Source organism: Streptomyces sp. NPDC002520 (assembly GCF_053595235.1).
This window is the reverse complement of the sequence record NZ_JBSFXG010000002.1, coordinates 55921-171263: the sequence shown is the minus strand read 5'-3', so window position 1 is coordinate 171263 and position 115343 is coordinate 55921. Positions and strand designations below refer to the sequence as shown.

Sequence of the window (115343 nt, the reverse complement as noted above, 5' to 3'; positions counted from 1 at the left end):
GCCGATCCATATTCGGGACTCATGCCCGCAGCGCAATTCGAAGCGGAGACCGGCGCGCTTCTTCGTGGTCGGACCGATCTCGATCTTCCCGTCATTTCCCGCGAAGGTGATGAGAAGGTCTCGTATATCCGCCTCGGGGCTGATCACAAGCGTATTGTTCGACCCCTTGAACCGGATATCGATCTTGTCCTCACGGATTTCTCCGTCGTAGACGATCTCATTTCCCTGATCGTCCTTGTAACGCTCGAGCTTGTGCAGTTGCAGCATCGCTTCCGAGGGTGCGCCCTAGACCGCGTAAGGTCGGACCAGTCCCTCGCACCTCCGTTCCAGCCTTGGGTTCGCTTTTAAGCTATCAGATGACTCTCTTGGTGAAAATTCCTCTGGTAGCCCCGTCGCCGTCCACACCATCGACCGCCGGGCGAAAGTATTTGGCGATCAACCGGTCAGGCGGGGCGCGGCGGTCGCGATTCTCGTACTAAAGAAGGCGGACTCCCACAACGCCACCAATTTGCCACTACATAACGTCTGTACCATTTTGGATTGACAGTGACCCTCCGGGCCGGCCCGGAGGGTCACTGTCGACGCCTAGAACGGCTCGAAGTCGTCGTACTCGCGCTGCGACTCGTCCCGCTCCGCCTGCTTGTCCCGGCGGCGCTGGGCCGCGGGCCGCTCCCCGTCGAAGCGGTGGTCCTCGCCACGCCGACCGAGCATCTCCGCGCCGGCCATGACCGTCGGCTCCCAGTCGAAGACGACCGCGTTCTCCTCGGGGCCGATGGCGACGCCGTCGCCGGCCCGGGCACCCGCCTTCATCAACCGCTCCTCGACGCCGAGGCGGTTGAGCCGGTCGGCGAGGTAGCCGACGGCCTCGTCGTTGTTGAAGTCGGTCTGGCGCACCCAGCGTTCCGGCTTCTCGCCGCGCACCCGGTACAGCGGCTCGCCGTCGATCTCCTCGCGGGTGACCGTGAAGCCCGCGTCGTCCACGGCCTTGGGCCGGATGACGATCCGCGTCGCCTCCTCCTTCGGCTGGGCGGCACGCGCCTGGCCGACCAGATCGCCGAGCGCGAACGACAGCTCGCGCAGCCCGATGTGGGCGACGGCCGACACCTCGAAGACGCGGTAGCCGCGCGCCTCCAGGTCGGGGCGGACCATCTCGGCGAGGTCCTTGCCGTCCGGCACGTCGACCTTGTTCAGGACGACGATCCGGGGGCGGTTGTCGAGGCCGCCGTACTGCCGCAGCTCCTCCTCGATGACGTCGAGGTCGGAGGTCGGGTCGCGGTCGGACTCCAGGGTCGCGGTGTCCAGCACGTGCACCAGCACGCTGCACCGCTCCACGTGCCGCAGGAACTCCAGGCCCAGGCCCCTGCCCTGGCTGGCGCCCGGGATCAGACCCGGCACGTCGGCGATGGTGTAGACGGTCGAACCGGCCGTCACCACACCCAGGTTGGGCACGAGGGTGGTGAACGGGTAGTCCGCGATCTTCGGCTTGGCCGCGCTGAGCACGGAGATCAGCGAGGACTTGCCCGCGCTCGGGTAGCCCACCAGGGCCACGTCGGCGACGGTCTTCAGCTCGAGGACGATGTCCTGGAGGTCACCGGGCTCGCCGAGCAGCGCGAAGCCGGGCGCCTTGCGTCGTGCGCTCGCCAGCGAGGCGTTGCCGAGGCCGCCCCGGCCGCCCTGCGCGGCGATGTACGAGGTGCCGTGGCCGACCAGGTCGGCGAGCACGTTGCCGGCCTTGTCCAGCACCACCGTGCCGTCCGGCACCGGCAGGATCAGGTCCTGGCCGTCCTTGCCGGAGCGGTTGCCGCCCTCGCCGGGCTTGCCGTTGGTGGCCTTGCGGTGCGGGGAGTGGTGGTACTCGAGCAGCGTGGTGACCGACTGGTCCACGGTCAGGATGATGTCACCGCCACGGCCGCCGTTGCCGCCGTCCGGGCCGCCGAGCGGCTTGAACTTCTCCCGGTGGACGGAGGCACAGCCGTGGCCTCCGTTACCTGCGGCGACATGCAGATCGACGCGGTCCACGAAGGTCGTCATGGTTTGTGCCTCCAGAAAGTACGGGTGTTTCTCTCTTAACACGCGAAAGGCGGACCCGCCTTCCCGACCGGGAAGTGAGGTCCGCCTCGCGAAAGCGTTCGGTGCTGAATCAGGTGATTCAGGCGACCGGAACGATGTTCACGACCTTGCGGCCACGGTGGGTGCCGAACGCCACCGCACCGGCCTGCAGCGCGAACAGCGTGTCGTCGCCGCCACGGCCGACACCGGCGCCGGGGTGGAAGTGGGTGCCGCGCTGGCGAACCAGGATCTCACCGGCGTTCACGACCTGACCGCCGAAGCGCTTCACGCCGAGCCGCTGGGCATTGGAGTCGCGACCGTTCCGGGTGGACGATGCGCCCTTCTTGTGTGCCATGTCTCCTCAGTCCTTACTTCGCAGCCGCGGGGATCGCGGTGACCTTGATCGCCGTGTACTGCTGGCGGTGGCCCTGGCGACGACGGTAGCCGGTCTTGTTCTTGTAGCGCAGAATGTCGATCTTCTGGCCCTTGTGGTGGTCCACGACCTCGGCCTGGACCTTGATGCCGGCCAGCACCCACGGGTCGCTGGTGACAGCGTCGCCGTCGACAACGAGCAGGGTCGAGAGCTCGACCGTGTCGCCAACATTGGCGGTGGAAATCTTGTCAACCTCAACGATGTCGCCGACAGCAACCTTGTGCTGGCGACCACCGCTGCGCACGATGGCGTACACGCGGATCTCTCTTTCGCTCGAACTCACGGCACCCCCGCAGGCCAGCCGTCCAGGAACGACACGAACGACCTCTCCCGGCCAACCCTGTGCCCGGGAGGAAGAGGTTTACGGGGATGTGGCGTGCTCAGTGGACACGCCGACGGTCAAGGTTACGGGGCGGTGGCCGAGGGGGTCAAACCGGGCCGCGCCCCGCGGCTGTGCAGCCCGTCACACGAACGGCTCCGCAGGTGGCGGGCACCGCAGAAGCCGTCCGGTGAGGGGCCGGCTGCCGGTCCGGCGGGTGAGCGGTGGTCGTCGTACGGACCGGGTGCTCACCCGCCGGGAGGGTTCAGCTCTCGTCGGCGGCCGTGGAGACCGTGGTGGTCTTCTTCGCCGTCGACTTGGCGGCGGCCGTCTTGACGGTCTTGGCCGCCTTCTTGGCCGTCGTCTTCTTGGCGGCCGTCTTCTTGACCGCGGTCTTCTTGGTGGCCGCCTTCTTCGCCGTGGCCTTCTTGGCCGCCTTGCGGGCGGTCTTCTTGGCCGGCGCGGCCTCCTCGACCGTCTCCTCGGCGGCGGGCGCCTCGGCGGCAGCCTCCTCGGACGCGACCGACGGGACGACCGTGACGGCCGTCTCCTCGGACGTGGTCGGCGCGGTGGTCTTGCGCACGACGCGACGGCGCGGGCGGGCCGGGGCCGCGCTCTCGGCGGGCTCCTCCGCGACCGGGGCCGCGGCCTCCGGCTCGGGCTGCGCCACCGGCGCCTCGACCACCGGCGCGGTCTCCGCGACGGTCACCACGGCCGCCTCGGCCCCCGCCGGGGAACCGGCCGGCGCCGACACCTTCCGGGTGGCCCGACGCCGCGTACGGCCCTTGGGCGCGACCTCCTCGACAGCGGCCTGAACAGCCGCGGCCGGCTCCTCGACGGCGACCGGGACGGTCTCGACCGACGCCGCCGTGACGGCCTGAGCCGTCACCGCCTCGGCGGTCTCGGCCACCGGAGCGGCCTCGGCGACCTCGGCTGCCTCGGCGACGGCCTTGTCCGACCCCCGCGCGGCCTTGCGGCTCTCCGCCTTCGGCGCACCGGCCGGCGCCGAGGCCCGGCGGCTCGCACGGCGCCGCGAACGGCCACGGCCGGCCGCCGCCTCCGCCTCGGCGACGCTGCTGTACAGCTCCTCGTCGGGCGCGAAGTCCGGCGCGGGCAGCGCGAGAGGCTCGGCGACCTCAGCGGTCACCTCGGCGACCGTCTCGGCCTCGGGCTCGACGGCCTCGCCGGTCTCCACGGCCACGGCGGCCGTCTCGTGCTCGTGCTCGTGCACATGCCCGTCACCGCCACGGCCGCGCTTCTTGCGCTTGCCGCCGCCACCGCCGCCCACGGCGGCCGGCTGCTCCATGTGGACGATGACGCCACGGCCGTTGCAGTGCACGCAGGTCTCGGAGAAGGACTCCAGCAGACCCTGGCCGACCCGCTTGCGGGTCATCTGCACGAGGCCCAGCGAGGTCACCTCGGCCACCTGGTGCTTCGTACGGTCGCGGCCCAGGCACTCCAGCAGGCGGCGCAGCACCAGATCGCGGTTGGACTCCAGGACCATGTCGATGAAGTCGATGACGATGATGCCGCCGAGGTCGCGCAGCCGCAGCTGGCGCACGATCTCCTCGGCCGCCTCCAGGTTGTTCCTGGTGACGGTCTCCTCGAGGTTGCCGCCCTGACCGGTGAACTTGCCGGTGTTGACGTCGACGACGACCATCGCCTCGGTCCGGTCGATCACCAGCGAACCGCCGCTGGGCAGCCAGACCTTGCGGTCCAGCGCCTTGGCGAGCTGCTCGTCGATCCGGTAGGTGGCGAAGACGTCGACCTCGGAGGTCCACTTCGACAGCCGGTCGGCCAGGTCCGGGGCCACGTGCGAGACGTATCCGTGGATCGTCTCCCAGGCGTCGTCACCGCTGACGACGACCTTGGAGAAGTCCTCGTTGAAGATGTCGCGCACGACGCGGACGGTCATGTCCGGCTCGCCGTACAGCAGAGTCGGCGCGTTGCCGCTCTTCGACTTCTTCTGGATCTCCTCCCACTGCGCCTGGAGCCGCTCGACGTCACGGCGCAGCTCGTCCTCGCTCGCGCCCTCGGCGGCGGTGCGCACGATGACGCCCGCGTCCTCGGGGACGATCTTCTTGAGGATGGTCTTCAGCCGGGCCCGCTCGGTGTCGGGCAGCTTGCGGCTGATGCCGGTCATCGAGCCCTCGGGGACGTACACGAGGTAGCGGCCCGGCAGCGAGACCTGGCTGGTCAGACGCGCGCCCTTGTGCCCGATCGGGTCCTTCGTCACCTGGACGAGCACGGACTGGCCGGACTTGAGCGCCGACTCGATGCGGCGGGGACCGCTGGCGAGCCCCAGCGCCTCGAAGTTGACCTCACCGGCGTAGAGGACGGCGTTGCGGCCCTTGCCGATGTCGATGAAGGCGGCCTCCATCGACGGCAGCACGTTCTGCACCTTGCCGAGGTAGACGTTGCCGACGTACGAGGTCGCCTGCTCCTTGTTGACGTAGTGCTCGACGAGCACGTCGTCCTCGAGCACGCCGATCTGTGTGCGCTCGCCGTGCTGACGCACGACCATCACACGCTCGACGGCCTCGCGGCGGGCCAGGAACTCGGCCTCGGTGATGATCGGGACGCGCCGGCGGCCCTGCTCGCGGCCTTCCCGGCGGCGCTGCTTCTTCGCCTCCAGGCGGGTCGAGCCCTTGATGGACTGCACCTCGTCGGACGGCTCGCTGGGCTTGCGGGGCTCGCGGACCTTGACGACCGTGCGCTCCGGGTCGCCCTCGCCGGGCTCGGTGTCGACGGAGGTGTCACCGGCGCGGCGGCGACGACGCCGACGACGGCGGCTGGAGGCGGAGCCACCGGCCTCGTCACGGGCCTCCTCGGCGTCCTCGTCCTCCTGCTCGACGGTGTCCTCGGTGTCCTGCGCGGCCTGCTCGGCGGCCAGCTCGTCGGCCTCGGCGTCCACGCCCTCACCGGCTTCGCCGTCGACGGCGTCACCCCGGCGACGACGACGGCCGCCCCGGCGGCGACGACGACGGGAGCCGGACTCCTCCGAGCCCTCGGCCTCCTCGCCCTCCTCGCCCTCGGCGAGGTTCTCGGCGCCTTCCTCGTCCTCCTCCGGTTCCTCGGCCTCGACGGCCTCGACGGCCTGCGGCTCCTCGGCGGCAGCGCCCCGGCGGCGACGGCGACGGCGGGAGCCGCTCTCGGCACGCTCCTCGGCGTACGCCTCGGTCTCCTCGGCCTCCTCGGGCTCCTCCGCCTCGGCGGCCTCCGCGGCGGCCTCGGCAGCGGCCCGCTGCACGGTCTGGAACTTCGGCTCGGCGAACACCGGCGCCTGGAACACGGCCACGGCGGGGCGGGCCGGCCGGCGCGGCGTCTCGGCCTCGTCGTCCTCGGCCGACGCGGCGGCGGGCTGCGACGGCGCGGAGAAGGTCGCGGACTGGCGCGCCACCCGGCGACGACGTCGCGGCGCGGCGGCCTCGGCGGGCGCCTCGGCAGCGGGGGCCTGCGGGGCCTGAGCGGTCTCGGCGGCTTCCGGGATCTCGGTCACAGCGGTCTGCTCCTCGGCCTCGGCGGTCGCGGGGGTCGCGGCGGCCGAAGCGGTCTCGGCGGCCTCGTGGGCGCCGGCGGGCGCGGAGACGCGGCGCGTGGCGCGGCGGCGGGTACGACGCGGCGCGGCCTCTTCGGCGAACTCGGCAGCCTCGGCGGCCACGGGCTCCGCCACGACCTCGACCACGGGCGTGGCCTCGGCGGCAGCCGGTACGACGGTTTCGGTGGCCTCGGCGGCAGCCGGGGCGCCGGCGGGCGCGGACGCACGGCGGGTGGCCCGGCGACGCGTACGACCGGCCGGTGCGGCGGCCTCCGCCTCGGCGGCGGGCGCGACGTCGGCGACGGCCGGAGCCTCCACGGCGGGGGCGGCCTCGGTGGCTTCCTCGGCGACGGGGGCCACCGCGGCGGGCGCGGTCTCCGGGGCCTCGACGGCCTTCGGAGCACCGGCCGGTGCGGAGGCGCGGCGGGTGGCGCGGCGGCGCGGGCGGCTCGGGGCCGCGGCCTCGGCGACGACCTCGGCCTCGGCCTGCACGGCAGCCGCCTGCGGCTGCTCCGCCGTCTCCTCGGTCTCCTCCTCGGCGTCCTCGGCCTCCTCGGCCTTCACCGGGACCTCGGCCTCGGCCGAGACCTGAGCCGGAGCTCCGGTGGGCGCGGTAGCGCGGCGGGTGGCCCGGCGGCGGGTACGGCGGGGAGCGGCTTCCTCGGAGGCCTCGGTGGTCTCGGCAGCGCCGCCGGTCGCGGACTCGGCAGCCTCGGCCTGAACAGCCTCGGTGATTTCGACGACTGCGGCCGCAACGACCGTCTCAGCGGTCTCGGCCGGCGCGGGCGCCCCGGTCGGCGCCGTCGCGCGGCGGGTGGCCCGGCGGCGGGTACGGCCGGCGGGTGTTGGCTCCTCTGCGGCGGGTGCCGTCACGGCCCCGGCCTGGGTCTTCTCCCCGGCCTCCGCGGCCACTGCGCTCTCGTCCACCGCGGCGGCCGGTATGGCCGGCGCGGTGACCTCGGCGGACGCCTTGGGCCCGACGGGCGGACCCGCCGGGCGAGAGGCGGCACGGCGACGCCTGCGCGGCGGCAGGGTGTCGCTGGGAGTGTTGAGTTCGGAACCCTCGTTGGGTTCGGTCGGCTCGAGCATGCGGGCGTTTCTCCCGTCAGGCTCCCGGGCGCCGCGCCTGGTCCGGCGTCGGTCTCGATGGACCGTCCGCCGTTGACGTCCGCGGCCCGCGCGATGCGCGGTGGCCGCCGTCCGGGGCGCGGGCGCCACACGGGAGCACTCTGTGTCCTGTCTCGCCGGTTCCGTACGCCTTGTCGGTACGGCCTGGCGAAAGTCTTCTGGTCGGTGCGCTGCCCGACCCAGGTGGCTCCCGAGTACGAGGGCTGCGCTACGACGCCCGTCCTTACGCGGAACCTTCCGGCGTCGGCGCCGTCGCGGCGGCGGCCGGTACGGCCGTCTGGGCCTCGGCAGCCTCGCGGTCGGGCGCGAGCGGGTCGGTCACCGTGCCGGTCTCTTCATCGAGCAGCCCCTGCGCCAGCCTGGTCACCGCTGCGGGGACCGGCGGCGCCAGGTCGGCCACGGCGCGGAGACCGGACAGGACGTCGTCGGGTCGTACGGCAGGCGTCACGTGCCGAACAACCAGCCGCAGTATCGCACAGGGCTGGTCGGTCGGCCTATCAGCAGGGGAACTGTGCGTCTCCAGCCGGACGACGGCGGAGCGGGCGTCGAAGGTACGGACGCCGTTCTTGGTCATGCGCTGGACCTCGACGGTGTCGGCCTCGGTGAAGGCCTCGACCGCGCGCTCGGCGTCGACCGGGTCGACACCCTCCAGCCGCAGCTCCCATTCGGAGGCCGTGAGCCGGTCGGCGAGTCCCGAGATCCGTGCCTCGACCGCGTCGACGACGTCGAGCCCGGTGGGCAGCGACTCGTCGAGGAGGGCGCGCAGGGCCTCGGGATCGCGCGACGCGGTCAGCGCGATCTCCAGGTACTCCGCCTCACTGCCGGTGCCGGTGGGTGCGGCATTGGCGTACGACACCTTCGGGTGCGGCGTGAACCCGGCCGAGTACGCCATGGGCACCTCGGCACGGCGCAGCGCACGCTCGAAGGCGCGCTGGAAGTCTCGGTGGCTGGTGAACCGGAGGCGGCCGCGCTTGGTGTAGCGCAGTCGGATGCGCTGCACCGCGGGTGCGGGCGGCGGGCCTTCGGGCTGTCGCTTGCCCAGTGTCCTAGTCCTTCGTGAGAGCGGTCGTACTGCTACCAAGAGTACGTGTCTCGCGCCCCGAGGGTTCCCGCCGGTCCACGGCGACCGGCTGCCGGGGCTCGCCGAAGAGCACCTTGCGGAAGTCGGCGCGGGCCTGCCGCACGGTCTCGCGGGCGGCGGCCAGCGTCTGCCGGGCGATCCGTCCCGCACCGCGCGCGGCCTCGGCCGCGGGGCGCAGGACGTGCTCCCGCAGGACGTGTCCGACGGGGGTGAGGACCGTGCGGTACGCCCAGCGCAGCGGCTCCACGAAGATCCGCCGGAAGAGGGTCGCGAGGACCCGTCCGACGGCGCGCGAGATCCGCCCGGCGACCCGCCAGGCGTGCCCGAGGGCGTCCACGATCTCCCGGGCCACGACGACGAGGGCCCGCCCGAGGGGCACGAGGACCCAGCGCCACAGGGCGAGGGCGGGCAGGACGAGGACGACGCGCGCCGTCCAGTACAGAACCGCGCCCATCGCGGCGACGACGGCGCCCGCGAGCCAGGCCACGGCCCGCCCGACCGGCACGAGGACCCAGCGCCACAGGGCGAGGGCGGGCAGGACGAGGACGACGCGCGCCGTCCAGTACAGAACCGCACCGATCGCGGCGACGACGGCGCCCGCGAGCCAGGCCACGGCCCGCCCGAGGGGGGCGAGGACCCGGTCGTACAGCCACCGCGCGGGGACGACGAGCAGGTACCGCGCCAGCCCGGCCAGGGCGGCGTGCACGCCCCGAACGGCGGCGGCGAGCAGGAAGCCGATTCCCTTGAACAGCCAGGCGATCCCCCGGCCGACCGGTGCGAGCACGCGCGCGTACAGCCATTCCAGACCGGCCCCGATCCCGCGCGCGACCCGGGCGAGGGCGTGGCCGAGCGGGGTCAGTACGTACGTGTACAGCCACCGGGGCGGTACGACGACGAGGACGTACCCGAGCCATCGCAGCGCCTTCCCGAGCGGCACGAGGACGTACCGCCACAGCATGACGAACGGCCGGACGAAGACCGCCCACCCGGCCCACAGCAGCGCGCGCCCCACCGGCCGCAGCACGGTGTCCGTCAGGAACCGGCCGGCGACGACCAGCGCGTCCCACACCATCCGCACCGGCACCACCAGCACGAGGACGACGATCCGCACCGGGACGCGGATGGCGACGGCGAGACACCCTTCCGGGTACTGCTGCTCGGGCGTGGGCTTTGGAAGGTCCATACCGACTCAGACGCGCCCCACGCGCGCATGGATGCGCACCTTCGCATTGCGACGCGGTCACGTCATGCTGGTCAGCCTCGTTCAGCCCGGCCGATCGATCGCATCTTCCGTCGTGGCCTCGGGAGTTACTCGTCGTCCGCCGGCGGGAGGTCCTGCTCGGTCCAGATGGTCTTGCCGGTCGGCGTGTAGCGCGTGCCCCACTGATGGGTCATCTGGGCGATGATGAACAGGCCCCGGCCGCCCTCGTCGTCGCTCGCGGCGTGCCGCAGGTTGGGTGTGGTGTGGCCGGTGTCGGAGACCTCGCAGATCAGGGCCCGGTCGCGGATCAGGCGTACCTGGATCGGGCCGCCGACGTAGCGGATGACGTTGGTGACCAGTTCGCTGACGATGAGCTCGGTGGTGAACGCCAGGTCGTCCAGCCCCCAGTCGCCGAGCTGCTTGCTGACGGCGGTGCGGATGGTGCCCACCGCCGCCGGGTCCGGGAGCAGCGCCCACTCGGCGAACCGGGTCCGGTCGAGCAGACGTGTGCGGACCACGAGCAGCGTCGCGTCCACGTCCACCGGCCCGGGAAGCAGGGTGGCCACCGCGCAGTCGCAGAGCTCCTCCAGGGAGCTCTCCGCGCAGGCGAGGACCTCGGACATCTTCGCGAGCCCGGCGTCGCGGCCGTCGGCCGCCTGGAGGAGGCCGCTGGTGAACAGGGCGACGAGAGTGCCCGGCGCGAGCTTCAGCTCCATGCACTGGTAGGGCACGCCGCCGAACCCCAGCGGGGGTCCGGCGGGCAGCTCCGGGTAGTCGACGGCACGCGTGTACGGGGCGACGACCGCCAGTCCCGGCTCTCCGGCCCGCGCCACACTGCACAACCCGGAGACGGGGTCGTACACCGCGTACAGGCAGGTCACGCCCAGAGCCGCGTCGGCGTGCGGTCTCACATGGCCCGGACCGTGGACGGGCCCGCCCTCCTGCATGGTCTGCTCGACCAGGTCGTTCAGGCGGGACAGCAGCTCGTCCGGGCTCAGGTCCAGCCGGGCCAGGACACGCACGCCCGTGCGCAGGCGTCCCATGGTGGCCGCGGCGCGCATGCCGTGCCCGAGCACGTCCCCGACGACCAGGCCGACCCGGGTCCCGGAGAGCGGGATGACGTCGTACCAGTCGCCGCCCACCCCGGACCCGCTGTCGGCGGGCAGATAGCGGCTCGCCGAGTCGACGGCGACGTGCGTGGGCAGGCTGCGCGGCAGCAGGCTCCGCTGGAGTTTGAGGGCCACGTTGTGGCCACGGGTGACCACCGGCATCAGCACGAGGCCGATCAGCAGGGCGCCCAGGCCCAGGACGGTGACCCCGCCGGTCTCTCCGATCAGCGGGAGGTCGACGAAGGTGGCGCCGTAGCGGGGATCCGCGTAGACGACGAAGGCGGCGTAGCAGAACAGCACGAGCATGGTCAGTCCGCCGAGCCCCGGCAGCACGCCCTTGCAGATCAGGTCCTTCGGGCTGCGGGTGAGGACTTTGCGGTGGTACCAGACGCAGGCGAAGCCGGTCAGTCCGTACTGGAACGCGATCGCGAGACCGACCGAGTCGATCGAGTCGGCCAGGATGTTCATGCTGAACGTCGTCAGCAGGAGCAGCAGGGCGATCGCGGCCGCGCCCATGCCGAGGGTCGCCCAGGTCGGGGTGAGGAACCTGCGGTGGATCCGGGCGAACCGGGCGGGGACGGCCTTGTGGACCGCCATCGAGAAGACGGTCCTGGCCAGGGGCAGGATCGTGGTCTGCGCGGAGGCCAGCGCGGAGGTCAGCACCATCAGGATCAGCAGGCGCGTCAGGAGGACCCCCGCGCCGTCGCCGCCGAACACGGCCGCGCCGAGCCCGGCGAACACGTCGTCCTCGTTGGCCACGTTGCCGAGCCCCAGTCCCGTGGTGCCTACTCCCGTGAAGGACTGCGCCGCGGTGGACACCAGCGCGTACATGAACAGGAGGAGCACCGTGGAGAAAACGGCGGCGCGCCCGGGGATGCGGGTGCTGTCGATGGTCTCCTCGTTGACCGAGAACGCGGTGTCCCAGCCCCAGTAGATGAAGACCCCCGCGAGGATGCCCGAGGTCAGGGCGCTCGTCGAGGGCACCTCGAAGGGGTTGAACCAGGAGGCGGAGACGTGGATCGCCGTCGCGGGAGGATCGGTGTAGACCCGGACCAGCGCGGCGACGGCGAGCACGAGCAGCATCGCCACTTCCAGGCACAGCAGCCAGCGCTGGACGGCCGTGGAGACCTCGATGCCGACGTAGGAGATGGCGGTCACCACGGCGATCCAGACGACGCCCAGCACGGTCGTCCACAGTCGGTCCTCCGCCAGTCCGATCTGCCCCACCAGCCGATAGCCGTAGACGGCGGCGATCTCGGCGAGGCTCGCCATGACGATGACGTTGGCGACGATCAGCCCCCAGCCGCCCATCCAGCCGGTGCGTGGTCCGAAGGCGCGGGTGGCCCAGGTGAAGGTGGTCCCGCAGTCGGCGTTGCTCGCGTTGAGCTCCCGGAAGGCGTAGGCCACCAGGAGCATCGGGACGAACGCCAGCATGATGACGATCGGCGCCTGCAGTCCGACTCCGGCCACGACGATGCCCAGCGTGGCGGCGAGGCTGTACGCCGGGCCGGTGGAGGCGAGGCCCATGACGACCGAGGAGAACAGGCCCAGGACGTCTCTCTTGAGCCCCTTGCGGCCGGGACCTGTGCCCGATGCGGGGCGACCCGCCGACACGGCACCGCCGAAGAGCCTCACACTTGATTCCAACGCCGGGCCGCCGTCCTTCGCAACAGCGCGAGGTCGGGCCGCCGTCTGTGACCACGCGTCCGGCGCGGGAGTCGGCCAGGTGCGGTTCCTGGGCGGCCGGGGCCGCTCGTCCCCGGCCGGGGCGGGTGGCGCTCCGGCCGAACCGTCTCACCCGCGCGCGGGCCTTTCCCGGACACCGGCTGCCGATCGAGGTCGCTCAGGACGCCAGGACGCTGATTCCGTCCCCGAGCAGTTTGAGCCCGAGGACGAAGAACAGAGCGGCCATGACGGCGGCGTTGTGCTGTGCCGCCCAGTCCCGCCAGTCGGCAAGGACGCTCTTGGCCCGTCCGCCCATGCACAGGTAGACGGCCAGCGGCGCGAGGACTCCCAGCGATGCGATGACCACAAACACCGCGAGTGTCCCGATCTGTTGCGGCACGGAGATTCCGGCTGAGCTGATCGAGGCGCCGGCGGCGATGGTCAGGGGCGCGTTCTTGGCGTTGGCGGCGGAGAGCAGCAGCCCGAGCCCGAGCACCTTGGCGGGGGTGAAGCGGTCGATCGCCGCCATCCACTTCGGCAGATGCGCCTGCGAGGCGTCGCGGGGACGTCCCCGCCACTGCCGGACGGCGAACAGGACGAGCAGTACTCCCAGTACGAGCTTCAGAACTCCCACCCAGGTGGCCGGGTGTTTGTGCGCCGACGCGCCGCCGGGGCCGCCCACGGCCAGCATGATCGTGCCGAGGATCGCCAGGCCCAGGATCCATCCGATGACGAACAGGCTGCCGTTCAGGCGCCCTTGTGGGGTGGCCAGGACAAGGATGAGGGCCACGATGGGGAGCGGGCTGATCGCGACACCGGCCGCCAGGCCGAGTACATCACCGACGGCGTGTCCCATGGTGGCCTCCTCGCGGCTGGGGAGATCGCGTGCGCCGGTGAGCCGTCTCGGTGCCGGCCATGGGGCCGGCCCGTCAACCGGCGCCCTGCTCGATGCGCAGATGGATCGGCCCGCGAAGCACGGGGCTGGGCCGGTACGGCGGCGGGTCGGCGACCAGCCTGGGGCGGTCGAGCCGGCGTACCAGCTCGCCCAGCGCGATTTGGGTCTCCCGGCGCGCCAGCGGGCCGCCGAAGCACAGGTGGATGCCGCTGCCGAACCCGAGGTGCTGGTTGTCACGCCGATCCGGGTCGAAGCGGTCGGGATCGTGGAAACGGTCCGGATCGCGGCTGCCCGAGGCCAGCATCAGCATGATCCGCGAGCCCTTGGGGATGACGGTGTCGCCGACGGTGATCTCGCTGTAGGCCGCCCGCCAGGGAACGATGTGCACGGGGGGCTCGTAGCGCAGCAGTTCCTCGACCAGCGGCACGACGAGGTCCGGTTCGTCGCGCAGTCGCTGGAGCACCTGCGGGTGGCGCAGCAGCGTCAGCATGCCGTTGGTGATGAGGTTGACGGTGGTCTCGTGGCCGGCGATGAGCAGCAGGTTGGCGGTGGAGACGATCTCGTCGTCGGTCATCCGCCCGTCGGGCCCGTCGTCGTTGGCCAGCCGTGACAACAGGTCGTCGCCCGGCCTGCCGTGGCGTTGCTCCACCAGCCCGCCGAGGTACTGGCGCAGGTCCTTGCGGGCCTGTACGCCCTTGTCCAGTTTCTCCTTCGGGTCGGTCTTGGGGTCGTAGTCGATCGCATTGATGATGTCGTTCACCCACAGGTGGAAACGCGGTTCGTCCTCGCGCGGCACGCCGAGCAGGTGGCAGATCACCGTCACGGGGAACGGGTAGGCGAAGTCGTCGACGATGTCGATCTGCTCCTTGCCCGCGAGGTCGTCGATCAGGCCGCTGACTATGCCGGCCAGGTCGGGTTCCATGCCGGTCACCAGCCCCGGGGTGTGCGGGGGGCCGAAGTGACGCATCGCCATGCGCCGTAGGCGGTCGTGCTCGGGCGGGTCGAGGTTGATGAACGCCGGTGTGGCCTGGTCCTCGGCTCCGGCCGTCGGACTCGAGAGGTTGCGGGTGTCCGAGCTCAGCTGCGGGTTGTGCAACAGGTCCGTGATCTCGCGGTAGGTGCTGACGACATAGCTGCCGTCCTCCTGCCGGGCCACCGGTGTCCTGCGCAGTTCGGCGTACAGCGGGTACGGGTCGGCCCGGGAGGAGTAGTCGAGGATCCGGCGGAGCATGTCGGGCGTCTCGGTCGTGGTCATCCCGCTTCCCTCCTAGCGATGCTGATGCGCGGCCGTGACCCGCCGCTCACCCGGGTCGTGTCCGGTGACGACCACGGTGGCGCCCTGGGCGAGCAGGGTGGGGCCCGGGAAGTCGACGGGCACCGGTTTCATGTCGACGGGCTGGTCGGGTGTGGGGCACGGCGGCGGGAAGGGCGCGGCCGTCTCGATCAGCCGCCGGTAGTGGTCCAGCCACTTCGCGTTGTTGAAGCTGACCGCCGCGGTGACCCGGCCCCGATAGCCGTATGCGGCGACGAAGCGGCGGTCGGACACCGATCCCTGGGTGACGACCACCTCGTCGGCGAAGGTCGGCACGCCGACGGACTTGATGTTGACGCCGAACTGGATCGACCAGAACAGCGGGATGGACAGGTGGGGCCAGCGGTCCGCCTGAGGGCTGACCATGTTGTGCGCCGCGACCTCGGCCTGCTCCACGGCGTTGGCCCAGTGCTCCAGCGAGATGAGCCGGTACTCGTAGATCGGGTTCGGGCAGCGTGCCACGTCTCCGGCGACGAAGACGTCGTCGGTGATCAGGCCGTTGAGGTCGAGGGCGCGGCAGCCCGTGTCGCATGCGATTCCCCACATGCCCGCCGCCAGTCCCGAGTCTCGCAGCCACTCGGTGTTGCGGATGCCCCCGAGTGCCACCACCGCCACGTCGGCGTCGATCGTGCTGCCGTCGTCGAAGTGAGCACGGCGAAGCCGTCCCTGCGCGTCGCCCTCAAGCCGGGTGACCTTGACGCCACAGCGCAGGTCGACGCCGTGGGCGCGCTGCATGTCCGCCGCGACCTCGCCGATCATGGCGCCGAGCGCCCCGACCAGCGGGGACGGCGCGAGTTCGGCGACGGTCACCGGGATGTCCCGTTCACGGCAGATGGAGGCGATCTCGGAGCCGGTGAATCCCGCGCCGATGACCAGGACGCGGGAGGGCCCGGCGGCGAGGGCTCGCTGCAGTCCCTCGGCGTGCTCGCGCGTACGCACGACGAACACCCCGTCCAGGGCCGCCTCGCTCTCGACGAACCACGGCCGGGCCCGGACCCCGGTGGAGATCAGCACCCGGTCGAAGGGAACCTCGCGTCCGTCGGCGAGACGGACGCGGTTGGTCGCCAGGTCCAGCCCGGCGGCGGGCACGCCCAGCAGCCACTCCGCGTCGATGTCGCGACGTCGCGGCAGCTTGGTGCCCCCGGCCGGCACCCACCCGGTCAGTACCTGCTTGGACAGGGGAGGCCGGTCGTAGGGCTCGCCCAACTCGTCGCCGATCATGGTCAGCGATCCGGTGAAACCCTCGTCACGCAACGCCTCCGCGGCCCGCAGTCCCGCCAGGGACGCCCCGACGACCACGATGCGGCCATCGCGCTTGAACGCTTGCAGATTCTCGGCGCTGGTCATGACGGCGACGCCCCCACCGGTGCGTCCCGCCCCTCCAGCCGGTCGACCAGAATCGCCTGGACCGGGCAGGCCGCCGCGGCGCGCAGCACCTGGTCGCGCCGGACGTCGTCGGGGTTCGGGTCGTACATCAGCGCTTCCTCGCCGTGCATCCGGAAGGCGTCCGGAGCCAGAAAGGCGCACTGCGCATAGCCTTCACACCGGGAAAGATCAACGACAACTCTCATCCCGACCTCCGCGGGGACTGCAAGGTGCGGCCCCTGAGGCCGGCGCGCTCCTGCGCACGCCACGTGCGAGACAGGCCGGAGGGGAAGGATCCAGCCGTTGCCCACCTCTGCGAGCTACGAGGTGGCGCACTGCGCCTCTCGGGTCTCCGCAGCGAGAACTGATCATCGCGTACGCCGCGACCGACGGCTGCAAAACCGAGTAGAGATCCTGACGTTGCTGCGCAAAAGCCTATCCCTGACATATATCGCCCGCACCCCGGGCGGGGAGGCCCTGCCGGTCGTCGCCGGGCCCGTACCGCCCCCGGAACCCGGAGCCCTCGATCGATCGGCGCAATCCGCTCGCGCCCGAGGTGTGGCCCGGACTTCCGGATGATTCGGTGTCGACAGGAGTCCGGACCCGCGTGAGGTTCGTGAGGTCGCCCATTCGAGGAGGAGAGCCGGCGTGAGCGTGACTCAGGGAGCCCCTCAAAAGGTCATTTCCGCCCATCTGCTGAAAGGCCAGAAGGCACTCGTCACCGGCGCGAACTCGGGCATCGGCAAGGCGACGGCCATCGGCCTGGGGCGCGCCGGAGCCGATGTGGTCGTGAACTACGTCGCCGGGCGTGAGGAGGCCGAGCAGGTGGTCGAGGAGATCTCCGGCTTCGGTGTGCGCGCGGTGGCGTACGAGGCCGATGTGTCCCGGGAGGACCAGGTCGTCGCGATGGTCGAACGGATGGTCCAGGAGTTCGGGACCATCGACATCCTCGTGGCCAACGCCGGGCTGCAGCGCGACGCCGCGTTCACCGAGATGACGACGGCCCAGTGGCAGAAGGTGCTGGACGTCAACCTCACCGGCCAGTTCCTGTGCGCGCGGGAGGCGACGAAGGAGTTCTTGAGAAGGGGCGTCGTCCCCGAGGTGTCGCGAGCCGCCGGCAAGATCATCTGCATGAGTTCGGTGCACCAGCTCATCCCCTGGGCCGGTCACGTCAACTACGCGGCCTCGAAGGGCGGCGTGCAGATGATGATGGAGACGCTCGCGCAGGAGCTCGCGCCCCACCGCATCAGGGTGAACGCGATCGCTCCGGGAGCCATCAGGACGCCCATCAATCGCAGCGCCTGGGACACCGCCGATGCGGAGAAGGAGCTGTTGAAGCTGATTCCCTACGGGCGCGTCGGTGATCCGGAGGACATCGCCCACGCGGCCGTCGGGCTCGCCTCGGACCTCATGGACTACGTGGTGGGCACCACGCTCTACGTGGACGGCGGCATGACCCTCTTTCCTGGATTCGCCACCGGCGGCTGAACCGCGGGCGGTTGAGGACCGAGGAATCTCCTCGTCCCGCCCGGTTCCGCCGTCCGGAGGCCGACCGCCCCGGGCGACGGAACCCTGGCTCTCAGTCGCGCTGCTCGTCGAGAGCGTCGTCCAGAGTGGTGGCGGCCATGATCAGCGACAGATGCGTGAAAGCCTGCGGGAAGTTGCCCAACTGCTCGCCGCTGGGGCCTATCTCCTCGGCGAACAGGCCGACGTGGTTGGCATAGGTCTGCATCTTCTCGAAGGCGTAACGCGCCGGACGGACCCGCCCGGCGCGGGCAAGGGCGTCCACGTAGAGGAAGGTGCAGAGACTGAACGTGCCTTCGGAGCCCTGCAGACCGTCCGGGGAGGCCGCGGGGTCGTAGCGGTAGACGAGGCTGTCCGACACCAGCGTGCGGTCCATCGCGTCCAGGGTCGACAGCCAGCTCTCCGTTCTGGGCGCCAGGAACCCGACGCGCGGAATCAGCAGCAGCGACGCGTCGAGGACATCGCTTCCGTAGTGCTGGACGAGGGCCTTCTCCTTGTCGTTCCAGCCGCGCTCCATCACCTGCTCGAGGATCGCGTCGCGAGCCGCGGTCCAACGAGGAGCGTCGGCGGGACGGCTGTGCTCTCTCGCCAGGCGCAGCCCCCGGTCGAAGGCCACCCACTCCATCACCCGGCTGAAGGTGAAGTCCTGGCGCCCGCCACGGGTCTCCCAGACGCCCTCGTCCGGGCGGTCCCAGGAATCGGCGAGCCAGTCCAGCGTCCGCGCGACGTTCTTCCAGCCGTGGTAGCTGCCCCCCAAGGCGACGTCACGCCCCTCCGACAAGCCGTAGAGCGCCTCCCCGTAGATGTCCAGCTGAAGCTGGTCGGCCGCCGCGTTCCCCGCCCGCACCGGATACGAACCCCGATAGCCCTCGAAGTGCGAGAGAACCTCTTCCCGCAGCTCTGGGTCCCCGTCGACGCGGTACATGATCTGCAGCGGCTCGCCGTCGACGCCCTCACGGGCCTGCAGGCGGTCGCCCAGCCAGTGCGTGAACTGCGCCGCCTCCTCGGCGAACCCCAGGTCGAGCAGGGCGCGCACGGACAGGGAGCCGTCCCGGACCCAGGTGTAGCGGTAGTCCCAGTTGCGCTCACCCCCGATCTGCTCGGGCAGGCCCATGGTGGCGGCGGCGACGGGGGCGCCGGTGGGCGCATAGGTGAGGAGTTTGAGCGTGATGGCCGAGCGGTGCACCACACCCGGCCACCGGCCGCGGTACCGGGAGGAGCGCACCCAGCGCTGCCAGAATTCCACGACGTCCCAGAAGCGCTCCATCGCGCTGTCCATGGTGATCGGCGGCGGAGTGTCGCCCTCGGGTCCGCCGATGGTGAACGCCGCCGCGGCCATCTCACCGGAACTCAAGGTGACCTCGCCCCGCACATCCTCGCCGTCCCGCCGCAGGGGAAAGGTGCTCTGCAGCCAGGCGGTGACGTCCGGCGCCCGGAACGTGGCGGTGCCGTCCCGCAGGTCGAGACGGTGGGCGGCACGGCCGTAGTCGAAGCGCGGACGGCACTCCAGAGCGAAGCGCACCGTCCCGCGCACCGCCCGCACGCCGCGCATCAGCACATGCCTGTCCGTGGGGGTTCCGGTGCGATCCGGTGGCATGCAGTCGAAGACCTCGCCGACGCCGTCCGGCGACATGAACCGCGTGACCAGGACCGCGGTGTCGGGATAGTAGAGCTGCTTGCAGGTGGTGTTCCGGTCTTCCGGCGCGAACAGGAAGTAGCCGCCGCGGTCGTGGTCGAGCAGGGCGGCGAAGACACTGGGCGAGTCGAACCGGGGCGCCGCGAACCAGTCGACGACCCCCTCGGACGAGATCAGAGCGGCGGTCTGCAGGTCGCCGACCAGTCCGTGATCGGCGATGGGCGGGTAACGGTCCATGATCATCTCGCTTCCCTGATACCGCTGACACCCCCGACACCACTGGTTCCACTGTCCGCCCCGTGCGACGGACCTGCCACGGAACGCGGAACGAGAGGCGACGAGGGGCCGCCGTCAGGAGGTGAGGACGCGGACGCCGTACCCGGTCAGGTTCTCGCAGCCGGCGACGGCGCGGGATTCTTCACATACCGGCCATGCCGCCACCGGTGAGACCCGGAGCCAGCTCCGGTACCCAGAAGACGGCGACGGCCAGAGCGATCGAGGCGACACCCACGACACGGGCCACCAGGTGGCCGGCCGGAGCGAGCTTCTCGGTGGCGATCACGGCGGCCAGTGCCACCATGGCCCACAGGTTCATCAGACCGAACACCGCCAAGAGCAGCATGAGTGACCAGCAGCAGCCCAGGCAGAAGGCACCGTGATGGGCTCCGGCACGCAGATCGCGAAAGGTCCGCGGGTACGAGGCGTAGCGCAGCATCAGCCCGACCGGCGAGCGGCACCTCGCCAGACAGCGGTCTTTGAGGGGCGTGAGCTGGTAGACGCCACTGACCGCGAACGCGGCCGCGGCCACCGCGCTCCCCGCCTCGGCGGGAAGGGTTGCCGCCCGGCCCAGGCCCGCGGCCAGCGCGTACGCCGGCAGCCCGGCGGTGACCCAGACGAGCAGGTAGGCGACAGTGAAGACGACCATGCGCCGGGACCGGTGCACGGTGATGGTGCGTGCGTACAGCGCGGCGACGGGCGCCGTGGAGGGCAGCATCATCGCGGCCATCATCAGCGTCCACGCGACCAGGAAAGCGGGCAGTCCCAGGCCCATGGTGCCGGTCGTCGCCCCCATGCCTCCCCGGTGCGTCACCACCCAGGTCCAGGCGACGGCCGCGGCGACCAGCAGCAGCCCGGCAGGGAGCGCCCCGCGGCGGCCGGTGACCGCCCCGTCGGTCACGCGGACCATGTGAAGGGCGCCGAGTGACCGTTGCCGCCGGTGAAGTCCCAGGACCGGCCGTACACTCCGTCGCCCGTCGCCCGGGTGGACCGGGCGACCGTCAGCCTGCTGTTCGCAGGATGGAACATGCCGGTCAGGCCCATCACCGGACCGTCCTCGCCGAACTGCGGGGCGACCTGGTCCTCGATCTCGATGTCGATGGCGTCGCCGACCCGCACGGCGTGGCGGCGGCCGTCGTCGCGGTAGTCGATGGGGACCCGCTCCACGCCGAGGACCTCGCCGATGAGCGGAGTGAACGCCGCCATCGGGCCGCCGGCCTGGCCGGAGAAGACCTCGCCCAGCGCCTCCGCCTGACCGTCGTCGGCCGAGGCGTCGACGTAGAGCGCGACCTGCCAGCCGCCCTCGGCCATCACCCGCGGTGCGTCGATGAAGACGGCGACGTTGCGGTCGGAGACGTCCACGCCGTCCACGGTCCCGCTGTCCACGTGGAACGCGAAGGTCACTTGGCAGCGCTCGTGGTCGGCCGGTGCGGTGAGGCCCGAGGTGGTGCAGGGGCACACCGCGTCACAGTTGCAGCTCTCCAGGTACGTGCCGCTCATATTCCAGGGCATTCGTCCTCCCTGCTTCACGCCCCCCTGGACGTTCTGGGTACCTCAGGAGGGTCCATTCCGTCCCGAAGTCACTTTTTCCAGGCTATTCCCGACAGTCCCTGTCGCGCAGACGCACGGCCGCGCACACGCCGGCCCTCGCCCGCGCCGCGGGAGCCACGCTCGGCATCCTCGGCCGCCGCGGACGCCGCGACCCGCTCGCCTCGGCCGGCCCGGTGCCCCGCCGTGTCGCCGCCCTCCTCGCCCCGCCCCTGCACGGCACCCGCTCCTTTCCGCCGCGACCGCCGTCGTCCTTGCCGCCGCGACACTCGCCACCGCCGAAGCCGTCCACGATCTCCACCTGCTGCTGAGAACTGTTGGCGCTTCGTAGGGGCCCAGCCGTATCAGTGCCTCTTCCACGCCGGGTCCCTGACGGCATCCCGGCAGGCCGTGCCCCACGGTTCTCCGCCGGAACGGCAATCCAAAAGGGCGCCGCCCGCGTAACCAATTACGGCTGGAACCTGGGATACGTCCCTGGTCGGCTGGTCCCGTGCGGCGGGGATCGTGGATGCGAGACGCGCTCCTCGAACGCGCGGGGCGCCGCCCGCGACCGTGCCGCCCCCTCGCGGCCGCGGTCATTCATTTCGTGTCGCCACGACCGCGTCGGGCCGGCCACACGAGCTGACGCGGCAGAAGGAAAAGTGCATCATGCGAGTAAAAGGCGCTCGGCGTCTCGTCGCGACGTCAGCCGCCATCCTGATGGCCGGCGGCGCTGCGATCGGCGCAGCAGGCACAGCTGCAGCAGCCCCCGTCGTGCACACCCACGTGCCCACCAACCGGTGGTGCTTCGGCGACGACTGGCGCTGCTCCGACAACGGCGGGTTCCGCTTCGGCGACCGCTTCGACCACGGCGGGTTCCGCTTCAACGACCGCTTCGACCACGGCGGATTCCGCTTCAACGACCGCTTCAACGACCGTTTTGGCAACGGCGGGTTCCGCTTCGGCGACCGCTTCGGCGACGGAGTCGTGATCGTCGTGCGCTAGTAGCGATCGCCCTCGGATCACCAGGGGGCGCGCCCATTGCGGGCGCGCCCCTTTGTGGTGCCGGACCCACTCAACAACCAAAACCTCGGATCCAGGGCATCAGACGCAAGCAAAGTCCGACGATCACCTCATGCCGGGCTTTTCGCCCAGTCGACGAGCCGGGCCCACCAGCCACTCCTCGACAGTTCCGCGCGCGCACCCCCGCGCCCCTCGGACTCACACATGCACCGCTGAGCCGTCGGCACACCCATGAGTACTTGATCAACATGCCTCCCGCAGCCCTCATAGGTCACCTTCCGGCACGACCGGCAGATAGCACGTTGGCACACGATTCCCCTCCGTCAACTCTTCATTAAAAATCCGCTATATTCACAACATCACCACATGAGACTCCATGAATTTCACCACTTCCATAAGCAGCCGACTCGCGCCGGCAAGGAAACGCGACCATGAAGTCGAATCACGATCCGAGCGACCCCGTCACCGGCCATAAATATCCGGACATGAGAGGCAGACGCCACATATCCGTCGCATGGAATATCTCACCAAGTAGCGTCAAGTGGCCCGTTTGGAAAAATACCCTGAGGTTGCTCCGGAGACCGAAAAAGTGATTCCATCGCGCCGGTCGCGAATACAGACACAACACCTTTCGTCGCTGCCCGTCACCGCGTTGCCTTTCAGATCGTCGACCTTGCGCGGAGAGGGCAGGCATCGAGAACGGCAACCGCTCTCCCCGAACGGGTGGTGCGCCGGTTCAGGAGGGAGCAACGTGAGTTGCTCACACGCCGCAGGTTGCCCCCTTTTCCCCCACCTCAGGGCGAGCTTGCAAGGTTGGCGCGACCACTACTGCGACAGCGAGGATCGATGGCTCGGCTGTGCGCGCTACCGGGTGTCACTCACCGGCGAGCGCGTGCCGATCAGCCTGCTGCCCAACGGAGCCCGCGCGCGCTACCTCGAAGAGGAAGCCGAGGCGGGCCGGTCCGGTGCCACCGACCCGGGGAGGGTGTCCGGGCAGGCCCCGCCGCCACGGCCCGCTCCGTCGTCACCGGAGACCGCGCCCTGGTCCCAGCCGGCACCGGCCCGGCCGTATGAGGAGTCAGAACCCGGAACCGCGAGGCCGGAGGCCATGGCCCGGTTCGGGGCGGCATCTCCACCGATTTCGGTCTGGCCTGACCAACCGTCACCGTCACCCCAGATTCCGCGGCCTTCAGACGGGCTCGCTCGACACGCGCGGCAGGCACCCAGCGCGAAGCGCGGCTGGCGGGCTCGACTCGCCGACTGGATGAGAGGACCCGCATGAGTACCTACTGGCCCTGGTGGGCGGGCGCTGCCGGGCTCGCCCTGGTGACCATCACCTACACCCTCGCCACCGATCGGTCCTTCGGGGTGTCGGCCGCGTGGGATCGCGTGCTGCACTGGCGCCGCGAACGCCGCCTCGAGCGGATGGACGAGGAGTTCACCGACGATCAAGCTCTCGCCCAGGCGCTCGCCGCGGCTACAGCCGAGCACTTCGGCACTGGTACTGGCACAGGCACCGGCGCTCCCACCGTGCCGCAGGTTCCGTACGGGAACTCGCAGCCGCTCGAAGCGGACGCCGAACCGGCGGCGAGTGAGCGCCCCGCGGCCACGAGCCTGCGCCCGGCCCCGCTGGTCACCCAGGCCGCCCTGCTGATATCGATCTTCCTCGGCGGGCTCATCGCCGCGGTCACCTCCGGGCGGTTCCGTCTCCGCTCCGACATGGGCCCGGGTTTCCGGGACGTGGTCACCGCCAACCCGACCGCCATGATCGCCGTGCTGTTCGTGGGCGGCGTGCTGGTCGGCTTCGGCACCCGGCTGGCCGGTGGGTGCAGCTCCGGCCACGGACTCAGCGGCTGCGGCCGTCTGCGCCCGGTCAGCATCGTCGCGACCGCCGTGTTCTTCGGCACCGCCGTCGCGGTGTCGTTCCTCCTGTGGAAGGTGATCTGATGCGTACCCGAGGCGCGGTTCTGCTGGCCAACATCATCACCGGGCTGGCCCTGGGGTTCACCGTCACCAACATCGGCTTCGGCGACTACACCGAGCTGAACCGCATGTTCACCTTCCAGGACCTGCGCATGTTCTTCGCCTTCGGCGGCGCTGTGGTGATCATCGTGTGCGTGTTCGCTCTGCTGCGGGTCCGCCGCACCCCGGGGCGTATCCACGCGGGCGTGATCCCGGGCGCCGTGTTGTTCGGGACGGGCTGGGCGATCTCAGGTGGATGCCCCGCGATCCCGATCATCCAGGTCGCCAGCGGATACCTGCCCGCGCTGGTCACCATCTTCGGTGTCATCGTCGGTATCCGGCTGTGCCGCTGGGCCAACGCCCGTTACTTCCACCTCGACCGCGGCTCCTGCGGACTGTAACCAACGACGCCAAGGGGCCCAGCCCCTCCCCGCTCGCATACGGCAGCCCGGACGTCCCACGTGACAGTGGCGACCGGGCTGCCGTCATCAGCCCCGGAAGATGCCTGGCCGCAACTGGCGATGCGCTCAGCTCGGCAGAAGCGACGACGCCGACAGCGACGCTACGGATCCGCGTCACGGGAACTTCACACGCCTCTCCGATACCGGCCACTTCGGTCTCTTATTCATAACGGGTCTGGACCAGAAGACCGGAACCGTACCGTCGTTGGAGGCACCCCCGTGCACCCCGAATCCCACAGACCCACCCGGACCACCGTGTCCCGCCGCACGCTGCTCGGCGGCGCCGCGGCCGCAGGCGTCCTGGCCTCGCTGCCGCTGAGCCTGCGCACCGCGCTCGCCGCGCCCGCGCGCCCCGGCAAGCTGGAGGACATCCAGCACGTCGTGGTCTTCATGCAGGAGAACCGGTCGTTCGACCACTACTTCGGCACGATGCAGGGTATCCGCGGCTTCGGTGACCGCGCCGCCGTGCGCGGCGCGGGCGGCCTGCCGGTCACGCACCAGCCCGACCCGTCGCGCCCGGAGGGCTGGCTCGCGCCGTTCGCCATGAACGCCGCGCACACCAACGCCTACCAACAGGGCGCCGCCGCCTTCGGGTTCGGCGACTCGATGAACGCCCGCAACAACGGCATCGCCGACGGGTACGTGACCCGGCGCGGCAGCGGCTGGCTCGGTCAGGGCTACTACGAGCCCGCCGACATGCCGTTCTACAACGCGCTCGCGTCCGTCTTCACCATCTGCGACCACTACTACTGCTCGGTCGAGACCAGCACCAACCCCAACCGCGAGCACCTGATGTCGGGCACCAGCGGCGGCACCGTGCGCGACATCGCCGTCGTCGACAACCAGGAGCCCGGCTTCGAGTGGACGACGTACGCCGAGCGCCTCGAAGCCGCCGGGATCTCCTGGAAGACGTACCAGGCGCAGGAGAACTTCGACGACAACGCGCTCGCCTGGTTCAAGACCTTCCGGGCCGCAAAGCCGGGCGAGGCGCTGTACGAGCGCGGCATGAAGCGGGTCGGCGACCCGGCGCAGGCCAAGGACCCCTGGGCGATGGGGGACGCGCTGGTCGCCGCGTTCGCCGAGGACGTACGCCGCGACGCGCTGCCGCAGGTGTCGTGGATCGTGGCGCCGGCCGCCCTGTCCGAGCACGCCAGCTACGCGCCCCCGAACGGCGAGGACCTGACCGCGCGCCTGCTGTCGGCGCTCGCCGACCACCCGGACGTCTTCGAGAAGACCGCCTTCATCCTCAACTACGACGAACACGGCGGCTTCTTCGACCACCTGCTCCCGCCCGTGCCGCCGCTGGCCGAGGGCCGCGGCAAGTCGAACGTCTCGCCCGACGGCGAGGTCGTCGTCCGCGTCCAGAAGGGCACCTCGTCCTTCTACCGGCCCGTCAACCAGCAGGGCCAGTACCGGGTCAAGGCCGCCGATGGCACGCTGAGCTGGAGCGACACCCTCCCCGACGGCGAGAGCCGGACCGCCGGTCCGTTCCCGCTCGGCCTCGGCATGCGTGTGCCGATGATCGTCGTCTCGCCGTGGACGCGCGGCGGCGCCGTCGCCTCGACCGTGTACGACCACACGTCCGTGATCCAGTTCCTGGAGCAGCGGTTCGGTGTGCACGAGCCGAACATCAGCGCCTGGCGCCGTGAGATCACCGGCGACCTGACGGAGATCTTCGACTTCTCCGGCAAGGAACCGGACTGGCCCACGCTCCCCGACACCAGCGGCAACCGGCAGAAGGTCATCGACACCGGCAAGCTGCCCGCCCCCACCGTGCCCAAGCCGCAGGCCCCGCCGCGCCAGCAGCGCGGCACCCGCACCGCCCGCCCGACCCCGTACCACCTGCACCTGAAGGCCCGTGTCCAGGACGGCAGCCTGACGCTGGACCTCGCCAACCAGGGCACCCAGGGTGCCGTGTTCGCCGTCTACCCGGAGCCTGGCACGGCGCCCCGCCACTACACGCTGGCCGCGCGCACCAGGCTGTCCGACGCCTGGCCCGTCGACGACGGCCACGACCTTCGCGTGCACGGCCCGAACGGCACCCTGTGGCACCTGCGCGGCGACGCCCAGGGAACGTACGACGCCTCCTTCGACCTCGCCGATGACAACCTCAGCGCTCAGGTGCACGTCAGCAACCGCTCCCGTACGACCCGCACGTTCGTCGTCGGCGACCTCGCCTACGGGGGCGGGGTGCGCGAGATACGCGTGCCGGGCGGCGCCGAGCGCACCGTCGACATGCCGGTCGGGCAGGAGGGCTGGTACGACCTCGGTGTCGCGGTGGACGGCGAGCCCCTCTTCCGGCGCCGGTTCGCGGGCCGGGTGCCGAGCCGCGGGCCGGGCGTCACCGACCCGGCGATGGGTCTGCCCGACGCCCTCACCGTCACGGTCACGCTGGGCGCCGCGTCGAGCACGATCGACGAGGCGGTCCTGGTGCCCGGCAGGCCGGCCCGGCTGCGCGCCCGGTTCACGGCGGACGCGACGGACGTGACGTCGCTCGCCGCGTCGCCCCTGCTGCCCGCGGGCTGGCAGGTCAAGGAGATCACGGCCGCGCCCGCGAGCCTGAAGGCCGGCACCTCCGCGACCGCCGAGTGGCAGGTCGACGTGCCCGCCGGCCTGTCGGCGACCGACACCCACCGTCTCCTGGTCACCGCCACCGCCCGCGCCGGTCAGCGGTTCGTGCCGGCCGACGGCGAGCTGAGCGCCCGTACCGCACCGAACATGACCGGTCATCTGCTCGACGAGGACTTCGAGTCGCTCGCGGACGTCCTCGCCCCGGTCACCGGTGTCTCCGGCTGGACGGCCAAGGCGCCCGAGGGCTGGTCGGTCGTCAACGCCCCCGGCATGCCGCAGGGCACGGTCCGTCTGCAGGGCTGGACGTTCCACACCAAGCGCGCCTGGTCGCTCGGCGGGCAGGACCGCGGGAACTTCTCGCGTGCGCTCGGGATCGTCGCGGTCGCCGACCCGGACGACTGGGACGACACCGGATCGCCGTCCAGCAAGGGGAAGTTCGACTCGACGCTCGTCTCCCCCGCCGTCACCGTCCCGTCCGGCACGCAGAAGCTGTACGTCTCCTTCGACTCGCACTACCGCCAGGAAGCCCCGCAGAAGGCGTCCCTCACCGCGGTGTTCGACACGGGCGAGGAGGTGCGGCTGCTGTCCTACAGCTCCGACGCCACAGGCAACGACAACGCCGGCCGCGACGTCGAGAACACCTACGTCACCAAGGAGTTGACCCCGCCGGCGGGCGCGCGGACGGTGACGCTGAAATTCCGTGTGTACGACGCGGGCAACAACTGGTACTGGGCCGTCGACCACGTACGCGTAGACGGCAGCCCCCTCGTCTAGCCGCATCCACACGTGGAAGGGGCGTTCGGTCACAACCGACCGGACGCCCCTTCCGCCGTGTCCCCGCGGCTGCTCGTTGCTCGATGACTGTCAGGGGACAGCGGCTCCGCGGCCACCGAGGCCTCTCGCCCGCCTGGCGGGTCAGGGCGTCCGCCAGGGCCTCTTCCTGGCGGCGCCCAGACTGGTGCCGCTGGTCCCCTGGCTCGTCGGACTCCTGATCGGAGCGGCGATCGCCCTGCTGGGGACCACGACCGGCGGCTCGGTCAACCCGGCCCGCCAGTTCGGACCGGCCATCGCCGCCGGCCGGCTGGACTTTCTCTGGGTCTACCTCCTGGCGCCATTGGTGGGCGCCTTCCTGGCATCGGCACTCTGCAGCGGTCTCCTCAGCCGACGCGCAGGAGAGCACGCCGGCCCGCGTCGTCGGCCGCGGGGAGATCCACAGCCCCGAACGCAGCCGGACACGAACGAGCCCTCCTCTCGATCAGGTCGATCAGGCTGAACAGCGAAGAGGGAGAAGCGGTACCGGTGCCTGAGGGCAAGGGCGCGGAGCACCGACCGCAGCCGGCGCACCGCCACCCGGTCCTCACGGTGCCTACGTCCCGCGAGGATGGTCCTCGGCCTTCAGCTCGAACCAAATGGTCTTGCCGGTGGCCGTCCCCATGCTGCCCCAGGCGTCCGCGAGCAGGTCGAGGAGCTCGATGCCCCGGCCGCCCTCCGCGTCCGGATCGACGGCGTTGCGTGCGGGGCAGGCGGGCTCGGTGTCCTCGACCTCGCACAGCAGGCGGGAGTGAGTCAACCGCAGGTTGAGCCTGAGCGGGCCGCGCGTGTGGCACAGGGCATTGGTGACCACTTCCTGACCAGGAGCTCAGCGGTGTCGGTCAGATGGCCCACAGCCCAGTCGCCCAGCTGCGCGGTCACCAGCCGCCGAGCTCGGCGCACGGAGGTCAGTTCCCGCTGCAAGGGCCAGGAGGCATCCCAGGCGCTGGCGCGGCCGCGCGGCGCGTCCAGCGGTCGCAGCGGCGCGAGCATGCGGGACCACAGGGCCCACTGCCTGGTGAACCACGAAGGCCCAGCGGCTTGAGAGGACCGTCCTCCACGGCGAAAGACGATGGGGTAACCGATGGCACGGGTGGCCATGGGGATCACTCCCTTCCGGGCCGGCGAACGGACGGTCCGCCCGGTGAACGCGCCAGGCGGGGGCCAGGCCCCTTGGACGTAGCAGTCGCTACGTCCAAATATATACGTAACTACTGCTACAGTAAAGATCTCCCCAAAATTGCACTAAACGGATATCTGGGCATCTTCGCCCTCGCGCATCCAGGAGCCCCCATGCCTCGCCCGCCCGATCCGGCCAAGCGACGCGACCTCCTCGAACGGGTTCGCGAGTACGTCATACGCAACGGCCTCGCGGACCTGTCCCTGCGCCCCCTGGCCAAGGCCCTGGACACCAGCGACCGCATGCTCCTGTACTACTTCGGCACCAAGGAGCGGATGATCGCCGAGGCCCTCGGCATCTACGAGCGCCGCCCTCTCCTGCGCACCCGCGACCTACTGGAGACCCTGGGCCCGCCCACGACCCCTGCGGGCCTGCGCCGCTTCCTGGAGGAGGTGTGGCGACAATTCAGCGACCCCGACGTACGGGCCGCACTGCCTCTCTACCTCGAGATCATGAGTGCCAGCGTGCTTCACCCGGACCGCTACGGGCCCGTCATGCGCGACATCGTCACCGAGTGGACAGAGATGCTCACCTCCGTCTTCCGTGACCTCGGCATGCCCCAGGACCGAGCGCGGACACAAGCCACCCTTCTGACCGATGCATACTTCGGCCTGCTGATCGCCCCGCTGGCGGACGGCCACTGGGACCGGGCCCACAAGGCCTTCCACGCCCTCCTGGACAGCCTGGAACCCGGATGGCACACCATGGAGTGATGGTCGCGGCAATCGAGCATGGCGCATGGTCGGCAGCTGTCACCGCCGATTCCCCTCGGACGGCTCGGAGCCACGGGCCAACAAGGCGCCGCTTCCGCACCCGGCGCGGTGCGGGCACCGGCGCCGCGTTCTTGACCGTCAGAGACAGCAGCTTCTTGCCGGTCGGGCCGATCCGGATGTGGGTGTCCATCCGCGGACAGGTAGCCACAACGGCCCTGGGTCCATTGATGTGATCGTCAAGTCGGCTCAGGCGCCAGGGTTCGCCAGCCAACGCAGCGCGCTGAGGCTCGGCAGGAAGAAGTACTCTCCGCCGCGGGTGATGACAAAACGCTCTACGCCGTGCAGGCGGCGCCGGATGGGGTGCTGCGGGATCGTGAAGATACCCGTGCCGTCGTTGTCGCCCGTGAGCAGGTCCTTCTCCTGGTCGAGGCCGGTGAAATGGCCGTCGTTCAGCCATTGCGACTTCACGAATTCAAACTGCCGGTCGAGGTGCGAGCCGATGAAGACGAAGACGATGCCACGGTCGGCGCCGTCGTCGTCCAGGACGCCGACCGGAAGCGGGGGGCCGTAGTTGGTGCCCCGTCGAATCATGTGGTGCAGGCGGACGTCGCCGATGATCTCCGAGTCGCGCGGATTGGCTCGCCTGGCGTGGGCGCCGTGGGGGCAGATCGCGCCGTGCGGATCGGACTCGTAGCGGAAACCGTTGTTGCGCTGGTCGTCCGCTCCCAGGGCCGGGTCGTCGTGCTCGGGCGCCAGGATCAACGGGGCGCCGCTCTGCCAGCGGCCCACGATCTTGGCGGCGAGCAGCGACTCCTCCTCCGGGCTGCCGGAGTTGTCGTGGAGATACCGGCGGAAGGCCGCGACGCGCGTGTGCAGCTTCCGCCAGGCCACGAAGGTGCCGTTGCGGCCCAGCTCGGCCGGCTGCGGCATCGGCGGCAGGTTTCCGGTCTCGTCGGGATAGCCGAGCACGAATTCGCCTGCCTTGAGCACGGAACCGTCACCGGGCGGACTCTCGGCACCGCTGCCTTCGATCGTGGGGTTGCCGATGCCGTCCTTGTAGCCGAAGCTGGTACGCCCTGTGGACAGCTGGTAGAAGTCCTGCCGATGGACGACCTGAAGGCCGGGAAGCTGAGCGTGGGCCTTGCGCGCACGTTCGACGACGACCGCCAATGACTCCTGGTCGGCGGCCAGGAGAGACAGCATGACGTGTACCTGGCCGGTGCCGAAGGGCGGCTCCCAGCGTGCGGGCGCGCTCTCCCCGGTGTCACCGATGAACTCGGCGCGCGCCGCCATGCCCTGCCGAAACTCCTCAGGGAAGGTGTTCAGGGCGGCCGGTGGGACCTGGAGCGCTTCGAGCCCTCGGTACGTCAGTCCGGCGTTGAGGAGCGCGGGCAGGTCCGGTTGCCACCAGTTGGCAGCGGAGTCGACCAGCTCGGCCAGGCGCCCCATCAGCTGCCGCCCGGCAGTGGGATCGTCCACACGCAGCAGCATGTAGGTGCCGACGTACGGTGACGGCCGGTCGCGCAGCACGATGCCCTGAATCTCGTCCAGCTGCAGCGGTGCGGCTTCAGTCGCTGTCATGACATCCTTCCCGTCACGTATCGGCGACTTTGTACCAATTGCCGCTACTGTCGAGACTGTCCGACACGGCCCATCGCGCGATTGACGAGCGCCTGGGCGCGCGGGGTCGCGCGAAGCGCAAGGTTCCACCGCGCGAGCCGAAGCGCTCGCTGGGCATCGCCGCCGACGGTCAGCCAGAACTCCGCCGCGTGATCGACGTACGCCTCGGGGTGGCGCGCCATCAACTCCTCGTAGCGCGCGCCAGCGTGGGCACGCCAGAACCGAGCCTCCGCCGACGCCTCGAACCTGCCCAGGAGGCGGACAAGCCGGGTCGCGTAGTCGGGATCGTCACTGGCGAGGGCCAATCGGCGCAGGCGCTCTATCGCTACGGCCACCCTGCCTTCGGCGGCATCGGCTTCAGCGAGGTGGCCATGCGCCGGCACATAGGACGGCAGTCGGCGAGCGGCCGACTCCAGCCAGACGCGCGCGCTCACCAGTCCGCCCTGGGCCAGCCACATCTGCCCGCACTGGAATTCGAGGATCGCCGGCGGAAAGGGGCTGACCCCGCGGTAGGCGCGATGCGCCGCCAGAAACCATGTCTCGGCCTCGTCGGCCTCGCCGCTCTCGGCAAGACAGCGGGCCATGGCGCCGAGGGCCCTGAAGTCCTGCCCCCTCGACAGCCCCTGCCGATGCAGCGCAAGCGCGTCTGCGTATTGCCCGACCGCCTGGCAGACGGCTGCTCGCTCCTCGTCCACTCTTCTGCGATCGAGCCCCAGCGCAGCCGCCGCGTCCAGATCGTCGAGTGCCGCCGCGAACCGGTGGAAGAGGCCCGCCAGCCTGGCGCGCGCAACAAGTGAGCGAGGATCGCGCGGCGCCTGGTCGACGAACGTCTCGGCCAGCGATGCCGCGCGCTCGGCCTCGTCGATGCGGCCCAGTACGTGCCCGCGCAGAGCGGTCAGCTCCACCAACTCGTCCCAGCCGGCGGCGGTGAGCCTTTCGCGTGCCGCCTGCGACGTCAGTCCTTCGATACGCGCGCCGAGGTTGCCCATGGCGATGACGCCGGCTGTCGTGGGCGGCCTGCCCACAAGGTCGGGCCCTCTCTCACCACCGGCATGAGTGGCCGCCCTGGAACCGCTCATCAGCTTGCGGCGGCCGTCGGGACGGAAACAGGTTCGGGCGGGTCGGGGTTGGGCGGTGCCAGGTACGGGAATTCACGCGAAGCCGGGACGGTCCCGTCGACGCCGTCGCTCACGCGCGGGCCGTGACCCGCGTTGACGATCAGTGTGTAGAGCGTGTCGATGACATCGTCGTTGAGCGACCGGCCGCCACAGGTCTCATGCTCCCGTCCCTCCAGCAAGGCCCGCTCGATCTCGAAATAGCTGTCTTCGGCGTACGGCCTGGCCACGTCCACGACCAGGAAGTCCGCGAGCAGCAGCTCCGTCAGCGGATGCGTCCCGTCCGGCCGCGTCGTCCAGTCCGCCTTGCCGTCGAGGCCGTCGAAGAAGACCAGGTTGGCATTGAGGCGTGCGCGATAGGCGTCCACGTGGCTCGGACCCAGCCGGAACGGGTCTTCCTCGTTGTAGAGATCACGCAGGTCAACGACCTTATTGACGGCGTCGACCCCGTTGTCCGACAGGAGAATGTTCTTGACCTCGGGGCGGCCGAGCCGTTCGAGGCGCACGGGATACGGTCCGACCGTGACGGTTTCCGCCGCAACGGCGAAGACGTTCCCCGAGGCCGCCCCGAACACCCTGGCGACGTCAAGCTCCGCCACGACGGTGAGGACATCGGCGCCCTCCAGGGAGTTCGTGCCCTTCGGTACGAAGGCGAGCCGCCGCCTCGCCCGCGTCTCCACCTCCTTGGCAACGTCCATGAAGAAGGGATCCAGCCGCAGCCCGGCGTAACATCGCACGCCATCGCCCTCGCCGCCCCGCTCGTCATTCACCAGCAACGACACCGGTTCCCCGTTGGGCAGTACGCACGTCCCCCGCTGCATCAACTCCCCGTCGTCATCCGGTCCGACCGGAATCGAGAAGGTCCAGGCAAGCGCGAATTCGTCGATGCCGACATCGATGAGTGAGCCGGAATCTCCCATGGGCACGGATGCCGGACGGACGCGGAAGCGATAGCCGGCAGCGTCGGAGAACAGGGCTCCCGGCCGCGCATTCGGAAAGACATTCATGACGAGGACGAGCCGACCCGACCGGGAGGGGCTGGGAAAGGCATAGAGGTCGGTCAGGTCTACGGCCGGATCGGCCAGGGCGCGGGTGCCGGAAAGATGGTCGGACATGATGCTGCGACCTCCGCTGACGGGGCCGACGCCGACGACCGCGCGCCGTTGCCGGGCCGCCTGGTGGTGTCCAGGCGCCATGGCCACGGGGCTAACGGCTCCTGGGACGCGAGACAGCTGCTAGCTGGACGCGGTATCCAGCAACGCGTTGAACGCCTGCGTGACCTTCTGCGCCTTGGTGGTGTCCTCGACCGTCATGGTCGGATTGGAGGCGTACCACATGTCGGCCTCCACGATCTTCGTCACCAGCCAGTCGACGATGTTCGGAGAGGTCGCCCCGGGCCAGCCCTCGACGACGCCTTCGAACATTTCATCGAACCACGGTGCGGCGTTGGCGAAGATGTCAGCCATGTACGGCTTGAAGTCACCGTCATAGGTGACCGCGCCTATGACCTGAGTGTCATTGTTGATGAACGTGACACGGAAGTCGTGGACAGTGCCGACCACCTTTTCGTACCGAAAGGCGTCGTCCTGGATCTTGGCGGCGTTCTGGTGGAACCTCTCCGCCCCGCCCGGCTTGGCATCGAAGAGAACGGTGATTTCCGCTACCTCCCCGACCCGCTTGCCGAGACCGTCGGGCTGCCTGGTCACGGTTGGAGTCGCCGACCTCGCGGAGCTCTGTGCCGTCATGACTCCCTCTCCCTTTGATCGCCTATCGGCTGGCCTGCGGGCTCTCCTCCGTTCCGAGCGCGTTCCTGAATGCCTACATAGCCAGCTTTGTCGCCCCCCAGGGTGTCGGCAAGACGATCAGGCCCCACAGGTCGACGGCGCATTGCGAGTCCACACCGGAGGCCTCCGGTCCGAAATGTAACGAATCCCGACCTGCTGGATCGCCGAGCCGCCTCCTGTCCAGAGAAGGGGGCTCGAGTGGTCACACAGCGGTACGGAATCCCGATGCCGGGCTCAGACCCACTCCAGCGGCGCCGGCGGGCGAGAGCTCGAAGTACCGGCCGCCTCGAACGCCGCAGCCACCTCGTCCTCGCTCACCCCCGCCAGCGCCTCAACCACCCGATCGAGTGCCTCGCTCACCTCAGTGCGTGTGACCACTCGAAGCGGGCGCAGGCGCACCGTTCTTGACCGTCAGAGGCAGCAACTTCTTGCCGGTCGGGCCGATTTGTATGGCCGTGTCCATCTGCGGGCACACGCCACAGTCGAAGCACGGCGTCCAGCGGCAGTCCTCGACCTCGGTCTCGTCGAGGGCGTCCTGCCAGTCCTCCCAGAGCCAGTCCTTGTCCAGGCCGGAGTCGAGGTGGTCCCAGGGGAGGACCTCCTCGTAGGTGCGCTCGCGGGTGGTGTACCAGTCGACGTCCACGCCGAACTGCGCGAGCGCCTTGTCGGCGCAGGCCATCCAGCGGTCGTAGGAGAAGTGCTCGCGCCAGCCGTCGAAGCGGCCGCCGTCCTCGTAGACGGCGCGGATGACCGCGCCGATGCGGCGGTCGCCGCGGGAGAGCAGGCCCTCCACGATGCCGGGCTTGCCGTCGTGGTAGCGGAAGCCGATCGAGCGGCCGTACTTCTTGTCGCCGCGGATCTTGTCGCGGAGCTTCTCCAGACGGGCGTCCGTCTCCTCGGCGGAGAGCTGCGGCGCCCACTGGAAGGGGGTGTGGGGCTTGGGGACGAAGCCGCCGATCGAGACCGTGCAGCGGATGTCGTTGGAGCCCGAGACCTCGCGGCCCTTCTGGATGACGTGCGTCGCCATGTCGGCGATCTGGAGGACGTCGTCGTCGGTCTCCGTCGGCAGGCCGCACATGAAGTACAGCTTCACCTGGCGCCAGCCGTTGCCGTAGGCGGTGGCCACGGTACGGATGAGGTCTTCCTCGGAGACCATCTTGTTGATGACCTTGCGCATGCGCTCCGAGCCGCCCTCGGGGGCGAAGGTGAGGCCCGAACGGCGGCCGTTGCGGGTCAGCTCGTTCGCCAGGTCGACGTTGAAGGCGTCGACGCGGGTGGAGGGCAGGGACAGGCCGATCTTGTCGTCCGTGTAGCGGTCGGCCAGGCCCTTGGCGATGTCGCCGATCTCGGAGTGGTCCGCGGAGGAGAGGGAGAGAAGGCCGACCTCCTCGAAGCCGGTCGCCTTGAGGCCCTTGTCGACCATGTCGCCGATGCCCGTGATGGAGCGCTCACGCACCGGGCGGGTGATCATGCCGGCCTGACAGAAGCGGCAGCCGCGGGTGCAGCCGCGGAAGATCTCCACGGACATGCGCTCGTGCACGGTCTCGGCGAGGGGCACGAGGGGCTGCTTGGGGTACGGCCACTCGTCCAGGTCCATGACCGTGTGCTTGGAGACACGCCACGGGACGCCCGACTTGTTGGGCACGACACGGGCGATACGGCCGTCGGGGAGGTACTCGACGTCGTAGAAGGCCGGGATGTACACCGAGCCCGTCTTCGCTAGACGGAACAGGACCTCCTCGCGGCCGCCGGGGCAGCCCTCCGCCTTCCACTCGCGGATGATCCGCGTCATGTCGAGCACGGCCTGCTCGCCGTCGCCGATGATCGCCGCGTCGATGAAGTCGGCGATCGGCTCGGGGTTGAAGGCCGCGTGACCGCCGGCGAGGACGATCGGGTCGTCGATCGTGCGGTCCTTGGACTGGAGGGGGATGCCGGCCAGGTCCAGGGCCGTGAGCATGTTCGTGTAGCCGAGCTCCGTGGAGAAGCTCAGGCCGAACACGTCGAAGGCCTTCACCGGGCGGTGGCTGTCGACCGTGAACTGCGGGACGGCATGCTCACGCATCAGCGCCTCGAGGTCCGGCCATACGCTGTAGGTGCGCTCGGCGAGGACGCCGTCCTGCTCGTTGAGTACCTCGTAGAGGATCATGACGCCCTGGTTGGGCAGACCCACCTCGTACGCGTCCGGGTACATGAGCGCCCAGCGGACGTCGCAGCTGTCCCACTCCTTGACGGTGGAGTTCAGCTCGCCGCCCACGTACTGGATCGGCTTCTGCACATGCGGGAGCAGGGCCTCGAGCTGCGGGAAGACCGACTCGACAGACATCGCGGGAACCTTCGTAAGTGACAGGGGTGACCATCTAGGCTACCCCGACCGGACGACGCCCCCGTACGCTCAGACGGCCGTCGCGGATGTGATCTCCCGCCACAGCCCCGGCAGCTCCTCCTCCACCGCTGCTGCCGCCGCCTCCTCCTTGCCGTAGAGCAGGCCGTACGTGAAGGTGTTCTCGCCCGCCGCGTGGGCGACGGCGGACAGTTCGCGCAGGGTGCCTCGGGCCATGACGCTGTCCTGGTGTTCGCCGAGGAGGCTGGTCAGGGACTTCATGGACTTGGCGAGGGAGCGGGCGGGGGTGCCGAGGGCGGGGACGGCCGCCTCGCCGGCGTAGCGGGTGCGCTTGGCCTTCTTGCGGGCTTCGTGGATGGCGATGTCGCGTTCCTCGCCGGGGGGCTGGTGCAGGGCTTCGGTGACCAGGCGGGAGACCTTCGCGAGGTCCTTGTGCAGGGCCTTGGTGATCGTCTTCTCCGGCTTTCCCGTGGCCTTGGGCCGCAGTGGCGGGTCGGCGAGCAGGGCGTCGATGGCGTCGAGCAGGGCCAGGTAGCGGGCGGAGTCGAGGATCGCGACGACGTGGCCGCGGGCGCTGTCGTGCCGGGTGCTCGCCCAGGTGGTGAGGCGCCTGCGTACGGGGCCGTCGATGAGGGCGGACGGGATGTCGTCGAGGACGGCGAGCAGGCGCTCGGCCAGTACTTCCTGGTCGCGGCCCACGCCCAGCTCGCCGGCCAGCCACTTCAGCTCGGCGGCGACGGGGGTGGTGACGGTGGGGTCGAGGACCGTGCCGAAGGTGCGGAAGGTGCTGCGCATGCGGCGGGTGGCGACGCGCATCTGGTGGACGGAGTCGGGCAGGTCGCGGCGGACGCCCGGGTCGTACGCGAGGATCGCGTCGCGCTGGGTGCGTACGTAGGCGAGGACGTGGTCGCCGGCGGTGACGGGCTTCGCGCGCCGGGCGGTGGCGGGGCGCGGGCCGCCGGTCCGTTCCAGTGCCCGGGCGAGCTTGGACGGCGACGTGGACGGCCGTACGCCCGCCTTGCGCAGGCGTTTCTCGACCTTGTCGAGGAAGGCCGGGTCGCCGTCGTCGGCGAGTTCGACCTCGATCTCGGTCCACTGGACGGTGCCGCCGGCCCGGTTGAGCCGGTCGGCGGTCACGGCGTCGACGCTCGCCTCGGCGAGCAGGGTGCCGTCGGCGTCGACCAGGTGGCGCAGGTCGCGGGCGGAGCGGAGCCGGACGACGGGGACCAGTTCGGCGTCGCGGACACGGCAGCGGACCAGCGCGGCGAGTTCGTCGGGGACGGTGTCCGACAGCGGCGCCTGGATCTCGTCGCGGACGCCGGGGGCGACGGGGAACTTCAGGTGCCAGCCGGCGTCGGTGCCTCCGGTGCGGCGGCGCAGGGTGAGAAAGGCCGCGGCCAGGCGTTCGTCGGCGGTGTCGTAGTACGTGGCGTCCAGTTCGACGAGGCCTTTGTCGAGGACGTCCGCCACCGAGCCGACGCCGGTCAGGTCGGGCAGGCCGCTCTCGTCGGATTCGTACTTGCGCTCGATCTCGCGTTTCGCATCCGCCATGAACTGAATCTAGTTGCTGATCGGCCGGGGCGGCAGGGGCTATCCAGGGTGTATGGCAGGAAAACTCCCGCCATACACCCGGTGAACCCCTCCGGCCGCTGCCATCCCCGGCCGGCACTCAGGCAGACATGGGGCGCTGCACCTTGATCGACTGAAGCAGTCCCACCGCCACCCAGACCGCGAACATCGACGAGCCGCCGTACGACACGAACGGCAGTGGCAGACCGGTGACCGGCATGATGCCGAGGGTCATGCCGATGTTCTCGAAGGACTGGAAGGCGAACCAGGCCACGATCCCGGCGGCCACGATCGTGCCGTACAGCTCCGTCGAGTCGCGGGCGATGCGGCAGGCGCGCCACAGGACGACGCCGAGGAGGAGGATTATCAGGCCTGCCCCGAGGAAACCCAGCTCCTCCCCCGCCACCGTGAAGACGAAGTCCGTCTGCTGCTCGGGCACGAACTGGCCGGTGGTCTGCGAGCCGTGGAACAGGCCCGCGCCGGTCAGGCCGCCGGAGCCGATGGCGATGCGGGCCTGGTTGGTGTTGTAGCCGACGCCGGCGGGGTCGAGTTCCGGGTTGGCGAAGGCCGCGAAGCGGTTGATCTGGTACTCGTCCAGGATGTGCAGCTGCCAGATGGCGATACAGCCGAGGACGCCGGCGGTGAGCAGACCGAAGATCCAGCGGTTGGAGGCGCCGGAAGCGAGCAGCACGCCCAGGATGATGGCCACCATGGCCAGGACCGTGCCGAGGTCGGGCATGAGCATCACGATCAGGATCGGCACGGTGGCGAGGCCCAGCGCCTGCAGGACGGTGCGGTGGTCGGGGTACGGCTTGTCCCCGGCGTCGACCCGGGCGGCCAGCATCATCGCCATGCCCAGGGTGATCGTGACCTTCACGAACTCGGCGGGCTGGAGCGAGAAGCCGCCGCCGAGCACGATCCAGTTGCGGCTGCCGTTGATGGTGGCGCCGAGCGGGGTGAGGACCAGCAGGACCCCGAGGAGCGAGACGCCGTAGAGGATCGGCACGGCGTTGCGCAGGGCGCGGTGGCCGAGCCAGATCGTGCCGACCATCAGGGCGAGTCCGATGCCGGCGTTCATGATGTGCCGGAGCAGGAAGTAGTACGGGTCGCCCTGGTTGATCTCGGTGCGGTTGCGGGTCGCCGAGTAGACCAGCAGCGAGCCGATCAGCGAGAGGGCGAGGGCCGCGAGCAGCATCGGCCAGTCGAGCCGGCGGGCCAGCGAGTCACGGGCGAAGAGCTTGGTCCAGCCCGCTCGCTGGGGGCCGTATCCGGAGACGGAGAAGCTGTTGCCGGTCACGGGCGCGTCCTCCGGCTCCCCCTGCGGCGCGCCCGGTGCGGCCGCCTGCGGGTGTTGCTGTTGTTCGTTGTCGGTGACGGCGAGGTCCCCGGGGTCTGCTGGTCGGCCCCGTTGGTGGCGTTGTTCTTCTGGGAGGCCTCGACGTCCTTGGCCGGGTCGCCGACGATCTTCGGGGCGGTGATGGTGCCGTCCGGGCGCACCTTGGGCAGGGCCTTCTGCGGCTCGGGCAGCAGTGCCTTCTTGTTGTCGATCGAGCCGTCGCCCTGGACGCCGTAGAGCGCGCTGTAGATGTTGCGCACGGCCTCGCCGGAGGCTCCGGAACCCGTACCGGCCTGGGCGATCGTCATGATCACCGTGTAGTCCTTGGTGTAGGTGGCGAGCCACGAGGTGGTCTGCTTGCCGTAGACCTCGGCGGTACCGGTCTTGCCGTGCAGCGGGATCTTGTTCTGCGGCCAGCCGCCGAACTTCCAGGCGGCGGTACCGCGGGTGATGACGCCCGCGAAGGCGTCGTCCATGCCCTTGAGGGTGGCCTGGCTGACCGGCAGCCGGCCGGACTTCCTCGGCGGGATGGGCGTGACGGTCTTGCCGTCCGGGCTGACGATCGCCTTGCCGATGGTCGGGTGGTACATGGTGCCGCCGTTGGCGACGGCGCCGTAGATCACGGCCTCCTGGATCGGCGTGACGAGGGTGTCGCCCTGGCCGATGGAGTAGTTGATCTCGTCACCCTCGCGCATCTTGTTGCCCTCGAGGCAGTTCTCGTAATAGATCTTCTGGACGTAGGTGCCGTCCTTCTTGCCGTACTTGCACCAGGCGGACTTGTTGGCCTTCCAGTAGTCGAGCTTCCACTGGCGGTCGGGGACGCGGCCGGTGACCTCGTTGGGCAGGTCGACGCCGGTCTCCTTGCCGAGGCCGAACTGGTGGGCGGTCTTGAAGAACCAGTCCTTGGGCTGGCCCTTCTTGGGGTTGATGCCGCCGTCCCTCTTCCACTCACGGTCGGCGAGGCCGTAGAAGACGGTGTCGCAGGAGACCTCCAGGGCGCGGCCGAGGGAGATCGGGCCGAAGCTCTCGCCCTCGAAGTTCTTGAAGACCTGGCCGCCCACCGAGTACGAGCTGGTGCAGGGGTAGCCGCCGTCCCAGACGTAGCCGGCCTGGACCGCGGCGGCCGTGGAGACCACCTTGAAGGTCGAGCCGGGCGCCGCCTGACCCTGTATGGCGCGGTTGAGCAGCGGGTAGTCGGACTTCTTGCCGGTGAGGGCCTTGTAGTCCTTGCCGGAGATGCCGCCGACCCACACGTTCGGGTCGTAGGTGGGTGCCGAGGCCATGGCGACGATCCGGCCGGTCTTGGCCTCCATCACGACGACGGCGCCGGAGTCGGCCTTGTAGTTCTCGCCGGTGATCTTGTCGAACTGCTGGCGGGCGATCTTCATCGCCTTGTCCAGTTCGTACTCGGCGACGCGCTGGACGCGGGAGTCGATGCTGGTGACCAGGTTGGAGCCGGACTCGGCGGGGTCCGCCTTGGCCTTGCCGATGACCCGGCCGAGGTTGTCGACCTCGTAGCGGGTGACGCCTGCCTTGCCGCGCAGTTCCTTGTCGTACTGCCGCTCCAGGCCCGAGCGGCCGACCTGGTCGGAGCGCAGGTAGGGCGAGTCGGTGTCCTTGGCCTTCTGGATCTCGTCGTCGGTGACGGGCGAGAGATAGCCGAGGACCTGGGCGGTGTTGGACTTCGCGGGGCCCGCGTAGCGGCGCACGGCCTCGGGCTCGGCGGTGATGCCGGGGAAGTCCTCGGCGCGCTCACGGATCTGCAGCGCCTGCTTGGGCGTTGCCTCGTCGGTGATGGGGATCGGCTGGTACGGCGAGCCGTTCCAGCACGGCTGGGGGGTCTTGGAGTCGCAGAGCCGGACCTTCTGCTGGACCTCGTCGGGCGTCATGCCGAGGACTGCGGCCAGCTTGGCCAGGACGCCCTTGCCGTCGTCCTTCTGCTTGAGCAGGTCGGTACGGGAGGCGGAGACGACCAGGCGGGTCTCGTTGTCGGCGAGGGGCACGCCCCGGGCGTCCAGGATGTCACCGCGCACGGCGGGGTCGACGACCTGCTGGACGTGGTTGCCGGACGCCTCCTTCTGGTACTCGGCGCCCTCCCGGATCTGCAGGTACCACAGTCGGCCGCCGAGCGTGCCGAGGAGGGAGAGGACGAGGACCTGGATGACGACGAGTCTGATCTGGACCCGTTGGGTGCGTCCGGTCTCGGGAATGTTGGTCACTGCGGCTGTCTCCCCCTCTCAGTGCGCTGATGTCTGCGCGCGTACGGATGCGGACGTGTGGACCGATGCGCACGGGTACGTCGATGCGGACGGGTGTGCGTACGCCTGGTGCGTGTGGGCGCGTACACATGATGAACGACCGGCCTGTGAGCCCCCGTTCCACGAACGCTTCCCCGTTCGGGTGAACTCGTCGCTGTTCACAGCCGCTTGACCCCCTTGATGCGGCCGGCCCGCGCCGAGCGGGTGCGGGCCTTGGCCTTCAGGCCGCCGAGGCCGCCGCGCTGACTGCCGATGCGCAGGCCGGTGCCGGAGGACAGCCAGCCGGAGGAGATGTTCCCGGCGCCGGCGGCGGGGCCGGTCTCGGTCAGCGGGTCGTTGTCGGCGCGGCGGGCCAGCCACATGACCCCGGGCACCACGAACGGCGCGAGGAGCAGGTCGTACAGGGCGGCCGAGAACAGCAGCCCGGTCAGGCCGACATGACGGGCGGCGGTGTCGCCGACCAGGGCTCCGACGCCCGCGTAGAGCAGGGTGGAGCCGATGGCGGCGGCGACCACGACGGCCATCGGGCCGGTCGCCGACTTCAGCCGGCCGTTGTCCGGCTTGATGAGCCCGGCGAAGTAGCCGATGACGGACAGCACCAGGGCGTAGCGGCCGGCCGCGTGGTCGGCGGGCGGGGCGAGGTCGGCGAGCAGTCCGGCACCGAAGCCGACGAAGGCGCCGCCCACATGGCCGTACACCATGGCGAGGCCGAGGACGGTGAGCAGCAGCAGGTCGGGGACGGCGCCCGGCAGGTGCAGGCGGGCGAGCACGCTCACCTGGATCACCAGGGCGACGACGACCAGGGCGCTGGAGAGCAGGATCCGGTTGACACGCATGGGGATTCAGCTCCTACTGCTGCTGCTCGTCGGTGGAGGTCGCGTCGGCTGACGGGGTGACCGTGACGGTCACCGTCGGGGTCGGGACGGGCTTGGGCTTGACGGGCAGGACCTCGTCGCGGGGGTCCTTCTTCGGGCCCTGGACGACGACCCCGACGATGTCGAGCTTGGTGAAGCCGACGTACGGCGTGACGTAGAGCGTGCGGGTCAGGCCGCCACCGGAGGGGTCGACCCGGGAGACCACGCCGACCGGGACGCCCGGCACGAAGGGCTTGTCGGCCTGGGAGCCGAAGGTGACGAGACGGTCGCCCTTCTTCACCTCGGCCTTTCCGTTGAGGAGTTCGACGCGCAGCGGGCGGTCGCCCTGTCCGGAGGCGAAGCCCAGTTCGTCGCTGCCCTCCAAGCGGGTGCCGACGGTGAAGTCGGGGTCGTTGGCCAGCAGGACGGTGGAGGTGTCCGGGCCGACCGTGGTGACCCGGCCGACCAGCCCGTCCCCGTTCAGGACGGTCATGTCCCGCTGGATGCCGTCGCTCGCGCCGACGTCGATGGTGATGGTCCAGGAGAAGCCCTGCGCCGACCCTATGGCGATGACCTGGGCGCCCTTGATGCCGTACTGGCCCTCGCCGGCGATCTTCAGCATCTTGTCGAGCTGCGCCAGGCGGCTGCGGTTGCGGTCGTCGCTGCCGAGCTTCGCCTTGAGGGCCGCGTTCTCCTTCTCCAGCACGGCGAGCCGGTCGTGACGGCTGCCGGAGTCGCGGACGGCGGAGACTGCGTCACCGACGGGATTCACCGCGGAGGACAGTCCGTTCTCGACGGGGCCGAACACCGCGGCCGCGGCCGACCGAGCGCCGTCGACCGGCGAGTTCCGGCCTCCGCGGATATCCACCGTGATCAGCGCGAACGCGATGGCGACCAGCAGGACCAGGAGCAACCGGCTCTCTTTCGTGTCCCTCACGTGCGGCGGCCGTGCCCTTCCTCGATAGGAATTCGGGGACCCCCGGGCGCACGGGCGAGACGCCGGCCCGAGAAGTCCATGTGCGGGAGCTTATGCGGCTCAATCAACGATCCGCCGCACGAGGGGAGATGGTCTCGTACGGCGGAATCGAACAGTTACCTCATCTGCGCGGCTGGGCGTCCAGAACCTGCTGAAGTGCCTCGAACTCCTCGACACACTTGCCGGATCCGAGCGCCACGCTGTCCAGCGGGTCCTCGGCGATGTGGATCGGCATTCCCGTCTCACGCCGCAGGCGCTCGTCGAGCCCGCGCAGCAGGGCCCCGCCACCGGTCAGAACGATTCCTCTGTCCATGATGTCGCCGGACAGCTCCGGCGGACACTTGTCGAGAGTCGTCTTGACGGCGTCGACGATCGCGTTGACCGGTTCCTCGATCGCCTTGCGCACCTCGGCGGCGGCGATGACGACGGTCTTGGGCAGTCCGGAGACGAGGTCCCGTCCGCGGACTTCGGTGTGCTCGTCGGAGTCGAGGTCGTACGCCGAACCGATCGTGATCTTGATCTGTTCGGCCGTCCGCTCACCCAGCAGAAGGCTGTACTCCTTCTTGATGTACTGGATGATCGCGTTGTCCAGTTCGTCGCCGGCGACGCGGATGGACTGGGCGGTGACGATGCCGCCGAGCGAGATGACCGCGACCTCCGTGGTACCGCCGCCGATGTCCACCACCATGTTGCCGGTGGCCTCGTGGACCGGCAGCCCCGAGCCGATGGCGGCGGCCATGGGCTCCTCGATGATGTGCACCTGGCGGGCTCCCGCCTGGGAGGACGCCTCGATGACCGCGCGGCGCTCGACGCCGGTGATGCCCGAGGGCACACAGACGACGACACGCGGACGGGCGAGATAGCGCCGCTTGTGGATCTTCAGGATGAAGTAGCGGAGCATACGCTCGGTGATCTCGAAGTCGGCGATCACGCCGTCCTTCAGCGGACGCACGGCCACGATGTTGCCCGGCGTCCGGCCGATCATCTTCTTCGCTTCGGCACCGACCGCGAGGATCCCACCGGTGTTGGTGTTGATCGCGACCACGGACGGCTCGTTGAGTACGATCCCGCGACCCCTGACGTACACCAGCGTGTTGGCGGTCCCGAGGTCGACAGCCATGTCACGGCCGATGAACGACATTGAGTTCCCCATCAGGATTCGTCTGGCCTTCCCACGAGCTTTTGAGGGCTTTTCAGGTAGGCGAGGTGGGTGCTGTGACGTGAAGGCTTCCATCGTAGACGCGCCTGCACGAACACTGCGCGAGGGTCTTCGCCATTGTCAGCAGATGGCGCGGCGCCTCGCTTGTGGAGACGGTCCATCGGAGGCACGCGTTCCCCCGATCGGCAACGCATATGCCAAGGGACGGCCGAAAACGTATGGCCGCCCCAGGTCAGGGTTCCAAGGAGACCTGACGGACCCTCAGAAAATTTATCGGAAACCTTGCCCGGCGTGGCCCTGGCACGCCGGGCGCCACGGGTCAGCCGCGGCCCGGGAAGAAGATCTTCACCTCGCGCTCGGCCGACTCCTCCGAGTCGGACGCGTGGATCAGGTTCTCGCGGACGATCACGCCGAAGTCTCCGCGGATGGAGCCGGGGGCGGCCGCGATCGGGTCGGTCGGGCCGGTCAGCTGACGCACGCCCTCGATGACCCGCTCACCCTCGACGATCAGGGCGACGACCGGACCGGAGGACATGAAGTCCACCAGCGGCTCGTAGAAGGGCTTGCCGACGTGCTCGGCGTAGTGCTGCTCCAGCATGGCGCGGTCCAGGGTGCGCAGCTCCAGCGCGGTGATCTGCCAGCCGGCCTTGCGCTCGATCCGGCCGATGATCTCGCCGGTCAGACCGCGACGGACGGCGTCGGGCTTGAGCAGGACGAGGGTGCGCTGAGTCACGGGGGCTCCTTACGACTGACGTGTGCGGTGGGACGAGGCTACAGGGCGTGTCCGTGTTGCCGTCACGCAGCGTCAGGTGTAGAGGGCGAGTCCGACCGGGCGGCGAAGCGGGCCTTGGCCTCGTCGACCTTTCTGCCGTAGTGCACCGACGCCCACCACAGGGCCGCGAAGACCACACCCAGGATGTACATCATCGGGACGAAGACGCCGGAGGCGATCAGGGCGAGCTGCAGGGCCCAGCCGAGGGCGACGCCGCCCGGCCGCGTCACCATGCCGCACAGCAGCACACACAGGGCCATGGCGATGCCGCAGACCAGCCACACCGTCGAGGTGGACAAGCTCGGGTCCTTCATGGCCACGAGCCCGGCGAACCCGACGATGAAGAACTCGCCGATCAGCGTCGATGAACAGAGCGTACGCACGACGAACCCTCAGCCCTTTCCCAGGAGCAGGCGGGCCTCGCCCACCGTGATGACCGAGCCGGTGACCAGCACCCCGCCGCCCGCGAACTCGCCCTCCTCCTCGGCCAGCGTGATCGCCGCCTCCAGAGCCTCGGGCAGCCGCGGCTCGACCTGGACCCGCTCCTCGCCGAACACCTCGACGGCGATCGCGGCCAACTCGTCCGCGTCCATGGCGCGGTGGCTGGAGTTCTGGGTGACGACGACCTCGGCGAAGATCGGCTCGAAGGCCTCCAGCAGCCCTCGTACGTTCTTGTCGGCGCTCGCCCCGACGACACCGATCAGCCGACTGAAGTCGAACGCCTCCCGCACGGCCTCGGCGGTGACCTCGGCGCCCGCCGGGTTGTGCGCGGCGTCCAGCACGATCGTGGGAGAGCGCCGGACGACCTCGAGGCGGCCCGGCGAGGTGACGGCCGCGAAGGCCTTGCGCACCGTGTCGATGTCCAGCGGCTGCGCGCGCTGCGCGCCGACCCCGAAGAACGCCTCGACGGCGGCGAGCGCCACGGCGGCGTTGTGCGCCTGGTGGGCGCCGTGCAGCGGCAGGTACACCTCCTGGTACTCACCGCCCAGGCCGCGCAGGGTGATGAGCTGGCCGCCGACGGCGACCTGCCGGTCCACGACGCCGAACTCCAGGCCCTCACGGGCCACGGTGGCGTTCTCCTCGACGGCCTTCCTCAGCAGCACCTGCGCCGCGTCCACCGGCTGCTGCGCCATGATCACGGTCGCGTCCCGCTTGATGATGCCGGCCTTCTCGGTGGCGATCTGCGCGGGCGTCTCGCCGAGGCGGTCGGTGTGGTCCAGAGCGATGGGGGTGACCACCGCGACGTCGCCGTCGATCACGTTCGTCGCGTCCCAGCTGCCGCCCATGCCGACCTCGACGACGGCGACGTCGACGGGGGCGTCCGCGAAGGCCGCGTACGCCATGCCGGTCAGCACCTCGAAGAAGGACAGGCGGTACTCCTGCGAGGAGTCGACCATCTCCACGTACGGCTTGATGTCCTGGTACGTCTCGATGAACCGCTCGGCGGAGATCGGGGCGCCGTCCAGGCTGATCCGCTCGGTGACCGACTGGACGTGCGGGCTGGTGTAGCGGCCCGTGCGCAGGTCGAAGGCGCCGAGGAGGGCCTCGATCATGCGGGCGGTGGAGGTCTTGCCGTTCGTGCCCGTGATGTGGATCGACGGGTACGCGCGCTGCGGATCGCCCAGCACGTCCATCAGGGCGGCGATCCGGGTGACGGAGGGCTCCAGCTTGGTCTCGCCCCAGCGGGTGGCCAGCTCCGTCTCGACCTCGCGCAGCGCCTTGTCGACCTCGGGGTCCTCCGGCCGCGCCGGTACGTCGGCGTACGGCTGCCCGCCCTGGGTCCGCAGGGTACGGCTGCCGGCCTCGATCACCGCGAGGTCGGGGTCGCGGGTGGTTTCGGCTTCGACGAGTTCGTCGAAGCCGTCGAGGGGGTCTGGGGTGTCGCTGGTGCCGGGGTGGTCGCTCACGGTGCCAGTCTACGGAGCGGTGGTGACAATCGGCCGGTTCGGGGTGGTCGCTCACCGTTGCCGGGTGCGGGATGGCCGCGCGGCGCCGGCACGGGGTGGCTTGCCTTGTCAGGCGGCTGCGGGTCCGTCGTGGCTTGTCGCCCCCCAGTTCTCGGCTTCGCTCGAACCGGGGGGAGCCTCATCGCGGCGGAGCCGCATACGGATGGAGCCCCGCGTCCCCAGGGAGCTGAAAGCCCCCGGCGCTCCCCACGCGCCGGGGGTCCTCAGCCAGGTAGCACGACCTACGCCTGCGGCAGGCGGTCCAGCTGGGCCTGGATGCGGGTGATGTCCTCGTCCGCCTTGGCCAGGCGGGTGCGGATCTTGTCGACCACGTGATCCGGGGCCTTGGCCAGGAAGGCCTCGTTACCGAGCTTGGCGTTGGCCTGGGCCTTCTCCTTCTCGGCGGCGGCGAGGTCCTTCGCGAGGCGCTTGCGCTCGGCGGCGACGTCGATGGTGCCGGAGAGGTCCAGCGCCACCTCGGCACCGGCGACCGGGAGGGTCGCCGTCGCCGCGAAGGACTCGCCCTCCGGCTGCAGGCGCAGCAGCTGGCGGATGGCGGCCTCGTGCGGCGCCAGGGCCGTGCCGTCCAGGGCCAGGCGGGCCGGGACGCGCTGGCCGGGCTGGAGGCCCTGGTCGGCGCGGAAGCGGCGGACCTCGGTGATGACCGACTGGAGGGTCTCGATCTCCCGCTCGGCGTCGGCGTCGCGGAAGCCCGAGTCGTTCGGCCACTCGGCGACGACCAGCGACTCACCGCCCGTCAGCGTCGTCCACAGGGTCTCCGTGACGAACGGGACCACCGGGTGCAGCAGCTTGAGGGTGACGTCGAGGACCTCGCCGAGGACCCGCTTGCTGACCTCGGCCGGCTCGCCGCCCGCCTGGAACGTCGTCTTGGACAGCTCGACGTACCAGTCGAAGACCTCGTCCCACGCGAAGTGGAAGAGGGCGTCGGAGAGCTTGGCGAACTGGAAGTCCTCGTAGTACGCGTCGACTTCGGCGACCGTCGAATTGAGGCGCGAGAGGATCCAGCGGTCCGTGGCCGACATGGCCGACGGCTCGGGCAGCGGGCCCTCGACCGTCGCGCCGTTCATCAGCGCGAAGCGGGTCGCGTTCCAGATCTTGTTGGCGAAGTTGCGGGAGCCCTGGACCCAGTCCTCGCCGATCGGGACGTCGACGCCGGGGTTGGCGCCGCGCGCGAGGGTGAAGCGGAGGGCGTCGCTGCCGTACTTGTCCATCCAGTCCAGCGGGTTGACCGCGTTGCCGAAGGACTTCGACATCTTCTTGCCGAACTGGTCGCGGACCATGCCGTGCAGGGCGATGGTGTGGAACGGCGGGGTGCCGTCCATCGCGTACAGGCCGAACATCATCATCCGGGCGACCCAGAAGAAGAGGATGTCGTAGCCGGTGACCAGGACGGAGTTCGGGTAGAACTTCGCGAGCGACTCGGTCTGTTCGGGCCAGCCCAGCGTGGAGAAGGGCCACAGGCCGGAGGAGAACCAGGTGTCGAGGACGTCGGTGTCCTGGTGCCAGCCCTCGCCGGCCGGCGGCTCCTCGTCGGGGCCGACGCAGCGGACCTCGCCGTCCGGGCCGTACCAGACCGGGATGCGGTGGCCCCACCACAACTGCCGCGAGATGCACCAGTCGTGGAGGTTGTCGACCCAGTCGAAGTACCGCTTCTCCATCTCCTGCGGGTGGATCTTGACGCGGCCGTCGCGGACGGCGTCGCCCGCCGCCTTCGCCAGCGGGCCGACCTTGACCCACCACTGCATGGAAAGGCGCGGCTCGATGGTGGTCTTGCAGCGCGAGCAGTGGCCGACGGAGTGGACGTAGGGCCGCTTCTCGGCGACGATCCGGCCCTCGGCGCGCAGCGCTGCGACGATGGCGGAGCGGGCCTCGAGCCGGTCCATGCCCTGGAAGGGGCCGTGGACGGTGATGACGGCGTGCTCGTCCATGACGGTGATGGCCGGCAGGTCGTGACGCTGGCCGATCTCGAAGTCGTTCGGGTCGTGGGCGGGCGTCACCTTGACGGCGCCGGTGCCGAACTCGGGGTCGACGTGCTCGTCGGCGACGACCGGGATGGAACGGTCGGTCAGCGGCAGCCTGATGAGCTTGCCGACCAGGTGCTTGTAGCGCTCGTCCTCGGGGTGGACGGCGACGGCCGTGTCACCGAGCATCGTCTCGGCGCGGGTGGTGGCGACGACGATGGTGTCGTCCCCCTCGCCGTACTTCATGGAGACGAGCTCGCCGTCGTCGTCCTGGTACTCGACCTCGATGTCGGAGATGGCCGTCAGACAGCGCGGGCACCAGTTGATGATGCGCTCGGCGCGGTAGATCAGCTCGTCGTCGTACAGGCGCTTGAAGATGGTCTGGACGGCCTGGGACAGGCCCTCGTCCATGGTGAAGCGCTCGCGCGACCACGCGACGCCGTCGCCCAGGCGGCGCATCTGACCGCTGATCTGGCCGCCGGACTCGCCCTTCCACTGCCAGACGCGCTCGACGAAGGCCTCGCGGCCCAGGTCGTGGCGGGACTTGCCCTCCTTGCCCAGCTCGCGCTCGACGACGTTCTGGGTGGCGATGCCGGCGTGGTCCATGCCGGGCTGCCACAGGGTCTCGTGACCCTGCATGCGCTTACGGCGGGTCAGCGCGTCGATGAGCGTGTGCTCGAAGGCGTGGCCCAGGTGGAGGCTGCCGGTGACGTTGGGCGGCGGGATGACGACGGTGAACGGCGGCTTGTCACTCTTCTCGTCCGCCTCGAAGTAACCGCGCTCCACCCAGCGCTCGTACAGCGGCCCCTCTACATCGGCCGGCGCGTACTGGGTCGGCAGTTCGGTGTCGGGCGCGGTTGGCTGCTGCTGAGCGTTCTCGGTCACGGGAGTCAGTTTAGAGGTGTCACGGGGTGGTCCCGAAACGCGTTTGTTCCGTAACGGTGAGACCCCCGGTGCCGTGAGATTCCCGGGCCTGGTTCAGGATGTCAGGAAGACATAAGCATCTGGAGGGGAACCCAGGAATGAGCGACAACCAGCCGGGCCCGTACGGTGGTCCGCCCCAGCAGCCGGGACCGTACGGCCAGCCGGGGCAGCCGGGTCCCTACGGCCAGCCCCAGCAGCCGGGTCCCTACGGCCAGCCGGGACCCTACGGCCAGCAGCCGCAGGCACCGCAGCCCGGCTACGGCCAGCAGCCGGGGACTCCCCAGCCCGGCTACGGCTACCCCCAGCAGGCTCCTCCGGCCGCCCCGCAGCCCGGCTACGGCTATCCGCAGCAGCAGGGCATGCCCCCGCAGCCCCCGTACGGCCAGCAGCCGCCCTACGGCCAGCAGCCCTACGGCGCCCCGCAGCCGCCGGCCGCCGGTGGCGGCGGCAAGAAGACGGCCCTGATCATCGGTGCCGTGGCCGTGGTGGCCGCGATCGCCGTCGGTGCGTACTTCGTGTTCAGCGGGTCCGGTGGCAGCAGCGTCGCGGACGACGGCCCGCACAAGCTGGTCACCCCGGCGACCGTGCTGACGGAGTACAAGAAGGGTGACGGCGACAGCGGCACCATGACGGACTCCGACATGAAGGACGCCGAGAAGTGGGGGGTGCACAACCCCAAGGACATCAGCGCCCAGTACAAGGCCGGGGACGAGAGCAATCCGCTGAGCCAGAAGATGATCCAGTTCGGCGGCGTCTACGGCACGATCGACGATCCCGAGAAGACCGTCGACGCGATGTTCGCCACCATGAAGGACGAGGGCAGCAAGGACAAGGAACAGAAGTACGCCCTGGAGGGCGAGCCGAAGGCGTACACGCCGTCCTCGCTCGACGGCGCGGTCCTGAAGTGCCAGCAGGCCAAGGCCGACACCTCCGACAGCACCGGGTCGTCCGGTGGTCCCAAGGAGATGCACATGACGATCTGCATCTGGGGCGACCACAGCACGCTCGGTCTCGTCATGCCCATGGATTTCGCCACCATGGCGGCCGGCAGGAACAGCGACCCGGCCGCCGACGCCGAGTTGACGGCCAAGTTCCGCGACGCGGTTCGCGTCAAGGCCTGACGCGGACGGCGACAACGGCGAAGGGGCCCCGGTCGGTCGACCGGGGCCCCTTCCCATGGGTCCGTCACATGGGCCTGTGCGGACTACGCCGTCTTCTGCTCGCCCGTTCCGCGGCCGCGGGCGTCGCGGGGGATCAGGGTCGGGTTCACGTTGGAGTGGACCACGTCCGCCGTGATGACGACGCGGGCGACGTCCTTGCGGGACGGGACCTCGTACATCACGGACATGAGGACTTCCTCCATGATGGCGCGCAGGCCGCGGGCGCCGGTCTGGCGGAGGATGGCCTGGTCGGCGATGGCCTCCAGGGCCTCGCGCTCGAAGTCCAGCTCCACGCCGTCGAGTTCGAAGAGGCGCTGGTACTGCTTGACGAGCGCGTTGCGGGGCTCGACGAGGATCTGGAGCAGGGCCTCGCGGTCGAGGTTGTGGACCGAGGTGATGACCGGCAGCCGGCCGATGAACTCGGGGATCATGCCGAACTTGACCAGGTCCTCCGGCATGACGTCCTCGAAGACGTCCTTCTCCTCCAGCTCGCGCTTGGAGAGGATCGTGGCGCCGAAGCCGATGCCCTTGGCGCCCGCACGCGCCTCGATGATCTTCTCAAGCCCGGAGAACGCGCCGCCCACGATGAACAGGACGTTCGTCGTGTCGATCTGGATGAACTCCTGGTGGGGGTGCTTGCGGCCGCCCTGGGGCGGGACCGAGGCCGTGGTGCCCTCGAGGATCTTCAGGAGCGCCTGCTGGACACCCTCGCCGGAGACGTCGCGGGTGATCGACGGGTTCTCGCTCTTGCGGGCGACCTTGTCGATCTCGTCGATGTAGATGATCCCGGTCTCGGCCTTCTTGACGTCGTAGTCGGCCGCCTGGATGAGCTTCAGGAGGATGTTCTCGACGTCCTCGCCCACGTAGCCCGCCTCCGTCAGCGCCGTCGCGTCGGCGATGGCGAAGGGGACGTTCAGCATGCGGGCCAGGGTCTGGGCCAGCAGTGTCTTGCCGGAGCCGGTGGGGCCGAGCAGCAGGATGTTGGACTTCGCCAGCTCGATGGCGTCGTCGCGGTTCTGGGCGCCGCCGTTCTCACCGGCCTGGACGCGCTTGTAGTGGTTGTACACCGCGACCGACAGGGCCTTCTTGGCGGCCTCCTGGCCGACCACGTAGCCCTCGAGGAACTCGTAGATCTCGCGGGGCTTCGGCAGCTCCTCCCAGCGCACCTCGCTGGTCTCCGCGAGCTCTTCCTCGATGATCTCGTTGCAGAGATCGATGCACTCGTCGCAGATGTACACACCGGGACCTGCGATGAGCTTCTTGACCTGCTTCTGGCTCTTGCCGCAGAACGAGCACTTGAGCAGATCGCCGCCGTCACCGATGCGTGCCACGGTGTGCTTCCCCTTCGCCTGGGAGACGCCCGGACGCTTTCGAGTCCAGCGGCTCCTGGTGCTGCCTTATGTCCGACGGTACCTTGCCTGGCCCTGTGTTCGGGTCCCCCTTGGCAGGGTTCACTTTGACGTGACTCCTGCCAAGGGGGCCTGCGAGTGCAGTGCCAGGGTCAGCGAACCGACTCGTTGTTCATCTTGCGGGTGGAGATGATCTGGTCGACGAGGCCGTACTCCAGCGCCTCCTCGGCCGTGAGGATCTTGTCGCGCTCGATGTCCTCGCGGATCTTCTCGATCGGCCGGTTGGTGTGCTTGGCCAGCATGTTCTCCAGCTGCTCACGCATCCGGGTGAACTCGTTGGCGATGATCTCCAGGTCCGAGAGCTGACCGCGGCCGGTGGAGCCGGCCGGCTGGTGGATCAGCACACGGGAGTTCGGCAGCGCCATGCGCTTGCCCGGCGTACCGGCGGCCAGCAGGATCGCCGCGGCGGAGGCCGCCTGGCCCATGCAGACCGTCTGGATGTCGGGCTTCACGAACTGCATCGTGTCGTAGATCGCCGTCAGGGCGGTCATGTCGCCACCGGGGCTGTTGATGTAGATCGAGATGTCCCGGTCCGGGTCCATCGACTCCAGGCACAGCAGCTGCGCCATGACGTCGTTGGCGGAGGCGTCGTCGATCTGGACGCCCAGGAAGATCACGCGCTCCTCGAAGAGCTTCGCGTACGGGTCGTACTCACGGATGCCCTGGGAGGTGCGCTCGACGAAGCGCGGGATGACGTAGCGGCTGTCGGGGCGGGGCCCTTCGTACATGCCGCTGGCGGCGGAGAGGTTGCTCATGGGATGTTCACCGTCCTGGTGGCGTTCTGGGGGCTGGGGGCGTGGCGGTGCGTGGCGCGGCCGGGCCGGTCAGGCACCGGTGCCGCCGCCTCCCGGAACACCCGAGGCGTGCGTGATGATCTCGTCAATGAGACCGTACTCCTTGGCCTCTTGCGGGGTGAACCAGCGGTCGCGGTCGCCGTCGCGGATGATCGTCTCGACGGTCTGGCCGGAGTGCAGCGCGGTGAGCTCGGACATGGTCTTCTTGGTGCGCAGCAGGTACTGGGCCTGGATCTTGATGTCCGAGACCGTACCGCCCAGGCCCGCGGAGCCCTGGTGCATCATGATGTCCGTGTGCGGCAGGGCGAAGCGCTTGCCGGCGGTGCCGCCGGTGAGCAGGAACTGGCCCATCGAGGCCGCCATGCCCATGCCGATCGTGACCACGTCGTTCGGGATGTACTGCATGGTGTCGTAGATCGCCATGCCGGCCGTCACCGAGCCGCCGGGGCTGTTGATGTAGAGGTAGATGTCCTTGTCCGGATCGGCGGCGAGGAGCAGCAGCTGCGCGGTGATCTTGTTGGCGATGTCGTCGTCGACCTGCTGGCCGAGGAAGATGATCCGCTCGTTGAGCAGCCGGTTGTAGACCTGGTCACCGAGGCCACCACCGATGGAAGGCTCGCCGGCGGCGGAGGGCATCAGATTCGTCACGTATCCACCTGCTCGTCTTACGACGGCGCCGGGCCGTCTCATTGTTCTGCCTTTCATGGACCCTAACGCGACGGTCCCTTCGGAGAATCCCGGGAATGCGGGTGTTCGCCGGGGGCGTAGCGGCTCCGGCGGGTGCCGGGTGCCCACTCGTCGTCGCGTGTGCGGTGCGTCGGCGCGTGCGGGTCCGATCGTGGCCGGTCGCGCGGTTCCCCGCGCCCCTTCGGGTCGGCTGCTCGTCTCGGTACAGGATCCTCCGGCCCCTTCAGGGCGGCCAGTCGGCCCGGTATGGCGAACGGGCCCCGGGGATGGTCCCCAGGGCCCGTCGGAAGCGCGTCAGAGGCGCCGTGGGGCTCAGCCCTCGGTCTTGTCCTCGGCGTCCTCGGAGGAGCCTTCCGCGGCCTCGGCCGTCTCGACGGCGGCCTCGGTCTCCTCCTCCTCGTCGTCCAGGTCGACGACCTCGCCGTTGGTGTCCTTCACCGTGGCGGCCTCGACCACGAGGGCCAGGGCCTTGCCGCGGGCGACCTCGCCGACGAGCAGCGGCACCTGGCCGCCCTCGACGACGGCCTGGGCGAACTGGTCGGGGGACATGCCGGAGGAGGCCGCACGCCGCATGAGGTGCTCGGTGAGCTCCTCCTGGTTGACGTTGAGGTTCTCCTTCTTGACCAGCTCGTCGAGGACGAACTGGGTCTTGATGCCCTTGACCGCGGCATCGCGGGTCTCGGTCTCGAACTCCTCGGCGGTCTTGCCCTGGATCTCCAGGTACTTGTCGAGGGTCAGGCCCATCTGGCCGAGCTGGTGGTGCTCCAGGTTGTGCTTGCGGGTGTTGATCTCGTCCTCGAGCAGCTTCTCGGGGACCGGGACCTCGACCAGCTCGAGGAGCTTGTCCAGGACGCGCTCCTGGGCCTGGGTGGCCTGGTCGTACTGCTTCATGTTGGCCAGGCGCTTGCGGCTGTCGGCCCTGAGCTCGTCCAGGGTGTCGAACTCGGAGGCGAGCTGCGCGAACTCGTCGTCCAGCGCGGGCAGTTCACGGGCGGCGACCTGGGTGACCTTGACAGTGACCTCGGACTCCTTGCCCGCGGCCGAGCCGCCCTTGAGCTCGGAGGTGAAGGTGGCCTCGCCACCGGCCTCCAGGCCCTTCACGGCGTCGTCGATGCCGTCCAGCAGCTCGCCGGAGCCGATGGTGTAGGAGACGCCCTCGGCGACGCCGTCCTCGAGGACCTCGCCGTCGACCTTGGCCTCCAGGTCCACGGTGACGACGTCGCCGTCCTCGGCGGCGCGCTCCACCGGGGAGGTGGAGGCGAAGCGCTCGCGGAGCTGCTCGACCGACTTCTCGATGTCCTCGTCGCTCACCTCGACGGCGTCGACCTCGACCTCGATGCCGGAGTAGTCCGGGATCTCCAGGGCCGGGCGGATGTCGACCTCGGCGGTGAAGTTCAGCGTCTCGCCGTCCTTCAGCTCGGTGATGTCGACCTCGGGCTGGCCCAGCGGGCTGAGCTCGGCCTCGTTGACCGCCTCGGTGTAGAACTTCGGAAGCGCGTCGTTGACGGCCTCCTCGAGCACGGCGCCACGACCGAACCGCTGGTCGATGACCCGGGCGGGGATCTTGCCCTTGCGGAAGCCCTTCACCGTGACCTGCTGGTTGATCTTCTTGTACGCCGCGTCGAGGCTGTCCTTGAGCTCCTCGAAGGGCACCTCGACAGTGAGCCGAACCCGGGTCGGGTTCAGGGTCTCCACGGCGCTCTTCACGGTTCGGTCTCCTTGTGGCTGACTTCTTGGGTTCTGCCGGAGCCAGACAGCTCCGGCGGATTGATCGCCCGGAGGGGTACGTAGGCCAGGAGGGCCGGGGCACACGGGCGCGCAGCTTGCATAGTAACCGCAGCCGGTCGGCGCCCCAAAAGGCGATCACCACGTGCCGTGAGTCGGTGGTCGGGGTGGCGGGATTTGAACCCACGGCCTTCCGCTCCCAAAGCGGACGCGCTACCAAGCTGCGCCACACCCCGTCTGGTGCGAGACGTAGGGTACATGCCCAGAACGGATGCGTCGGTTGTATTACCTGCGACGGCACGTGCGGCACCCCCGCAGCACAACACGTTCGCCTCCGCGGCGGCGGACCCGCTACGATGCGTGCAGTGCCGCGGTCACCGACCTGCGGCGCAGTCTTGCGGGCGTAGCTCAATGGTAGAGCACTAGTCTTCCAAACTAGCTACGCGGGTTCGATTCCCGTCGCCCGCTCTGTACGGCTCAGGGCCTGGCCGGAGGATCTTCCTCCGGTCAGGCCCTGATGGTTTTCCCGGCGTCCTGATCGCTTTTCCGACGCTGATCGTTTCCGGCCCCGGCCCCGACCGACGCCCGGGGCTCGACGTTTCCCGTGACCCCGATCAGAACCGGATCGAGTTGATCGTCTCCGCTATCGAGTTCAGGAAGCGGTTGATGGACGGCGCCATGCCGGTAGAGGCGAGGAAGAAGCCGAAGAGGGCCGCCACGACGGCGGGGCCCGGTTTGATGCTCCCCCCTCTGATCAACACCACCAGGATGATCGCCAACAGCACCACCACAGACAGTGAAATGGCCACAACTGATCACACCCTCGGTCGGTCCGCTCTCCCGGCCCGGAGGTGCGGCCCGCACCCCCCGCCAGAACCATCGTGCCACCAACCCGCCCGGCGTATGCGGCCCGTGACGCATCGTCGGCCGGCCGCCCGTCCCCGGCGACGCCCCGCACAGTAATTCGACGCGGCCCGCGCGCCCGACTCCGCGGGTAATTGGGCACGTTCGTTTCCACGTCCACACATCGTGTGCTCAGGTAATTCGAATTGAGGACACCGAGGCCACGTATGCCCTCATCTGTCGGGACGAATGCGGACATCATGGGTGAACGGCGGGGATCTCTGTGCCCACCATCACGTGAACAGCACAGGCAAGTTATGTAAATAAGGGGGTAGTCGAAGGCGATAACCAGGAATGACCGCCAGGGTTTTACGAAATCCCTCAGACGACACTAGGGTGCCTGAGATGTTTGACGCCGCCTCGTCCTCCGGCCAGAACCGCAGGCCGCTCCCCCCGGCACAGTCGCCGGCGGACGGAGCGCCCAGTCCGCGTATCCCGGTGAACACACAGGAGCCCCGGGTGAGTACGCGGCAGGCGGGGACGGAGGCGGGCAGACCGGGCAAACAGCGCGATGCGTTCTTCGACAACGCCAAGTACCTTGCGGTCGTGCTCGTCGCGATGGGGCACTCGTGGGAGCCGCTGAAGGGTGACAGCCGGATCCTGGAGGCCATGTACACGGTCGTGTACAGCTTCCACATGCCGGCGTTCATCATCATCTCCGGCTACTTCTCACGCAGTTTCGACATGCGCCCGGACCGGCTGAAGCGGCTGCTCACCGGCGTCGTCGTGCCGTACGTCCTCTTCGAGACGGCGTACTCGCTCTTCAGGAACCTCGTCGCCGGCGGAGCACCCGAGGAGATCAGCCTCCTCGATCCCTGGTACCTGACCTGGTTCCTGGCCGCGCTGTTCGTCTGGCGGATGACCACGCCGATCTGGAAACTGGTGCGCCGGCCGCTGCCGTTGGCCATCGGCCTGGCCATGCTGGCGAGTGCCACACCCAGCATCGGTGACGACTTCGACCTCCAGCGCGTCCTGCAGTTCCTGCCGTACTTCGTGCTCGGCCTGTGCATGAAGCCCGAGCACTTCCAACTGGTGCGCCGCCGCTGGGTGCGGATCGCCTCGGTGCCGGTGTTCCTGGTGGCGCTGGCTTTCGGCTGGTGGGCCGTGCCGCGCACGAGCACCGCGTGGTTCTACCACCGTGACGCCGCGCAGGAGCTGGGCGCCCCCTGGTGGTGCGGCCCGGTGATGGTGCTGGCGATGCTGGGCTGCGCGCTGCTGCTGACGGCCTGCTTCTTCGCCTGGGTCCCGCGCCGCACCATGTGGTTCACGACCCTCGGCGCCGGCACGCTGTACGGCTACCTGCTGCACGGCTTCCTGGTGAAGTTCGCCGACTACCGGGGCTGGTACGACCACGCCTTCCTGCACCGCCCGCTCGGTGAGATCGCGGTGACCATCGCCTTCGCCGCCGCGGTGACCGTGCTGTGCACCCGGCCCGTGCGGCGGATCTTCCGGTTCGCGATGGAGCCGAAGATGAACTGGGCGTTCAAGCAGGACCCGGTGCGGGTGGCGCGGGAGCGCGAGAAGACACCGGTGGGCTGAGGATCTTCCCGAAAGGGGGCGGGGACCGTTCGGGTCCCCGCCCCCTTTCGGTTGTCCGCCGGCCGGGGCCGCCGCAGAGCAGGCCCGCGAGCACGCTCAGCGGGTCGGGTCGAGGCCGTCGGGGTCGAGGCCGAGGTACTGCCGCATGGCGGCGTACTTCGTCCTCAGGCGCTCGGCGGTGGGTTCGTCGAGAGCGGCCAGGCGGTACGGATCGGCGTTGTGGGCGAGATCGGCCGTCTTGACCAGGCGGGCGCCGGGCGTGGCCAGGATCCGCCGCGCGTACGCCCGCGGATCCTCGCCCGGCCGCTTGGTCACGGCCCGTACGACGTCCTTGGTGCGTTGCGCGAGCGCGGCCGTCTCCAGCCACTCCTCGCTCAGCACGCCGTCCTCCAGGGCGTCGTGCAGCCAGGCGGCGGCGACGAGTTCGTCGCTCCCACCGCGGACCCGCACGCCCTCGGCGACGGCTGCCAGGTGCTCCGCGTAGGGCCGGCCGGCCTTGTCCCGCTGCGCGGCGTGCGCGGCACGGGCGACGGACTCGACCTCGACGAGCGTCATGACCGGCACGGGCCGTGCGTCCTGCGGCATACCGGCTCCCCCCTCGACTTTGCCGTGCAACATAGAACATGGTCCGCCAGGCCGCACACCCGGGTCATACCCGGGTCACCCGCGGGTCGTTCACGCCCCCGCCCACATCCCGGACGACGCCGCCGCGTGGGTGCCGCGCGCGCGGCCTGCGTCGCGTGCGCCGCGTGCGCCGCGTGCGTCGCGTGCGTCAATCCTCCGCCGTTCCATGACCCGCTCTTGGGGAAGGGCAGCCGGGACGGGGGTGCGCTCAGCGGGTGGCCTGTGCCGTGGGGCCCTCGCGGCTGATCAGCAGGAGCGCCCGGTCGTCGTTGACGTCCTTCGCGACCGCTTCGATGAGGTGCCAGGCGGCGCCGTGGAAGCCGCCGGCGACATAGCGGTCGGCCTCACCGGTGAGGCGGTCGATGCCCTCGACGATGTCGCGGTCGGAGGTCTCCACCAGACCGTCTGTGAACAGCATCAACACGTCACCGGGGCGCAGCGAGCCCTTCACGGAGTCGAAGTGGGCACCGTCGTACACACCCAGCAGCGGGCCCTCGGCGGCCTTCTCCTCCCAGCGGCCGCTGCCCGCGCTCAGCTGCAGACCCGGCGGATGGCCCGCGGAGTACAGCTCGTAGTCCCCGGAGTCCAGGTCCAGCACCAGGTGGATGGAGGTGGCGAAGCCCTCGTCCCAGTCCTGGCGCAGCAGATAGCCGTTGGCGGCCGGGAGGAAGGCGTGCGGCGGGAGGGAGCCCACCAGACCGCCGAACGCCCCCGACAGCAGCAGGGCGCGCGAAGCCGCGTCCATGCCCTTGCCGGACACGTCCGTCAGCACGACTTCCAGGGTGCGGCCGCCGTTGGTCCGGGCCGCGACGACGAAGTCGCCCGAGAAGGACTGGCCGCCCGCCGGGCGCAGCGCCATCTCGCGATGCCAGCCCTGCGGCAGTTTCGGCAGCTTGCTCTGCACCCGGATCCGCTCGCGCAGGTCGAAGAGCATGGTGCCGCCGCGCCGCCAGGGCACGCCGACCCGGCTGCGGAACTGCGCGGTCAGCAGTCCGAAGAAGCCGCACGCGGCGACCACCAGGACCACGCCCGGGGTGACGCGCCCGGGCCCCTCCGTGTACGGGCCGAGCCGTACCGACTCCACGATCAGAGCGGTGGCCGCGGCCGCGTACAGGCCCAGCAGGCTGGCCGGGCGCAGCAGCAGGCCGCCGGCGACGATCGGCAGCACCAAGGTGGCCGGGGAGCACCACACCGAGTTGGCGAGCGTCATGCCCGTGAGGACGGGGACGGCGAGCAGCAGGCCGGCCAGCGCGATCCAGTCGGAACCGTCGCCGCGGAAGTAGTCGACGGCGCTTTTGCGCAGGCCGACGCGGGCCCGGTGCCACTGCATCCTGCACCGGGCCGTGAACGTCTCGGCCTTCGCGCGCCGCTCTCGTCCTGCTGCCATTAGTTCGGGACCCTATCTATCGGACCGGCCTCTTGGCACGGGAGGTCCCACTTGTCCCCCGTGGGAGGCTCGACTTCACGGCTCGACTTCACGGTTCGACTTCACGGTTCGACTTCACAGTGAACGGCACGGAAGGCCGCCGCGTCGCCGCCCGGGACAAATTCGCTGGCCCGTCCCGCACCGCGCTGGTACTCATGGCGCATGGGGACTGAGCGTGCGACCGAGTTGAGGGTGCTGCGCCCGCAGGACTTCGACGCATGGTGGGACGGCCTGATCCGCGCCTTCGGTGCCGGCCCGGCACCCGCCGAGGAGCGTGAACTGGACAGGTCCGTCACGGAGTTCGACCGTTCCATGGCCGTCTGGGACGGGGACGCGATCGTCGGTACGGCGGGGGCGTTCAGCTTCCGCATGACCGTGCCGGGCGGGGCCGTGGTGCCCGCCGCGGGCGTCACGATGGTGAGCGTGGCCGCCACGCACCGGCGGCGCGGGGTGCTGACCTCGATGATGCGGCGCCAACTGGACGACGTGCACGCCCTCGGCGAACCCCTGGCCGTGCTGACCGCCTCCGAGCCGGAGATCTACGGGCGCTTCGGGTACGCCGCCGGGACCTTCCAGCTGCTGGCCGAGATCGACACCGCCCGGACGTCCCTGACGCTTCCCGCCGGCACCGACGAGGTGCGCCTGCGGTACGCGGCTCCGGCCGACGTGCTCGACGCGTGCGAGGCGGTGTACGCGGCGCTGGTGCCGCGCAGGCCCGGGATGCTGGCCCGGCTGCCCGGCTGGGACCGGGCCGTGCTGCTCGACCCGGAGAGCGGGCGGGACGGGGCCTCCGCGCTGCAGTGCGTGGTCGCGGAGCGGGACGGAGAGGTCACCGGGTACGCGCGCTTCCGCACGAAGCTGGGCTGGGGGCCGAGCGGGCACGACGGCACGGTGACACTGGAGGACCTGGCCGCGCTGGACCCCGCGACCGACGCCGCGCTGTGGCGCTTCCTGTTCGGCATCGACCTCATGTCGACCCTCACGCTGCGGGCACGCCCGGTCGACGACGCCTGGCAGTACCTGGTCTCCGACATCCGGCGCTGCCGGACGCGGCTGAGGGACAGCCTGTACGTCCGTCTCGTGGACGTCGGCGCCGCCCTGTCGGCCCGGAGCTACCAGGCGCCGGTGGACGTCGTGTTCGAGGTGGAGGACGCCTTCTGCCCCTGGAACGCGGGGCGGTGGCGGCTGACGGGGGACGCGAAGGGGGCGTCCTGCGAGCGGACCTCGGACGCGGCGGATCTCTCCCTGTCCGTACGGGAGTTGGGAGCGTCCTACCTCGGCGGTGTGTCCCTGCTGTCGCTGGCGCGGGCCGGGCGGGTCCGCGAACTGCGGCCCGGGGCGCTCGCGGAGGCGTCGGTGGCCTTCGGCTCGCCCGTGGTGCCGTGGCTGCCGTACGGGTTCTAGGGCCGCCGCCCGGTCAGGGTTTCTGGCAGGTGGGGCACCAGAAGAGGTTGCGGGCGGCGAGGTCGGCGGTGCGGATCCCGGTGCCGCAGATGTGGCAGGGATGGGTGGCCCGGCGGTAGACGTACACCTCGCCGCCGTGGTCGTCCACGCGGGGCGGGCGGCTCATCGCCTCCGGGGTGTGCTCGGGACGGACGGTGTCGATGCGGCCCAGGCGGACGCCCTCGCGCATCAGCTCCGCCAGGTCGGCCCAGACGGCGTCCCACTCGGCGGGGGTGATGTCCCTGCCGGTGCGGTACGGGTCGATGCCGTGCCGGAAGAGGACCTCGGCGCGGTAGACGTTGCCGACCCCGGCGATGATCTTCTGGTCCATCAGCAGGGCGGCGATGGTCGTACGGCTGCGGCGCACGCGGGCGTAGGCGGCGGCCGGGTCGGCGTCCTCGCGCAGGGGGTCGGGGCCGAGGCGGTCGTGTATCGCCTGCTTCTCGGTGGGGGTGATCAGCGCGCAGGTGGTGGGGCCGCGCAGGTCCACGTACGACGTCGCGTTCGCGAGGCGCAGCCGGACGGTGTCGGTCGGCGGCGGCGCGGGAGCGGGGCCGAAGGTCACCTTGCCGAAGAGGCCGAGGTGGATGTGGATCCAGTCGGCCTCGCGGAAGCCGAGGAACAGGTGCTTGCCGTGGGCCTCGGTCCGGGTCAGCTCGGCGCGGTCCAGGAGGGCCGCGGCGTCGGAGAACTTGCCCTGCGGGCTGCTGAGGCGGGGCACGGTGCCCTGGAAGCGCTCCGCGTAGTCCTGCGCCAGGCGATGGATCGTGTGCCCTTCCGGCACGGCTGAGCTGTCCTTTCTTGCCGGAGCTTGCCGGAACCAGCCGGAACTTGCCGGGACGTCGAGACACCCCGGGGCCGGCCCCCGGGGCGGTCGGTGTTACTGCTGGGGGTGGTGGGCCGGGATGGGCGGGAGGTCGCCGGTGGTCTCGTAGGCCGAGAGCATGTCGATGCGGCGGATGTGGCGCTCGTCACCGGAGAACGGCGTGTTGAGGAAGGTCTCGACGAACTTCGTCGCCTCCTCGGTGGAGTGCATGCGCGCACCCACGGCCACCACGTTGGCGTTGTTGTGCTGCCGGCCGAGCGACGCGGTCTCCTCGCTCCAGGCGAGGGCGGCCCGCACCCCCTTCACCTTGTTCGCGGCGATCTGCTCCCCGTTGCCGGAGCCGCCGATCACGATGCCGAGGGCGTCGGGGTCCGCCGCCGTGCGCTCCGCGGCGCGCAGGCAGAAGGGCGGGTAGTCGTCCTGGGCGTCGTAGATGTGGGGCCCGCAGTCGACGGGCTCGTGTCCCGCCGCCTTGAGCCACTCGACGAGGTGGTTCTTGAGTTCGAAGCCCGCATGGTCGGAGCCGAGATACACGCGCATGGGACGAGTGTGACACGCCTGTTGCGGGGCAGCAGCTTCGGGGCGTGGCCGGGAAGTATGTGAGCCAGACCATTGAACCTCAAGGCAACCTCAAGTAACGATACGGATTCAGAGGTTCCCGAATTCATTCGCCTCAGATTCACTGGACCGACTCGTACACCGCTCGTGCGGGACCCCGCGCTTCGCCGCACAACGGCACCCCCTCTGGTGCGGGAAACGCTCCACCGGCTCAAAGGAATTCCGTCCATGACCCCTGGTTCCGGACTTCAAGCAGGCCTCAAGAACCGTCACCTCACGATGATCGCCATCGGTGGTGTGATCGGTGCCGGACTCTTCGTCGGCTCCAGCTCGGGCATCGCCACCGCGGGCCCCGGCATCCTGCTGTCCTACGCCCTCGTCGGTACCCTCGTCGTCCTCGTGATGCGGATGCTCGGCGAGATGTCCGCCGCCAACCCGACCTCCGGCTCCTTCTCCGCGCACGCGGACCGTGCCCTCGGCCGCTGGGCCGGGTTCTCCATCGGCTGGCTCTACTGGTTCTTCTGGGTCGTCGTGCTCGCCGTCGAGGCGACCGCCGGAGCCAAGATCCTCGAGGGCTGGATACCCGCCGTCCCGCAGTGGGGCTGGGCCCTGATCGTGATGACCGTCCTGACGGCCACGAACCTCGTCTCCGTCGGCTCCTACGGCGAGTTCGAGTTCTGGTTCGCCGGCATCAAGGTCGTGGCGATCGGCGCCTTCATCGCCGTCGGCGCGCTGGCGATCTTCGGCGTGCTGCCGGGCGCCCACACCGACCAGGCGAGCTTCTCCAACCTCACCTCGCACGGCGGCTTCCTGCCGCACGGCCCCGGCTCGATCCTGACCGGTGTGCTGCTGGTCGTCTTCTCCTTCATGGGCAGCGAGATCGCCACCCTGGCGGCCGGTGAGTCGGAGAACCCGCAGCGTGCGGTCACCAAGTCCACCAACAGCATCATCTGGCGCATCGGCGTCTTCTACCTGGGCTCGATCCTGATCGTCGTCTCCCTGGTGCCGTGGAACGACCCCTCCATCAAGGACAAGGGCTCCTACGTCGCGGCCCTGGACTCCCTCGGTATCGCGCACGCCGGCGAGATCATGAACTTCATCGTGCTGACCTCGGTGCTGTCCTGCCTCAACTCCGGCCTGTACACCGCCTCCCGCATGGCCTTCTCGCTCGGCCGGCGCGGCGACGCGCCCAAGGCGTTCGCCCGCACCACCTCCCGCGGTGTGCCCCGGGCGGCGATCCTCTCGTCCGTCGTCTTCGGTTTCGTGGCGGTCTTCTTCAACTACGAGTTCCCGGACTCGGTGTTCCTCTTCCTGCTGAACTCCTCGGGCGCGGTCGCCCTGTTCGTGTGGCTGGTCATCTGCTTCTCGCAGCTGCGACTGCGGAAGATCATCCAGCGTGAGGCGCCGGAGAAGCTCGTCGTGAAGATGTGGCTGTACCCGTACCTGACCTGGGCGACGGCCGCCATGATCGTGTTCGTCCTCGGCTACATGCTGACCGACACCGAGGGCGAGAGCAGCGGCCGTACGACCGTGCTGCTGTCGCTGGGCGTGGCGGCGCTGGTGCTGGTGATCGCCTTCGTGAAGCAGAAGCTGACGGCGGACCGCGCTCCCGAGACGGCCGAGGTCGAGGCGGCCGAGAAGGTCCCGACGGCCTGAGCGGCCCCTCGTCTCCTTCACAGGCAGCAGAACGGCCGCTCGGCCCGACGGAAAACCGTCGGGCCGAGCGGCCGTCGTCGTACGTGCGGCGTCGCGCCTACCGCGTCAGCGCTTGCCGGCGAACTTCCAGGCGGCGGGCAGCAGGCCCATCGCCAGGGCGGCCTTGAGGGCGTCACCGACGAGGAACGGCGTGAGGCCGGCGGCGACGGCCTGGGAGGCGGACATGTGGGCCGCCAGGGCCAGGTAGGGCACGCCGACGGCGTAGATGACCGCCTCGCCGAGGATCATCGTGCCCGCCATGCGCAGCGGGGAGCGGTCGGCGCCACGGCGGGCCAGCGCGCCCACGGCCACGGAGGCGAGCAGCATGCCGAGGACGTAGCCGAAGGAGACCGCGCCCGAGCCCGAGCTGCCCTCCGCGAACCACGGCACGCCCACCACACCCGCGACCGCGTACAGGGCGAGGGAGAGGAAGCCGCGGCGGGCGCCGAGCGCGGTGCCCACGAGCAGGGCGGCGAAGGTCTGACCGGTCACCGGCACCGGGGAGCCGGGCACCGGCACCGACAGCTGCGCCGCGACACCGGTGAGCGCGGCACCGCCGAGCACGAGGGCGGCGTCACGCACGCGGGACGCGGGGAGGAGGTCGGCGAGAACGGCGCCGGGGCGGACCGAGGCGGTGGCGGTGCTCATGGGGACTCCGCGGGTTGGTGGGCAGGGTGGGAACACCGTGACGCTATACCGGCGCCCTCGAGCCGATCACCGTCCGCGCTCGACAAAGGCATGATCGGCCGCTTGGTGGGCTCCGGACAAAGGGCGCCGGTTACACCGGGTACGGCGTGACGCTGGTCACTGTGGCGGTGTGGTCCGGAGTACGAAGGGGCCGGCCGGGCCGTATGTAGGGTTCCACCAAAGATGGCCACGGCCCTGCATACGGACTCACCTGCGGATCCGCATCGGCCGACACTTCCCGGCCGGTAACCGCTGTCTCACCCTGTGTTCATCGGGTGTCCGGATAGTGATCAGCCGCTTCGCCCGAGCGGACGGGCCGCTCAGACTGTGGGCGATTTTGCCCGCCGATCGCACTGGACGAGCCGCTCCCATGCCCAGCACCACCACCACGGAGACGCCCCCGAAGCGGGAGAGCGCCTCTCTGTCCCACGGCCTCAAACAGCGCCACCTGTCGATGATCGCCCTCGGCGGAGTCATCGGCGCGGGCCTGTTCGTCGGTTCCGGCGCGGGGATCGCCGCCGCCGGTCCGTCCATCGTGATCGCGTACACCCTCTCCGGCCTCCTGGTGATGCTGGTGATGCGGATGCTCGGCGAGATGTCGGCCGCCTACCCCTCCTCCGGTTCCTTCTCCGCGCACGCCGAGCGGGCGATCGGCCCCTGGGCGGGCTTCGCCGCCGGCTGGTCCTTCTGGGTGCTGCTGTGCACGGCCGTCGGCCTGGAGGGCATCGGCGCCGCGCACATCGTCAGCGGCTGGCTGCCGGGCACGCCCGAGTGGGCCTGGGTGGCGCTGTTCATGGTGGCGTTCTGCGGCTCGAACCTGGCCGCGGTGAAGAACTTCGGCGAGTTCGAGTTCTGGTTCGCCGCGCTGAAGGTCGGCGCGATCAGCCTGTTCCTGATCCTCGGCGTGCTGGCCATCGCCGGGGTGCTGCCGGGCACGGACGCGCCGGGCACCTCGAACCTGACGAACTTCATGCCGCACGGCTCCCAGGGCCTGCTCGTCGGCCTGCTCGCCTCCGTCTTCGCCTACGGCGGTCTGGAGACGGTCACCATCGCGGCGGCCGAGTCCGAGGACCCGGTGCGCGGCGTGACGTCCGCCGTCCGCACGGCGATGTGGCGGATCGCGCTGTTCTACATCGGCTCGATGGCGGTCGTGGTCACGCTCGTCCCGTGGAGCTCCAAGGAGGTCGTGGAGAAGGGCCCGTACGTCGCCGCGCTCGACCACCTCGGCATCCCGGGCGCCGGCCAGCTGATGAACGTGGTCGTGCTGGTGGCCCTGCTGTCCGCGATGAACGCCAACATCTACGGCTCCTCGCGCATCGCCTACTCGCTGGTCGAGCGCGGACAGGGCCCGAGGGCGCTGGCGAGGCTGTCCGGCGGGGTCCCGCGGATCGCGGTCCTCACCTCCTGCGTGCTCGGCTTCGTCTGCGTGATGCTCAGCTACTGGCGGCCGGACGACGTCTTCAAGTGGCTGCTGAACATGATCGGCGCGGTCATCCTGGTCGTCTGGATCTTCATCGCCGTCTCCCAGCTGCTGCTGCGCCGCCGGATGGAGCGCGAGACCCCGGAGAAGCTGGTCATCCGGATGTGGGGCTTCCCGTGGCTGACCTGGGTCGCCCTGGCCGGCATGGCGACGATCTTCGTCCTGATGGCCCGGGAGGCGGACACCCGCGTCCAGCTGCTCTCGACCGGCGGGATGACGCTGTTCCTCGCCGTCGTCGGCTACGTCCGGCAGCGGGTGCGCGGCAAGCGCTGATGCGGCCCCGGCCGCTCCACGAAGGCCCCGACGTCTCCCTGTCCTTCAGGGACACGTCGGGGCCTTTGTGTTGCCCGCGGCTCGTTGCTGCCCGGCGGGTCGGCGGGTCGGCGGGTCGGCGGGTCGGCGGGTCGGCGGGTCGGCGATGGAACTCCAACTCCAGTACCGCAACCACTCAAAGGCCGGCCCAGCTGTCCAAGGGGCCGCCACGACGCGGAGTTCGGCCTCGGGCGCCCTCGCCTGCGAGCCGCGGAGCGGCCGCTGCCGAGAAGGGAGACCCCCACGAGTGGGGGTCTCCCTCCGGGGGAGTGGCTCGTAGGGGTCTTCCGGTAGCGGGCGCTCCGGGAGATGGTGGCGCCATGCCGAAGAAGGAGTACTGCTACACCTGCGACGCCGAACAGCCGCACCGCCGACTGAACACGGCCGAGACCGATCTGCTCAAGGAGCGGCTGGGCCGCGCGAGCGTGGACGACTTCCTGATCTGCGAGGCGGTGCTGGACGCCGAGACCGGCAGGCAGTGCCGCAACCTCCGTACAGGCTTCAAGAAGAAGCCTTTCGCCCGCCCCATCAAGCTGCCGGTGCCCGAGTGACACTCACAGGTTGCTGAAGTCGGGGCCCGCGGTGCGGGTCCGCTTGATCTCGTAGAAGCCCGGCACGGAGGCGACCGCCAGGGTGCCGTCCCACAGGCGGGCCGCTTCCTCGCCCTTCGGGGCGGGGGTGACGACCGGGCCGAAGAAGGCGATCTGCTCGCCGTCGGAGCCGGGGACCGCGATCACCGGGGTGCCGACGTCCTGGCCGACCTTGTCGATGCCCTCCTTGTGGGAGGCGCGCAGCTGGGCGTCGAACTCGAAGTTCTCCTGGCCGGCGTACTCGATCAGGTCGGCGGGCAGGCCGACGTCCGCGAGCGCGCCGGCGATGGCCTCCAGGGTGGGGCCTTCCTCGTTGTTGTGGATCCGGGTGCCGAGGGCGGTGTAGAGCGGGCCGAGGACGTCCTCGCCGTGCTTCTGCCAGACGGCGGTCACCACGCGCACCGGCTGCCAGGCCTTGGTGGCGAGCATGTCCCGGTACTCCTCGGGCAGCTCGTCGATCCTGTTCTCGTTGAGGACGGCGAGGCTCATGATGTGCCAGCGGACCTCGATGTCGCGGACCTTCTCCACCTCCAGCACCCAGCGGGAGGTCATCCAGGCCCAGGGGCACAGCGGGTCGAACCAGAAGTCGACGGGCGTCTTGCCAGACATGGTCGTGGTCTCGGACATGTTTCTCCTCGCGACACGGTCTCTTGCTGAGGCCAACATCCCCCTTCCCACCCCCATTCCCGGATGCCGGGCCCGGTTCCCCGATATGCCGGGTCAGGGGCGCATGGCAGGATCGGTGCTGTTCCGAAGGTTTTGAGGTGTCCAAGCGACCACGAGGGAGTGCCGCCCGTGCCCGGTGAGAATCTGTCCCGCGACGAGGCCCGGGAGCGGGCCGCCCTGTTGTCCGTCGACGGGTACGACGTGGCGCTGGACCTGCGCTCCGCCGTCGGTGACGGGGACGGCGACCCGCGCACCTTCCGCTCGGTGACCACGATCAGGTTCCGCTGCAACGAGCCGGGCGCGTCGAGCTTCGCCGACCTCATCGCCCCGAGCGTGACCGCGGTGTCGCTCAACGGAAAGGACCTCGACCCCGGCGAGGTCTTCGACGGCTCCCGGATCGCCCTGGAGGACCTGGCCGCCGAGAACGAGCTGACCGTCGACGCCCGGTGCGCCTACTCCCGCACCGGCGAGGGCATGCACCGCTTCGTCGACCCCGAGGACGGCGAGGTCTACCTCTACACCCAGTACGAGCCGGCCGACGCCCGCCGCGTCTTCGCGAACTTCGAGCAGCCGGACCTGAAGGCCCCGTACCGCTTCGAGGTACAGGCGCCCGAGGGCTGGACGGTGTGGAGCAACGGCGCCGGTGAACAGGCCGAGGGGGTCTGGCGGTTCGCGGAGACGAAGCCGATCTCGACGTACATCACGTGCGTGGTGGCGGGGCCGTACCACTATGTGACGGACTCCTACGAGCGGACCTTCGAGGACGGCACGAAGCTGGAGATCCCGCTCGGCGCCCTGTGCCGCAAGGGGCTCGCGCCCTACTTCGACGCCGACGACGTCTTCCTGGTCACCAAGCAGGGCCTGGACTTCTTCCACGACCACTTCGACTACCCGTACCCGTTCGGGAAGTACGACCAGGCGTTCGTGCCCGAGTACAACCTGGGCGCGATGGAGAACCCGGGGCTCGTGACCTTCCGCGAGGAGTACATCTTCCGCGGCAAGGTGACGCAGGCGTCGTACGAGGCGCGGGCCAACGTCATCCTGCACGAGATGGCGCACATGTGGTTCGGCGACCTGGTCACCATGGAGTGGTGGGACGACCTGTGGCTGAAGGAGTCCTTCGCGGACTTCATGGGCACGTTCGGAGCCGTCGGCGCGACCCGTTTCACGGACGCCTGGATCACCTTCGCCAACCGCCGCAAGGCCTGGGCCTACCGCGCCGACCAGCTGCCCTCCACGCACCCGATCACGGCGGACATCCGTGATCTGCAGGACGCCAAGCTGAACTTCGACGGCATCACGTACGCCAAGGGCGCCTCGGTGCTCAAGCAGCTGGTGGCGTACGTCGGCCGGGACGCGTTCCTGGAGGGCGCCCGCCGCTACTTCAAGCGCAACGCGTACGGCAACACGCGCCTGGGCGACCTGCTGTCGGTGCTGGCGGAGACCAGCGGCCGGGACATGACGGTGTGGGCGCGCTCCTGGCTGCAGACGGCCGGGGTGAACTCGCTGACCCCGCAGGTGCTGCTGGACGGCGAGGGCCGGGTGGCCGAGCTCGCGGTGGTGCAGGAGGCGCCGGAGTCGCATCCCGAGGAGCGGCCGCACCGGATCGCGGTGGGCCTGTACCGCCGTACGTCGGGGGGCGCGCTGGAGCGCTACGCGCGTGTGGAGACGGACATCGACGGTCCGCGGACCGTCGTGGCGGCGGCGGCCGGTGCCGAGGCCCCGGACCTGGTGCTGGTCAACGACGACGACCTGACGTACTGCAAGATCCGCTTCGACGAGACCTCGCTGGCGACCCTGCGCGAGCACCTGGGCGCCCTGACCGACCCCCTGGCGCGTGCGCTGTGCTGGTCGGCGCTGTGGAACATGACCCGGGACGCGCTGCTGCCGGCGCGGGGCTTCGTGGACCTGGTGCTGCGGTTCGCGGGCCGGGAGTCGGACATCGGCGTGCTGCAGATGCTGCACACGTGGGCGAACTCGGCGCTGGTGCACTACGCGGCGCCCGAGTGGCGGGCGAGGGGCGAGGAGTTGCTGGCGGAGGGCGCGCTGCGGGGGCTGCGGGCGGCCGAGCCCGGCAGCGAGGACCAGCTGGCCTGGGCGCGGTTCTTCGCGGCGGTCGCCTCCGACGCGTCCGACCTCGCGCTGCTGAAGGATCTGCTGGACGGCGAGGAGAGCGTCGAGGGTCTGGAGATGGACCAGGAGCTGCGCTGGGCGTTCCTGGAGCCGCTGGCCGCGCACGGGGTGGCAGACGAGCAGGTGCTGGCGGCCGAACTGGCCCGCGACGACACGGCGTCGGGCAAGCGCCACCAGGTCCGCTGCCTCGCGGCGCGGCCGTCGGCGGCGGTCAAGGCGCAGGCGTGGGCGCAGGTCGTGGAGTCCGACGCGTTGTCGAACGCGCTGGTCGAGGCGACGATCGCGGGCTTCGACCAGCCCTCGCAGCGGGAGCTGACGGCGCCGTACGCCGAGAAGTACTTCGCGGCGATCGAGCGGGTGTGGCAGGAGCGGTCCATCCAGATCGGCATGGACGTCGTCCGCGGCCTGTTCCCCGGCTTCCAGGACCGGCAGGAGACGCTGGACGCGACGGACGCGTGGCTGCGGGCGCACGCGGACGCGGCCCCGGCGCTGCGCCGGCTGGTGCTGGAGGCGCGGGACGACCTGGCCCGCTCGCTACGGGCACAGGCGTGCGACGCGGAGGCCGCGGGCCACTGATCGTTGGCCTGAGCTTCCCCGGTCCGTGACCGTTACGAAATTCGGGCAACACTACCCGTAACCCCTGGTCCACACCTGATTGGACCAGGGGTTTTCCGTCCCTACTCGGCACCCGAACACCCGTCCTTTAGTACCGTCTTGTCCGCATTCATCGACGGCCGTGTAACAGCGGTTATGGAGGGGACGAGGCGCGGGAATCCCCGGGTCATGACGCACAACACCCCGCTCTCCCCCCGCCCGCTGCGCCACCTCCGCGAGGTCCACCGCCGCGTTCTGTCGACCGCTCAGCTCCGCTCCCACGGCGTCTCCACGGCCGAGCTGAACGAGCGGTGCCGGCCCGGCGGACCCTGGCAGCTGTTGCTGCCGAACGTCGTCCTCCTCCACCCCGGTCCGCCCACGAGCGAGGAGCGACTGCACGGCGCGCTGCTGTACGCGTCGCGCGAGTCGACGCCCGGCGTCCCGGCCCAGCCGACCGCGGAGGACCCGCACCGGCCGGTCTACACCGAGGCCGTGATCACGGGCCTGGCGGCCCTCACCCTGCACGGCTTCTCCTCCACCCCGCCGCTGCCGTCCCTGGACCGCGTCGACGTCCTGGTCCCACGACTGCGCCGACTGCGCTCCACGGGCTACGTCCGCGTCCTGCGCACCTCGGCCCTGCCCACCCCCTGCGCGGTGACGGGCCTGCCCGTGGCGCCGGTGCCGCGGGCGCTTGCGGACGCCGTGACGGAGCTGACGGACCCGGGCGCGGTACGCCGCCTGCTGACCGAGGCGGTGCGCGGCCGCCACTGCGAACCGGCCGCGGTGGTCGCGGAGTTGACCGACGCGAACCTGCTGGCCTGCCCGCACGTGGTGGGCGCCGTGGACCTGCTCGTGGCCGAGGGCAGGGCGAGGGCGGAGGAGCACCTGTACCGGATGGTCCGCGAGTACGGCCTGCCCGACCCGGTCTGGAACGTGGACCTGCGCCTGCCGGGCGGCCCCCTCCTGGGCGGCCTGGACGCCTACTGGCCGGAGCAGGCCGTCGGGGTCGAACTGGACACGCGGGCACCGCGCCAAGGCCCTCGGGAGGACGACGACGCGCTGTGGTCGCAGTACGCGCGCAAGCGGGAGCACCTGGAGCGCCTGGGGATCACGGTCGTCCACATCACCCCCAAGAAGCTGCGGGACTCCCTGGAGCAGCAGGCGGCCGTGGTCCGTACGGCCCTGATGGCCGCCGGGGACCGTGAGCCGGCCGCGTACGTCGTGGCGCTGCCCCGGTAGTGACGGCGCGGGGAGGCGCCGGGAGGGGACCGGGAGGGGACCAGGAGGGGAGAGGGGCCGCCGGGCCGGGTCCGGCGGCCCCTCGTCGTGTCCAATGTGTCCGACTCCCGCCACCGGCACCGCCGTTAGGGTGACCGGATGAGCGACGCGCCGGACGCCCTCTGGGTGAAGGTGCGGCAGCCGCCCCGCCCGGCGCCCGGATCTACAGCGGCTCCGGCAGCCGCGTCACCTCCAGGTGGACGCCGTCGAGCAGCGCGGCGTACGCCGCGATCATCCGGGTCCGGCTGAACCGTTCGCGGCTCGCGGCGAGTGCCGGGGCGAGGTCGGCGCGGCCGGCGACCGCCGCCGTCCAGGCCAGGGCGATGACCTCCGGGTCCTGCGGGGTCACGAAACCGTGGCCCCGGACGATCTCGGCGCTGTCGCCCACGTCCGTCGACACGGGCACGGCGCCGCACATCATGCCCTCGATCAGGCACAGCGGAGCCGCCTCCCCGGAGGTGGAGGTCAGGGCGACGACGTCGGAGCCGGCGTAGACGGTCTCCATGTCGCGGCGCACGCCGAGGAGGCGGATCCGCTCCGCGAGGTGCCGGTCCGCGCCGAAGGCGACCTCGATGTCGGCCCACAGGGCCGGGTTCGCCTCGGTCATGCCCGCGCCGCACATCAGGACCCGGCCCTCGGGCTCGCGGGCGAGCCAGGCGCGGGCGGCGCGCAGCAGGAGCGGGACGTTCTTCATCGTGGCGTAGCGGGCCGCGAAGACCACGACCGGCGCCTGGGCCGGGATGTCCAGCGAGGCGCGGAACGCCAGGCGTGCCGCCGCGTCCGGACGGAAGCGGAGCAGGTCCACCCCGTTGGGGATCACGTGCAGCACCTCACCGGGGATGCCCGCCGCCTCGTACGCCGTCCGGGTCGACTCGGCGCAGCACACGCAGGCCACCACGGTGCCGTCGGCGATCGCCGCCTTCAGCTCGTCCAGGGCGGGGCCCTGGTTCTCGGGGTCGGAGCGGTGCAGACAGACCACGACCGGGCGGCGCGGCAGGCCGCCCTGGTTCAGCAGGGCGAGCGGCTGCTCCTTGAGGGAGAGGATCACGTCGGCGGCGGCCATGGACCGTGCCGTCTCGGCCAGCTCGGGCCCGCTGAAAACAGACGCCGCCACCGAGCCGTCCACCAGTCCCGCGCTGCGCCCGAGGGATGTGACACCCACACCCCCGGCCGTGAGCGACCGGTAGCACGCGTCGTCCTCCATGCGCTGCCGCGTGGCCTCGCGGTGGACCTCCGCGTGGATGCTGAGTACCTGGTGGGACTGGCCGCCCTCGGCCAGTCCCCGTACGACGTCGCTGTGCACGATCCGGGCTCCTCCGGAGAAGAAACCCTCGTAGACCGACAACACACGCAGTCCGTGCCTCGCGCGCACACGACCACCCGCCTTGCACAAAATCGAGCCATCCCCGTGAACAGCGGGTTAGCCGATATGAGGCGATACGGACATTGCGTACGCGTTAACGCGGGGGGACACACGTGAAACGTTGCCTGACGAAATTCCCCCTCAGCCCTTCCTGAGGACGAGCTCCGTGTTGCGGTCGGACGGGTTGCCCGCGAGGGACTTGACGGCGCCCGGGGCGTTGAAGGACAGCTCGCGGTAGAGGGCCGCGAGGCCGGTCTGGGTGAGATCGGCGTAGTCGGTGCGGTGCGGGGCGGCCGACTCGATCAGGGTGGTGAACAGGGAGAGCGTGCCGTCCTTGTTGTCCACCACCTCGATCACCCGGGCGAGCTGGGGGTAGTCGACGTGCGAGGCGGTGGAGATCTCCCAGAAGGAGCGGCCGCCGGAGGCCTGGTGCGGGGTGATGACGTTCTTGTGGATGTGGCCGTTCACCCAGGCCAGGACATTGGCGTGGGCGGCGAGGACCGAGACGACCTCGGCGCCGTCGTGGCGGCGCTCCCCCGGGCGGGCCGGGTCGGGGCGGGTGTTGGTCATCGTCTTGCTGGTGTGGTGGCTGAAGACGATCGCGTAGGAGTCCTTGTTGTCCGTCAGCGTCTTCTTCAGCCAGTTCAGCTGGGCGGTGCCGATGGAGCCCTCGAAGTGACCGCCGGCGTCGGTGGTGTCGATGCTGATGCCGATGACGTCGTCGGAGATGCGGAAGGCGTAGTACTCGGTGCCCGCGTCGAGGTTCGCCGAGGAGTAGCCGTGGCCGACCGGGCCGTGGCCCTGGTGGGCGGGGTCCAGGTGGGCCTTGAGGTAGTCGGCCCGGGTGTAGGGGGCCCGCTTCTCGTCCGGGGTGACCGGGCGCAGGTAGCGGGCGTGGGCCTTGAGGAAGTCGCGGTAGCCGACGCCCTTGGGGTCCGTGGCGTTCTTGATGGCGTCCTGGAGCTTCTTGGCTTCGGCGGCGGAGACGCTCATCAGCTTCTTGCCGGCGATGGCCGCCTCGGCGAGGTAGGGGTCGCCCTGGGAGCCGTAGGCGCCGAGCGGGAGGGTGTCGTGGTTGCCGATGGTGGAGTACCAGGGCAGGTTCAGGCCGGGGCTGAGCACCTCGCGGGTCGCGGCGGCCAGGAAGCCCTTCAGGTACGGGAAACCGAGCGTCTTGTCGCCGTCGCGGGCGGTGGAGTCGGGCTGCCAGTACAGCCCCAGCCCGCTGTTCTGCACGCCCTCGTAGTGCTTGGGGTCGCCGGTGTCGGGCGTGATGCGGCCGCCGCTCATCACCTTCATGAACCACTCCAGTTCGGAGTAGGCGTTGTTGTCGGTGTTGTCGCCGGTGGTCATGACGAACTGCAGCGGGGCGCCGGTGACGGGGGCGCCGCGCAGCGCGTTGACCCGCTCGACGAGCGAGATGGCGCCGGGCACGGTGAGCGCCTCGTGCGGGCGCCAGGCGCGCGGGTCGTAGGCGCGCAGGTACTCCACGCGCAGCGGGTGCTGCACGTCCGTCAGGTGCAGGTCGGTGAACTGCACGAACGCGGCGAGGGCGGTACGTCGGCTCGAGCGGTCGAACCGGGGCGAGGCCAGGTCGCTGCGTACGACCCGGCTCCAGCCGGGGCCGTCGCCGAGCCGGCGGTAGCCGGAGCCGCCCTGCGGAGCGGCGACGGAGGAGACCGTCGTGCCCTTGGCGTAGGGGACGAGCGGGGCGGCCGGTGTGACCTTCCGGGAGGCGGCGACGGGCGCCTCTGCGGCGGGCGCGGCCTGGCTGTCGGTGGGACGCAGGGCGTAGCCGACGCCCGCGGAGAGCGTGACCGCCCCGGCGGCGGCGAGGACGGTACGGCGGTGGACCCCCACAGCGGAGGTGGCGACAGAGCGTGTGCGCGACATGGCGCGGTCTCCCCGGGTGCGAACGCGTCGACAGTGGTCGCGGGCCGTCGCTCTCGCGAACGTCCCGCTCTCTCTGGATCGTTGGCAGCGGGGGTGACCTGCGCGTGAACAAGGCGGCAACGCGCAGCGCCGATCACCGTACGTGGATCTCGGGGTACCGGGCGCGGTCACGGAGTTGATCGCGCCCGGCCCGGGGCCGGTCACTCCCCGTTCATCTTTCCGGGTAGGGGAGGGTCTCAGAGGCGACCAAGTCAGGGTTGGGGAGCGACTGTCGAGTCGAGGTGTCCGGCGGCCGGCCTCTCCCGCCACAGCCGCAGGGCCGTGTCGACGAGCGGCACCCGCACCAGTCCGGACACGGCGTCGATGTCCTGCCATGCGGCGAAATCGGTCGATCCGCCGGTTTCGTAGCGGAGTTCTCCGCCGGTGACCTCGCCCGCGTAGACGATCCGCACGCCGTGATGGTCCGTGCGGCGGCCGAAACGGCGACCGAAGCGGCGGATGCCGGTGAGCCGGAGGGAGTCCACACCGAGGAGGCCGGTCACCCGGATGCGGTAGCCGGTCTCCTCGGTCACCTCGCGGCGGACGGTGTCGTACGGGTCCTCGCCGTGCTCCATGCCGCCGCCCGGCAGCACCCACTCGGGGGTGCCGTCGGGTCCGGGTGAGCGGGCGAGCAGGATCTGTCCTTCGCGGACGCACACGGCGTAGGCCGCCACCCTCAACTTACGTCGCATGGACGGACGTTAGCGTGCGGGATCCGGGCCGGCGGGGGAATATCCGGGCGGTGCCCGCGCTCGGGGTCGTCCCGCTCGACGACCGGCCCGCCACGTGGGCCACCACGCTCTCGCGACGTGGACGCCGTCCCGGCACGTGTGCGCATACAGGCCTGTTCAGGTCCTATCCGCGCAAATCCCATCGCGGGTTTTCCCCATACATCCATATCGATTCGGTCAACAGTCCCCAAAATTCCGTCCCTTGGGTAAAGCTGTCCGCTCGTCCGGCACTGGACTCTTCACCTACAAGGGATGCCGATGACCCACACCCCCGAGCGCGATCCCATATCCGGCCCCAGACGCCTGGCCCGCATAGCCGTGGCCGTGGGCGTGGTGGCCGCCCTCTCCGCGGCCGGGCCGATACCCCTGGCCCTCGCCACGGACGCACCGCACGCCACGGCCGCCGACCCCGGCGTCAAGTCCGCCCACGACAAGCTCGGTTCGGACGACGCCGACCTGCTCGCCGAGGCCAAGGCGGACGGCGACAAGAACGTCACGATGATGATCGCGACCGCGCCCGGACAGACCGAGCAGGTCGCCGGTGAACTGGACGCGGTCAAGGGCGGCTCGGTGGGCCGGACCTACGACAAGATCGGCTACGTCCGCGCGACCGTCCCGACCGCCAAGGCGGACGCGGTCATCAAGGCCGCCGCGAAGCTGTCCTCGGTGCACGCCATCGACCTGCGCCAGGAGATCCAGCTCGACGACCCGACCCCGAGCGCGGACACCGCCCAGGGTGCCAAGTCGACCGGATCCGCGGCCACATACTCCGGTCCGGGCAAGGACACCCCGGCGCGCAACCCGTACAACCCGTCCTTCGAGACCGGTGCCGTCGACTTCGTCCGGGACCACCCGAAGGCGGACGGCCGCGGCGTCACCATCGGCATCCTCGACTCCGGCGTCGACCTCGGCCACCCGGCGCTGCAGAAGACCACCACCGGTGAGCGGAAGATCGTCGACTGGGTGACCGCGACGGACCCGATCCTGGACAGCGACGCGACCTGGCGCCCCCAGGTGACCCCTGTCTCCGGGTCGAGCTTCACCTACAACGGCCGGACCTGGACCGCGCCCGCGGGTTCGTACCAGGTCAGCCTGTTCCGCGAGTCGTACACCGCCGGCGGTGACGCGGCAGGCGACGCGAACCGGGACGGCGACACCACCGACGTGTGGGGTCTGCTGTACGACCCGGTCGCCGGCACCGTCCGCGTCGACCTGAACAACAACTTCGACTTCACCGACGACACGCCGATGAAGCCGTACAAGGACGGCTACCAGGTCGGCTACTTCGGCACCGACGACCCGGCCACCGACGTCGTGGAGCGCCAGCCGTTCGTCGTGCAGATCCGCAAGGACGTGCCGATGGACCCGTACGGCGGGACCTGGGTCGGCAAGAAGGCCGACTTCGTCAACATCGGCGTCATCGAGTCCGAGCACGGCACCCACGTCGCCGGCATCACCGCCGCCAACGGCCTGTTCGGCGGGAAGATGAACGGCGCCGCCCCCGGCGCGAAGATCGTCTCCTCCCGGGCCTGCACCTGGACCGGCGGCTGCACCAACGTCGCCCTCACCGAGGGCATGATCGACCTGGTCGCGAACCGGGGCGTCGACATCGTCAACATGTCGATCGGCGGTCTGCCCGCGCTGAACGACGGCAACAACGCGCGGGCCGAGCTGTACACCCGGCTCATCGACACCTACGGCGTCCAGCTGGTCATCTCCGCGGGCAACTCCGGCCCCGGCGCCAACACCATCGGCGACCCCGGTCTCGCGGACAAGGTGATCTCCGTCGGCGCCGCCATCTCCAAGGAGACCTGGGCCTCGAACTACGGCTCGGCGGTGGAGAAGAAGTACGCGATGATGCCGTTCTCCTCGCGCGGCCCGCGTGAGGACGGCGGTTTCACGCCGACCCTGTCCGCGCCCGGCGCGTCCATCAACTCCACCCAGACCTGGCTGCCCGGCTCCCCGGTCGCCGAGGCGGGCTACAAGCTGCCGGCCGGCTACTCGATGCTCCAGGGCACCTCGATGGCCTCCCCGCAGGCCGCCGGCGCCTCCGCGCTGCTGCTGTCCGCCGCGAAGCAGAAGGGCATCGACCTGACGCCCGCCACGCTGCGCACGGCCCTGACCTCGACCGCGGACCACATCCCCGGTACGCAGGCGTACGAGGAGGGCGCGGGCCTGATCGACATCGTGGATGCGTGGGACGCCATCCGTGACGACGCGACCGCCCACGACTACACGGTGAAGGCCCCGGTCGACACCGCGATCGACTTCGCGCTGAAGACCCCGGGCTTCGGCACCGGCCTGTACGACCGCGAGGGCGGTCTGAAGGCGGGCGAGAAGAAGACGTACGACGTCACCGTCACCCGTACCTCGGGCCCGGACCGGGCGATCCGGCACGAGCTGAACTTCGAGAACAACGCCGGTGACACCTTCCGGATCGTCGGCGACGACGTCGTGAAGCTGCCGCTGAACCAGCCGGTGACCGTCAAGGTCCAGGCCGCGCCGCGCTCGGCGGGCCTCAAGAGCGCGATCCTCGAGGTGGACGACCCGGGCACGGAGGGGATCGACAAGCAGATCCTCACCACCGTCGTGGTCGCGACCCCGGTGAACCACACCTTCTCCGCGTCCGGTTCGGTGCAGCGCAACAGCACCCGCTCGTACTTCCTGAACGTGCCCGCGGGCGCGAAGTCGCTGGAGGTCGCGATCGGCGGGCTGAAGGACAAGAGCCAGACCCGGTTCATCGCCATCCACCCGTACGGCACTCCGGTCGACACCACCTCGACGCCGAACTGCTACAACAACTACTTCGACGGCAACGGCTGCAGGCCCGACGTGCGCGCGTACGCCGACCCGCAGCCCGGCGTCTGGGAGGTCGAGGTCGAGGCCCGTCGCACCTCGCCGCTGCTGGACAACCCGTACACGCTTGAGGCCACCGTGCTCGGCGCGGCCTTCGACCCGCAGACCGTGACCGTCCCCGAGGCCAAGGTCGGCACCCCGGCCACCGCCTCCTGGAAGGTGACGAACGCGTACGCCGCCCTCGACGGCAAGCTGGTCGGCGGCCCGCTCGGCTCCTCCAAGACGGCCCGCCCGTCGATCAAGGAGGGCGAGACGCAGACGACCACGGTCACCGTCCCGGCCGGCGCGAAGTCCCTCGACGTGGCCATCGGAGGCGTCTCCGACACGGCCGCCGACCTCGACCTGACCGTGTACGACGAGAGCGGCAAGCGGGTCGCGCAGTCCGCCGACGGAGACTCGGAGGAGGCCGTCTCCATCCCGAACCCGGCCGCCGGCACCTACCGCATCGAGGTCGCGGGCTACTCGGTCCCGTCCGGCTCGACCGACTACGACTACCGGGACGTGTTCTTCTCCTCCGCGCTCGGCACCGTCACGGTCGACGACTCGTCCGCGGTCAAGCTCGGCACCGGTGACTCGGCCACGGTGAGCGGCCAGGTCACGGCCGCCGCCGAGGCCCCGGCCGGCCGCGAGTTCTTCGGCCGGGTCCAGCTGGTGAACGCGCGCGGCACGGTCGCGGGCATCGGCAGCGTGAAGATCGAGAAGGTCACTCCGTAACGGGGTGAGCACTCACGCCGTGACGGTGTGAGCAATGGTCGGTGAGGGGCGGGTGTTCCGGGAGGAACGCCCGCCCCTCACGGCGCTTCGGTCGGCTCCTCCTGCTGCGCGCACGTGGCGGTGCGGGCCTCGGGCAGCGCCTCGGTGATCCAGGCCCGGTTGACGGCCACCCGGGTGTCGCCCACGGCCCACAGGCTCGCGTCGTCCTGGCCACGGCCGACCCCCACGAGCACGTGCTGGCCCGTGCGCGGAGCGGGCCGCGCACCGCCGTCGAGGACGAAGGCGACCTGGTCCGGGCCGTGGGCCGGCTTGTAGGAGCGCTTCACGGTCAGGACGACCCGGGCCCACGGGGTGTCCGGCTTCCGCTCCACCGCGGCGACGGTGCCCTCCGCGACCAGCCGGTAGCAGGCCAGGACCCGCACCGGGTCCTCGGGCCGCCCGCCGTCACCGGAGGCTCTGGCCGCGCCGCGTTCGGCGCTCTTCGCGTCGGCCGCGCCCGAACTCATCGACGCGCCGCCGGGCCGGCTCACGAGGTACGCGAACCCGACGACCATGCCCACGGCCGCCGCCCCGGCGAGCGTCCCGAACGCGATCCGCAACGCCCTGCGCCGCCCGGACGGCGGCCCCGGCCGCCCGGGACGCTCGGGCCCGGCGGGGCGGGTGACGCTCCGGGGGCGCTTTGCGGGCGCGGAGGCGATCCCGGCCTCCTCGACCGGTTCCTCCCGCGGGGTCGCCGTGGCCCGTGCCGTGGGCTCCCCTGTCATCGGCTCACCGGTCAGCGCCTCCGCCAGCCACGTCAGCTGGTGCCTCAGGACGGCCACGTCGGTCTCGGCGGCGCGGTGTTCGGCACGGAAGGCGGCGTCCTGGTGGGCGGCGGGCGGCAGGGGGGCACCGGTGATCGCGGCCATCAGGGCGTCCATACCGCCATACTCCCCGTACTCACGCTCCGCGTGCTCGTGCTCCGCGTGCTGCCCGGCTCCGCCGACGCCCGCGGCGTCCTCGTGTTCGGCGGTCACGTCACACCACCTCGTCCTCGTGCAGCCGGTCGCGCAGTGTGCGGACCGCCGTGTGCAGCCTGCTCTTGACCGTGCCCTCGGGGACGCCCAGTTCCTCGGCTATCGCCCGTACCGGCAGGTCGGCGAAGAAGCGCAGGACCAGGACCTGGCGCTGGGCGTCGGGCAGTTCGTCCAGGCCCTGGGCGACGGCGAGGGAGAGCAGGCTGGTCTCCTCGCCGGACGGGTGCGCGGGCTCCCGCAGCGAGGCCAGCCGCTCCCCCAGCCGCTCCTGGCGCCGCTTGGCCCGGTGCCAGTCCATGGCGAGGTTGGAGGCGACCACCGCCGCCCACGCCGAGACGTCCCGCGGTGCCTCACGCCCGCTCGCGGCCCGCTCCAGCAGCCGCAGCCTGACCTGCTGCACCCCGTCCGGCAGGTCGGTCTGCGGCACCCCGCCGAGCGCGAGCACCGCCCGCACCCGGCGTTCCTGGGCCGCGTCCAGCGGATCCTCACCGGCATGCTCGACGCCGGCGTACGCCCGCCGTTCGCGGCGCGTCCCTCCGCGCAGCACAAGCCACCCCCTCACCCGATCGCTGCCCCTACGACGCACGAGCGGCCCGAAACGTTCGGTGCGACGGCGACGAACTCCCCCGCGATTCCGGACGCGCCACCTCCGCTTGATCAACCCATCGACTTCACGTCACCTTCGCTGCCACCATGACCTCCATGACGCACATCACCAAAGGCGCCAACACCCCTGTTCCCGCAGCTCTGTTGCGGGTGGCGGTCTCCCGGCAGCAGCTGCCCGGCGCCCCGGTCGTGGACGCCTCCGCCCTGCTGCTCGACGGGGCGGGCAAGGTCCGGGGTGACGCCGACCTCGTCTTCTACAACCAGCCCGTCCACCCCTCCGGGGCGGTGCGTCACACCGGCACGGCCGAGGGCGCCGGGGTGCTCGCCGAGTGGCTGGAAGTGGACCTGCCGCGCGTCGAACCCGACGTGCAGCGGGTGCTGATCGCCGGGTCCTGCGACGGCGGGGTGTTCGGGCAGGTACCCGGGCTGTACGCGCAGGTGCTGACGGCGGAGGGCGCGGTGGTGGCGCACTACGCGGTCACCGACGCCTCCAGCGAGACGGCGTTCGTGCTCGGGGAGCTCTACCGGCGAGGCGGGGAGTGGAAGTTCCGGGCCGTGGGACAGGGCTACGCGTCCGGGCTCGCGGGGCTGGCGACGGACTTCGGGATAGCGGTGGAGGAACCGGCCCCCGCACCCGCACCCGCACCCGCACCGATACCGACACCCCCGCAGCCGGCGCCGCACACGCAGCCCGCGGCACCGATGACCGCACCCGCACCGCCCCACATGTCCGCACCGGGCCCCCACGCACCCGGCCCCTCCCCCGCACCGGCCCACGCGCCCGCCCCGCAGGACGCCGCCCCGTACTCCTTCGGCCCCGAGTTCCACCCGTACACCCAGCGCGGCCGGGGCAACGGCGTGGTCTCGGTGGACGTTCCGCTGCCGCCGGGACCGGTGATCGTCGAGGCCTGGCACCAGGGTGACGGCTACTTCGGGATGCACACCCTGACCCGCCGCAACAAGGACGACGACCTCCTCTACAACAGCACCCTGAACGACTTCCGCGGCCGCGCCCTCGTCCTGCCCCCGGAGGGGAGTCCGCTGCGGATGCGCGTCGAGGCGGACAACGACTGGACGGTCGTCGTGCAGCCGCTGTCGGTGCTCCGCCGGCTCGGTCCGGGCGGCCCCCTGCGCGGGTACGGCCCGGAGGTGGTGGCCTACACCGGCGCGGCGGCGGACCTGGACGTCGAGTTCGCCGGCGACGAGGACGGCGGCGGCTACTTCGGTCTGAAGAGCCTGGAGGCCCGGTACCTGTCCCGGCCGGACGAGTACGACCTGCTGGTCAACGACACCGACGAGTTCCAGCAGACCGTCCCCCTGCCCGACGGCCCGCTGCTGCTCCTCCTGGAGGCCGACGGCCCCTGGCAGCTCACCGCCCGCCCGCTGCCCGTCCTCGACGGGGCCGCCGCGCAGCAGGCCGGCACGTGGACGGGCCGGGGTGACAGGACCATCACCCTCGCCAACCCCTCCCCCGGGCGGCCCGCGCTGCTGGAGTACACGTTCTCCGACACCGGCTCCTTCGGCTCGTACCGGGCCCAGGTGCTCGACGAGTACGACGACACCGACCGGTTCCTGGAGGGCTCCCGCAACGGTCTGCGCGGCCGCACCGTGATCTTCCGCGCCGGCGAGCCCGAGGTGCGGCTGCAGCTGGAGGACGCGGGCGACTGGAGCCTGCGGCTGCTGCCGATCGAGCAGGTGCCGCCGCTCACCGGCCGGGCGGAGGGTCGCGGCAGCACGGTGTTCCGTTACGACGGCCCGCCCGTGCTGCTGGGTCTGGCCCGCACCACGTCCGACACGGAGGCGCTGGAGACGCGCGCCCTCCAGACGGACGGCCAGATGCGGATCTCCGCCGACAGCGCCGGGCGGCGCCGGCCGGTGGTCGGTCCGCTGTGGGTCTCGTACGCCGGGCACTGCTACGTGCACGTCTTCGCCGCGAGCGACGACACCGGCTGGCGGATCGAGACCGCCGACCTGGGCACCGCGCCGGTGCTGGGGAAGACGAAGGTGGAGGGCCAGGGGTATGGAGTCGTACGTCACACCGGGCCCGAGACGGAGGTGATGGTCCGGCACGAGGCGCGCGGACTGCTGGACCTCGTGGTCCTATGGGAACTGGACGAACGGCTGGAACCGGTACGCCGGATCAGCACGGCTTCCGGTCTGCAGCGCGTTCCGGGCGGATTTCTCCAGATCAGGACGTCGGGCAAGTGGAGCATCACCCTTCAGGGCTGAGGGTGACGCGCGTCCCATCCCTCGGGCAAAGGATTGGACACACCGGCCGGGGTGAGACGCATGATGGAAAGGCCCCGGCCTGGCAGGGGCGCCCGTGAACCACGCAAAGGAGTCCCAAGTGAGGGTCGGAATCGTCGGAGCCACCGGTCAGGTCGGCACGGTCATGCGCAGGATCCTCGTGGAACGGAACTTCCCGGTCACCCAGCTGCGCCTGTTCGCCTCGGCCCGTTCGGCCGGGACGGTGCTGGACGGCGTGACGGTGGAGGACGCGGCGACCGCCGACTACTCGGGCCTCGACATCGTCCTGTTCTCCGCGGGCGGCGCGACCTCCCGGGCGCTCGCCGAGAAGGTCGCCTCCCAGGGCGCCGTGGTGATCGACAACTCCTCCGCCTGGCGCAAGGACCCCGAGGTCCCGCTGGTGGTCGCCGAGGTGAACCCGCACGCGATCGCGGACCGCCCCAAGGGCATCATCGCCAACCCGAACTGCACCACCATGGCCGCGATGCCGGTCCTCAAGCCGCTGCACGAGGAGGCGGGCCTTCAGGCGCTGGTCGTCGCCACCTACCAGGCGGTGTCCGGCTCCGGTCTCGCGGGCGTGGCCGAGCTGCACGGCCAGGCGCAGAAGGTCGTCGCCGAGGCGGACAGGCTGACCCACGACGGCGCGGCGGTGGACTTCCCCGAGCCGGCGGTCTACAAGCGCCCGATCGCCTTCAACGTGCTCCCGCTGGCGGGCTCGATCGTGGACGACGGTCTCAACGAGACCGACGAGGAGCAGAAGCTGCGCAACGAGTCCCGCAAGATCCTGGAGATCCCGGAGCTGAAGGTCTCCGGCACCTGCGTGCGCGTCCCGGTCTTCACCGGCCACTCCCTCCAGGTCAACGCCCGTTTCGCCCGCCCGATCGCCCCGGAGCGCGCGACCGAGGTGCTCGCGAAGGCGCCGGGTGTCGTGCTGACCGACATCCCCACCCCGCTCCAGGCGGCCGGCCAGGACCCGGCGTTCGTCGGCCGTATCCGCAGCGACGAGACCGTGGAGAACGGCCTGGCCCTGTTCATCTCCAACGACAACCTCCGCAAGGGCGCCGCGCTGAACGCCGTCCAGCTCGCGGAGCTGGTGGCGGCGGAGCTGTCCTCGAAGTAGGCACCGGCTCACCCGCCGACGGCGGCCCCCTGCTCGGCGCGGGGGGCCGCCCGCTTTTGTGCATCGCGTTTCTGCCGGATCCCATGGAAGGATGGCGCAACCCACACATAACGAGGAGATGACCGCGTGCCTGGCACAAACCTGACTCGCGAAGAGGCGCGGCAGCGGGCGGAGCTGCTCACCGTTGACTCGTACGAGATCGATCTCGACCTCTCCGGCGCGCAGGAGGGCGGTACCTACAGGTCCGTGACCACGGTGCGCTTCGACGCCGTGCGAGGTGGCGCCGAGACCTTCATCGACCTGGTCGCGCCGACGGTCCACGAGGCGACCCTGAACGGCGACGCGCTCGACCCCGCCGAGGTCTTCAAGGACTCGCGGATCGCGCTGCCGGGCCTCCTGGAGGGCCGCAACGAACTCCGTGTCGTCGCCGACTGCGCCTACACGAACACCGGCGAGGGCCTGCACCGCTTCGTCGACCCGGTGGACGAACAGGCGTACCTGTACACCCAGTTCGAGGTGCCGGACGCCCGCCGCGTCTTCGCCTCCTTCGAGCAGCCGGACCTGAAGGCGACCTTCCAGTTCACGGTGAAGGCACCGGCCGGCTGGACGGTCGTCTCCAACTCGCCGACGCCGGAGCCCAAGGGCCCCCATGGGACTGTCTGGGTCTTCGAGCCGACCCCGCGCATCTCGACGTACATCACGGCGCTGATCGTCGGCCCGTACCACTCGGTGCACAGCGTGTACGAGAAGGACGGGCAGTCCGTGCCGCTCGGCATCTACTGCCGTCCCTCGCTCGCCGAGTTCCTCGACTCGGACGCGATCTTCGAGGTGACCCGGCAGGGCTTCGACTGGTTCCAGGAGAAGTTCGACTACGCGTACCCGTTCGCCAAGTACGACCAGCTGTTCGTGCCGGAGTTCAACGCGGGCGCCATGGAGAACGCGGGCGCGGTGACCATCCGCGACCAGTACGTCTTCCGGTCCAAGGTGACCGACGCGGCGTACGAGGTCCGCGCGGAGACGATCCTGCACGAGCTGGCCCACATGTGGTTCGGCGACCTGGTCACCATGGAGTGGTGGAACGACCTGTGGCTGAACGAGTCGTTCGCCACCTACACCTCCATCGCCTGCCAGGCCTACGCGCCCGGCTCGAAGTGGCCCCAGTCGTGGACCACGTTCGCCAACTCGATGAAGACCTGGGCGTACCGGCAGGACCAACTGCCCTCCACGCACCCGATCATGGCGGACATCCGCGACCTGGACGACGTGCTCGTCAACTTCGACGGCATCACGTACGCCAAGGGCGCCTCCGTCCTCAAGCAGCTCGTCGCGTACGTCGGCATGGACGAGTTCTTCAAGGGCGTGCAGGCCTATTTCAAGGCGCACGCGTTCGGCAACACGCGCCTGTCCGACCTGCTGGGCGCCCTGGAGGAGACCTCCGGGCGCGACCTGAAGACCTGGTCGACGAAGTGGCTGCAGACGGCCGGCATCAACATCCTGCGGCCCGAGGTCGCCACCGACGCGAACGGTGTCATCACCGCCTTCTCCGTCCGCCAGGAGGCCCCGGCGCTGCCCGCCGGTGCCAAGGGCGAGCCGATCCTGCGCCCGCACCGCATCGCGATCGGCTTCTACGACCTCGACGCGGCGAGCGGCAAACTGGTGCGCACCGAGCGCGTCGAGCTGGACGTCGACGGCGAGCTGACCGCCGTGCCGCAGCTGGCCGGCAAGCGCCGTCCCGCGGTGATCCTGCTCAACGACGACGACCTGTCGTACGCCAAGGTCCGCCTGGACGAGGAGTCGCTGAAGGCCGTCACCGAGCACCTCGGCGACTTCGAGGCGTCCCTGCCGCGCGCCCTGTGCTGGGCGTCGGCCTGGGACATGACCCGCGACGCCGAGATGCCGGCCCGCGACTACCTGTCGCTCGTGCTGTCCGGCATCGGCAAGGAGTCCGACATCGGCGTGGTGCAGTCGCTGCAGCGCCAGGTGAAGCTGGCGATCGACCTGTACGCCGACCCGGCCGCCCGTGAGGCCCTGCTGACCCGCTGGACCGACGCCACGCTGGCCCATCTGCGTGCGGCCGAGCCGGGCAGCGACCACCAGCTGGCCTGGGCGCGGGCGTTCGCGGCGACCGCGCGCACGCCGGAGCAGCTGGACCTCCTCGAGAGCCTGCTCGACGGCACCCACACGGTCGAGGGCCTGGCCGTCGACACGGAGCTGCGCTGGGCGTTCGTGGAGCGGCTCGCGGCGGTCGGCCGGTTCGACGAGGCGGAGATCGCGGCCGAGTACGAGCGGGACAGGACGGCCGCCGGTGAGCGGCACGCGGCCACCGCACGGGCCGCCCGCCCGACCGAGGAGGCCAAGGCGGAGGCGTGGGCGTCGGTCATCGACTCCGACAAGCTGCCGAACGCCGTGCAGGAGGCCGTCATCGGCGGCTTCGTGCAGACCGACCAGCGTGAGCTGATCGCGCCGTACGCGGAGAAGTACTTCGCGGTCCTCAAGGACGTCTGGGACGCGCGTTCGCACGAGATCGCCCAGCAGATCGCGATCGGCCTGTACCCGTCCGTCCAGGTGTCCGAGGAGACCCTGACCCGGACCGACGCCTGGCTGTCCGCGGCCGAGCCGAACGCCGCGCTGCGCCGGCTCGTCTCGGAGTCCCGCGCGGGCATCGAGCGCGCGCTGAAGGCCCAGGCGGCGGACGCGGCGACCGCGTAACCGTCGTCACGTGGGAGGGCGCCCGGTGTCGTACCGGGCGCCCTTTCCCATGTCCTCGGCCGGTGGTGTCCGGTGCCGGCCGGCTGGAGTCAGCGCGGGACCATGCCGCCGGTGACGTTGACGAAGGTGCCGGTGAGGCCGGCCGCGTGGTCGGAGGCGAGGAAGACTGCCGTGGCGGTGATCTCGGCGAGGGTGGGGTTGCGCCGGGTCATGCGCATGCCCGCGAGGTGGTCGAGGAGCCCGTCGAGGCTCACGTCGGGGTTGACCGCCTTGAGCTTCTCCTCCGAGAACGTCTCGGGCACCCCGGCGGCCCACATCCCCACCGCCCGTACACCACGCGGCCCGAGCTCCATGGCCAGGTTGCGCACGAGCGTGTCGATGGCCGCGTCCGCCGGACCCGTACCGCCCATCATCGGGCTGCCGTGCGCGGAGCCGCTGTTGAGGGTGAGGATCACGCCGGAGCCCCGTTCGGCCATGCGGCGCGCGGCGGCGCGGGCGGTGAGGAAGTTGGCGCGGAGGCCGCCGACGACGGGCCGCAGGAAGTCGTCCGCGGACATCTCGGTCAGCGGCCTGCCCTGCACGTCACCGCGGGTGACGAGGTTGAAGGAGATGTCGATGGTGCCGACGCCGGCCGCGTGGTCCTCCACGGCGGCCTCGTCGCACGCGTCGACGACGGCGGCCTCGGCCTGCCCGCCGGCCGCGGTGATGTCCGCGGCGACGGCGTCCAGCGTCTCGCGGGTGCGTCCGGCGAGATGGACGCGGGCGCCTTCGGCGGCGAAGGCACGGGCCACGGCGGAGCCGATCGAGCCGCCGGCGCCGTAGACGATCGCGTTCCTGTCGGTCAGCAGCATGGGGAACTCCTTGGTGAGGGCGAGCGTGTGCTGTACGTGTCGGGGATACAGACGCACGCGCCTCTCCTGGCTCATCGCTCATCGCTCATCGCCGGTCGTCGCTCACAGGCGCAGGGGCAGTCCGAACGCGGGGAAGAGGTGGGGCTCGAAAGACGTGATCTCCACGACGCGGTCCCCGTCGCCGTCGAAGCGGAGCACGTCCAGCACCTGCGCGCGGTAGACGTTCGTACCGGGCCGGCGCACGTACCCCCCGGCGGCGAGCAGGCCGTTGGCGCGGGCGGGCAGGTGACGCCAGTGGCCGAGGAACATCGGCGAGTCCGGGGTGAGACTGGGGCGCAGGAAGCCGAGCAGGGCGTCGCGGCCCACGAACCAGAACGGGTTGGGCGGCATGGTGAGGACGACGTCCTCGTGGAGCAGCTCGGTCATGGCGGCGAAGTCGAGCCGCTCGGCGGCGGCCATGTACCGCTGGAGCGTCCGCCGCTGGGCCTCGGTGGGCGGGGCGGCCGTCCAGTCGGTGCGGTTCGCGGGCAGGTGGCCGCGCAGGGCGGGCCGGGCGCGTTGCAGCGCGCTGTTGACCGAGGCCACGGAGGTGTCGAGGGCCTGCGCGGTCTCGGCGGCCGTGAGCCCGAGCAGGTCCCGCAGCACGAGCGCGGCCCGCTGCCGGGCGGGCAGGTGCTGGAGGGCGGCCAGCAGCACCAGTTCCACGGTCTCGCGCGATTCGGCGGCGGTGTCGGGCAGGTCGTCGTCGGGGCAGGGCTGCAGCCAGGTGATCCGGGCGGGCGGCTCCCCGCCGCCGTGCTCCATCCCCGGCAGCGGCTCGTACCGCTGCGGTCTGCGCGCGGTACGGCGCTGGAAGTCCAGGCAGGCGTTGGTGGCGATGCGGTACAGCCAGGTGCGGGCGCTCGCCCGGCCCTGATATCCGTCCCGCGCCCGCCAGGCCCGCAGGAAGGTCTCCTGCACGAGGTCCTCGGCGTCGTCGTACGAGCCCGTCATGCGGTAGCAGTGGGCGCGGATCTCGCGCCGCTGGGACTCGGCGAGCGCGGCGAAGTCGGTCTCGGTGAGGGCGTTCCCGGCGGGGACGGGGGTTTCCGTAACGGGGTTCTGCGTGACGGAACGGGGTGTGGCCGGGTTTTCCGTGACGCCCGCGCGCGTGACGGGCTGTTGCGTAACGGCCGGGGGCGTGACGGAATCCGCGGCCGTGTCCTTGGCCGTGCGGGCGATGCGCCGCAGCCGGGCGACGGAGGAGGACAGCTCGGTCACCCCGGTGTAGAGCGCGGCCGGCGGTGCGGGCGGCAACGCCTCCACCTGCCGCCCGATGGCTTCGATCAGGCCCTGCACACCGTCGTCACCGTGACCGTGTCGCCGTTCCCGGTACGCCTTCTGCCGGCACGCGGCGGAGCAGTACACGGAGCCACGGCCACGCCTCCCGGCGCGCGCCGGGAGGGGGTCGCCGCAGCTCGCGCAGCTCTCGGCGGTCATGGGCGCTTCCGTTCGTCGTCCCGGTGTCCTGGCTTCCTGGCGCCCCGGTGTCCCGGTGTCCTGGCGTCCTGGCGTCCTGGCGTCCTGGCGTCCGCGATCCTTCCGCACCTGTGCCCGGACGGCCAGCAGCCCGGCGTGGACGGGCCGAGGGAGGTGTCAGCCCGTGGAGTCCTCCGCCGCCGCCCGCAGGGCCCCCAGCACCCTGGCCACGGCCGCTCCCGCCTCCGCGCCCCTGCGCACAGCCGCCACCACGTGCCGGACCGGCCGGTCCGCGGACAGCTCGCGCAGGACCACCCCGTCCCGGCGGCCCGCCACCATCCTCGGCACCAGGGCCACGCCCATCCCCGCCTCCACCATGGCGAGGATCGCGGTCCAGCCGGAGGCCGAGTGGCCCTGGTGGGGGCTGAAGCCGGCGGCCTCGCAGGCGCGGCGGGTGATGTCGGACCAGGGGCCGCTGCCGCCGAAGATCCATGGCTCGGCGGCGAGATCCGTGAGGGTCGGGCCGGGTGCGCCGGCGAGGGGGTGGTCCGGGGGCAGGGCGATGTCCAGTGGGTCGGCGAGGAGGGGGATCCGGGTGAAGCGGGGGTCGGCGGCGCTCGGAGCCTGGGCCGCGAGAGACAGGGCCAGGTCGACCTCCCCGGCGGCCAGCAGCTCGTAGGCCTCGGCGGCCTCCGCCTCCCGCACGCGCACACTCACGCCCGGGTGGGTGCGGCGCAGCGCCCGTACGGCCGGTACGACGAGGGCGGGCACCGCCGTGGAGAAGGCGCCGACGCGCACCTCGCCAGCCTCCCCCTGAGCGTATGCCGTCAACTCCGCGTCAGCACGCTCCAGTTGCTCGAACACGCCCTCCGCGTGCCGCAGCACCAGCCGGGCCGCGTCGGTGAGCCGTACCCGGCGTCCGTGGGCCTCCAGCAGGGGGACCCCGAGCTGCCGGGAGAGGTTGGTGAGCTGCTGGGAGACGGCGGAGGGGGTCATGTGCAGGGCCTCGGCGGTCGCGGTGACGGTGCCCCGTTCGCGCAGGGTGCGCAGGATCCGCAGCTTCCTCAGGTCCCACTCGGCCATGGCCGCACGCTACACGCAGGCCGACGCCGCCCCGCCCGGCCTGCGGTACGGCCGTCCCGTCATTCGCGGGATCCCCGGGATCCCGCACCCAGCATGACGCCGCCCAGGATGAGGGCCATGCACAGGAGTTGGCGAGGTCCGGTGGCCTCGCCGAGCAGCACCCGGGACAGCAGGGCCACGCACACGGGCTGGAGGTAGTAGACGATCCCCGCGCGGGTGGCGCCGATCAGCGCGATGGCCTTGTTCCAGGCGAAGAAGGCGACCGCCGAGGAGACCACGCCGACGTACAGCAGCGGCAGGAGGGTGCCGGGCGTCGGCCGGAAACCGCCCTGGACGGCGAGGCTGACCGCCTGGAGGGGCAGCAGCATGACGATGCCGAGCAGGAAGGTCGTGAACAGGAAGGCGGCGCCGCCGAGTTCGGCGGGACGGCGGCGGAGCAGGGCGCTGTAGCCGGCGAAGGAGCAGGACGCGGCGATCATCCACAGGTCGCCCGCGCCGAAGCCCGCCCCGCCGCCCATGAGCAGCACGACGCCCGCGCAGGCCGTCAGCAGTCCGGCGGTCCGCCGCGCGCCGAGCCGTACCCCGCCCAGCCGCTCGAACGCGGCCATGAGCACCGGCGAGGCGGCCATGATCATGCCCATGCTGGCGGCCGGGGTGGTCAACCCGGCCTGGTTGACGAGGGTGTTGTAGACGGCCACGCCGGACAGCGAGGCCAGGAGGACGTAGCGGCCGTGCCGACGGAAGCGCGCCCGCTGCCGCCACGCCTGCCGGGCACCGAAGGGGGCGACGGCGAGGAGGGCGATCACCCAGCGCCAGAAGGCGTGCTGGACGGGCGGGACGCTGTCGTGCAGCGCGCGCGACGTCACGAAGCTGCCGGACCAGACGACCGTGGCGAGCGCGGCACAGGTGAGCCCGAGGACGGAGGCCGTCCTCGGGCTCGTACGGGTGAGGGTGGTGGTGAGGGTGGCGAGGGTCTTCCGGTGGGCCAGGGCCACGAAGGTCCTTTCTGCTGGGCGATCGGCGTGGAACTACCGTCGCAGCGCCGGACCTGTCACGTCCATCGAAACCTCCTGGACCTTCTTTTCAGCGGAACTGAACGATTGCGAGGCCTTCCCGGACCTGCCTCCCAGCTGTCCGGCGATCGTCGCGCCGAACGCCAGCGCCATGCCCGCCAGCTGGACCGGGGTGAGCGCCTGGCCGAGGGCCGCCCAGCCGACGACGGCGGCGGTCAGCGGGGAGAGCGGGCCGAGGAAGGTGACCTGGGTGGCGGTCAGGCGGCCGATGCCACGGAACCAGAGCCAGTACGACACCGCCGTGTTGCCCAGCGCGAGGTAGAGGTAGCCGCCGATCGCCGGGGCGTCCAGGGCGGGCGGGGCCCCCTCGACGAGCAGGGCGAGCGGGGCGATGAGCAGGCCGCCCGCGGTCAGTTGCCAGCCGGTCAGGGCGAGCGGGCCGACCCCCTCGGGCCGGCCCCACTTCTTGGTGAGGACCGTGCCGGTGGACATCGACGCGGTGGAGGCGAGGGCCGCCAGCACGCCGATCGGGTCCAGAGCCCCGGCGGCCTTCAGCACCACGAGGCTGACACCGAACGCGGCCGCGATCCCGGTGAGCACCGAGCGGACGGTGGCCCGCTGTCCGAGCAGCACCGCCGAGAGCCCGACCACGAACAGCGGGCCCACCGAGCCGACGACCGCCGCCATGCCGCCCGGCAGCCGGTACGCGGACAGGAACAGCAGCGGGAAGAACGCGCCGATGTTCAGCGCGCCCAGCACGGCCGCCTTCCCCCACCAGGCGCCGCGCGGCAGCGTGCGAGACAGGGCGAGCAGCAGCAGCCCGGCCGGCAGGGCCCGCATCAGGCCGGTGAACAACGGCCGGTCCGGCGGCAGGAACTCGGTGGTGACGAAGTAGGTGGTGCCCCAGGAGGCGGGGGCCAGGGCGGTGACGGCGATCAGGGCGGGGCGGGCGGCGCGACTGGTGGCCATGAGAGGCACCCTTCCGGAAGAAGCCGAACAGGCGAGCAGGAAACAAGCTTACTACTAAGCTACTTAACGTCAAGCCACTTTCTTGCGGACGACCTGACCCGGGCGGATACTCTGCGCATGCAGCAGCACACGGACCCCGTCGACGCGATCATCGACCAGTGGGCGCAGGTACGGCCCGACCTCGACACCCGGGCGATGGAGGTCTTCGGCCGGATCTACCGGCTGTCGCGCGCGATGGGCGACCGCGTGGAGAAGGCCTACGAGCCCTACGGCATCTCCCGGGGCGAGTTCGACGTCCTGGCCACCCTGCGCCGCTCCGGCGAGCCGTACACCCTCTCGCCCCGCGAACTGTCCTCGACCCTCATGCTCACCACCGGCGGGATGACCGGCCGCCTCGACAAGCTGGAGCGGGCCGGGCTGCTGCGCCGCTCCCCCGACCCGCACGACCGGCGCGCCCTGCGCGTGACCCTCACCGAGGAGGGGCTGCGGCTGACCGACGAGGCCGTCGGCGCCGGCCTCGCGGAACAGCGGGACGCCCTGTCCGGCCTCGACGACGAACAGGCCGGCCAACTGGCCGGCCTGTTGCGGGAACTGCTGCGCACGGCGATCAAGTAGCCGTGGGCGAAAGCCGGTTCACGGAGTGACTGCGCCTCGGTCCCGGCGGCCGAGATGCCGGGACAGGGCCGCCTCGATCGCGGACGGGTCGCCGGAGCCGGCCGGGAAAACACCGAGGCGCCGTCCTCACCCGGCGTACGGCGGCGTCGCGCGCGTACTGAGGGGAGGACAGGCGCCCTCGGCAAAACGATCAGGGGTCCGGTCAGGATCGACGATCCGACCGGACAGGAGTGTCGGTCCGGACCGGGTCGGTCAGGCCTTCGCGCCGGCCTTGGACGCGGCGCCCTTCGTGACCCGGATCTTGGACCGGTCCAGGACCATGACCAGGCCGGCGATCACCAGGAACAGCACCACCGGGGCCACCACGTACAGACCCACGGTCTCGATGGCGCTCAGACCATGGCCGGGGTCGTCGCCGTCGTCGCGGGTCAGCGCGAGGGCAGGGGACGACATGAGCAGCATCATCAGCGTCGTACCGGCGGCCAGGGCGCCGGCGCGCAGGGCGTTCTTCTTGTCCACGGTCTCAAGTTAGCGAATCACCCGGAAGGGCGCGCGTCCGGGGTCCCGTACAAGCCTTCTCCGCCTTTCGCGACGGCTCACGCCCCCTGACCGCGCCGGAGAACATCCAGCAATGCCCGCATCCTGGGCGAAGCGGTCAGTTCCTCCAGGCTCACCGGCCTGCCGTCCGCGTCGGCGACCGGCAGCCGCCAGTTCGGGTACTGGTCCCAGGTGCCGGGGAGGTTCTGCGGGCGGCGGTCGCCGATGCCGTCGGGGAGCCAGACGCCGATCAGGCGGGCCGGGGTGCGCAGCAGGAAGCGGTGGACGGCCTGGATCTCCGCCTCCTCCTCGGAGCCGGAGCCGGGGGACGGCGAGAGGCCCGCGGCGGGACCGGAGCCGGTGGCCGCGGGGTCGTCGAGCAGGCCGAGGCTGCCCAGCAGGGCGAGCCACTCCGCCGTGTCGGCGGTGGCCTCCGCGCGCTCCACGGCGGCGGAGCGGGTGAGCAGGCCGAGGCGGTCGCGCAGGTCGACGTGTTCGCCGGTGAGGCGGGCGGCGGTGGGCGGCAGGTCGTGGGTGGTGGCGGTGGCCAGGCAGTCGGCGCGCCAGCGCTCGGGCGGCAGCGGGTGGCCGTCGCCCTCCCAGTCCCGTTCGAACCACAGCACGGAGGTGCCGAGCACCCCGTGCCGGTGCAGCGTCTCACGCACCCCGGGCTCCACCGTGCCCAGGTCCTCGCCGATCACCACGGTCCCGGCGCGGGAGGCCTCCAGGGCGAGGAGGGCGAGCATGGCGTCGGCGTCGTAACGGACGTAGGTGCCTTCGGTGGGCGGGCTGCCCTGGGGGACCCACCAGAGCCTGAACAGGCCCATGACGTGGTCGATGCGCAGGGCGCCGGCGTAGCGGAAGAGGGCGCGCAGGAGGTGGCGGTAGGGGGCGTGGCCGGAGGCGGCGAGGCGGTCGGGGCGCCAGGGCGGCAGCCCCCAGTCCTGGCCGCGGGCGTTGAAGGCGTCGGGCGGGGCACCGACCGACATGCCGGCGGCGAAGTGGTCCTGCTGCGCCCAGGCGTCCGCGCCGCCCGGATGTACGCCGACGGCGAGGTCGTGCACGATCCCGACGGGCATCCCGGCCTCCCGGGCGGCGCGCTGGGCGGCGCGGAGCTGGCCGTCGGTGAGCCAGGCGAGGCGGGTGTGGAAGTCGACGCGGTCCGCCAGCGCGGAGCGCGCGCGGGCGGTCTCCGCGGAGCGCGGGTCGCGCAGCGCCTCGGGCCAGCCGTACCAGTCGGAGCCGTGGGTCTCGGCGAGGGCGTACCAGGTGGCGTGGTCCTCCAGGGCCTGCCCCTCGGCGGCGCGGAAGGCGTCGTAGGCGGCCTGGCGGCCCGGCCCGAGCGGAACCTGGACGACCAGTTCCAGGGCGTCCCGCTTCAGCTCCCACACGGCGTCCCGGTCGATGAGGGCGCCCTTGTCGAGGACGTCGGCGCGCAGCCGCTCGGCGCGCTCCAGCAGGACGCGGACGCGGTCCCGGTCGGCGACGTACGCGAACTCGGGGACGTCCTCGATCCGCAGGTGCACCGGGTCGGGGAAGCGGCGCGAGGAGGGCCGGTACGGCGACGGGTCGGTCGGGGCGCCCGGTACGGCCGCGTGCAACGGGTTGACCTGCACGAACCCGGCCCCGGCGGTGCGTCCGGCCCAGCCGGCCAGTTCGGCGAGGTCGCCGAGGTCGCCCATGCCCCAGGAGCGGCGGGAGAGCAGCGAGTACAGCTGGACGAGGAGGCCGTAGGAGCGGGTGGCGGGGGCGGGCAGCCGGTCCGGGGCGACGATGAGGTGGGCGTGCCCGGTGCGGCCGTCGGGGGCGGTGGCGCTCACCCGGTGGACACCGGCGGGCAGGTCCTCGGCCCGGTCCCGTACCTCCCCCTGCTCGGTCTCGACGCGCAGGCGGGTGCCGGGCGGCAGGGCGGCGAGGGGGTCGAGGCGGGTGTCGCGGGCGGGTGGGCCGGTGACGCCGTCGTCCGGGCCGGTCCAGCGGACCACGGTGGGCGGCAGCAGCCGCTCGCGCAGTTCGCGTTCCCGCTCGGCGAGTGCGGCGTGTACGGCGTCGGGGGTGCCCGCGTCGACGCCGAGGGCGGTCAGGGCGGCGACCACGGCGGAGGCAGGGACCGCGACCGTGCGGTCCGGGGACGGGCTGTAGGAGGTGGCGACTCCGTGCAGCTCGGCGAGCCGGGACAGCTCCTCGGCGTCGTGCGCCGCGGCCATCTACAGCCCCGGGCCGAAGAAGCCGGGTACCGGGTCGGACTCGCTGGTCAGCGGGGCGGCGTCGGCGAGCGGCGGCTCACTGGTCAGGGGTTCGGCGTCGGGCAGCGGCGGTTCGCTGGTCAGCGGCGCCTGCGCGTAGGCGCTCTCCGCGCTGAACGCGCACAGAGGACCCTCGTCGGTCTCGGCGGACAGTGCCGCCACGGGTTTCCACTGGGCCGGGACGGAGAGCTGAGCCGGTGCGGCCACGGGGGCCTCCTTGTCGAGTAGTGCTTCTGAATGGATTACCGCAGGCCTACCCCATGAGGGCGGCGACACTCCCGGGACCGGCGGAGCACGGATGCACACGCGCCGTGATCCGGCGCCGGGCGGCCGTTCGATAGACAGGGTGTGAGACTGTTCCGCCCCATGGGGGGCCACCGGGAGACGGACGACGGGGACGGGGACGCGGCGCTGCTGCGGGCCGTCGCGGCGGGGGATCCGGCGGCGCTGGCCGACCTGTACGACCGGCACGCGGGGTGGCTGCACGCGCGGCTGACGCGGCGCTGTGCCGATCCGGAGGTCGTACGGGAGGTACTGCAGGACACCTTCGTGACCGTGTGGCGGTCGGCGGCCGGGCATCGCGGGCAGGAGGCCGGCGGCTGGCTGTGGACGATCGCGGCGCGCCGGCTGGTCGACGCGCGGCGGGCACAGGAGCGGGCCGCGCGGGTGGCGGGCCCGCCGCTGGAGGCGGAGCCGGCCGGCCGGTACGACACCGGCGCCGCGCCCTCCGCCGAGGACCGGGTGCTGGCCGGTCTCGAGTACGGCGACGTCGGCACCGCCCTCGACCGGATCTCCCCCGAGCTGCGCGAGGTGCTGCGCGCGACCGTCGTCGACGGGCTGAGCACGCGTGAGGCGGCCCGGCTGCTCGGCATACCCGAGGGCACGGTCAAGTCCCGCGCCCGACGTGCCCGCGCCGAACTGCGCTCGGCTCTCGCCCAGTTGAACCCGACCCCGGCGGGAGGCCCGGCATGACGAACGCCATGACGAACGGCAAGAGGAACAGCAAGAGGAACAGCAAGAGGAACGGCGACGCACAGGCCTGGCACGCCACCGACGACCTCGCCACCCGCTACGCCGACGGCTCCCTCCCGGAACCGGACGCGTGGTCCCTGGACAGACATCTGGAACTCTGCGCGAGCTGCGCGGCCCGGGTGTCCGCCGCCGTACGGGGGACGGCGGCGGGCGCGGTGCTGGCGGAGGTACGGGAGGCGGTGCTGCGGGAGGCGGTGCTGCGGGAGGCGGTGCTGCGGGAGTCGGTGTCCGCGGGGGCGTCCGTGCCGGGGCGTCCTCGTGCCGTCCTCCGTGGCCCGGCACTCGGTCGGCTCGGCCGGCTCGGCCGGCTCGGCCGGCTTCTGTGGGCTTCCGGGCCCGCCGTGCGCGGGGCGTGGCTGCCCGCCGTGCTCGTGGTGGCGGTGGGTGCCGTGGTCCTGGGTCACGGGGGCGGGTTCGCCGGTGCGCGGGCGCTGCTGCTGGCCGTCGCGCCGGTCGTGCCCGTCGCGGGGGTGGCGCTGTCCTACGGGCCGCACGCCGACCCGCTGTACGAGGTCGCCGCGGCCACCCCGGGCGGCGGGCTGCGGCTGGCGCTGATCCGGACGGCGACCGTCCTCGGCGTGAGCCTGCCGCTGCTGACCCTCGCCGGAGTGCTGCTGCCCGCCTCGGGGGCCCCGGCGGCCGCGGCCTGGCTACTGCCCGGGCTGGCGCTGACGCTGGGCTCGCTGGCCCTGGCCTCCTTCGTCGGCTGCCGGACGGCGGCCGGCGTCACGGCGGGGGGCTGGCTGTGCGCCGTCCTCGCGCCGATGCCCGCCGCGCCGGGCGGCGAGGCCGGCGCACGGCTCGCCGAGCAGCTCTCCCGCTGCCTCGACGGAGCCGGTGCGCAGGGCGTCTGGGCGGCCGCGGCCGTCCTGGGCGCCGTACTGCTGGCGGCCCGCCGCCCGGCCTACGACCGCCTGCTCCGCGGCTGAGCCGCGCCGTCGCTCCCTCGCTCCCCGGCTCCCCCGCTCCCCCGCTCCCCCGCTCCCTGCGACGCACCCTCACATCCCGCTCGGCTTCATCCCTTCCCGGACTCCCTTCGGAGATCCCTTGAGTTCCCTGCTGGAGACCCCTTGAGTTCCCTCCGTGTGACCGGCCTGCGGGTCCGGCACCGAAAGACGATCGCCCTCGACTCCCTCGACCTGGAGCTCGGTACCGGTGTGCACGGGCTGCTCGGGCCGAACGGGGCCGGGAAGACCTCGCTGATCCGGGTGCTGGCCACGGTGGCCCGGCCGTCCGGCGGGCGGGTGGAGATCCTCGGGCGGGACAGCGCGGACCACCGTGAGCGGGCCGAGATCCGTCGCCGACTGGGCTACCTGCCGCAGGAGTTCGGCTACTACCCGGGCTTCACGGTGCGCGAGTTCGTGGCGTACGTGGCGTGGCTGAAGGAGCTGCCCGCCGACCGCGTCCCGGCGGCGGTGGAACACGCGGTGGCCCGGGTCGGCCTCGCGGACCGCGTCGACGCGAAGATCCGGACGCTGTCCGGTGGCATGGTCCGCCGGGTCGGCATCGCCCAGGCCATCGTCAACGAGCCGAGCGTGCTGCTGTTCGACGAACCCACCGCCGGGCTGGACCCCGAGCAGCGCGTCGAATTCCGTGCGCTGCTGCGCGAACTGGGCACCTCCGCCGCAGTGATCGTCTCCACGCACCTGGTCGAGGACGTGGCCGCCGCCTGCACGGATGTCACCCTCGTCGACGCGGGCCGGATCGCCTACCAGGGCACCCCGAACATGCTCACCGCTCTCGGTGAGAGCTCGGACGGCCCCGGCGACCATCCGATCGAGCGCGGCTACACGGCGGCGCTGCGGGCGCACCGGACCGCGGCGGCGGGGGCGGGGGCGGCACGATGACGGTTCTCTCGCCCGTCCGGACGGTCACCGGGCATCCCCTGCGCGCGGAGACCGTCCGCGGTTTCGCCCCCTGGGCCGGGGCCGCCGTCGTCCTGACGCTCGGCGTGCTGCTGGCCGCCTCCTCGGCGCGCTGGCAGGGCGGCTGGGCGGAGACGGCGGCCGAACTGCACAACGCCCAGCTGCTCGTCGTACCCCTGGCGGCCGCCGCGGGCTGCTGGCAGGGCGGGCGGGAGCGCCGGCGCCGTACCGGGGAACTGCTGACGACGGCGGTACGTCCGCCGCTCGCCCGGTTCCTGGCCTCGGCCCTGCCCGTCGCCGTCTGGGTGGCCGTCGGCCAGCTGCTCGCCGTGGGCCTGGCCCTGCTCGCCACCTGGCCGTACGCCCTCGGCGACCGGCCGCACCTCGCGCTGGTGCCCGGGGACGTGGTGGCCTCGGCGTCGGCCGTGCTCGTGGGGCACGTGGTGGGGCGCGCGGTGCCGTCGCGGCTCGCGGCCCCGCTGCTGGCGATGGCCGGGTACGTGGGGCTCGGCGTCGTGACGATGAGCCGGGAGGGCCCCGGCCGTCACCTCGACCCGGCGTTCCCGGTCGTGGACGGCTCGGTCCCCCTGTGGTGGCAGCCGGTGGCGATGGCGGTGTGGACGGCGGGTCTGGCGGCGGCCGCGGTGCTGGCGTACGCGGCCCGGCGCCGGGCCGGTGCCCTGCTTCCGCTGGCCGCCGCGACGGCCGCGGGCGCGCTGCTCGTCCAGACCGGCGACGGCCTGTGGCACACCGACCCGCTCGCCCGCCGCCAGGTGTGCGACACCACCGTCACTCCGGCGGTCTGCGTCAACGCCCGGTACGCGGGGCTGCTGCCGCAGGTGTCCAAGGCGCTGGCGGGTGTCACCGGGAAGCTGGAAGGGGTACGGAATCTGCCCGTGCGGTGGGAGGACCGCCGGGGGGCTCCGAGGCGCGGCGAGGCCGAGTTGCCGAACCTCACGCCGATGGGCTGGTCCCTCGTACGGGGGCGGCTCACCGATCCCGAGGGGTTCGCGTGGCAGTCGGTGGCCGCGCTGAGCGGCCACGGCGAGTGCGACGGCGAGATGCGCTCGCGGGTGTACCTGACCGACGACGCCGTGGAGCACTACCTTGCCCCCAGTCCCGCCGAGGAGCACTTCGACCGGCTGTACGCCCGGGGCACCCCGGCCCAGCGCGCGGAGTTCGAGAAGCGGCGCGCGGCCCGCGCCCGTCTCGCCGCGATGGGCGACGAGGAGCGCCGCGACTGGCTCTCGGCGTACTTCGCGGCGGCGGGCACCTGCGCCGGCCTGAACGAGGTGCCGACCCTGTGACCGGCCCCCTCCTCTACGCCCGCTCCCGGGCCCTGCCCCTCACCCTGGCCGCGCTCCTCGGCACCACCGCCTTCGCCGTGTGGGCCGCCGCCCGTCTGGACACGTATCTCGACCCCGACCGCCGGGTGCCGATCGTCGCCCTGGCGCCGCTGCTGGCGGCGGCCGTGATCGGTACGAGCCTGTACTCGGCCTCGGACGAACTGGACCGGACGGCCGTACGGCCCTGGTGGCCCCGCAGGCTGGTGCAGCTGGCCGTGCTGACCGCCCTCGCGGCGGTGCTGCTGCCGCTGGCGGTGCTCGGGCACCCGGAGACCTTCGGGCCGCCGGCGGTGATCCGCAACACGCTCGGCTGCACGGGGGTCACGGCGGGCGCGGCCGTCCTGCTCGGGGCGCGGCTGAGCTGGCTGCCCGCGTTCGGCTACGTGACGGCCGTGTACCTGGGCTCCTCGGGGGCGCACGGGCGCGCGGTGGCGGTGTGGGCGTGGCCGATGCAGCCGGGCGCGCAACCGGGCGCCTGGGCGGCGGCGCTGGCCGCGTTCACTGTGGGCGCCGCGCTGTACGCCGTACGCGGGGCGCGCCCCGAAGGTCCCCGCGCCTGACCGTCGGTCCGTCCGGCACCCGCCCGCGCTCACGGCCGTCACCCTCTCCCGCTCAGGTGACGGCCGTGCCGGTCACGGCCTCCCCCGGACACACAACAGGCCCGGATCGGCTATGCGGAGATGCCGTCGATCCGGGCCAGAGCGTCGTCCGCGCCGTACGGCTGCAAGTAGGGCAGCCAGCGCGGGTCCCTGTGTCCGGTCCCGATGATGCGCCAGGCCAGACCGGTGGGCGGGGCGGGTTTGTGGCGCAGCCGCCAGCCGATCTCGACGAGGTGGCGGTCGGCCTTCACGTGGTTGCAGCGGCGGCAGGACGCCACCACGTTGTCCCACACGTGTTTGCCCCCGCGGCTGCGCGGGATGACGTGGTCGACGCTGGTTGCGACGCCACCGCAGTACATGCACCGGCCCCCGTCGCGGGCGAACAGCGCCCTGCGGGTGAGAGGAACGGGCCCCCGGTAGGGAACCCGTACGAATCGCTTGAGCCGGACCACGCTGGGTGCGGGGACTGTGACGGTTGCGCTGTGCATATAGGCGCCGGATTCCTCGAGGGAGACGGCCTTGTTCTCCAGGACGAGGACGAGCGCGCGGCGGAGCGGTACGACGCCGAGCGGCTCGTACGACGCGTTGAGGACCAGGACATGCGGCACGGGTGCCTCCTTGGGCGTCGGCGGCGCGTGGCTCGCGCCGGGACGATCTGCAGTCAGTCTCCCCTCATGCCTGGTGAACGCGCCACCATGTCCCGGTAACGGGCTGGGAGTGTTTTCGACCACACCTGATGTGTCCCCCGGATCGCGGCCTGCTCAAGCCCAGGTGGGCCGACTCTGTCCATTACGGGTCGGCGCGGGCACACACAATCCACCGATAGTGTGTTGGTTCGGTCTGTCCGGTGTCCTTTTCGTGATCTTGCCCGCCTCACCGGACCGGACCGCGCAGCACCATGGAGGTATCTGCCGTGTCCTTGCCCGCCGTCCTGCTGGCCGCCGGCGCGTCACCGTCCCCGTCCCCCTCGGATTCGACGACACCGGTTGTGCCGACGCTTCGCGACGCACAGGAGAACGCGACGAACGCGGCGAGCTGGGTGCAGCAGAACCTGTCCACCTGGCTCGCGATGGCTCTGCAGATCGTGCTGATCGTGGTGATCGCGGTCGCGCTGAGAGCGGTGGTGCTGCGGGCGATCACCAAGCTGATCGCGCGGATGAACCGCACCGCGCAGGCGGTCGACCAGACCTCGCTGGGCGGTCTGCTCGTCAACACGGAGCGGCGCCGGCAGCGCTCGGAGGCGATCGGCTCGGTCCTGCGGTCGATGACGAGCTTCCTGATCCTCGGCACGGCCGCGCTGATGGTGCTGTCCACCTTCAAGATCAACCTGGCGCCGCTGCTGGCCTCCGCCGGTGTCGCCGGTGTCGCGATCGGTTTCGGCGCCCGGAACCTGGTCACCGACTTCCTCTCCGGCGTGTTCATGATCCTGGAGGACCAGTACGGCGTCGGCGACACGGTCGACGCGGGCGTGGCCACCGGTGAGGTCATCGAGGTCGGTCTGCGCGTGACCAAGCTGCGCGGCGACAACGGCGAGATCTGGTACGTCCGCAACGGCGAGGTCAAGCGGATCGGCAACCTCTCCCAGGGCTGGGCGACCGCGGCGGTCGACGTGACCGTGCGGCCGAGCGAGAACCTGGACCGGCTGAAGACGGCGCTCGCGGAGGTCGGCGAGCAGATGGGCAAGGAGGAGCCCTGGAGCGAGCGGCTGTGGGGTCCGGTCGAGGTGCTCGGCCTGGACAGCGTGCTGATCGACTCCATGGTGATCCGGCTCTCCGCCAGGACCATGCCCGGCAAGTCGGTGGGCGTCGAGCGCGAGCTGCGCTGGCGCGTCAAGCAGGCCTTCGACGCCGCGGGCATCCGGATCGTGGGCGGCCTGCCGGCCCCGGCGGACGAGGAGGAGACCCCGGACCCGTCGGCCTCGGTCGCACCTCCGTCGGCCTTCTCCAACGACACCTCGCCGCAGTCCCTGTCGGCATCCCCAGTCGTCACGCAGCGCCAGCCGAGGAAGTGACGCCGGGCGAGCGGAACGGTTCAGCACACTCGTTCGAGTGAACAGGTGGGGCATCCCGGCGCCGGGCGCGCACGGGGTGCCCCATCGTTCTGCCGGGGCACCCGACGCGGGCTTAGCCTGGCATCAGCGTGACGAGGAGAACCAGGGATGAGCGCCGAACCGATCATGGAGAAGATCATGACGGAGCAGGACCCCATCGATCTGTTGATCGCGTTCGAGGAGGCGTCCGTGGCGCCGATTCGGCCCGAGTACGTCGAGGGGACGGTCATCGTGCCGCCGCAACCGAACCACGAGCACAACGACGGCGCCTTCAAACTCACCGTCCAGTTCTTCACGGCAGGGCTCGGCCTGGCGGGTATGGGCAACGGCTACCGGGGCTCATACGAAGACGGCAGCACCATGGCTCTCGTCATCCCGGACTTCTACGTCCTGCACCGCCCACCGACGGACCTCGACGAGGCCTACCGGAAAGCCCACAAGGGCTGGTATCCCATCGACATGGTCACTCTGGTCGGCGAGGTCACGTCGACCAATCACGCGGTTGACACCGGCCCCAAGCCGGCCACGTATGCCGCCGTCGGCATCCCCGTCTACGTCCTGATCAACCGCGATACGAAGACAGCCCATTGCTACACCGATCCCGTCCTCCCCGGTGACGACCCCACCGATGCCTACTACAAGACCGACACCAAAGTCGCCCTCGGCGACCCCCTCCCCCTCCCGGCGCCGTACCCCACCCTCGACACCACCCCCTTCCTCGGCAACTGAGCCCCCAGACCATCCCGCCCCCTAGGTAACGACTCTGTTGCCTCGGGGGCGTTGTCTATTGACGCCCCCTTCGTCCTGGGCTTACGTTCCTCCCACGCCAATAGGAAAGTTTCCTAACAGTGATCTTCCGTGCGACCGGTGATCAAGGCTGGACGTCATGGACAGAGCACTGGAAAGCTGGGCAGTCGGAAAGGCAGGTGTCGCACCCCATGGCAGGAACCGCCGGTACGCCGGGCACCCCGCGCGTCCTGCGCGCCATGAACGACCGCGCCGCCCTCGACCTCCTGCTGGAGCACGGGCCGCTGTCCCGCACCCGCATCGGCAAGCTCACCGGACTGTCCAAGCCCACCGCCTCCCAGCTGCTGGCCCGGCTGGAGGCGGCCGGACTGGTCCGGGTCACCGGTACCAGCGAGGGCCGGCCGGGCCCCAACGCCCAGCTGTACGCGGTCCATCCGGGCGCCGCCCACGCCGCCGGGGTCGACGTCAACCCGCACCGGATTCGCGCCGCCGTCGCCGACATCACGGGGCGCACGGTCGGCGAGTACGAACTTCCCACCCCCGGGCGGGTGCCCGAGCACCCCGTCGTCGAGCAGGTGACGCGGGCGCTCGACGGTGCCGTGAAGGCCGCCGGTCTTGCCCGGTCCGACGTGCACCGGCTGGTCATCGGCACCCCGGGCGCCTTCGACCCCAACACCGGGCGGCTGCGCTACGCCTCCCACCTGCCCGGCTGGCACTCCCCCGCCCTGCTGGACGAACTCGCCGCCGCCCTGCCGATGCCGGTGGAGTACGAGAACGACGTCAACCTCGTCGCCCTCGCCGAACAGCGGCTCGGCGCGGCCCGCGGCCACGCGGACTTCGTGCTGCTGTGGAACCAGGAGGGCCTCGGCGCCGCCCTGGTCCTCGGCGGCCGGCTGCACCGCGGCTGGACCGGCGGCGCCGGCGAGGTCGGCTTCCTGCCGGTGCCGGGCACGCCCCTGGTGCGCCAGGTGACCCGCGCCAACAGCGGTGGCTACCAGGAGCTGGCCGGCTCCCAGGCGGTGCCGAAGCTGGCCCGCGAACTCGGCATCGAGGACGTACCGTCGGGGCCCTACACCGAGGTCGCCGCCGAACTCGTCGCCCGGGCCGCCGACCACGCGGGCGGCCCCCACCGCAAGCTGCTCCAGACCTACGCGACCCGGCTCGCCACCGGTCTCGCCTCGCTCGTCTCCGTCCTCGACCCCGAACTCGTCGTCCTCAGCGGCTCCGCCCTGACCGCAGGCGGCGAGGTGCTGCGCGGCCTCGTCCAGGCCGAGCTGGAGGAGCTGGCGGCGGCCCGCCCCCGGCTCGTCGTCGGCGACGTCCGTGAACACCCCGTGCTGCGCGGCGCACTGGAGTCCGCGCTCGCGACCACCCGCGACGAGGTCTTCGACACCTCGCGCTGAGTACCGCAGTCCCCGCCTCCGCACTGCCCCCTCCTCACCCACCCCGTCCCAGGGAGACCTCGCCATGCCCGAAGTCGTACCCTCTGTCGTCCGGAAGACGGCCTTCGCCCTCACCGCCTCGCTGGCGCTGCTCACCACCGCCTGCACCGGCCAGTCCGGCTCCAGCGCCACCGACGACGCCTCGAAGGACACGACGATCAACTTCTGGCACGCCTGGAGCGCGCCGAACGAGGTGAAGGCCGTCAACTCGCTGGTCGCCGGCTTCGAGAAGGCGCACCCCAACATCCATGTGAACGTCATCGGCAACATGACCGACGACAAGATCAACCAGGCCCTGCGCTCCGGCGGCGGCAAGGCCCCGGACGTGATCTCCTCGTTCACCACCAACAACGTGGGCAAGTTCTGCTCCTCGGGCGCACTGGTCGACCTCAATCCCTTCTTCAAGAAGTCGGGCATCGACCCCGCCACCACCTTCCCGAAGCCGATGAACGAGTACACCCAGTTCGACGGCAACCGCTGCACGGTGCCGCTGCTGGGCGACGCGTACGGGCTCTACTACAACAAGACGGCGTTCGCGAAGGCCGGGATCAAGAACCCGCCGAAGACCTGGTCGGAGTTCCAGGCCGACGCCAAGAAGCTCACGATCCCCCAGGGCGACGGCTACGAGCAGCTCGGCTTCATGCCGGACTACCACGGCTGGGAGACCACCACCGAGCACTACTTCGGGCAGTTCTCGCCGACGTACTTCGACAAGGACGGCAAGTCCTCGCTGGCGAAGGACCCGGCGTTCGAGAAGGGCTTCACCCTCCAGAAGGACCTCGTCGACGGACTCGGCGGATTCCAGAAGCTGGAGAAGTTCCGCGCCACGCTCGGCGACGAGTGGGGCCCCAAGCACCCCTTCCACACCGGCCAGGTCGCCATGCAGCTCGACGGCGAGTGGCGGCTCGGGATGGCGGTCGACGCCAAGCCGACGTTCGACATCGGCGTGGCTCCGCTGCCCGTCCCGGACGACCAGGCCGACCAGTACGGCAAGGGCTACATCACCGGCACCATCGCGGGCATCGCCGCCACCAGCCACAAGCAGAACGCGGCCTGGGAGCTGGTGAAGTACATGACCACGGACACGGACGCCGTGGTCGGCTTCGCCAACGACATCCACAACGTGCCCTCCACACTGGCCGCGCTGAAGTCCCCGAAGCTGAAGTACGACCCGCGCTTCAAGACGTTCCTGGACATCGCCGCGAACCCGAACTCCACCACGACGCCCGCCTCGATCAACGGCGGTGTGTACCTGGTGACGATCCAGGAGTTCGGCTACGCCTACGAGAGCGGCAAGGCCACCGATCTGAAGGCGGGTCTGAAGAAGACGGCCGCGCAGATCGACACGGACATCGCGCAGGCGAAGTAGCCCATGAGCACGATCACGCTCGCCTCGAAGCGCCGCCGCGCGGCGCTTCGTACGGCCGCCTTCATGTCGCCCTGGCTGATCGGCTTCGCGGTCTTCTTCGCGTATCCGCTGATCTCGACGGTCTACTTCTCGTTCATGCACTACGACGGCTTCCAGGCGCCGACGTGGAGCGGCGGGAAGAACTGGACGTACGTCTTCACCCACTACCCGCTCTTCTGGCCCGCCCTGCGCAACACCCTGTGGCTGGTCCTGGTGATGGTGACCCTGCGGGTCGTCTTCGGGCTCGGCGTCGGCCTGCTCATCACCAGGATCAAGACGGGTACGGGTGTCTTCCGCACCCTCTTCTACCTGCCGTACCTGGCCCCGCCGGTGGCGGCGACCATGTCCTTCGCCTTCCTCCTCAACCCCGGTACGGGACCGGTCAACTCGATCCTGGAGAAGGTCGGCATCCCGGCGCCGGGCTGGTTCAACGACCCGACCTGGTCCAAGCCGGCGCTGACCCTGCTGGCGCTGTGGGGCATCGGCGACCTGATGGTCATCTTCATGGCCGCGCTCCTCGACGTACCGACGGAGCAGTACGAGGCCGCCGAGCTGGACGGGGCGTCGGCCTGGCAGCGCTTCCGGTACGTGACCCTGCCGAACATCTCGCCGATCGTGATGTTCGCCGTGGTCACCGGGGTGATCCAGACCATGCAGTACTACACGCAGCCGCTCATCGCCGGGAAAGTCGCCTCGGGTGTGATCCAGGGCGCCGGCACCCAGTTCGAGCCCGGCTACCCGGACAAGTCCACGCTCACCCTCCCCCAGCTCGTCTACAACCTCGGCTTCCAGCGCTTCGACTACGGCTCGGCCTGTGTGGTGGCACTCGTGCTGTTCGCCCTGTCGATGGCGTTCACCGCGCTGCTGATGCGGCGCCGGGGCGGCCTGATCCAGGCAGGTGACTGACCATGACCCAGACACTGGACAAGCCGGTGCGGCTCGCGCCGCCGATCTCCGGGGCGGAACGCACGGCCCGGCGCCGGGCGCTGCTCGAGTGGATCGCCGTGCACTCCCTCGGCGTCGCCGCGGCCCTCTTCTTCACGCTCCCCTTCGTGTTCGTGTTCCTGACCTCGCTGATGAGCGACACCCAGGCACTCAGCCGGGACCTGATCCCGCACACCTGGGAATGGGGCAACTACCGGAAGGTCTTCGACACACCCGGCTTCCTGACCTGGTGGAAGAACACCCTGATCTACGCCGGCCTCGGCACCGTGCTGACCGTGGTGTCGTCGGTCCCGGTGGCGTACGCGCTGGCCAAGTTCCGCTTCCGGGGCCGCAATCTGTCGCTCATGCTGGTGATCTCGATGATGATGCTGCCGCCGCAGGTGGTCGTCATCCCGATGTACCTGTTCTGGGCGAAGCAGCTGGACCTGTCGGGCACGCTGTGGCCGCTGATGATCCCGATGGCGTTCGGCGACGCGTTCTCCATCTTCCTGCTGCGCCAGTTCCTGATGACGATCCCGAACGAGTACGTCGACGCGGCGAAGGTGGACGGCTGCGGCGACCTGCGCACCCTGCTGCGGGTCGTCCTGCCGATGGCGAAGCCGGGCATCGCCGCCGTCGCCCTCTTCCAGTTCTTCTACGCCTGGAACGACTACTTCGGGCCGCAGATCTACGCGTCCGAGAACCCCGGCGCCTGGACCCTCTCCTACGGCCTGGAGTCCTTCAAGGGCGCCCACCACACCGACTGGAACCTGACCATGGCCGCGACCGTGCTGGTCATGGCCCCCGTGATCCTCGTGTTCTTCTTCGCCCAGAAGGCGTTCGTCGAGGGTGTCACGCTCACCGGAGTGAAGGGTTAACCACGTATGAAACTCACCGTGGTCGGCGGAGGCTCGACCTACACCCCCGAACTCATCGACGGCTTCGCACGCCTGCGGGACACCCTGCCCGTCGAGGAACTCGTGCTCGTGGACCCGGCCGCCGAGCGCCTGGAACTGGTGGGCGGCCTGGCCCGCCGGATCTTCGCCAGACAGCAGCACCCCGGCCGGATCGTCACGACCTCCGACCTGGACGCGGGCGTGGACGGCGCCGACGCCGTCCTGCTCCAGCTGCGCGTCGGCGGCCAGGCGGCCCGTGAGCAGGACGAGACCTGGCCGCTGGAGTGCGGCTGCATCGGCCAGGAGACGACCGGCGCCGGCGGCCTCGCCAAGGCCCTGCGCACGGTCCCGGTCGTCCTGGACATCGCCGAGCGGGTCCGCCGCACGAACCCCCGGGCCTGGATCATCGACTTCACCAACCCGGTCGGCATCGTCACCCGCGCCCTGCTCCAGGCGGGCCACCGGGCGGTCGGCCTGTGCAACGTGGCGATCGGCCTCCAGCGCAAGTTCGCCGCGCTGCTGGGCACCGACCCCAGGGACGTCCACCTGGACCACGTGGGCCTGAACCACCTCACCTGGGAGACGGGGGTGCGCCTCGGCGGCCCCGAGGGAGCCAACGTGCTGCCCAAACTTCTGGCCGAGCACGGTGACGCCATCGCCGACGACCTGCGCCTGCCCCGCGCCCTCCTGGACCGGCTGGGCGTCGTCCCCTCCTACTACCTGCGCTACTTCTACGCCCACGACGAGGTCGTACGAGAGCTGCGCACCAAGCCGTCCCGGGCGGCGGAGGTCGCGGCCATGGAGCGCGAACTGCTGACGATGTACGGCGACCCGGCCCTGGACGAGAAGCCGGCGCTGCTCGCCAAGCGGGGCGGCGCCTTCTACTCGGAGGCGGCCGTGGACCTGGCGGCGGCCCTGCTGGGCGGGTCCGGCAGCCCGTACCAGGTGGTGAACACGCTCAACAAGGGCACGCTGCCCTTCCTGCCCGACGACGCGGTGATCGAGGTGCAGGCGGCGGTCGGCCACACCGGTGCCGTGCCGCTGCCGGTGCCCGAGCTGGACCCGCTGTACGCGGGCCTGGTGGCGAACGTGACCGCGTACGAGGACCTGGCCCTGGAGGCGGCGCTGCGCGGCGGCCGGGACCGCGTCTTCAAGGCGCTGCTCGCCCACCCCCTGATCGGCCAGTACGCCTACGCCGACACCCTCACCGACCGACTGATCGCGCACAACCGGGAGCATCTCGCGTGGGCCTGACCTCACCTGTGTCCGGGAGTGTCCTCGCCATAGACGCGGGCAACAGCAAGACCGACGTGGCGGTGGTCACCGCCGAGGGCGAGGTCCTGGCCACGGCCCGCGGCGGCGGCTTCCGCCCGCCCGCGGTGGGCGTGGAGGCCGCGATGGACGCGCTGGCCGACCCGGTCGGCAGAGCCCTCGCGGACGCGTGCCTGCCCGCCGTCTCCCACGTCTCCGCCTGTCTGGCCAACGCCGATCTGCCCGTGGAGGAGGAGCAGTTGGCGGCCGCGCTGCACGCGCGCGCGTGGGGCGCCTCGGTGGACGTCCGCAACGACACCTTCGCGATCCTGCGGGCGGGCGTCGCCGAGCCCCGGGGGGTCGCCGTGGTGTGCGGCGCGGGCATCAACTGCGTCGGCATGCGCCCCGACGGCCGTACCGCCCGCTTCCCCGCGCTCGGCCGCATCTCCGGTGACTGGGGCGGCGGTTGGGGCCTGGCCGAGGAGGCGCTGTGGTACGCGGCGCGTGCGGAGGACGGCCGGGGCGGCCCGACGGACCTCGCCCGCACCCTCCCCGGCCACTTCGCCCTCCCCTCCATGTACGCCCTGATCGAGGCCCTCCACCTCGGCCACGTCGACCACGCCCGCCGCTACGAACTGACCCCCGTCCTCTTCGAGACGGCCGCGCGGGGAGACGCGGTCGCCCGCTCGATCGTGGACCGCCTCGCCGAGGAGGTGGCCACGATGGCCACGGTCGCCCTCACCCGCCTCGACCTGCTGTCCGAACACACCCCGGTCCTCCTCGGCGGCAGCGTCCTGACCGCCGGCCACCCCCGACTCGACACCGGCATCCGCGACCTCCTCACCACCCGCGCCCCCAAGGCCGACGTCCGCATCGTCACCGCCGGCCCCGTCCTCGGCGCGGCCCTGCTGGGCCTGGACCACCTGGGAGCGGTCCCAGCGGCCCAGGAGCGGGCACGGGCCCACTGGGAGGGATGAGCGACCCCGGCCTCCCCCGGGTGGCGGTCGCCGCAGGAACCGGCATGCTTCGCCAGGCGTGTTCATGGGCAGAAGGCGCCTTCGGAACGCGGTGGTCCGCAGACGGCCTGATCAAGATCCAGTGAAGGCTGGTGCGGATGCGGGTGCGGGCGGCGATACTGTGCGGCGAACTGGTGACCACGGGGGAGGTCGACGGATGACCATGGGGGAGGTCAGGTGACACACCCGCCGAAGAGCAGCGTGGCGCCGCCGGTGGCGGGTTCCGTGATGCCGGCCGCGCCGGCGGTGCCGGCCCAGCGCGGCCCGCAGGTCCCCGCGCCGCCCGCCCGTCGTACCGCCTTCGCCGAGGGTGTCGAACGGGTGCGGACCGCCGCGACCACCGAGCCGGGGCGGCTGCGGATCATCGGTGCGCTGCTCGCGCTGCTGGTCGTCGCGTTCGGGGCGGTCACCGCGTGGCAGAGCAGCGAGCGCGCGGCCGCCGCCGACGACGTGCTGCACAGCAGCCAGCCGCTCAGCTCCGGCGCAGCCGACATCTACCGTTCGCTGGCGGACGCCAACACGGCCGCCTCCAGCGGGTTCCTGGCGGGCGGCCAGGAGAACGCCGCCTCGCGCGACCGGTACGAGAAGGACATCCGTACGGCCGCCGCGGGGCTCGTCAGGGCCGCCGCCAACGCGGATCCGGGCTCACCCTCCGAGCGGACCATCACCAAGCTGAACAAGCTGCTGCCCGACTACAAGGGCCTGATCGAGCGCGCCCGCACCTACAACCGGCAGGGCTACCCGGTCGGCGGCGCGTATCTGCGGTACGCGAACGAGAAGATGCAGCGGGAGATGCTCCCGGCGGCGGAGGACCTCTACACGAAGGAGAACCAGCGCCTGGACGCCGACTACGGGGACGCGACGCCGTACCCGTGGGCGGCGATCGCGCTCGGCGTCCTCGCGCTGGCCGCCCTCGCCTGGGCACAGAGCCGCAACTACCGCCGCACCAACCGCGTCCTCAACCACGGTCTGGTCGCCGCCACCGCCGCCACCACGGTCGTGCTGCTGTGGCTGGTCGTCGGGCACATGGTCGCCCGCTCCGGCCTGGACGGCTCCTACGACCACGGCGTCCGCTCGCTGAACGTCCTGCACGACGCCCGGATCGCCTCCCTGAAGGCGCGCGGCAACGAGAACCTGAGCCTGGTGGCACGCGGCGCCGAGACCATCACGGTCGACGGAAAGACGTACGACGCCTACTACTACGACTTCGACAACGACATGCGCACGCTCGGCGAACGCCTCGCCGACGCCAGCCGGTTCGCCGACGACGACGCCGGTACGCAGCCGGTCCGGGCCGCCGAGAGCAACATGGCGGTGTGGAAACAGCGGCACACCGCGGCCCGCACCGAGGACGAGAACGGCAACTACCAGCAGGCGCTGGACAAGGTGATCGGCGCCAAGGGCGCGACCGGCCAGTGCTTCGACGGCGTCGACAGCAGCCTGCGCCACGCGATAGACCACGAGCAGGCCCAGTTCCAGCAGGCCGCGACCGACGGACGGGACGCCATGACGGGCCTGCCCGTCGGCGCCGCGGTGCTCGCCGTGTTCGGCGCGGCGGGCGCGGTGGCCGGCATCGGCCGCAGGCTTTCGGAGTACCGGTGACAGGGGGCAAAGCGATGTACGGGGCACGTGCACGGGCCTGTCTGCGGGGCTGGGGCGGAGTCGGCGCGATGGCGGTGCTGTGCGCGCTGGCGCTGGCGTTCGTCCTGCTGCTTCCGCGCACCCAGGAGGCCCACCGGTCGGAGGGCGCGACGGCGGGTTCCGGTCTGGCCAACGGCAGCCAGGCGCGCGCCGACACCTGCGAGGACTCCGAGGCGCAGAAGCAGACGCTCTCCCCGTCCGGCGCGGACGGCCCGACGATCGACGCCATCAAGTCCCGTACGGGCGTCAAGCGCAAGCTCGTCGTCGGCGTCGACCAGAACAGCTACCACTGGGGCTACCGCAACCCGAACAACGCCGGCGCGGAGCTGGAGGGCTTCGACATCGACCTCGTCCACAAGATCGCCCAGGACATCCTCGGCGACCCGGACGCGGTGCAGTTCAAGGCGATACCGACCAGCCAGCGCATCCCCGCCATCCAGGACGGCCGGGTCGACATGGTCGTCCGCACCATGACCATCACCTGCAGCCGGCTCGGCGAAGTCGCGTTCTCCGCGCCCTACTTCAAGACCGGCCAGCAGGTCCTCGCGCCCAAGTCGTCGTCCGTCACCGGCTACGACGAGACGCTGGCGCACAAGAGGATCTGCACGGCGACCGGTTCCACCGCCTACGGCAAGCTGAAGGCGGACCGGGACAAGGGCACGCTGCCCGCCACCACCGACATCTCCACCACCGTCCCCAACCAGCTCGACTGCCTGGTCAGGCTCCAGCTCGGCGAGGTCGACGCGGTGGTCACCGACGGCGCGCTCGCCGCGAGCCAGGCCGCGCAGGACCCGACTCTCGAACTCAAGGGCGAGGCGTTCACGACCGAGTACTACGGCGTGGCGATGAAGAAGGACGCCTCCGATCTGGTACGCCGGGTCAATCGCATCCTGGTCGACTACCGCGGGAGCGGCTGGCAGGCGTCGTACGACAGATGGTTGTCGGCCACACTGGGGAAGGACGCGGGGCCGTCCAAGCCGCCCGCGCCGCAGTACCTGCGCACCGGCTGACCCCGTCCCCGACCCAGTCCAACCACACAGCAGCGAGAGGTGATCGATGGGCGTCACGGACCCCGCCGGGCCGGTGATGGACCGGGACGAGGTGGACCGTGCGCTGGCGCGGCTCGGCCAGGAGCACGAGGCGATCGAGACCTCGCTGCTGGCCCTGCAGGACCACGCGGGCCGCAGGCTCCTGGAGGGCGCCCGGCTGACCGGCGTCACCAAGGAGCGCTGGGCGGCCGCGGAGACGTCGATCACCCTGCTGTGGACGTACTTCGACGCCTACACGGCCACGCTGCGCTCGGCCCGGGAGATCCGTGTCCGGCGCCGCTGGTCCAGCCGCGAGGACCTGGTGGAGCTGACCGGGCTGCTGCGCGGCGAGTCCGTCACGGTGGCCGGCGGCGCGGCCGCGCCCTCGGGCACCGGGAGGCTCAGCGAGAGCTTCTCGCTGTCCGGCCTGGTCGACCGGATGAACGACCTGTACGCGACCTCGCTGGACATGGTCGTCACCGCCGACGCCGTCTGGTCGGCGCTGCCCGCCCGGATCGATTTACTCGCCGCGGAACTCCAGCGCACCCGGAGCCTCGCCCACTCCGTCGGCGTCCGCCCCGGGGAACACCCCTCCGGCGACGACCTGGAGCGCATCACGCGCACCCTCACCACGCTGCGCGAGGACGTCGTCTGCGACCCGCTCGCCTTCTGGGTGCCCACCGAGGGCAGTTCGGCGCCCGGCGGCGGCCGGCCGGACACGACGGTGTACGACCGTGAGGCCCGCGCCCTGGAGGACGTACGGCGCGAGATCGACGCGGTGCTGACGGTTCGCCAGGACGCGGAGGCGCGGCTGATCCGGCTGCGGGACGTGCTGTCCCGCGCGGACCGCACCCTCGCCGAGGCGCGCACCGCGCGCGGCGAGGTGCTGGCGAAGATCGCGGCGACCGAGGTGCCGGTGGTCAGCGGTCCGCCGACCGCGCTGCAGGAGCAGCTGGCGACGGCGGCCGAGTACCGGCGCCAGGCGCAGTGGCACCGGCTCTCGCCGCTCCTGGACTCCCTGGAGCAGAAGGCGGAGGAGGAACTGCTGCGCGCCCGCGAGTCGTTGACCGCGGTCACCGCGCCGCTCGC

The 115343-nt window shown here is 71.0% G+C and carries 91 protein-coding genes, 2 tRNA genes and 1 pseudogene (2 of these 94 only partly in view); 37 read left to right on the top strand and 57 right to left on the bottom strand.

The features are described from left to right. From ACWD5D_RS03805 to ACWD5D_RS03750, 12 genes are all read right to left on the bottom strand, one after another. Positions 1-267, bottom strand: the start of a protein-coding gene (locus ACWD5D_RS03805) for an acyltransferase (protein WP_451371164.1). It extends 552 nt beyond the left edge of the window; the window shows 267 of its 819 coding nt (coding positions 1-267); it begins with the start codon at positions 265-267; the stop codon falls past the left edge of the window. 318 nt (positions 268-585) lie between these two features. Then, positions 586-2031 (bottom strand): GTPase ObgE, encoded by a 1446-nt coding sequence (obgE, locus tag ACWD5D_RS03800; protein WP_451371163.1) that lies wholly within the window; start codon positions 2029-2031, stop codon positions 586-588. 118 nt (positions 2032-2149) lie between these two features. After that, positions 2150-2404, bottom strand: coding sequence for a 50S ribosomal protein L27 (gene rpmA, locus ACWD5D_RS03795; protein ID WP_171107435.1), 255 nt, complete (start codon positions 2402-2404; stop codon positions 2150-2152). A gap of 13 nt (positions 2405-2417) precedes the next feature. Further along, on the bottom strand, positions 2418-2738 hold the full coding sequence (gene rplU / locus ACWD5D_RS03790; protein ID WP_235453765.1) for a 50S ribosomal protein L21: 321 nt from the start codon (positions 2736-2738) through the stop codon (positions 2418-2420). A 328-nt stretch (positions 2739-3066) separates the two neighbouring features. Beyond that, entirely contained in the window at positions 3067-7428 is a 4362-nt protein-coding gene (locus ACWD5D_RS03785; protein ID WP_451371162.1) for an Rne/Rng family ribonuclease, read from the bottom strand. A gap of 262 nt (positions 7429-7690) precedes the next feature. Then, positions 7691-8467: a TIGR03936 family radical SAM-associated protein gene (locus ACWD5D_RS03780; RefSeq protein ID WP_451371161.1), complete on the bottom strand. Its 777-nt coding sequence runs from the start codon at positions 8465-8467 to the stop codon at positions 7691-7693. 46 nt (positions 8468-8513) lie between these two features. Then, positions 8514-9731, bottom strand: a complete 1218-nt coding sequence (locus tag ACWD5D_RS03775) for a hypothetical protein (RefSeq protein ID WP_451371160.1) — start codon at positions 9729-9731, stop codon at positions 8514-8516. A 125-nt stretch (positions 9732-9856) separates the two neighbouring features. Further along, complete coding sequence (locus ACWD5D_RS03770; protein ID WP_451371159.1) at positions 9857-12493, bottom strand: amino acid permease; 2637 nt, start codon at positions 12491-12493, stop codon at positions 9857-9859. Between the two features lie 208 nt (positions 12494-12701). Then, entirely contained in the window at positions 12702-13379 is a 678-nt protein-coding gene (locus ACWD5D_RS03765; protein WP_451371158.1) for a GAP family protein, read from the bottom strand. A 73-nt stretch (positions 13380-13452) separates the two neighbouring features. Further along, entirely contained in the window at positions 13453-14673 is a 1221-nt protein-coding gene (locus ACWD5D_RS03760) for a cytochrome P450 (RefSeq protein WP_451371157.1), read from the bottom strand. A gap of 12 nt (positions 14674-14685) precedes the next feature. Continuing rightward, complete coding sequence (locus ACWD5D_RS03755) at positions 14686-16077, bottom strand: NAD(P)/FAD-dependent oxidoreductase (protein ID WP_451371156.1); 1392 nt, start codon at positions 16075-16077, stop codon at positions 14686-14688. After that, a complete protein-coding gene (locus tag ACWD5D_RS03750; protein ID WP_451371155.1) occupies positions 16074-16301 on the bottom strand; it encodes a ferredoxin in 228 nt (75 codons plus the stop codon). Before ACWD5D_RS03750 ends, ACWD5D_RS03755 begins: the two co-directional genes overlap by 4 nt. A gap of 442 nt (positions 16302-16743) precedes the next feature. Here ACWD5D_RS03750 and ACWD5D_RS03745 point away from each other — a divergent pair, with 442 nt between their 5' ends. Beyond that, a complete protein-coding gene (locus ACWD5D_RS03745; RefSeq protein ID WP_451371154.1) occupies positions 16744-17583 on the top strand; it encodes an SDR family oxidoreductase in 840 nt (279 codons plus the stop codon). 91 nt (positions 17584-17674) lie between these two features. Here the strand turns inward: ACWD5D_RS03745 and ACWD5D_RS03740 are convergent, their stop codons facing one another. From ACWD5D_RS03740 to ACWD5D_RS03730, 3 genes are all read right to left on the bottom strand, one after another. After that, the gene (locus tag ACWD5D_RS03740) at positions 17675-19492 is read right to left on the bottom strand and encodes a glycoside hydrolase family 15 protein (protein ID WP_451371568.1); all 1818 of its coding nucleotides are present in this window, start codon (positions 19490-19492) and stop codon (positions 17675-17677) included. A 181-nt stretch (positions 19493-19673) separates the two neighbouring features. After that, positions 19674-20441: a DUF2182 domain-containing protein gene (locus ACWD5D_RS03735; RefSeq protein ID WP_451371153.1), complete on the bottom strand. Its 768-nt coding sequence runs from the start codon at positions 20439-20441 to the stop codon at positions 19674-19676. Next, positions 20429-21043 carry a DUF1326 domain-containing protein gene (locus ACWD5D_RS03730; RefSeq protein WP_451371152.1) on the bottom strand — a complete coding sequence of 205 codons (615 nt, stop codon included), beginning with the start codon at positions 21041-21043 and terminating at the stop codon, positions 20429-20431. Before ACWD5D_RS03730 ends, ACWD5D_RS03735 begins: the two co-directional genes overlap by 13 nt. 789 nt (positions 21044-21832) lie before the next feature. Between ACWD5D_RS03730 and ACWD5D_RS03725 the strand changes: the two genes are divergently transcribed. The 5 genes from ACWD5D_RS03725 (at position 21833) to ACWD5D_RS03705 (ending at position 28348) form a co-directional block, all read left to right on the top strand. Then, entirely contained in the window at positions 21833-22063 is a 231-nt protein-coding gene (locus tag ACWD5D_RS03725; protein WP_451371151.1) for a hypothetical protein, read from the top strand. 1296 nt (positions 22064-23359) lie between these two features. After that, positions 23360-24028 (top strand): YeeE/YedE family protein, encoded by a 669-nt coding sequence (locus ACWD5D_RS03720; RefSeq protein WP_451371150.1) that lies wholly within the window; start codon positions 23360-23362, stop codon positions 24026-24028. After that, a complete protein-coding gene (locus ACWD5D_RS03715) occupies positions 24028-24444 on the top strand; it encodes a YeeE/YedE thiosulfate transporter family protein (RefSeq protein WP_451371149.1) in 417 nt (138 codons plus the stop codon). The genes ACWD5D_RS03720 and ACWD5D_RS03715 overlap by 1 nt, the downstream gene beginning before the upstream one ends. A gap of 315 nt (positions 24445-24759) precedes the next feature. Continuing rightward, the gene (locus tag ACWD5D_RS03710) at positions 24760-27849 is read left to right on the top strand and encodes a phosphocholine-specific phospholipase C (protein WP_451371148.1); all 3090 of its coding nucleotides are present in this window, start codon (positions 24760-24762) and stop codon (positions 27847-27849) included. A gap of 184 nt (positions 27850-28033) precedes the next feature. Beyond that, the gene (locus ACWD5D_RS03705; RefSeq protein WP_451371147.1) at positions 28034-28348 is read left to right on the top strand and encodes an aquaporin; all 315 of its coding nucleotides are present in this window, start codon (positions 28034-28036) and stop codon (positions 28346-28348) included. Between the two features lie 93 nt (positions 28349-28441). Here ACWD5D_RS03705 and ACWD5D_RS03700 read toward each other — a convergent pair. Further along, a pseudogene (locus ACWD5D_RS03700) lies at positions 28442-28986 on the bottom strand (ATP-binding protein). 192 nt (positions 28987-29178) lie between these two features. Between ACWD5D_RS03700 and ACWD5D_RS03695 the strand changes: the two are divergent. Continuing rightward, positions 29179-29778 carry a TetR/AcrR family transcriptional regulator gene (locus ACWD5D_RS03695; protein ID WP_451371146.1) on the top strand — a complete coding sequence of 200 codons (600 nt, stop codon included), beginning with the start codon at positions 29179-29181 and terminating at the stop codon, positions 29776-29778. Between the two features lie 246 nt (positions 29779-30024). Here the strand turns inward: ACWD5D_RS03695 and ACWD5D_RS03690 are convergent, their stop codons facing one another. The 15 genes from ACWD5D_RS03690 to ACWD5D_RS03620 form a co-directional block, all read right to left on the bottom strand. Further along, positions 30025-31359, bottom strand: coding sequence for a Dyp-type peroxidase (locus ACWD5D_RS03690; protein WP_451371145.1), 1335 nt, complete (start codon positions 31357-31359; stop codon positions 30025-30027). Between the two features lie 44 nt (positions 31360-31403). After that, positions 31404-32387 carry a hypothetical protein gene (locus ACWD5D_RS03685; protein ID WP_451371144.1) on the bottom strand — a complete coding sequence of 328 codons (984 nt, stop codon included), beginning with the start codon at positions 32385-32387 and terminating at the stop codon, positions 31404-31406. 89 nt (positions 32388-32476) lie between these two features. Continuing rightward, positions 32477-33709 (bottom strand): DUF4331 family protein, encoded by a 1233-nt coding sequence (locus tag ACWD5D_RS03680; RefSeq protein ID WP_451371567.1) that lies wholly within the window; start codon positions 33707-33709, stop codon positions 32477-32479. A gap of 39 nt (positions 33710-33748) precedes the next feature. Next, positions 33749-34219, bottom strand: coding sequence for a hypothetical protein (locus ACWD5D_RS03675; RefSeq protein ID WP_451371143.1), 471 nt, complete (start codon positions 34217-34219; stop codon positions 33749-33751). A gap of 439 nt (positions 34220-34658) precedes the next feature. Then, complete coding sequence (locus ACWD5D_RS03670) at positions 34659-36620, bottom strand: TIGR03960 family B12-binding radical SAM protein (RefSeq protein ID WP_451371142.1); 1962 nt, start codon at positions 36618-36620, stop codon at positions 34659-34661. Positions 36621-36689: 69 nt separating this feature from the next. Continuing rightward, a complete protein-coding gene (locus ACWD5D_RS03665; RefSeq protein WP_451371141.1) occupies positions 36690-38189 on the bottom strand; it encodes a CYTH and CHAD domain-containing protein in 1500 nt (499 codons plus the stop codon). Positions 38190-38307: 118 nt separating this feature from the next. Continuing rightward, on the bottom strand, positions 38308-39504 hold the full coding sequence (rodA, locus tag ACWD5D_RS03660; protein WP_451371140.1) for a rod shape-determining protein RodA: 1197 nt from the start codon (positions 39502-39504) through the stop codon (positions 38308-38310). Further along, positions 39501-41762: a penicillin-binding protein 2 gene (gene mrdA, locus ACWD5D_RS03655; protein WP_451371139.1), complete on the bottom strand. Its 2262-nt coding sequence runs from the start codon at positions 41760-41762 to the stop codon at positions 39501-39503. The genes rodA and mrdA overlap by 4 nt, the downstream gene beginning before the upstream one ends. A gap of 197 nt (positions 41763-41959) precedes the next feature. Beyond that, on the bottom strand, positions 41960-42637 hold the full coding sequence (gene mreD / locus ACWD5D_RS03650; protein WP_451371138.1) for a rod shape-determining protein MreD: 678 nt from the start codon (positions 42635-42637) through the stop codon (positions 41960-41962). A 13-nt stretch (positions 42638-42650) separates the two neighbouring features. Then, a complete protein-coding gene (gene mreC / locus ACWD5D_RS03645; protein WP_451371137.1) occupies positions 42651-43592 on the bottom strand; it encodes a rod shape-determining protein MreC in 942 nt (313 codons plus the stop codon). A gap of 160 nt (positions 43593-43752) precedes the next feature. After that, on the bottom strand, positions 43753-44772 hold the full coding sequence (locus ACWD5D_RS03640; protein ID WP_451371136.1) for a rod shape-determining protein: 1020 nt from the start codon (positions 44770-44772) through the stop codon (positions 43753-43755). Positions 44773-45109: 337 nt separating this feature from the next. Continuing rightward, complete coding sequence (gene ndk / locus ACWD5D_RS03635) at positions 45110-45523, bottom strand: nucleoside-diphosphate kinase (protein WP_451371135.1); 414 nt, start codon at positions 45521-45523, stop codon at positions 45110-45112. 62 nt (positions 45524-45585) lie between these two features. Continuing rightward, positions 45586-45945 carry a DUF4233 domain-containing protein gene (locus ACWD5D_RS03630; protein WP_451371134.1) on the bottom strand — a complete coding sequence of 120 codons (360 nt, stop codon included), beginning with the start codon at positions 45943-45945 and terminating at the stop codon, positions 45586-45588. A 9-nt stretch (positions 45946-45954) separates the two neighbouring features. Continuing rightward, positions 45955-47469, bottom strand: a complete 1515-nt coding sequence (gene folC, locus ACWD5D_RS03625; protein ID WP_451371133.1) for a bifunctional tetrahydrofolate synthase/dihydrofolate synthase — start codon at positions 47467-47469, stop codon at positions 45955-45957. 281 nt (positions 47470-47750) lie between these two features. Then, a complete protein-coding gene (locus tag ACWD5D_RS03620; protein WP_451371132.1) occupies positions 47751-50375 on the bottom strand; it encodes a valine--tRNA ligase in 2625 nt (874 codons plus the stop codon). Between the two features lie 137 nt (positions 50376-50512). On the opposite strand from ACWD5D_RS03620, the gene ACWD5D_RS03615 reads away from it, so the two are divergent. Beyond that, a complete protein-coding gene (locus ACWD5D_RS03615; RefSeq protein ID WP_451371131.1) occupies positions 50513-51535 on the top strand; it encodes a hypothetical protein in 1023 nt (340 codons plus the stop codon). Between the two features lie 83 nt (positions 51536-51618). Here the strand turns inward: ACWD5D_RS03615 and clpX are convergent, their stop codons facing one another. The 5 genes from clpX to ACWD5D_RS03590 all read right to left on the bottom strand — a co-directional run bounded on the left by clpX (position 51619) and on the right by ACWD5D_RS03590 (position 56425). Next, complete coding sequence (gene clpX / locus ACWD5D_RS03610) at positions 51619-52905, bottom strand: ATP-dependent Clp protease ATP-binding subunit ClpX (RefSeq protein ID WP_451371130.1); 1287 nt, start codon at positions 52903-52905, stop codon at positions 51619-51621. 170 nt (positions 52906-53075) lie between these two features. Next, on the bottom strand, positions 53076-53738 hold the full coding sequence (locus tag ACWD5D_RS03605; RefSeq protein WP_451371129.1) for an ATP-dependent Clp protease proteolytic subunit: 663 nt from the start codon (positions 53736-53738) through the stop codon (positions 53076-53078). Positions 53739-53807: 69 nt separating this feature from the next. Next, positions 53808-54413, bottom strand: coding sequence for an ATP-dependent Clp protease proteolytic subunit (locus tag ACWD5D_RS03600; protein ID WP_451371566.1), 606 nt, complete (start codon positions 54411-54413; stop codon positions 53808-53810). Between the two features lie 363 nt (positions 54414-54776). Further along, positions 54777-56171 carry a trigger factor gene (tig, locus tag ACWD5D_RS03595; protein ID WP_451371128.1) on the bottom strand — a complete coding sequence of 465 codons (1395 nt, stop codon included), beginning with the start codon at positions 56169-56171 and terminating at the stop codon, positions 54777-54779. 177 nt (positions 56172-56348) lie between these two features. Continuing rightward, a tRNA-Pro gene (locus ACWD5D_RS03590) sits at positions 56349-56425 on the bottom strand. Between the two features lie 161 nt (positions 56426-56586). On the opposite strand from ACWD5D_RS03590, the gene ACWD5D_RS03585 reads away from it, so the two are divergent. Further along, a tRNA-Gly gene (locus tag ACWD5D_RS03585) sits at positions 56587-56657 on the top strand. A 146-nt stretch (positions 56658-56803) separates the two neighbouring features. On the opposite strand, the gene ACWD5D_RS03580 is transcribed toward ACWD5D_RS03585, so the two are convergent. Beyond that, a complete protein-coding gene (locus tag ACWD5D_RS03580) occupies positions 56804-56998 on the bottom strand; it encodes a hypothetical protein (RefSeq protein WP_451371127.1) in 195 nt (64 codons plus the stop codon). A gap of 439 nt (positions 56999-57437) precedes the next feature. Here ACWD5D_RS03580 and ACWD5D_RS03575 point away from each other — a divergent pair, with 439 nt between their 5' ends. Continuing rightward, positions 57438-58631 carry an acyltransferase family protein gene (locus ACWD5D_RS03575; RefSeq protein WP_451371126.1) on the top strand — a complete coding sequence of 398 codons (1194 nt, stop codon included), beginning with the start codon at positions 57438-57440 and terminating at the stop codon, positions 58629-58631. 96 nt (positions 58632-58727) lie between these two features. Here the strand turns inward: ACWD5D_RS03575 and ACWD5D_RS03570 are convergent, their stop codons facing one another. Beyond that, complete coding sequence (locus tag ACWD5D_RS03570) at positions 58728-59216, bottom strand: HD domain-containing protein (RefSeq protein WP_451371125.1); 489 nt, start codon at positions 59214-59216, stop codon at positions 58728-58730. A 247-nt stretch (positions 59217-59463) separates the two neighbouring features. After that, a complete protein-coding gene (locus ACWD5D_RS03565; RefSeq protein WP_451371124.1) occupies positions 59464-60642 on the bottom strand; it encodes a PP2C family protein-serine/threonine phosphatase in 1179 nt (392 codons plus the stop codon). 201 nt (positions 60643-60843) lie between these two features. Here ACWD5D_RS03565 and ACWD5D_RS03560 point away from each other — a divergent pair, with 201 nt between their 5' ends. Beyond that, a complete protein-coding gene (locus ACWD5D_RS03560) occupies positions 60844-62085 on the top strand; it encodes a GNAT family N-acetyltransferase (protein WP_451371123.1) in 1242 nt (413 codons plus the stop codon). A 13-nt stretch (positions 62086-62098) separates the two neighbouring features. Here ACWD5D_RS03560 and ACWD5D_RS03555 read toward each other — a convergent pair whose 3' ends face one another. Further along, on the bottom strand, positions 62099-62908 hold the full coding sequence (locus tag ACWD5D_RS03555) for an Fpg/Nei family DNA glycosylase (RefSeq protein WP_451371122.1): 810 nt from the start codon (positions 62906-62908) through the stop codon (positions 62099-62101). 96 nt (positions 62909-63004) lie between these two features. Continuing rightward, a complete protein-coding gene (locus ACWD5D_RS03550) occupies positions 63005-63490 on the bottom strand; it encodes a ribose-5-phosphate isomerase (RefSeq protein ID WP_451371121.1) in 486 nt (161 codons plus the stop codon). A gap of 246 nt (positions 63491-63736) precedes the next feature. Here ACWD5D_RS03550 and ACWD5D_RS03545 point away from each other — a divergent pair, with 246 nt between their 5' ends. Continuing rightward, positions 63737-65164, top strand: a complete 1428-nt coding sequence (locus ACWD5D_RS03545) for an amino acid permease (RefSeq protein ID WP_451371120.1) — start codon at positions 63737-63739, stop codon at positions 65162-65164. A 105-nt stretch (positions 65165-65269) separates the two neighbouring features. On the opposite strand, the gene ACWD5D_RS03540 is transcribed toward ACWD5D_RS03545, so the two are convergent. Next, entirely contained in the window at positions 65270-65851 is a 582-nt protein-coding gene (locus ACWD5D_RS03540) for a biotin transporter BioY (RefSeq protein ID WP_451371119.1), read from the bottom strand. Between the two features lie 409 nt (positions 65852-66260). Between ACWD5D_RS03540 and ACWD5D_RS03535 the strand changes: the two genes are divergently transcribed. Both ACWD5D_RS03535 and ACWD5D_RS03530 read left to right on the top strand, forming a co-directional pair. Further along, entirely contained in the window at positions 66261-67643 is a 1383-nt protein-coding gene (locus tag ACWD5D_RS03535) for an amino acid permease (protein WP_451371118.1), read from the top strand. Positions 67644-68002: 359 nt separating this feature from the next. Then, on the top strand, positions 68003-68233 hold the full coding sequence (locus tag ACWD5D_RS03530; protein WP_451371117.1) for a hypothetical protein: 231 nt from the start codon (positions 68003-68005) through the stop codon (positions 68231-68233). A 3-nt stretch (positions 68234-68236) separates the two neighbouring features. Here the strand turns inward: ACWD5D_RS03530 and ACWD5D_RS03525 are convergent, their stop codons facing one another. Further along, positions 68237-68899: a mycothiol-dependent nitroreductase Rv2466c family protein gene (locus ACWD5D_RS03525; protein ID WP_451371116.1), complete on the bottom strand. Its 663-nt coding sequence runs from the start codon at positions 68897-68899 to the stop codon at positions 68237-68239. 168 nt (positions 68900-69067) lie between these two features. Between ACWD5D_RS03525 and pepN (ACWD5D_RS03520) the strand changes: the two genes are divergently transcribed. Then, positions 69068-71647, top strand: a complete 2580-nt coding sequence (gene pepN / locus ACWD5D_RS03520; protein WP_451371115.1) for an aminopeptidase N — start codon at positions 69068-69070, stop codon at positions 71645-71647. 207 nt (positions 71648-71854) lie between these two features. Then, on the top strand, positions 71855-72904 hold the full coding sequence (locus tag ACWD5D_RS03515; protein WP_451371114.1) for a hypothetical protein: 1050 nt from the start codon (positions 71855-71857) through the stop codon (positions 72902-72904). Between the two features lie 202 nt (positions 72905-73106). On the opposite strand, the gene ACWD5D_RS03510 is transcribed toward ACWD5D_RS03515, so the two are convergent. From ACWD5D_RS03510 to ACWD5D_RS03500, 3 genes are all read right to left on the bottom strand, one after another. Continuing rightward, positions 73107-74291: a glycosyltransferase gene (locus tag ACWD5D_RS03510; protein ID WP_451371565.1), complete on the bottom strand. Its 1185-nt coding sequence runs from the start codon at positions 74289-74291 to the stop codon at positions 73107-73109. A 156-nt stretch (positions 74292-74447) separates the two neighbouring features. Beyond that, complete coding sequence (locus ACWD5D_RS03505; protein WP_451371113.1) at positions 74448-76199, bottom strand: TIGR03767 family metallophosphoesterase; 1752 nt, start codon at positions 76197-76199, stop codon at positions 74448-74450. A 251-nt stretch (positions 76200-76450) separates the two neighbouring features. Continuing rightward, on the bottom strand, positions 76451-76930 hold the full coding sequence (locus ACWD5D_RS03500; RefSeq protein WP_451371112.1) for an NUDIX hydrolase: 480 nt from the start codon (positions 76928-76930) through the stop codon (positions 76451-76453). Positions 76931-77227: 297 nt separating this feature from the next. On the opposite strand from ACWD5D_RS03500, the gene ACWD5D_RS03495 reads away from it, so the two are divergent. Next, positions 77228-80539, top strand: a complete 3312-nt coding sequence (locus ACWD5D_RS03495) for a S8 family serine peptidase (protein WP_451371111.1) — start codon at positions 77228-77230, stop codon at positions 80537-80539. A 77-nt stretch (positions 80540-80616) separates the two neighbouring features. Here the strand turns inward: ACWD5D_RS03495 and ACWD5D_RS03490 are convergent, their stop codons facing one another. Both ACWD5D_RS03490 and ACWD5D_RS03485 read right to left on the bottom strand, forming a co-directional pair. Then, positions 80617-81555 (bottom strand): hypothetical protein, encoded by a 939-nt coding sequence (locus ACWD5D_RS03490; protein ID WP_451371110.1) that lies wholly within the window; start codon positions 81553-81555, stop codon positions 80617-80619. A 1-nt stretch (position 81556) separates the two neighbouring features. Next, positions 81557-82102 carry a sigma-70 family RNA polymerase sigma factor gene (locus ACWD5D_RS03485; protein ID WP_451371564.1) on the bottom strand — a complete coding sequence of 182 codons (546 nt, stop codon included), beginning with the start codon at positions 82100-82102 and terminating at the stop codon, positions 81557-81559. A 155-nt stretch (positions 82103-82257) separates the two neighbouring features. Here ACWD5D_RS03485 and ACWD5D_RS03480 point away from each other — a divergent pair, with 155 nt between their 5' ends. The 3 genes from ACWD5D_RS03480 to pepN (ACWD5D_RS03470) all read left to right on the top strand — a co-directional run bounded on the left by ACWD5D_RS03480 (position 82258) and on the right by pepN (ACWD5D_RS03470) (position 88237). Further along, complete coding sequence (locus ACWD5D_RS03480) at positions 82258-84390, top strand: TerD family protein (RefSeq protein ID WP_451371109.1); 2133 nt, start codon at positions 82258-82260, stop codon at positions 84388-84390. A gap of 118 nt (positions 84391-84508) precedes the next feature. Further along, entirely contained in the window at positions 84509-85528 is a 1020-nt protein-coding gene (locus ACWD5D_RS03475) for an aspartate-semialdehyde dehydrogenase (RefSeq protein WP_451371108.1), read from the top strand. A 126-nt stretch (positions 85529-85654) separates the two neighbouring features. Beyond that, positions 85655-88237 carry an aminopeptidase N gene (gene pepN, locus ACWD5D_RS03470; RefSeq protein ID WP_451371107.1) on the top strand — a complete coding sequence of 861 codons (2583 nt, stop codon included), beginning with the start codon at positions 85655-85657 and terminating at the stop codon, positions 88235-88237. A gap of 89 nt (positions 88238-88326) precedes the next feature. On the opposite strand, the gene ACWD5D_RS03465 is transcribed toward pepN (ACWD5D_RS03470), so the two are convergent. From ACWD5D_RS03465 to ACWD5D_RS03445, 5 genes are all read right to left on the bottom strand, one after another. Next, entirely contained in the window at positions 88327-89088 is a 762-nt protein-coding gene (locus tag ACWD5D_RS03465; RefSeq protein WP_451371563.1) for an SDR family NAD(P)-dependent oxidoreductase, read from the bottom strand. A gap of 102 nt (positions 89089-89190) precedes the next feature. Then, entirely contained in the window at positions 89191-90567 is a 1377-nt protein-coding gene (locus ACWD5D_RS03460) for an RNA polymerase subunit sigma-70 (RefSeq protein ID WP_451371106.1), read from the bottom strand. A 156-nt stretch (positions 90568-90723) separates the two neighbouring features. Beyond that, positions 90724-91629, bottom strand: a complete 906-nt coding sequence (locus ACWD5D_RS03455; protein ID WP_451371105.1) for a LysR family transcriptional regulator — start codon at positions 91627-91629, stop codon at positions 90724-90726. 59 nt (positions 91630-91688) lie between these two features. Next, positions 91689-92624: a DMT family transporter gene (locus tag ACWD5D_RS03450; protein WP_451371104.1), complete on the bottom strand. Its 936-nt coding sequence runs from the start codon at positions 92622-92624 to the stop codon at positions 91689-91691. A 33-nt stretch (positions 92625-92657) separates the two neighbouring features. Further along, the gene (locus ACWD5D_RS03445) at positions 92658-93611 is read right to left on the bottom strand and encodes an EamA family transporter (RefSeq protein WP_451371103.1); all 954 of its coding nucleotides are present in this window, start codon (positions 93609-93611) and stop codon (positions 92658-92660) included. 117 nt (positions 93612-93728) lie between these two features. Here ACWD5D_RS03445 and ACWD5D_RS03440 point away from each other — a divergent pair, with 117 nt between their 5' ends. Further along, positions 93729-94226, top strand: coding sequence for a MarR family winged helix-turn-helix transcriptional regulator (locus ACWD5D_RS03440; protein ID WP_451371102.1), 498 nt, complete (start codon positions 93729-93731; stop codon positions 94224-94226). Positions 94227-94478: 252 nt separating this feature from the next. Here the strand turns inward: ACWD5D_RS03440 and ACWD5D_RS03435 are convergent, their stop codons facing one another. The 3 genes from ACWD5D_RS03435 to ACWD5D_RS03425 all read right to left on the bottom strand — a co-directional run bounded on the left by ACWD5D_RS03435 (position 94479) and on the right by ACWD5D_RS03425 (position 97216). After that, on the bottom strand, positions 94479-94745 hold the full coding sequence (locus ACWD5D_RS03435) for a hypothetical protein (protein ID WP_451371101.1): 267 nt from the start codon (positions 94743-94745) through the stop codon (positions 94479-94481). Positions 94746-94822: 77 nt separating this feature from the next. After that, a complete protein-coding gene (malQ, locus tag ACWD5D_RS03430) occupies positions 94823-96970 on the bottom strand; it encodes a 4-alpha-glucanotransferase (RefSeq protein ID WP_451371100.1) in 2148 nt (715 codons plus the stop codon). Continuing rightward, positions 96971-97216, bottom strand: coding sequence for a hypothetical protein (locus ACWD5D_RS03425; RefSeq protein WP_451371099.1), 246 nt, complete (start codon positions 97214-97216; stop codon positions 96971-96973). 159 nt (positions 97217-97375) lie between these two features. On the opposite strand from ACWD5D_RS03425, the gene ACWD5D_RS03420 reads away from it, so the two are divergent. From ACWD5D_RS03420 to ACWD5D_RS03400, 5 genes are all read left to right on the top strand, one after another. Beyond that, positions 97376-97981, top strand: coding sequence for an RNA polymerase sigma factor (locus ACWD5D_RS03420; protein ID WP_451371098.1), 606 nt, complete (start codon positions 97376-97378; stop codon positions 97979-97981). A gap of 8 nt (positions 97982-97989) precedes the next feature. Beyond that, entirely contained in the window at positions 97990-98970 is a 981-nt protein-coding gene (locus tag ACWD5D_RS03415) for a zf-HC2 domain-containing protein (protein ID WP_451371562.1), read from the top strand. 156 nt (positions 98971-99126) lie between these two features. Continuing rightward, positions 99127-99888, top strand: a complete 762-nt coding sequence (locus ACWD5D_RS03410) for an ABC transporter ATP-binding protein (protein ID WP_451371561.1) — start codon at positions 99127-99129, stop codon at positions 99886-99888. After that, positions 99885-101213 (top strand): hypothetical protein, encoded by a 1329-nt coding sequence (locus ACWD5D_RS03405; protein ID WP_451371097.1) that lies wholly within the window; start codon positions 99885-99887, stop codon positions 101211-101213. Before ACWD5D_RS03410 ends, ACWD5D_RS03405 begins: the two co-directional genes overlap by 4 nt. Then, positions 101210-101812, top strand: coding sequence for a hypothetical protein (locus ACWD5D_RS03400; RefSeq protein ID WP_451371096.1), 603 nt, complete (start codon positions 101210-101212; stop codon positions 101810-101812). The genes ACWD5D_RS03405 and ACWD5D_RS03400 overlap by 4 nt, the downstream gene beginning before the upstream one ends. Before the next feature lie 110 nt (positions 101813-101922). On the opposite strand, the gene ACWD5D_RS03395 is transcribed toward ACWD5D_RS03400, so the two are convergent. After that, on the bottom strand, positions 101923-102459 hold the full coding sequence (locus tag ACWD5D_RS03395) for an HNH endonuclease (protein ID WP_393879216.1): 537 nt from the start codon (positions 102457-102459) through the stop codon (positions 101923-101925). A gap of 305 nt (positions 102460-102764) precedes the next feature. Between ACWD5D_RS03395 and ACWD5D_RS03390 the strand changes: the two genes are divergently transcribed. From ACWD5D_RS03390 to ACWD5D_RS03340, 11 genes are all read left to right on the top strand, one after another. Continuing rightward, positions 102765-103862 (top strand): mechanosensitive ion channel family protein, encoded by a 1098-nt coding sequence (locus ACWD5D_RS03390; protein ID WP_451371095.1) that lies wholly within the window; start codon positions 102765-102767, stop codon positions 103860-103862. Positions 103863-104009: 147 nt separating this feature from the next. After that, positions 104010-104630, top strand: a complete 621-nt coding sequence (locus tag ACWD5D_RS03385; RefSeq protein ID WP_451371094.1) for a Uma2 family endonuclease — start codon at positions 104010-104012, stop codon at positions 104628-104630. 209 nt (positions 104631-104839) lie between these two features. Beyond that, complete coding sequence (locus tag ACWD5D_RS03380) at positions 104840-106051, top strand: ROK family transcriptional regulator (protein ID WP_451371093.1); 1212 nt, start codon at positions 104840-104842, stop codon at positions 106049-106051. Positions 106052-106115: 64 nt separating this feature from the next. Then, a complete protein-coding gene (locus tag ACWD5D_RS03375; RefSeq protein ID WP_451371092.1) occupies positions 106116-107459 on the top strand; it encodes an ABC transporter substrate-binding protein in 1344 nt (447 codons plus the stop codon). 3 nt (positions 107460-107462) lie between these two features. After that, positions 107463-108404, top strand: coding sequence for a carbohydrate ABC transporter permease (locus ACWD5D_RS03370; protein ID WP_451371091.1), 942 nt, complete (start codon positions 107463-107465; stop codon positions 108402-108404). Between the two features lie 2 nt (positions 108405-108406). Next, positions 108407-109300, top strand: coding sequence for a carbohydrate ABC transporter permease (locus tag ACWD5D_RS03365; RefSeq protein ID WP_451371090.1), 894 nt, complete (start codon positions 108407-108409; stop codon positions 109298-109300). Positions 109301-109306: 6 nt separating this feature from the next. Further along, entirely contained in the window at positions 109307-110572 is a 1266-nt protein-coding gene (locus ACWD5D_RS03360; RefSeq protein ID WP_451371089.1) for a 6-phospho-beta-glucosidase, read from the top strand. Beyond that, entirely contained in the window at positions 110563-111546 is a 984-nt protein-coding gene (locus ACWD5D_RS03355) for an N-acetylglucosamine kinase (protein WP_451371088.1), read from the top strand. Before ACWD5D_RS03360 ends, ACWD5D_RS03355 begins: the two co-directional genes overlap by 10 nt. A gap of 267 nt (positions 111547-111813) precedes the next feature. Beyond that, on the top strand, positions 111814-113187 hold the full coding sequence (locus ACWD5D_RS03350) for a hypothetical protein (RefSeq protein WP_451371560.1): 1374 nt from the start codon (positions 111814-111816) through the stop codon (positions 113185-113187). A 14-nt stretch (positions 113188-113201) separates the two neighbouring features. Beyond that, complete coding sequence (locus ACWD5D_RS03345; protein ID WP_451371087.1) at positions 113202-114236, top strand: glutamate ABC transporter substrate-binding protein; 1035 nt, start codon at positions 113202-113204, stop codon at positions 114234-114236. Positions 114237-114282: 46 nt separating this feature from the next. Further along, positions 114283-115343 carry the 5' portion of a hypothetical protein gene (locus ACWD5D_RS03340; protein ID WP_451371086.1) on the top strand. It continues 250 nt past the right edge of the window, so the window shows 1061 of its 1311 coding nt (coding positions 1-1061); it begins with the start codon at positions 114283-114285; its stop codon lies off the right edge, out of view.

Coding starts and splice junctions, on each gene's coding strand:
- obgE (WP_451371163.1), bottom strand. CDS start 2,031: ATGACGACCTTCGTGGACCGCGTCGATCTGCATGTCGCCGCAGGTAAC.
- rpmA (WP_171107435.1), bottom strand. CDS start 2,404: ATGGCACACAAGAAGGGCGCATCGTCCACCCGGAACGGTCGCGACTCC.
- ACWD5D_RS03785 (WP_451371162.1), bottom strand. CDS start 7,428: ATGCTCGAGCCGACCGAACCCAACGAGGGTTCCGAACTCAACACTCCC.
- ACWD5D_RS03775 (WP_451371160.1), bottom strand. CDS start 9,731: ATGGACCTTCCAAAGCCCACGCCCGAGCAGCAGTACCCGGAAGGGTGT.
- ACWD5D_RS03765 (WP_451371158.1), bottom strand. CDS start 13,379: ATGGGACACGCCGTCGGTGATGTACTCGGCCTGGCGGCCGGTGTCGCG.
- ACWD5D_RS03760 (WP_451371157.1), bottom strand. CDS start 14,673: ATGACCACGACCGAGACGCCCGACATGCTCCGCCGGATCCTCGACTAC.
- ACWD5D_RS03755 (WP_451371156.1), bottom strand. CDS start 16,077: ATGACCAGCGCCGAGAATCTGCAAGCGTTCAAGCGCGATGGCCGCATC.
- ACWD5D_RS03750 (WP_451371155.1), bottom strand. CDS start 16,301: ATGAGAGTTGTCGTTGATCTTTCCCGGTGTGAAGGCTATGCGCAGTGC.
- ACWD5D_RS03740 (WP_451371568.1), bottom strand. CDS start 19,492: ATGGACCGTTACCCGCCCATCGCCGATCACGGACTGGTCGGCGACCTG.
- ACWD5D_RS03735 (WP_451371153.1), bottom strand. CDS start 20,441: ATGGTCCGCGTGACCGACGGGGCGGTCACCGGCCGCCGCGGGGCGCTC.
- ACWD5D_RS03730 (WP_451371152.1), bottom strand. CDS start 21,043: ATGCCCTGGAATATGAGCGGCACGTACCTGGAGAGCTGCAACTGTGAC.
- ACWD5D_RS03720 (WP_451371150.1), top strand. CDS start 23,360: ATGAGTACCTACTGGCCCTGGTGGGCGGGCGCTGCCGGGCTCGCCCTG.
- ACWD5D_RS03715 (WP_451371149.1), top strand. CDS start 24,028: ATGCGTACCCGAGGCGCGGTTCTGCTGGCCAACATCATCACCGGGCTG.
- ACWD5D_RS03695 (WP_451371146.1), top strand. CDS start 29,179: ATGCCTCGCCCGCCCGATCCGGCCAAGCGACGCGACCTCCTCGAACGG.
- ACWD5D_RS03690 (WP_451371145.1), bottom strand. CDS start 31,359: ATGACAGCGACTGAAGCCGCACCGCTGCAGCTGGACGAGATTCAGGGC.
- ACWD5D_RS03685 (WP_451371144.1), bottom strand. CDS start 32,387: ATGGGCAACCTCGGCGCGCGTATCGAAGGACTGACGTCGCAGGCGGCA.
- ACWD5D_RS03680 (WP_451371567.1), bottom strand. CDS start 33,709: ATGGCGCCTGGACACCACCAGGCGGCCCGGCAACGGCGCGCGGTCGTC.
- ACWD5D_RS03670 (WP_451371142.1), bottom strand. CDS start 36,620: ATGTCTGTCGAGTCGGTCTTCCCGCAGCTCGAGGCCCTGCTCCCGCAT.
- ACWD5D_RS03665 (WP_451371141.1), bottom strand. CDS start 38,189: ATGGCGGATGCGAAACGCGAGATCGAGCGCAAGTACGAATCCGACGAG.
- mreD (WP_451371138.1), bottom strand. CDS start 42,637: ATGCGTGTCAACCGGATCCTGCTCTCCAGCGCCCTGGTCGTCGTCGCC.
- ACWD5D_RS03640 (WP_451371136.1), bottom strand. CDS start 44,772: ATGTCGTTCATCGGCCGTGACATGGCTGTCGACCTCGGGACCGCCAAC.
- ACWD5D_RS03615 (WP_451371131.1), top strand. CDS start 50,513: ATGAGCGACAACCAGCCGGGCCCGTACGGTGGTCCGCCCCAGCAGCCG.
- ACWD5D_RS03605 (WP_451371129.1), bottom strand. CDS start 53,738: ATGAGCAACCTCTCCGCCGCCAGCGGCATGTACGAAGGGCCCCGCCCC.
- ACWD5D_RS03600 (WP_451371566.1), bottom strand. CDS start 54,413: ATGCCCTCCGCCGCCGGCGAGCCTTCCATCGGTGGTGGCCTCGGTGAC.
- ACWD5D_RS03575 (WP_451371126.1), top strand. CDS start 57,438: ATGTTTGACGCCGCCTCGTCCTCCGGCCAGAACCGCAGGCCGCTCCCC.
- ACWD5D_RS03570 (WP_451371125.1), bottom strand. CDS start 59,216: ATGCCGCAGGACGCACGGCCCGTGCCGGTCATGACGCTCGTCGAGGTC.
- ACWD5D_RS03565 (WP_451371124.1), bottom strand. CDS start 60,642: ATGGCAGCAGGACGAGAGCGGCGCGCGAAGGCCGAGACGTTCACGGCC.
- ACWD5D_RS03560 (WP_451371123.1), top strand. CDS start 60,844: ATGGGGACTGAGCGTGCGACCGAGTTGAGGGTGCTGCGCCCGCAGGAC.
- ACWD5D_RS03550 (WP_451371121.1), bottom strand. CDS start 63,490: ATGCGCGTGTATCTCGGCTCCGACCATGCGGGCTTCGAACTCAAGAAC.
- ACWD5D_RS03545 (WP_451371120.1), top strand. CDS start 63,737: ATGACCCCTGGTTCCGGACTTCAAGCAGGCCTCAAGAACCGTCACCTC.
- ACWD5D_RS03540 (WP_451371119.1), bottom strand. CDS start 65,851: ATGAGCACCGCCACCGCCTCGGTCCGCCCCGGCGCCGTTCTCGCCGAC.
- ACWD5D_RS03535 (WP_451371118.1), top strand. CDS start 66,261: ATGCCCAGCACCACCACCACGGAGACGCCCCCGAAGCGGGAGAGCGCC.
- ACWD5D_RS03530 (WP_451371117.1), top strand. CDS start 68,003: ATGCCGAAGAAGGAGTACTGCTACACCTGCGACGCCGAACAGCCGCAC.
- ACWD5D_RS03525 (WP_451371116.1), bottom strand. CDS start 68,899: ATGTCCGAGACCACGACCATGTCTGGCAAGACGCCCGTCGACTTCTGG.
- ACWD5D_RS03515 (WP_451371114.1), top strand. CDS start 71,855: ATGACGCACAACACCCCGCTCTCCCCCCGCCCGCTGCGCCACCTCCGC.
- ACWD5D_RS03505 (WP_451371113.1), bottom strand. CDS start 76,199: ATGTCGCGCACACGCTCTGTCGCCACCTCCGCTGTGGGGGTCCACCGC.
- ACWD5D_RS03500 (WP_451371112.1), bottom strand. CDS start 76,930: ATGCGACGTAAGTTGAGGGTGGCGGCCTACGCCGTGTGCGTCCGCGAA.
- ACWD5D_RS03495 (WP_451371111.1), top strand. CDS start 77,228: ATGACCCACACCCCCGAGCGCGATCCCATATCCGGCCCCAGACGCCTG.
- ACWD5D_RS03480 (WP_451371109.1), top strand. CDS start 82,258: ATGACGCACATCACCAAAGGCGCCAACACCCCTGTTCCCGCAGCTCTG.
- ACWD5D_RS03465 (WP_451371563.1), bottom strand. CDS start 89,088: ATGCTGCTGACCGACAGGAACGCGATCGTCTACGGCGCCGGCGGCTCG.
- ACWD5D_RS03460 (WP_451371106.1), bottom strand. CDS start 90,567: ATGACCGCCGAGAGCTGCGCGAGCTGCGGCGACCCCCTCCCGGCGCGC.
- ACWD5D_RS03455 (WP_451371105.1), bottom strand. CDS start 91,629: ATGGCCGAGTGGGACCTGAGGAAGCTGCGGATCCTGCGCACCCTGCGC.
- ACWD5D_RS03445 (WP_451371103.1), bottom strand. CDS start 93,611: ATGGCCACCAGTCGCGCCGCCCGCCCCGCCCTGATCGCCGTCACCGCC.
- ACWD5D_RS03440 (WP_451371102.1), top strand. CDS start 93,729: ATGCAGCAGCACACGGACCCCGTCGACGCGATCATCGACCAGTGGGCG.
- malQ (WP_451371100.1), bottom strand. CDS start 96,970: ATGGCCGCGGCGCACGACGCCGAGGAGCTGTCCCGGCTCGCCGAGCTG.
- ACWD5D_RS03420 (WP_451371098.1), top strand. CDS start 97,376: ATGGGGGGCCACCGGGAGACGGACGACGGGGACGGGGACGCGGCGCTG.
- ACWD5D_RS03415 (WP_451371562.1), top strand. CDS start 97,990: ATGACGAACGGCAAGAGGAACAGCAAGAGGAACAGCAAGAGGAACGGC.
- ACWD5D_RS03405 (WP_451371097.1), top strand. CDS start 99,885: ATGACGGTTCTCTCGCCCGTCCGGACGGTCACCGGGCATCCCCTGCGC.
- ACWD5D_RS03385 (WP_451371094.1), top strand. CDS start 104,010: ATGAGCGCCGAACCGATCATGGAGAAGATCATGACGGAGCAGGACCCC.
- ACWD5D_RS03380 (WP_451371093.1), top strand. CDS start 104,840: ATGGCAGGAACCGCCGGTACGCCGGGCACCCCGCGCGTCCTGCGCGCC.
- ACWD5D_RS03375 (WP_451371092.1), top strand. CDS start 106,116: ATGCCCGAAGTCGTACCCTCTGTCGTCCGGAAGACGGCCTTCGCCCTC.
- ACWD5D_RS03370 (WP_451371091.1), top strand. CDS start 107,463: ATGAGCACGATCACGCTCGCCTCGAAGCGCCGCCGCGCGGCGCTTCGT.
- ACWD5D_RS03365 (WP_451371090.1), top strand. CDS start 108,407: ATGACCCAGACACTGGACAAGCCGGTGCGGCTCGCGCCGCCGATCTCC.
- ACWD5D_RS03360 (WP_451371089.1), top strand. CDS start 109,307: ATGAAACTCACCGTGGTCGGCGGAGGCTCGACCTACACCCCCGAACTC.
- ACWD5D_RS03350 (WP_451371560.1), top strand. CDS start 111,814: ATGCCGGCCGCGCCGGCGGTGCCGGCCCAGCGCGGCCCGCAGGTCCCC.
- ACWD5D_RS03345 (WP_451371087.1), top strand. CDS start 113,202: ATGTACGGGGCACGTGCACGGGCCTGTCTGCGGGGCTGGGGCGGAGTC.